This window comes from Dongia sp. P2_B8 (assembly GCF_056404715.1).
Map to the genome: position 1 here is coordinate 1 of NZ_JBFUDM010000005.1, position 115,343 is coordinate 115,343.

General features: G+C 61.5%; 96 protein-coding genes, 1 tRNA gene and 2 pseudogenes (1 of these 99 running past the window's edge). 49 read left to right on the forward strand and 50 right to left on the reverse strand.

Annotated elements, in window-relative coordinates; all coding sequences use genetic code 11:
- Positions 1–253 (reverse strand): hypothetical protein (locus tag AC1DWZ_RS15330; RefSeq protein ID WP_477170089.1); only part of this gene is annotated, 253 nt, incomplete at its 3' end.
- Here AC1DWZ_RS15330 and AC1DWZ_RS15335 point away from each other — a divergent pair.
- Together AC1DWZ_RS15335 and AC1DWZ_RS15340 are read left to right on the forward strand one after the other, a co-directional pair.
- Positions 218–373 (forward strand): annotated as a pseudogene (locus AC1DWZ_RS15335) (calcium-binding protein); the annotation flags it as partial. The gene AC1DWZ_RS15330 and the pseudogene AC1DWZ_RS15335 sit on opposite strands and share 36 nt — an antisense overlap.
- Positions 374–391: 18 nt before the next feature.
- Positions 392–7,924 (forward strand): beta strand repeat-containing protein, encoded by a 7,533-nt coding sequence (locus tag AC1DWZ_RS15340; RefSeq protein ID WP_477170078.1) that lies wholly within the window; start codon positions 392–394, stop codon positions 7,922–7,924.
- A gap of 197 nt (positions 7,925–8,121) precedes the next feature.
- On the opposite strand, the gene AC1DWZ_RS15345 is transcribed toward AC1DWZ_RS15340, so the two are convergent.
- The 3 genes from AC1DWZ_RS15345 to AC1DWZ_RS15355 all read right to left on the reverse strand — a co-directional run bounded on the left by AC1DWZ_RS15345 (position 8,122) and on the right by AC1DWZ_RS15355 (position 9,614).
- The gene (locus tag AC1DWZ_RS15345; protein WP_477169793.1) at positions 8,122–8,640 is read right to left on the reverse strand and encodes a hypothetical protein; all 519 of its coding nucleotides are present in this window, start codon (positions 8,638–8,640) and stop codon (positions 8,122–8,124) included.
- Positions 8,637–9,386: a hypothetical protein gene (locus AC1DWZ_RS15350; RefSeq protein ID WP_477169794.1), complete on the reverse strand. Its 750-nt coding sequence runs from the start codon at positions 9,384–9,386 to the stop codon at positions 8,637–8,639. Before AC1DWZ_RS15350 ends, AC1DWZ_RS15345 begins: the two co-directional genes overlap by 4 nt.
- 153 nt (positions 9,387–9,539) lie before the next feature.
- A tRNA-Gln gene (locus AC1DWZ_RS15355) sits at positions 9,540–9,614 on the reverse strand.
- Positions 9,615–9,829: 215 nt separating this feature from the next.
- On the opposite strand from AC1DWZ_RS15355, the gene AC1DWZ_RS15360 reads away from it, so the two are divergent.
- Positions 9,830–10,246 carry a peptidoglycan-binding domain-containing protein gene (locus tag AC1DWZ_RS15360; RefSeq protein WP_477169795.1) on the forward strand — a complete coding sequence of 139 codons (417 nt, stop codon included), beginning with the start codon at positions 9,830–9,832 and terminating at the stop codon, positions 10,244–10,246.
- Positions 10,247–10,284: 38 nt separating this feature from the next.
- On the opposite strand, the gene AC1DWZ_RS15365 is transcribed toward AC1DWZ_RS15360, so the two are convergent.
- Positions 10,285–10,785, reverse strand: coding sequence for a thioesterase family protein (locus AC1DWZ_RS15365; RefSeq protein ID WP_477169796.1), 501 nt, complete (start codon positions 10,783–10,785; stop codon positions 10,285–10,287).
- 304 nt (positions 10,786–11,089) lie between these two features.
- Here AC1DWZ_RS15365 and AC1DWZ_RS15370 point away from each other — a divergent pair, with 304 nt between their 5' ends.
- From AC1DWZ_RS15370 to AC1DWZ_RS15405, 8 genes are all read left to right on the forward strand, one after another.
- Positions 11,090–12,688, forward strand: coding sequence for an ABC transporter substrate-binding protein (locus AC1DWZ_RS15370; RefSeq protein ID WP_477169797.1), 1,599 nt, complete (start codon positions 11,090–11,092; stop codon positions 12,686–12,688).
- A 138-nt stretch (positions 12,689–12,826) separates the two neighbouring features.
- Positions 12,827–13,837, forward strand: coding sequence for an ABC transporter permease subunit (locus tag AC1DWZ_RS15375; RefSeq protein WP_477169798.1), 1,011 nt, complete (start codon positions 12,827–12,829; stop codon positions 13,835–13,837).
- A gap of 10 nt (positions 13,838–13,847) precedes the next feature.
- Positions 13,848–14,756: an ABC transporter permease subunit gene (locus AC1DWZ_RS15380; RefSeq protein WP_477169799.1), complete on the forward strand. Its 909-nt coding sequence runs from the start codon at positions 13,848–13,850 to the stop codon at positions 14,754–14,756.
- Positions 14,757–14,770: 14 nt separating this feature from the next.
- The gene (locus tag AC1DWZ_RS15385) at positions 14,771–15,787 is read left to right on the forward strand and encodes an ABC transporter ATP-binding protein (protein ID WP_477169800.1); all 1,017 of its coding nucleotides are present in this window, start codon (positions 14,771–14,773) and stop codon (positions 15,785–15,787) included.
- On the forward strand, positions 15,787–16,818 hold the full coding sequence (locus tag AC1DWZ_RS15390) for a peptide ABC transporter ATP-binding protein (RefSeq protein WP_477169801.1): 1,032 nt from the start codon (positions 15,787–15,789) through the stop codon (positions 16,816–16,818). The genes AC1DWZ_RS15385 and AC1DWZ_RS15390 overlap by 1 nt, the downstream gene beginning before the upstream one ends.
- 243 nt (positions 16,819–17,061) lie before the next feature.
- Positions 17,062–19,200 carry a methyl-accepting chemotaxis protein gene (locus tag AC1DWZ_RS15395; RefSeq protein ID WP_477169802.1) on the forward strand — a complete coding sequence of 713 codons (2,139 nt, stop codon included), beginning with the start codon at positions 17,062–17,064 and terminating at the stop codon, positions 19,198–19,200.
- 603 nt (positions 19,201–19,803) lie between these two features.
- Positions 19,804–20,685: an MlaA family lipoprotein gene (locus AC1DWZ_RS15400; RefSeq protein ID WP_477169803.1), complete on the forward strand. Its 882-nt coding sequence runs from the start codon at positions 19,804–19,806 to the stop codon at positions 20,683–20,685.
- A gap of 90 nt (positions 20,686–20,775) precedes the next feature.
- Positions 20,776–21,240, forward strand: coding sequence for an MlaC/ttg2D family ABC transporter substrate-binding protein (locus AC1DWZ_RS15405; RefSeq protein WP_477169804.1), 465 nt, complete (start codon positions 20,776–20,778; stop codon positions 21,238–21,240).
- A 126-nt stretch (positions 21,241–21,366) separates the two neighbouring features.
- Here the strand turns inward: AC1DWZ_RS15405 and AC1DWZ_RS15410 are convergent, their stop codons facing one another.
- On the reverse strand, positions 21,367–22,266 hold the full coding sequence (locus AC1DWZ_RS15410; protein ID WP_477169805.1) for a LysR substrate-binding domain-containing protein: 900 nt from the start codon (positions 22,264–22,266) through the stop codon (positions 21,367–21,369).
- A gap of 110 nt (positions 22,267–22,376) precedes the next feature.
- On the opposite strand from AC1DWZ_RS15410, the gene AC1DWZ_RS15415 reads away from it, so the two are divergent.
- On the forward strand, positions 22,377–22,892 hold the full coding sequence (locus tag AC1DWZ_RS15415; RefSeq protein WP_477169806.1) for a DinB family protein: 516 nt from the start codon (positions 22,377–22,379) through the stop codon (positions 22,890–22,892).
- A 15-nt stretch (positions 22,893–22,907) separates the two neighbouring features.
- Positions 22,908–23,993: an NAD(P)/FAD-dependent oxidoreductase gene (locus AC1DWZ_RS15420; RefSeq protein ID WP_477169807.1), complete on the forward strand. Its 1,086-nt coding sequence runs from the start codon at positions 22,908–22,910 to the stop codon at positions 23,991–23,993.
- Between the two features lie 14 nt (positions 23,994–24,007).
- On the opposite strand, the gene AC1DWZ_RS15425 is transcribed toward AC1DWZ_RS15420, so the two are convergent.
- Both AC1DWZ_RS15425 and AC1DWZ_RS15430 read right to left on the reverse strand, forming a co-directional pair.
- Positions 24,008–24,133 carry a hypothetical protein gene (locus tag AC1DWZ_RS15425; protein ID WP_477169808.1) on the reverse strand — a complete coding sequence of 42 codons (126 nt, stop codon included), beginning with the start codon at positions 24,131–24,133 and terminating at the stop codon, positions 24,008–24,010.
- Positions 24,134–24,270: 137 nt separating this feature from the next.
- Entirely contained in the window at positions 24,271–24,774 is a 504-nt protein-coding gene (locus tag AC1DWZ_RS15430; RefSeq protein WP_477169809.1) for a MarR family winged helix-turn-helix transcriptional regulator, read from the reverse strand.
- Between the two features lie 67 nt (positions 24,775–24,841).
- On the opposite strand from AC1DWZ_RS15430, the gene AC1DWZ_RS15435 reads away from it, so the two are divergent.
- The 4 genes from AC1DWZ_RS15435 (at position 24,842) to AC1DWZ_RS15450 (ending at position 27,281) form a co-directional block, all read left to right on the forward strand.
- Positions 24,842–25,330 carry a VOC family protein gene (locus AC1DWZ_RS15435; RefSeq protein ID WP_477169810.1) on the forward strand — a complete coding sequence of 163 codons (489 nt, stop codon included), beginning with the start codon at positions 24,842–24,844 and terminating at the stop codon, positions 25,328–25,330.
- Between the two features lie 113 nt (positions 25,331–25,443).
- Positions 25,444–26,028 (forward strand): PAS domain-containing protein, encoded by a 585-nt coding sequence (locus AC1DWZ_RS15440; RefSeq protein WP_477169811.1) that lies wholly within the window; start codon positions 25,444–25,446, stop codon positions 26,026–26,028.
- A 459-nt stretch (positions 26,029–26,487) separates the two neighbouring features.
- Positions 26,488–26,964: a DUF805 domain-containing protein gene (locus tag AC1DWZ_RS15445; protein ID WP_477169812.1), complete on the forward strand. Its 477-nt coding sequence runs from the start codon at positions 26,488–26,490 to the stop codon at positions 26,962–26,964.
- Positions 26,961–27,281: a hypothetical protein gene (locus tag AC1DWZ_RS15450; protein ID WP_477169813.1), complete on the forward strand. Its 321-nt coding sequence runs from the start codon at positions 26,961–26,963 to the stop codon at positions 27,279–27,281. The genes AC1DWZ_RS15445 and AC1DWZ_RS15450 overlap by 4 nt, the downstream gene beginning before the upstream one ends.
- Before the next feature lie 253 nt (positions 27,282–27,534).
- Here AC1DWZ_RS15450 and AC1DWZ_RS15455 read toward each other — a convergent pair whose 3' ends face one another.
- The 11 genes and pseudogenes from AC1DWZ_RS15455 to AC1DWZ_RS15505 form a co-directional block, all read right to left on the reverse strand.
- Positions 27,535–31,164 (reverse strand): SIR2 family protein, encoded by a 3,630-nt coding sequence (locus AC1DWZ_RS15455; protein ID WP_477169814.1) that lies wholly within the window; start codon positions 31,162–31,164, stop codon positions 27,535–27,537.
- A gap of 92 nt (positions 31,165–31,256) precedes the next feature.
- On the reverse strand, positions 31,257–31,556 hold the full coding sequence (locus AC1DWZ_RS15460; protein ID WP_477169815.1) for a hypothetical protein: 300 nt from the start codon (positions 31,554–31,556) through the stop codon (positions 31,257–31,259).
- 481 nt (positions 31,557–32,037) lie between these two features.
- Positions 32,038–32,586 (reverse strand): hypothetical protein, encoded by a 549-nt coding sequence (locus tag AC1DWZ_RS15465; RefSeq protein ID WP_477169816.1) that lies wholly within the window; start codon positions 32,584–32,586, stop codon positions 32,038–32,040.
- A gap of 214 nt (positions 32,587–32,800) precedes the next feature.
- Complete coding sequence (gene gabT, locus AC1DWZ_RS15470; protein ID WP_477169817.1) at positions 32,801–34,102, reverse strand: 4-aminobutyrate--2-oxoglutarate transaminase; 1,302 nt, start codon at positions 34,100–34,102, stop codon at positions 32,801–32,803.
- Positions 34,103–34,337: 235 nt separating this feature from the next.
- Positions 34,338–34,601, reverse strand: coding sequence for a hypothetical protein (locus AC1DWZ_RS15475; protein ID WP_477169818.1), 264 nt, complete (start codon positions 34,599–34,601; stop codon positions 34,338–34,340).
- A gap of 354 nt (positions 34,602–34,955) precedes the next feature.
- Positions 34,956–35,861: pseudogene (locus tag AC1DWZ_RS15480) on the reverse strand (IS1595 family transposase); the annotation flags it as partial.
- A gap of 205 nt (positions 35,862–36,066) precedes the next feature.
- Positions 36,067–36,288 (reverse strand): hypothetical protein, encoded by a 222-nt coding sequence (locus AC1DWZ_RS15485; protein WP_477169819.1) that lies wholly within the window; start codon positions 36,286–36,288, stop codon positions 36,067–36,069.
- Positions 36,289–36,409: 121 nt separating this feature from the next.
- Positions 36,410–37,327, reverse strand: a complete 918-nt coding sequence (locus tag AC1DWZ_RS15490; protein ID WP_477169820.1) for a hydroxymethylglutaryl-CoA lyase — start codon at positions 37,325–37,327, stop codon at positions 36,410–36,412.
- Positions 37,324–39,306 (reverse strand): acetyl/propionyl/methylcrotonyl-CoA carboxylase subunit alpha, encoded by a 1,983-nt coding sequence (locus tag AC1DWZ_RS15495; RefSeq protein WP_477169821.1) that lies wholly within the window; start codon positions 39,304–39,306, stop codon positions 37,324–37,326. The genes AC1DWZ_RS15490 and AC1DWZ_RS15495 overlap by 4 nt, the downstream gene beginning before the upstream one ends.
- A 155-nt stretch (positions 39,307–39,461) precedes the next feature.
- Positions 39,462–40,244: an enoyl-CoA hydratase-related protein gene (locus AC1DWZ_RS15500; protein WP_477169822.1), complete on the reverse strand. Its 783-nt coding sequence runs from the start codon at positions 40,242–40,244 to the stop codon at positions 39,462–39,464.
- A gap of 12 nt (positions 40,245–40,256) precedes the next feature.
- Positions 40,257–41,864, reverse strand: coding sequence for a carboxyl transferase domain-containing protein (locus tag AC1DWZ_RS15505; RefSeq protein WP_477169823.1), 1,608 nt, complete (start codon positions 41,862–41,864; stop codon positions 40,257–40,259).
- 296 nt (positions 41,865–42,160) lie between these two features.
- Between AC1DWZ_RS15505 and AC1DWZ_RS15510 the strand changes: the two genes are divergently transcribed.
- Both AC1DWZ_RS15510 and AC1DWZ_RS15515 read left to right on the forward strand, forming a co-directional pair.
- Positions 42,161–42,745, forward strand: coding sequence for a pyridoxamine 5'-phosphate oxidase family protein (locus AC1DWZ_RS15510; protein WP_477169824.1), 585 nt, complete (start codon positions 42,161–42,163; stop codon positions 42,743–42,745).
- Between the two features lie 122 nt (positions 42,746–42,867).
- Entirely contained in the window at positions 42,868–43,524 is a 657-nt protein-coding gene (locus AC1DWZ_RS15515) for a hypothetical protein (RefSeq protein WP_477169825.1), read from the forward strand.
- An 83-nt stretch (positions 43,525–43,607) separates the two neighbouring features.
- Here AC1DWZ_RS15515 and AC1DWZ_RS15520 read toward each other — a convergent pair whose 3' ends face one another.
- Entirely contained in the window at positions 43,608–44,819 is a 1,212-nt protein-coding gene (locus AC1DWZ_RS15520) for a PAS domain-containing sensor histidine kinase (RefSeq protein ID WP_477169826.1), read from the reverse strand.
- A gap of 241 nt (positions 44,820–45,060) precedes the next feature.
- Between AC1DWZ_RS15520 and AC1DWZ_RS15525 the strand changes: the two genes are divergently transcribed.
- Complete coding sequence (locus AC1DWZ_RS15525; protein ID WP_477169827.1) at positions 45,061–47,364, forward strand: PAS domain-containing protein; 2,304 nt, start codon at positions 45,061–45,063, stop codon at positions 47,362–47,364.
- Between the two features lie 21 nt (positions 47,365–47,385).
- On the opposite strand, the gene AC1DWZ_RS15530 is transcribed toward AC1DWZ_RS15525, so the two are convergent.
- On the reverse strand, positions 47,386–48,738 hold the full coding sequence (locus AC1DWZ_RS15530) for a caspase family protein (RefSeq protein ID WP_477169828.1): 1,353 nt from the start codon (positions 48,736–48,738) through the stop codon (positions 47,386–47,388).
- 437 nt (positions 48,739–49,175) lie between these two features.
- Between AC1DWZ_RS15530 and AC1DWZ_RS15535 the strand changes: the two genes are divergently transcribed.
- The 8 genes from AC1DWZ_RS15535 to AC1DWZ_RS15570 all read left to right on the forward strand — a co-directional run bounded on the left by AC1DWZ_RS15535 (position 49,176) and on the right by AC1DWZ_RS15570 (position 59,205).
- Positions 49,176–50,315, forward strand: a complete 1,140-nt coding sequence (locus tag AC1DWZ_RS15535; RefSeq protein ID WP_477169829.1) for a DUF2336 domain-containing protein — start codon at positions 49,176–49,178, stop codon at positions 50,313–50,315.
- The gene (locus AC1DWZ_RS15540) at positions 50,312–51,922 is read left to right on the forward strand and encodes a PAS domain-containing sensor histidine kinase (protein WP_477169830.1); all 1,611 of its coding nucleotides are present in this window, start codon (positions 50,312–50,314) and stop codon (positions 51,920–51,922) included. Before AC1DWZ_RS15535 ends, AC1DWZ_RS15540 begins: the two co-directional genes overlap by 4 nt.
- A gap of 223 nt (positions 51,923–52,145) precedes the next feature.
- On the forward strand, positions 52,146–53,342 hold the full coding sequence (locus AC1DWZ_RS15545) for a DUF2336 domain-containing protein (RefSeq protein WP_477169831.1): 1,197 nt from the start codon (positions 52,146–52,148) through the stop codon (positions 53,340–53,342).
- 362 nt (positions 53,343–53,704) lie between these two features.
- Complete coding sequence (locus tag AC1DWZ_RS15550) at positions 53,705–55,297, forward strand: peptide ABC transporter substrate-binding protein (protein WP_477169832.1); 1,593 nt, start codon at positions 53,705–53,707, stop codon at positions 55,295–55,297.
- Between the two features lie 100 nt (positions 55,298–55,397).
- Positions 55,398–56,315, forward strand: a complete 918-nt coding sequence (gene oppB, locus AC1DWZ_RS15555) for an oligopeptide ABC transporter permease OppB (protein WP_477169833.1) — start codon at positions 55,398–55,400, stop codon at positions 56,313–56,315.
- Positions 56,308–57,195, forward strand: coding sequence for an ABC transporter permease subunit (locus AC1DWZ_RS15560; protein WP_477169834.1), 888 nt, complete (start codon positions 56,308–56,310; stop codon positions 57,193–57,195). Before oppB ends, AC1DWZ_RS15560 begins: the two co-directional genes overlap by 8 nt.
- A gap of 13 nt (positions 57,196–57,208) precedes the next feature.
- Positions 57,209–58,210, forward strand: a complete 1,002-nt coding sequence (locus AC1DWZ_RS15565) for an ABC transporter ATP-binding protein (RefSeq protein ID WP_477169835.1) — start codon at positions 57,209–57,211, stop codon at positions 58,208–58,210.
- Positions 58,207–59,205, forward strand: a complete 999-nt coding sequence (locus AC1DWZ_RS15570; RefSeq protein WP_477169836.1) for an ABC transporter ATP-binding protein — start codon at positions 58,207–58,209, stop codon at positions 59,203–59,205. The genes AC1DWZ_RS15565 and AC1DWZ_RS15570 overlap by 4 nt, the downstream gene beginning before the upstream one ends.
- A 47-nt stretch (positions 59,206–59,252) precedes the next feature.
- Here AC1DWZ_RS15570 and AC1DWZ_RS15575 read toward each other — a convergent pair whose 3' ends face one another.
- Positions 59,253–59,501, reverse strand: a complete 249-nt coding sequence (locus AC1DWZ_RS15575; RefSeq protein WP_477169837.1) for a DUF2312 domain-containing protein — start codon at positions 59,499–59,501, stop codon at positions 59,253–59,255.
- 203 nt (positions 59,502–59,704) lie between these two features.
- On the opposite strand from AC1DWZ_RS15575, the gene AC1DWZ_RS15580 reads away from it, so the two are divergent.
- The 3 genes from AC1DWZ_RS15580 to AC1DWZ_RS15590 all read left to right on the forward strand — a co-directional run bounded on the left by AC1DWZ_RS15580 (position 59,705) and on the right by AC1DWZ_RS15590 (position 62,481).
- Positions 59,705–60,586, forward strand: coding sequence for a DMT family transporter (locus AC1DWZ_RS15580; protein WP_477169838.1), 882 nt, complete (start codon positions 59,705–59,707; stop codon positions 60,584–60,586).
- Positions 60,587–60,706: 120 nt separating this feature from the next.
- Positions 60,707–61,030: a hypothetical protein gene (locus AC1DWZ_RS15585; RefSeq protein WP_477169839.1), complete on the forward strand. Its 324-nt coding sequence runs from the start codon at positions 60,707–60,709 to the stop codon at positions 61,028–61,030.
- Entirely contained in the window at positions 61,027–62,481 is a 1,455-nt protein-coding gene (locus AC1DWZ_RS15590; protein ID WP_477169840.1) for a methyl-accepting chemotaxis protein, read from the forward strand. Before AC1DWZ_RS15585 ends, AC1DWZ_RS15590 begins: the two co-directional genes overlap by 4 nt.
- Before the next feature lie 64 nt (positions 62,482–62,545).
- On the opposite strand, the gene AC1DWZ_RS15595 is transcribed toward AC1DWZ_RS15590, so the two are convergent.
- The 3 genes from AC1DWZ_RS15595 to AC1DWZ_RS15605 are packed head-to-tail and all read right to left on the reverse strand — an operon-like array spanning position 62,546 to position 64,789.
- Positions 62,546–62,842 (reverse strand): DUF1244 domain-containing protein, encoded by a 297-nt coding sequence (locus AC1DWZ_RS15595; protein ID WP_477169841.1) that lies wholly within the window; start codon positions 62,840–62,842, stop codon positions 62,546–62,548.
- Between the two features lie 13 nt (positions 62,843–62,855).
- Positions 62,856–63,983, reverse strand: a complete 1,128-nt coding sequence (locus tag AC1DWZ_RS15600) for a carboxylate-amine ligase (protein ID WP_477169842.1) — start codon at positions 63,981–63,983, stop codon at positions 62,856–62,858.
- Positions 63,980–64,789 carry an N-formylglutamate amidohydrolase gene (locus tag AC1DWZ_RS15605; RefSeq protein WP_477169843.1) on the reverse strand — a complete coding sequence of 270 codons (810 nt, stop codon included), beginning with the start codon at positions 64,787–64,789 and terminating at the stop codon, positions 63,980–63,982. Before AC1DWZ_RS15605 ends, AC1DWZ_RS15600 begins: the two co-directional genes overlap by 4 nt.
- A gap of 117 nt (positions 64,790–64,906) precedes the next feature.
- On the opposite strand from AC1DWZ_RS15605, the gene AC1DWZ_RS15610 reads away from it, so the two are divergent.
- The 3 genes from AC1DWZ_RS15610 to pyk all read left to right on the forward strand — a co-directional run bounded on the left by AC1DWZ_RS15610 (position 64,907) and on the right by pyk (position 68,625).
- The gene (locus AC1DWZ_RS15610) at positions 64,907–65,845 is read left to right on the forward strand and encodes a DMT family transporter (RefSeq protein ID WP_477169844.1); all 939 of its coding nucleotides are present in this window, start codon (positions 64,907–64,909) and stop codon (positions 65,843–65,845) included.
- Between the two features lie 114 nt (positions 65,846–65,959).
- Positions 65,960–67,192 (forward strand): glycerate kinase type-2 family protein, encoded by a 1,233-nt coding sequence (locus AC1DWZ_RS15615; RefSeq protein ID WP_477170079.1) that lies wholly within the window; start codon positions 65,960–65,962, stop codon positions 67,190–67,192.
- A gap of 14 nt (positions 67,193–67,206) precedes the next feature.
- The gene (gene pyk, locus AC1DWZ_RS15620) at positions 67,207–68,625 is read left to right on the forward strand and encodes a pyruvate kinase (protein WP_477169845.1); all 1,419 of its coding nucleotides are present in this window, start codon (positions 67,207–67,209) and stop codon (positions 68,623–68,625) included.
- A 4-nt stretch (positions 68,626–68,629) separates the two neighbouring features.
- On the opposite strand, the gene AC1DWZ_RS15625 is transcribed toward pyk, so the two are convergent.
- Positions 68,630–68,839, reverse strand: coding sequence for a hypothetical protein (locus tag AC1DWZ_RS15625; RefSeq protein WP_477169846.1), 210 nt, complete (start codon positions 68,837–68,839; stop codon positions 68,630–68,632).
- Positions 68,840–68,947: 108 nt separating this feature from the next.
- Between AC1DWZ_RS15625 and AC1DWZ_RS15630 the strand changes: the two genes are divergently transcribed.
- A complete protein-coding gene (locus tag AC1DWZ_RS15630; RefSeq protein WP_477169847.1) occupies positions 68,948–69,859 on the forward strand; it encodes a LysR substrate-binding domain-containing protein in 912 nt (303 codons plus the stop codon).
- Here AC1DWZ_RS15630 and AC1DWZ_RS15635 read toward each other — a convergent pair.
- From AC1DWZ_RS15635 to AC1DWZ_RS15650, 4 genes are all read right to left on the reverse strand, one after another.
- Positions 69,834–72,554: a DUF2339 domain-containing protein gene (locus AC1DWZ_RS15635; RefSeq protein ID WP_477169848.1), complete on the reverse strand. Its 2,721-nt coding sequence runs from the start codon at positions 72,552–72,554 to the stop codon at positions 69,834–69,836. The genes AC1DWZ_RS15630 and AC1DWZ_RS15635 overlap by 26 nt on opposite strands.
- 116 nt (positions 72,555–72,670) lie before the next feature.
- Positions 72,671–73,258: a tetratricopeptide repeat protein gene (locus AC1DWZ_RS15640; RefSeq protein ID WP_477169849.1), complete on the reverse strand. Its 588-nt coding sequence runs from the start codon at positions 73,256–73,258 to the stop codon at positions 72,671–72,673.
- Positions 73,255–74,997 (reverse strand): L,D-transpeptidase family protein, encoded by a 1,743-nt coding sequence (locus tag AC1DWZ_RS15645; RefSeq protein WP_477169850.1) that lies wholly within the window; start codon positions 74,995–74,997, stop codon positions 73,255–73,257. Before AC1DWZ_RS15645 ends, AC1DWZ_RS15640 begins: the two co-directional genes overlap by 4 nt.
- A 188-nt stretch (positions 74,998–75,185) precedes the next feature.
- A complete protein-coding gene (locus AC1DWZ_RS15650; RefSeq protein ID WP_477169851.1) occupies positions 75,186–77,216 on the reverse strand; it encodes a hydantoinase/oxoprolinase N-terminal domain-containing protein in 2,031 nt (676 codons plus the stop codon).
- A gap of 294 nt (positions 77,217–77,510) precedes the next feature.
- Between AC1DWZ_RS15650 and AC1DWZ_RS15655 the strand changes: the two genes are divergently transcribed.
- From AC1DWZ_RS15655 to AC1DWZ_RS15675, 5 genes are all read left to right on the forward strand, one after another.
- Positions 77,511–78,938 carry a tetratricopeptide repeat protein gene (locus AC1DWZ_RS15655; RefSeq protein ID WP_477169852.1) on the forward strand — a complete coding sequence of 476 codons (1,428 nt, stop codon included), beginning with the start codon at positions 77,511–77,513 and terminating at the stop codon, positions 78,936–78,938.
- A 96-nt stretch (positions 78,939–79,034) separates the two neighbouring features.
- Positions 79,035–80,258, forward strand: a complete 1,224-nt coding sequence (locus tag AC1DWZ_RS15660) for a FecR family protein (RefSeq protein ID WP_477169853.1) — start codon at positions 79,035–79,037, stop codon at positions 80,256–80,258.
- Between the two features lie 47 nt (positions 80,259–80,305).
- Positions 80,306–81,901: a gamma-glutamyltransferase gene (ggt, locus tag AC1DWZ_RS15665; protein ID WP_477169854.1), complete on the forward strand. Its 1,596-nt coding sequence runs from the start codon at positions 80,306–80,308 to the stop codon at positions 81,899–81,901.
- A gap of 285 nt (positions 81,902–82,186) precedes the next feature.
- Entirely contained in the window at positions 82,187–82,753 is a 567-nt protein-coding gene (gene mepK, locus AC1DWZ_RS15670; protein WP_477169855.1) for a peptidoglycan L,D-endopeptidase MepK, read from the forward strand.
- 86 nt (positions 82,754–82,839) lie between these two features.
- Positions 82,840–83,685 carry a hypothetical protein gene (locus AC1DWZ_RS15675; protein WP_477169856.1) on the forward strand — a complete coding sequence of 282 codons (846 nt, stop codon included), beginning with the start codon at positions 82,840–82,842 and terminating at the stop codon, positions 83,683–83,685.
- Between the two features lie 11 nt (positions 83,686–83,696).
- On the opposite strand, the gene AC1DWZ_RS15680 is transcribed toward AC1DWZ_RS15675, so the two are convergent.
- Complete coding sequence (locus AC1DWZ_RS15680; RefSeq protein WP_477169857.1) at positions 83,697–84,767, reverse strand: hypothetical protein; 1,071 nt, start codon at positions 84,765–84,767, stop codon at positions 83,697–83,699.
- Positions 84,768–84,778: 11 nt separating this feature from the next.
- Positions 84,779–85,579 carry a carbonic anhydrase gene (locus AC1DWZ_RS15685; protein WP_477169858.1) on the reverse strand — a complete coding sequence of 267 codons (801 nt, stop codon included), beginning with the start codon at positions 85,577–85,579 and terminating at the stop codon, positions 84,779–84,781.
- A 267-nt stretch (positions 85,580–85,846) separates the two neighbouring features.
- On the opposite strand from AC1DWZ_RS15685, the gene AC1DWZ_RS15690 reads away from it, so the two are divergent.
- Positions 85,847–87,823, forward strand: coding sequence for an ATP-binding protein (locus AC1DWZ_RS15690; protein ID WP_477169859.1), 1,977 nt, complete (start codon positions 85,847–85,849; stop codon positions 87,821–87,823).
- Between the two features lie 123 nt (positions 87,824–87,946).
- Here AC1DWZ_RS15690 and uraD read toward each other — a convergent pair whose 3' ends face one another.
- Both uraD and AC1DWZ_RS15700 read right to left on the reverse strand, forming a co-directional pair.
- Entirely contained in the window at positions 87,947–88,462 is a 516-nt protein-coding gene (gene uraD, locus AC1DWZ_RS15695; RefSeq protein WP_477170080.1) for a 2-oxo-4-hydroxy-4-carboxy-5-ureidoimidazoline decarboxylase, read from the reverse strand.
- A gap of 2 nt (positions 88,463–88,464) precedes the next feature.
- The gene (locus tag AC1DWZ_RS15700) at positions 88,465–89,676 is read right to left on the reverse strand and encodes a urate hydroxylase PuuD (protein ID WP_477169860.1); all 1,212 of its coding nucleotides are present in this window, start codon (positions 89,674–89,676) and stop codon (positions 88,465–88,467) included.
- 153 nt (positions 89,677–89,829) lie between these two features.
- Here AC1DWZ_RS15700 and AC1DWZ_RS15705 point away from each other — a divergent pair, with 153 nt between their 5' ends.
- Positions 89,830–90,753, forward strand: coding sequence for a LysR family transcriptional regulator (locus AC1DWZ_RS15705; protein WP_477169861.1), 924 nt, complete (start codon positions 89,830–89,832; stop codon positions 90,751–90,753).
- 52 nt (positions 90,754–90,805) lie between these two features.
- On the opposite strand, the gene AC1DWZ_RS15710 is transcribed toward AC1DWZ_RS15705, so the two are convergent.
- From AC1DWZ_RS15710 to AC1DWZ_RS15760, 11 genes are all read right to left on the reverse strand, one after another.
- A complete protein-coding gene (locus AC1DWZ_RS15710) occupies positions 90,806–91,879 on the reverse strand; it encodes a BMP family ABC transporter substrate-binding protein (RefSeq protein ID WP_477169862.1) in 1,074 nt (357 codons plus the stop codon).
- 50 nt (positions 91,880–91,929) lie between these two features.
- The gene (locus AC1DWZ_RS15715; protein ID WP_477169863.1) at positions 91,930–92,856 is read right to left on the reverse strand and encodes an ABC transporter permease; all 927 of its coding nucleotides are present in this window, start codon (positions 92,854–92,856) and stop codon (positions 91,930–91,932) included.
- Positions 92,856–93,932: an ABC transporter permease gene (locus AC1DWZ_RS15720; protein ID WP_477169864.1), complete on the reverse strand. Its 1,077-nt coding sequence runs from the start codon at positions 93,930–93,932 to the stop codon at positions 92,856–92,858. Before AC1DWZ_RS15720 ends, AC1DWZ_RS15715 begins: the two co-directional genes overlap by 1 nt.
- The gene (locus AC1DWZ_RS15725; protein WP_477169865.1) at positions 93,922–95,499 is read right to left on the reverse strand and encodes an ABC transporter ATP-binding protein; all 1,578 of its coding nucleotides are present in this window, start codon (positions 95,497–95,499) and stop codon (positions 93,922–93,924) included. Before AC1DWZ_RS15725 ends, AC1DWZ_RS15720 begins: the two co-directional genes overlap by 11 nt.
- A 75-nt stretch (positions 95,500–95,574) precedes the next feature.
- Positions 95,575–96,594 (reverse strand): xanthine dehydrogenase accessory protein XdhC, encoded by a 1,020-nt coding sequence (gene xdhC, locus AC1DWZ_RS15730; protein ID WP_477169866.1) that lies wholly within the window; start codon positions 96,592–96,594, stop codon positions 95,575–95,577.
- Positions 96,591–98,915 carry a xanthine dehydrogenase molybdopterin binding subunit gene (xdhB, locus tag AC1DWZ_RS15735; RefSeq protein WP_477169867.1) on the reverse strand — a complete coding sequence of 775 codons (2,325 nt, stop codon included), beginning with the start codon at positions 98,913–98,915 and terminating at the stop codon, positions 96,591–96,593. The genes xdhC and xdhB overlap by 4 nt, the downstream gene beginning before the upstream one ends.
- Complete coding sequence (xdhA, locus tag AC1DWZ_RS15740) at positions 98,908–100,359, reverse strand: xanthine dehydrogenase small subunit (RefSeq protein WP_477169868.1); 1,452 nt, start codon at positions 100,357–100,359, stop codon at positions 98,908–98,910. Before xdhA ends, xdhB begins: the two co-directional genes overlap by 8 nt.
- A 14-nt stretch (positions 100,360–100,373) precedes the next feature.
- Positions 100,374–100,724, reverse strand: coding sequence for a hydroxyisourate hydrolase (gene uraH, locus AC1DWZ_RS15745; RefSeq protein ID WP_477169869.1), 351 nt, complete (start codon positions 100,722–100,724; stop codon positions 100,374–100,376).
- A gap of 191 nt (positions 100,725–100,915) precedes the next feature.
- Positions 100,916–101,185 (reverse strand): DUF6111 family protein, encoded by a 270-nt coding sequence (locus tag AC1DWZ_RS15750; protein WP_477169870.1) that lies wholly within the window; start codon positions 101,183–101,185, stop codon positions 100,916–100,918.
- On the reverse strand, positions 101,185–101,829 hold the full coding sequence (locus tag AC1DWZ_RS15755) for a CoA pyrophosphatase (RefSeq protein WP_477169871.1): 645 nt from the start codon (positions 101,827–101,829) through the stop codon (positions 101,185–101,187). The genes AC1DWZ_RS15750 and AC1DWZ_RS15755 overlap by 1 nt, the downstream gene beginning before the upstream one ends.
- Entirely contained in the window at positions 101,829–102,353 is a 525-nt protein-coding gene (locus AC1DWZ_RS15760) for a DUF1285 domain-containing protein (protein WP_477169872.1), read from the reverse strand. The genes AC1DWZ_RS15755 and AC1DWZ_RS15760 overlap by 1 nt, the downstream gene beginning before the upstream one ends.
- Positions 102,354–102,425: 72 nt before the next feature.
- Here AC1DWZ_RS15760 and AC1DWZ_RS15765 point away from each other — a divergent pair, with 72 nt between their 5' ends.
- Genes AC1DWZ_RS15765 through AC1DWZ_RS15780 form a run of 4 tightly spaced genes read left to right on the forward strand, consistent with a single transcriptional unit; the run spans position 102,426 to position 109,279 of the window.
- Positions 102,426–103,481: an AAA family ATPase gene (locus AC1DWZ_RS15765; protein WP_477169873.1), complete on the forward strand. Its 1,056-nt coding sequence runs from the start codon at positions 102,426–102,428 to the stop codon at positions 103,479–103,481.
- A 7-nt stretch (positions 103,482–103,488) separates the two neighbouring features.
- Positions 103,489–104,418 (forward strand): DUF58 domain-containing protein, encoded by a 930-nt coding sequence (locus AC1DWZ_RS15770; protein WP_477169874.1) that lies wholly within the window; start codon positions 103,489–103,491, stop codon positions 104,416–104,418.
- On the forward strand, positions 104,415–107,198 hold the full coding sequence (locus AC1DWZ_RS15775) for a DUF4159 domain-containing protein (protein WP_477169875.1): 2,784 nt from the start codon (positions 104,415–104,417) through the stop codon (positions 107,196–107,198). Before AC1DWZ_RS15770 ends, AC1DWZ_RS15775 begins: the two co-directional genes overlap by 4 nt.
- Positions 107,195–109,279, forward strand: coding sequence for a hypothetical protein (locus AC1DWZ_RS15780; RefSeq protein WP_477169876.1), 2,085 nt, complete (start codon positions 107,195–107,197; stop codon positions 109,277–109,279). Before AC1DWZ_RS15775 ends, AC1DWZ_RS15780 begins: the two co-directional genes overlap by 4 nt.
- On the opposite strand, the gene AC1DWZ_RS15785 is transcribed toward AC1DWZ_RS15780, so the two are convergent.
- Positions 109,276–109,869 (reverse strand): dimethylsulfonioproprionate lyase family protein, encoded by a 594-nt coding sequence (locus AC1DWZ_RS15785; RefSeq protein ID WP_477169877.1) that lies wholly within the window; start codon positions 109,867–109,869, stop codon positions 109,276–109,278. The two genes, AC1DWZ_RS15780 and AC1DWZ_RS15785, sit on opposite strands and share 4 nt — an antisense overlap.
- 189 nt (positions 109,870–110,058) lie before the next feature.
- Between AC1DWZ_RS15785 and AC1DWZ_RS15790 the strand changes: the two genes are divergently transcribed.
- On the forward strand, positions 110,059–110,337 hold the full coding sequence (locus tag AC1DWZ_RS15790) for a hypothetical protein (protein ID WP_477169878.1): 279 nt from the start codon (positions 110,059–110,061) through the stop codon (positions 110,335–110,337).
- A 3-nt stretch (positions 110,338–110,340) separates the two neighbouring features.
- Here the strand turns inward: AC1DWZ_RS15790 and AC1DWZ_RS15795 are convergent, their stop codons facing one another.
- Entirely contained in the window at positions 110,341–110,847 is a 507-nt protein-coding gene (locus AC1DWZ_RS15795) for an Lrp/AsnC family transcriptional regulator (RefSeq protein WP_477169879.1), read from the reverse strand.
- Between the two features lie 397 nt (positions 110,848–111,244).
- Between AC1DWZ_RS15795 and trxB the strand changes: the two genes are divergently transcribed.
- Complete coding sequence (gene trxB, locus AC1DWZ_RS15800; protein WP_477169880.1) at positions 111,245–112,213, forward strand: thioredoxin-disulfide reductase; 969 nt, start codon at positions 111,245–111,247, stop codon at positions 112,211–112,213.
- Positions 112,214–112,304: 91 nt separating this feature from the next.
- A complete protein-coding gene (locus AC1DWZ_RS15805; RefSeq protein WP_477170081.1) occupies positions 112,305–113,201 on the forward strand; it encodes a LysR family transcriptional regulator in 897 nt (298 codons plus the stop codon).
- A 29-nt stretch (positions 113,202–113,230) separates the two neighbouring features.
- Here the strand turns inward: AC1DWZ_RS15805 and AC1DWZ_RS15810 are convergent, their stop codons facing one another.
- The 3 genes from AC1DWZ_RS15810 to AC1DWZ_RS15820 all read right to left on the reverse strand — a co-directional run.
- Positions 113,231–113,488 carry a hypothetical protein gene (locus AC1DWZ_RS15810; RefSeq protein WP_477169881.1) on the reverse strand — a complete coding sequence of 86 codons (258 nt, stop codon included), beginning with the start codon at positions 113,486–113,488 and terminating at the stop codon, positions 113,231–113,233.
- A 713-nt stretch (positions 113,489–114,201) separates the two neighbouring features.
- Complete coding sequence (locus tag AC1DWZ_RS15815) at positions 114,202–114,864, reverse strand: spermidine synthase (protein WP_477169882.1); 663 nt, start codon at positions 114,862–114,864, stop codon at positions 114,202–114,204.
- Positions 114,865–115,343 carry the 3' portion of a spermidine synthase family protein gene (locus AC1DWZ_RS15820; protein WP_477169883.1) on the reverse strand. The gene runs 1,132 nt beyond the window's last position, so the window shows 479 of its 1,611 coding nt (coding positions 1,133–1,611); its start codon lies beyond the right edge, outside the window; the stop codon is at positions 114,865–114,867.

Sequence of the window (115,343 nt, forward strand, 5' to 3'; positions counted from 1 at the left end):
CAAGGGCAACGATACCTATGTGGTCGACAATATCGGCGACAAGGTGGTGGAGAGCCTTGCGAACGCGACCGGCGGCATCGACAGGGTCGAGAGCAGTATCACCTTCAGCCTGGCAGCACTCGCCAATGTCGATCATCTGACCCTGACGGGCCTGGCCAACATCAACGGCACCGGCAATGCGCTCGCCAACACGATCACCGGCAATGATGGCAACAACATCCTCGATGGTGGCGCTGGCAACGATCTCCTGCAAGGCGGCAAGGGCGACGACAAGCTGCTGGGCGGGCTCGGCGACGACATCCTCGACGGTGGCGCCGGCATTGACACGCTGATCGGCGGTGCCGGTAACGATACTTACCTCATTGCCGACGGCATCGACACGATCGATGAGTTGCAGGAAACCAGCACCGGCGATACTGCGCTTGCCGGCATTTCGGTCGATTTGCAGGTCCTCGGCGCTGGCAAGATCGAGAATGCCACGCTCACTGGCACGGACGATATCAATGCCATCGGCAACGCGACCGCCAATACGCTTATCGGCAATGCGGGTGATAATATCCTCGATGGCGGGCTGGGCGCCGACAAGCTCGTCGGTGGGATGGGCAACGACACTTATGTCGTCGACAACGCGGGCGACATCGTCACTGAGCTTGGCGCCGATACGGGCGATCTGGTCAAGGCCTCGATCAGCTACGTTCTCGCAGCGGGGCTTGAGAACCTGACGCTGGCAGGTGTCACTGCCATCAATGGTACAGGCAACACGACCGACAATACTCTTACCGGCAACGCGGCGGCAAACCAGCTTGATGGCGGCGCCGGCGCAGATTTGATGGCCGGGGGCAAAGGCGACGATACCTACTTCATCGACAATGCCGGCGACATGGTCGTCGAGAATGCGAACGAAGGCACGGACACGATCGCCTCCAAGATCAGCTTCGACCTTGGTGCCCAGGGCGCCAATGTTGAGAACTTGACCTTGACTGGGTCCAGCAACAGCGATGCGATTGGCAACGGCCTCGCGAACATTCTCGTCGGCAACGCCGCCGACAACACGCTCGATGGCCGCGGCGGTAGCGATACGCTGACGGGCGGCCAGGGCAACGACACCTATATCGTCGAGAGTGCTGGCGACAAGGTGATCGAGTCCGTTGCTGGTGTGACGGGCGGCATGGACCTCATCATCTCATCCGTCAGCTTTGATCTGACAACCACGCCTAATGTTGAAAATCTGACCCTTGCTGCCGCTGCAGGCAATCTCGCCGGCGCGGGCAACGTGCTCGACAATGTGATCACCGGCAATACGGGCAACAATATTCTCGATGGCGGTGCGGGCAACGATACGCTGGTCGGTGGCGGCGGCAGCGACACATTGAAAGGTGGCGCTGGCAACGATGTCTACGTCGCGATTGATGCTCTGGTGACCATCGATGAGCAGGGGAACAAGGACAAGGGGGACACGGTCCAGGCCTCGTTCAGCGTCGACTTGTCGACCCTTGCTGCAGGGCAGATCGAGAATGCGCTGCTGTCAGGCACAGCTGATCTCGCGGCGACCGGCAATGCGGCCGCGAACATCCTGACCGGCAATGAGGGTAACAACCAGATCACGGGTGGTGTCGGGGCCGACCGGCTGACCGGTGCCGGCGGCACGGATTTCTTTGTCTTTGCGGACGGTGATACGGGCCTGGCGCTGGGCGACCGAGACCTCGTCACTGATTTCGTCTCCGGGATCGACAAGCTTGATCTTTCGACCATCGATGCGGACAAGACGCTCGCCGGTGACGACGGCTTTAATTTTTTAGGTACAGCATCGTTCGGTGGTACCGCTGGCGATCTGCGCACCGTCTTCGATGCAAGTCGGAATGTCACGGTTCTTGAAGGCGACACCAACGGAGACTTCGTTTCTGATTTCGCCATCGAATTTACTGGCAAGATCACAATCAATTCCGGCGATTTCACCGCCAATAGTCTGGTGGCTCCTCTCGTCCTCCTTGGCGATGACAAGGCCAACTTCCTTGTCGGCAAGGGATCTGGTGACACGTTGTCGGGTGCCGGGGGTGACGATTCGCTGCAAGGCAACGGCGGCGACGATATCCTGGACGGTGGCACCGGTTACGATGTCATGCTGGGGGGCGCCGGCAATGACACCTACTACGTCGACTCGATCTTCGATAGAGCCGAAGAGTTGTACGACCCCACCATGGGGATCGACACCGTCTTCGCGTCCATTTATTACTCGCTTGCGAATAGCGGGGTCGAGAACTTGACCTTGTTAGATGCTGCCGGCGATGCTACCGCGACGGGCAATGCATTTTCCAACATCCTCGTTGGCAATAGTGGCGCGAACACCATTGCCGGTGCAGCCGGCGCAGATCACCTGACGGGCGGAGCCGGTGCGGATACCTTTGTCTTCGCAAATGGCGATACCGGTGTGGGCGCGGGCAGCCGTGACCTCATCACCGATTTCATGCCGAATGTCGACCTCCTCGAAATTTCCGGTCTGGGCAGCTTCTTCTTCCTCGGCGCGGCGGATTTCACCGGCAAGGCCAACGAGCTGCACAGCGTGTACGATGCTGCTGATAACACTACGCGGCTGTCTGGTGACACGAATGGCGACAAGAATGCGGATTGGAGTATCGAGTTCAGCGGCCAGGTGGTGTTGAGTGAAGCAGACTTCACTTTCTGGAGCCTTGTGAAGCCGATTATCTGGGTGGGCGATGCGGCCTTCAACACTTATTTAGGTATGGCCCTGAACGACAACCTGTCTGGCGTCTTTGGTGACGACCGGCTTTATGGTCTTGGTGGCGACGACATTCTGTTGGGCGGCGAGGGAGACGACTATCTGTTTGGCGGTGGCGATAACGATTTTCTGGACGGAGGTGTCGGGAATGATCGTCTCTTCGGTGACGTTGGAGAGGATGCCTTAGAAGGCGGCGACGGCAATGACATGCTCTTCGGCGAAGGCAGTAACGATCAGTTGGATGGCGGGGCAGGCGTTGACAGCCTGTACGGTGGCGCCGGCAACGATACGTACCTCGTTGACAGCACAGACGATGTCCTCACGGAGGAAAGTGGTGTTGATACTGTTGTCTCCAAAGTTAGCTACGCTTTGGCCGACGGGTTTGAAAATCTGACTTTGGCGACTGACGCCGGGGATATCAACGGCCTCGGCAACAGCATCGCTAATACGATCCTGGGTAATGGCGGTACCAATTTAATAGGTGGCGGCGGCGGGGCCGATATCCTGACCGGCGGTGCCGGCGGTGACGTCTTCTTTTTCGCTGCGGGCGATAGTGGCGTGACCTCCGGCAGTCGGGATCTGATCACGGACTATAAGGTCGGGATTGATCAACTCGATCTGTCGCAGATCGATGCGAATGCTGCGATATCAGGGGTGAATGCCTTTACCTTCGTTGGTACCGCTGGATTCAGCGGCAAAGCGGGCGAACTGCACACTGTCTATGATGCCGCCCACAACATCACTATCGTCGAGGGGGATACAAACGGTGACAGCGTCGCCGATTTCGGTATCGAGTTGAGCGGCAAGTTGACCCTCAGCGCAGACGATTTCGTGCCGATCGTCCTGACCGGCGACAACAGCGCGAATATTCTATCGGGTGGCGTCCGCCAGGAAGTCATTCTGGGGTTGGGCGGCGACGACAAGCTGAGTGGCGGTGGTGGCGACGATACAATTGACGGTGGTTCCGGGAACGATACGGCAGTCTTCAGCGGCAATGCTGACGACTATCAGTTCGTCTACAGCATCGGCGGGCTGTTCGTACGCGACATCGCCGGCCACGGCGATGGTGTCGATGGCCTGTTCGGCATCGAACACATTCAGTTCGCTGACAAGACGATCGATATTGGCGCCGAGCCGATCATCCACGGCGCAGCGGCAGGCGATCTCGTCGGCATGTCTGTCGCCTCGGCAGGCGATGTCAACCATGACGGATTTGACGACCTTATCATCGGGGCATCGGCAGCAGACGGTAAGGGCGTCGATGCCGGTGCTGCGTATGTCGTCTTTGGCAGCGCTGCTGGCATTGCCGACGGGTTCCAGCTTGCGACGCTCAACGGCAGCAATGGGTTCCGCCTATCCGGCGCTGCAGCGGGCGACCAAGCCGGCTTCAGCGTCGCATCCGCTGGGGATATCAACGGCGATGGCTATGACGATGTGGTCGTGGGAGCGTGGTCGGCGGATCCGCATGGATCCGCCTCCGGCGCTGCATACGTGGTATTTGGCAAGGCAGGTGGCTTTGCGGCGGATATCGATCTCGGCGCCTTGAACGGCAGCAATGGTTTCAAATTGTACGGCGCTGCGACGGACGACTTTGCCGGCGGATCGGTACAGTCGGCCGGCGACCTCAATAGTGACGGCTTCGCAGACATTATCATCGGCGCGAACGGGCACGGTGCTGGCTCCGCCTATGTAGTGTTCGGCCATGAGGGGGCGTTCGCCTCAAGCCTCGATCTCACGGCGCTCAACGGCAGCAACGGGTTCGAACTTACGAGTCCGAAACCCAGGGCGGTCAATGCCGGCTGGTCCGTTGACTCAGTTGGCGATTTCAATGGGGACGGTATCGACGATGTCATCGTGGGTGTGCCGGACGACTATGGATGGGGCAAGACTGCCGGTGCGGCGTATATTGTCTTCGGCCGTACCGGTCCGTTCTCCGCCCAACAAAGTCTGGAGCAGGGCTATGGCACCGACGTGGTCCGCATCACCGGTTCGGTGCAACTCGATACGGTCGGGTATTCCGTTGCTGGCGCTGGCGATATCAACGCCGACGGCTTCGATGACGTTATCGTCAGCACACCCGATGCAGGTGGCTCAAGCGGGACCTCATACGTCGTCTTCGGCACGGATAGTGGCATCAACAGCATCAGCGTCTCGACGCTGGACGGCAGCAATGGCTTTAAGGTTATCGGCTTGCATCCGAGCGATCTATCTGGCCAGGCGGTTTCGTCGGCCGGCGACGTCAATGGTGATGGCTATGCCGATCTCCTCATCGGCGCGCCGAACGCCGGCTCGAACTCTGAGGGCAATGCCTATGTGCTGTTTGGGCAGGCGGGTGGTTTCACAGCCACGGTCGATCTACAGAACCTCGATTCGCAGCATGGATTCTGGGTGTCGGGTGACATTGCGGGCGATGGCGCGGGACAGTCAGTTGCGGCCGCCGGGGATCTCAACGGTGACGGATTCGATGACCTTGTGATTGGGGCGCCGGGCCATGATTCGCAAGGCAACTCGACAGGTGCTGCGATCATCGTCTACGGCAGCGACCTGCTCGACATTGATCCGAAATTTGGGACGATAAACGACGATAATATTATTGGCACCGGTAGCGTAGATACCATCGAAGGCAGAGTGGGAGATGATGTCCTCAACGGCTTGGATGGAGGCGATGCATTGTTTGGGGATGCCGGTAATGATCTGCTGGTCGGCGGCGCTGGCGATGACAGGTTAGCCGGCGGAAAAGGCAACGACGGCTTGGAAGGGGGCAGCGGAAACGACGTCTTGGACGGCGGATCTGGCGCCAACACCGCGATCTTCCAGGGCATGAGTACCGATTACGCTCTTTCGTTTTTGAGTGGTGCTCTGACGGTCGCCGATCTTGCCCCTAATAAGGCTGGCGATGAAGGCGTCGACACCATCACTCATATGCAATGGCTGCAATTTGCCGACAAGACCATTGAGATTAACTGGCCGGAGGCATCGAAAGATCTTGCCGATATCGACGGCGCGAATGGCTACCGTTTCAATGGTGCCAACGCTGGTGATCGACTTGGATATTCAGTCTGGTCTGCTGGAGATATCAATGCCGATGGCTATGACGACGTTGTCATTGGAGCATTCGGCGCAACCGTGAACGGGGCCAGTGAGGCTGGTGCCACATACTTGATCTATGGTGGCGCCGCAAATCTTGCCAACTTCGACTTGGCAGATGGGAAGGTCGACGGGCAAATTAACCTTGCATTCACAAATGGAAGCAACGGCTTCAAGATCGATGGCGTCACGGCCGGCGATCTCAGTGGGTATTCAGCGAGTGGCGCAGGCGACGTCAATGCTGACGGCATAGATGATTTGATGATTGGTTCCCGCGACTTTGACGCGGATGGCATCGGAAACGCTGGTGCGACCTATGTTTTATATGGTGGGACGGCGAATCTTGGCGCTTTGGACAGCGCGGACGGCAGGACCAATGGGGTCATAAGCTTGGCTCAGGTGGGTGGTGGCCTTGGCTTTCGCCTCGACGGCGTTGGCGGCGCAGATCAAAGCGGCTGGACAGTGCAATCCGCTGGGGACGTTAATGGAGATGGATACGACGATATGCTCGTCGGAGCACGCAGTGCTAATCGTAATAACTTCAACAATGCTGGCGCGACCTATCTTGTCTTCGGCGGTACGGACAGTCTTCACGTGCTCGACGCGGCCGATGGCGTTGTCGACAGCAAGATGAATCTCAGCGCGCTAAATGGCACGACCGGTTACAGGGTGGATGGGTATGCCGCAAATGTTGCAGATAATAGTACTGGCTACCTCTATGTCGGCGCATCCGGCGACGTGAATGGTGACGGATATTCAGATCTGGTTGTGGGATCGCAAGAACGGGGAACAGCCTATGTGATCTATGGTGGTAAGGGAAATCTGACGAATTTCGACGCGGCAGATGGCGCTGCTGACGGACACCTAGCAATTTCGGCATTAAATGCGTCGACCGGTTACCGATTTTCAGGCGGGTATGGTTCCGGCGCGTCGGTCAACTCGGCCGGCGACGTCAACAATGATGGCGTTGATGATCTGATTATCGGGTACGCGTACGGAGCACCAGATGGGCATAATTTTGCCGGGCAGGCTTTCCTCGTTTTCGGTGGGGCCTCAAATCTCGCATTGCTTGATGCGGCCGATGGCGATCTAAACGGAGGAATAAGGGTCGATTTCATCAATGGCAGCAACGGCTATCGCTTTGACGGGTATGCTTCCGGCGACTATGCCGGGTCGTCCGTATCCTCGGCCGGCGACATCAACGCAGATGGGATCGATGACTTGCTGATTGGGGCCTTTAGGTATGATGCAGATGGGATCAGTGAGTCGGGTGCTGCCTACGTCATCTACGGCGGCAAGGACAGTTTACTGGCCTTGGATTTGGCCGATTCTGTGCTCGACGGAAGCATCGATCTGGATCGCGTCAACGGAACAACCGGTTTCAGGCTGGATGGCGTGGCGGATACCGACCTCTGGGCCCAGCATGTGGCGCCAGCGGGAGATGTCAATGGTGACGGATATGGAGACATTCTCCTCGGTGCCTACGGCGCTGATCCCGGTGGCGCAGCCATTGTCTTCTTTGGCGGCAACTTTACCGGTGCTGTCGCCCATGTGGGTGACGATACGGCCAACATGTTTACCGGTTCAAATGTTGCCGAAAGCTTCGTCGGTAATTTGGGCGATGATGTGCTTATCGGCAATGGTGGGACCGATGCATTCAATGGCGGTATCGGCAACGACAGAATCGAAGTTTCCGACCTTTCGTTTATCCGCGCCGATGGTGGCGCCGGGGTAGATACCCTGTATCTCGACCTCGGCAGCAGTATCGATCTTGGAGACCTCGATGGCGATGCGACGACATCGGATCGCGGGCGAATCACAGAGATCGAGATAATCGACCTGAGCAATGGAATGGCAAACGCGCTGACTCTGCATCTGGCAGACGTCCTCGATATAGAGCCACATACGGCCAATTTGGTCGGCGTAGCGACCCTAGACAACGTTTTGCGGATCGATGGCGACTCTGCGGACACGCTTGCTTTATTCGGCAGTGACCATTGGAGTGCTGCCGACGCTGTGACACTTGCTGGTTATGCAATCTATACGGCTGGCAACGTGCGGGTCGCAGTCGATACTGATATAATAGTAGCTATGGGGTAACGGCAGGACTTTCGCGTGCACGCTTCCGCCAGAATGTCATCGATTTGTCCGTCGGCAGAGTGTTGTTATTGAATAGGTGTCGCCGAACGCCAAGAGTATCCTGAAGGCAGCCTTCACCGCCGAAGATCGAGCGGGCCGGAAGCAGGCGCGGGAGGCTATGGCTTGGTTGGTTCGCTCGATCAGCCAGAAGCCCTAAGTCAAAGGTCGAATGCCCCCTGCGCGTTTTCAGGTGGCAAGGGCAGCTCATGAGGTCGAACTACTCGAATGCTCTCTGCACCTGCCAGCGTCTTTATGTCGTGGTCATTTGAGTAGATCGTATGCACGCGGTGCACTTTTGCAATGGCCACAATCTGGCGATCGAACTTCACCTTTGACCAGGGAGATGCGCTGCCAGATCTTTTGTCACCAGCTCGAATGGCGCGGTCCAAAGCAATTGCCGCTTCAATCGCTGAAGCTTCACAAAATGGCGCTATGCGAAAAACCGCGTTCTTCTTGAAAATGGCAAGATACGGCGCGATGCCTTGATCAGCGTGGGTCAAAAACTCAGTAAGCGCGGGCGTTGGAATTATGATCTGAACGCCAGACTTATCGATCTGGTTGACCAGATGCTGAATCCGCTCCCGGGAAAATGTCAGAGGCAGACCCGTATCGGGATCGTCTGGCGCTTCACCGGGGCGGAGCAGCCAGACCAACATGTTCGCATCGAAGGCTATCATCCGCTGGCGTCCCCGTCATCGCCATGACGAAGCTTGTTCACTTCCTGAAGTGGGTCATCAAGGCTCTGCCATCGCGAGCCTTCCACTGAACGGAACTGCCCAAGCACTTCGCTGAAAGATGCATCGCCGAGGGATTCAAACGATCTAATCGTGAACTGCTTGCACTCCCAGTTCCCGTCTTCGTCGCGGTGCCATTGACCGCGCCCAGACACGCGCAGGGTGACACCGAAAAGAAACGGCGCGAGTTCACGTGCGATGTGGCGAGAAGTATTGCACTTCCAAATCGTGTCGCGGTTCTCCAACCAAACGGGCACGGTGTCATCTCTTCCGCCGATTCTGATAAGCCGGCCGTCGAGGCTACCCTCCATCGTGATCGGGCCGACTGCTTCACTCCTGACGGCCTCTCTGCCAGGAAACTGAATGATCTGTGCGCCGACTTCATTCAGCAGTTGCGCAGACGAGCCATCGTCACGGAGCATGGCATTGATGCGTTTTTCGGCCCTGATCGCTTCCTCTGGTCCAGAGCCATAGGATACAGCGCGAAGGCGAGTGCTCACCTCTTCGTCGGCACTCCAATCCACGCGCTGTTTGAGGATGGCACTGCCTTCCTCGACACGGTCGAAATGAACGTGATCAGAGTTGCCAAACAGCAGCGAGAGTTGAGCGAGATACTCCGCAAGCCGCTTCATCGGAAGAGAGGCGGGCGTCGCATTGTCAATCCGAAATCTGTACTCGCTGCCTTCCATTGCGCTCCCGGCGGTTGTCGAGGTGCACGTCTGCAACCACTATCGCTGTGAAGGCGCCATCCGCACAAGTGCTACCAGCGTGTACCACTGGCGTGTACTACCGGACTGAGGCGCTGTACGCCAAGTTATTGAAATAGAATCGAAAGCGGGTGCTGGCTGGGGCGCCAGGGATCGAACCTGGGAATGTCGGTACCAAAAACCGATGCCTTACCGCTTGGCTACGCCCCAATCCTGGCGACCCGGCAGGACCGGGTCGCGCGGCGGGGCGTAACATAGGGAAAGGCCGGCGGAAGAGCAAGACGTGCGTTTGCCACCCGCCGATGGCGGAATTCCGCGAAAAAACACACCGGAATCGACTCCGGCAGGCACCCCGAATCTTGCCCGGGATGTACATCAGACCTATGCTCCCCCAGTCGAATGGGATCAGGTCGGAGTGCAGCGGAATGGATGAGGTGCGGAGCCCCAAGCTCGGCGTGAGGCCGAGTGCTGCCGACCGGATCGGCACGGCCAGGCTGAGCACAGGCCCGGCCTTCGGCCATCGCCCGGCCATCAATCCGCTGTTTATCAACCTGGGCGTGGTCGGCGCGGTTCTCGCGGTCGCAATCGGCATCACCCTATATATATGGCACGATGTCGGCGCCCCCGACGCGGCCGACCGGGCCCCAGCCGCCAGCCCCCAGGTGCAGGAAATCGAACAGCTGCTGAGCGATCTCAGCTTCACGCCTGGCACCATCGACGGCGTCATGGATGCGGAGACGGAAGCCGCCATCCGCGCCTTCCAGCAGGCGGCCGGCCTCCCCGATGACGGCCAGCCCAGCCCGGGCCTCCTAGAGGAATTGAAGGCCGTCGTCGGCCAGTAAGCGATCCCCAATCGGCGAAACCCGCGGGCCGGTGCGCTTCAGGTCTTGCGGTTGTTGATTGAGATCGTGCGCCCCAGAGGTACCGGCAGCGCGAGGCTGGCATGGGCGGCCTTCACCCGCTCCAATCCCGCATAGATATCGTCGGGCATCGACGCCACCTTGCGCTTGGTCATGTCGATGAACAGGATCAGCCATTCCGCCGTGGCGGCGAGATAGCCCGCGTCGCCGTGATACATCGCCTGGATCCAATGAGCGCGCTTGCGGTCGCAATCGACCAGCTGGCAGGTGATGCGCAAGGGCGCATCCAGCAGCAATTCCCGGTGATAGGAAACATGGGTGTCGACCGTCATGGTCGAAAAACCGCGCTCCTTGATGAGGCTATAGCCCAGTCCCAGCGCCTCGTAGGTGGTGTCGAAGCCTTCATCAAAGGCACGCAGGTACCAGCCCACATTCATATGGTCGTTGCCGTCGATCCACTGCGGCAAGACCTTCTGACCGAGGCTGACGAACGGCGTGGGAATCGGAGAATCAGCAGTCATTTTCATGGCGCGACGATGCCCTTCCACCCCGGTGGTGGTCAAGCCGATGGTTAACATCTGCGCAGACACGGCACGCCCTTAGCCACACGTCCCGCGTGTCCCGGCAATCTGCTGGATAAGCCCGGCGAATGGGTGGCGGGACCGGACGGAAGCCGGAATTGTAACCATACGGTCAAGGGCGTCGTTGACTTATCCCGTTCATCGAGCTTACGGTTTTCCTCAAGGCAGCCCCCCAAATTAACGAACAGATGGGGCTCAAACCGCGGGCTGCCCGATCACTGCTTTATTTTTGGGAGAATCCAAGATGAAACATCGCCTGCTTGGGGCCGTTGCGGCCGCAGCGCTTGTTGTTGGCTTTGGCGCCGTCGCCGCCGAAGCCAAAACTCTGGTCTATTGCTCGGAAGGCAGCCCAGAGAACTTCAACCCGCAGATCAATACGACGGGTACCAGCTTCGACACAGCCTATCCGATCTTCAATCGCCTGGTGGAATTCGAACCCGGCACCACCACCATCATGCCGGGCCTGGCCAAATCCTGGGAAACCTCGGATGACGGCCTCACCTACACGTTCCACCTGCAGCCCGGCGTGAAGTTCCACGCCCGCAAGGATTTCGCACCGACGCGCGATTTCGGCGCCGATGACGTGATCGCCACCTTCAACCGCATGTGGAAGGCGGACGACCCCTACGCCAAGGTTTCGGGCGGTGCATACGATTACTTCAACGACATGGGCATGCCTGACCTCATCAAGTCGATCGACAAGGTCGACGACCTCACCGTGAAGTTTACGCTGACCAAGCCGAATGCACCCTTCATCGCCAACATGGCGATGGATTTCGCTGCGATCCATTCCAAGGAATATATGGATCTGATGATGAAGGCGGGCACGCCGGAACGCGTCGATCAGGAACCGATCGGCACCGGTCCGTTCATCCTGCAGGCCTATGAGAAGGACGCGCGCATTCTCTACAAGGCGAATGCCAACTACTTCCGTGGCAAGCAGCCGATCGACAAGCTGATCTTCGCCATCACCCCGGACCAGGCCGTCCGCACCGCCAAGCTGCTTGCTGGCGAATGCGATATCGCGCCCTATCCGGGCCCGGCCGACGTCGAAAAGCTGAAGGCGGACCCCAGCCTCAACGTGCAGGAGCAGGAAGGCCTCAATGTCGGCTACCTCGCCCTCAACGTGAAGAAGGCGCCGTTCGACAATGTGAAGGTGCGTCAGGCCTTCAACATGGCGTTCGACAAGGACGCGATCGTGAAAGCGGTCTATCAGGGCGCTGGCCAGCCGGCCAAGAACCCGCTGCCGCCGACCATCTGGTCCTATGACAACGACATCCAGCCTTATCCCTACGACCCGGAAAAGGCGAAGGCGATGCTGGATGAAGCCGGTGTGAAGGATCTGCACATCGACCTCTGGTACATGCCGGTGCAGCGTCCCTATAACCCGGACGCCAAGAAAGTGGCCGAGCTGATGCAGGCGGATCTCGCCAAGATCGGCGTCACCGCCGAGCTCAAGACCTATGAATGGGGCGAGTACCGCAAGCGTCTGCAGGCGGGCGAGCACCAGACGGGCATGCTGGGCTGGACCGGCGACAATGGCGATCCCGACAACTTCCTAGGCGTGCTGCTGTCCTGCGGCTCGGCCCGTGAAGGTGGCCAGAACATCGCCAAATGGTGCAACGAAGACTTCACCAAGCTGATCGACGATGCGGCGAAGATTTCGGACGTCGCCCAGCGCACCGAGCTTTACAAGCAGGCGCAGGTGATCTTCCACGACCAGGCCCCCTGGGTTCCGATTGCCCATTCGGTCGTCTACATGCCGATGAGCAAGAAGGTTAAGGGCTACAAGATCCATCCGCTCGGTACGCATATCTTCGAAGGCGTTGATATCGACGAGTAATCAGTCTTAGAAACCAAGCGGCGGGGGGAATTTTCATTCCCTCCGCCGTAATTTTTTTGGCCGCAATTTTTTGGGCCGTTCTTTTCTGTGACAGCCGCTTCTTTTGCGACCCAGCCCTCTTTTGTGACATAATCAGCCATGGTCCGTTTCCTCCTGACCCGCGCCAGTCTTGTCATCCCGACCTTCCTCGGGATCGTTTTCCTGGCCTTCATTCTGATCCGTCTGGTGCCCGGTGATCCGGTCGAAGTGCGCGTTGGCGAGCGCGGCATCTCGCCAGAGCGCCATGCCCAGCTGCTCCATGACATGGGTCTCGACCGGCCGCTTTATGTGCAGTTCTTCGACTATGTCGGCGGCGTGATGGAAGGCGATCTTGGCGTCTCGGTCATTACCCATCGGCCGGTGCTCGACGAATTCTTCACCTTGTTCCCGGCCACGCTGGAACTGTCCTTCTTTGCCATGCTGCTGGCACTCTCCGTCGGCCTGCCGGCCGGCGTCGTTGCCGCCGTAAAGCGTGGCTCGATCTTCGATCACGCGATCATGGGCGCCTCGCTCACCGGCTATTCCATGCCGATTTTCTGGTGGGGCCTGCTGCTCATCCTGACCTTCTCCGTGGGCCTTGGCTGGACGCCGGTCTCGGGGCGCATCGGCAACGATTTCTTCTTCGAGGGCACCTCCGGCTTCATGATCTACGACGCGATCATGAGCGACGAAGAAGGCGCCATCACCTCCGCCTTCTCCCACCTCATCCTGCCCACCATCGTCCTGGGTACCATTCCCTTGGCCGTGATTGCGCGCATGACACGCTCCGCCATGCTGGAAGTGCTGGGCGAGGATTATATCCGCACCGCACGCGCCAAAGGGCTCTCGACCTGGCGTGTGGTCGGCGTCCATGCGCTCCGCAACGCACTCATCCCCGTTGTCACCGTCATCGGCCTGCAGGTCGGCACGCTGATGGCCGGTGCGGTTCTGACCGAAACGACGTTCTCCTGGCCCGGCATCGGCAAATGGCTGGTCGAGAGCATCAACCGCCGCGACTATCCGGCTCTGCAAGGTGGCGTTCTCCTGATCGCCTGCCTGGTCATGGCGATCAATCTCGGGGTCGACCTGCTTTACGGTTTCCTCAACCCCCGCATCCGGCACAAGCGTTGAGGGCCAGCAGATGACCACCGCACCCGCGACCACACCCACCCAGACACCGGCTAAAGTCGTCTCGCCACGGCGCGAGATCTGGCTCTCCATGCGCGCCAACAAGGGTGCCATGGCCGGCCTTGTCGTGATCGTCTTCCTGATCGTGATTGCGATCCTGGCCGATGTCGTGGCACCGCACAGCGCCATCGAGCAGTTCCGCGAAAATTTCCTGCAGCCGCCGGCCTGGGCGGAAGGTGGCTCCTGGTCCTTCCCGCTCGGCACCGACGATGTCGGCCGCGATATCCTTTCGCGCATCATCTACGGCGCGCGGCTGTCGCTCTTCATCGGCAGCATCGTCGTCACGATTTCCTTGGCCCTTGGCATCTTCTTCGGGTTGATGTCCGGCTTCTTCAAGGGTGTTGTCGATATCGCCATCATGCGCTTCATGGACATCATCCTCTCGATACCCAGCCTGCTGCTCTCGATCGTGATCGTGGCCATCATGGGCAAGCCCGATATCACCAAGGCGATGATCGCCATCGCCATCACCTATGTGCCGCATTATGCGCGCCTGGCGCGTGCAGCCGTCCTCACGGAGCTCTCCAAGGATTATGTGACGGCATCCCGGGTCGCCGGCGCCTCCACCAAGCGCCTGATGCTCAACACAGTACTGCCCAATTGCATGGCGCCACTTATTGTGCAGGCGACCTTGAGCTTCTCGACCGCCATCCTCGATGCGGCGGCTTTGGGCTTCCTGGGGCTGGGTGCACAGGCACCGACGCCGGAATGGGGCACCATGCTGGCCGATAGTTTGAAATTCCTGCAGCGCGCCCCGTGGGTCGTGACTTTCCCGGGCCTTGCCATTCTCATTACAGTGCTGGCCTTCAATCTCATGGGCGACGGGTTGCGCGATGCGCTTGACCCGAAGCTGAAGCGCTGAGGGACCCGCGCATCATGGCACTTCTCGAAATCCGCAATCTGTCGGTCCAGTTCCAGACACATAACGGCCCGTTCCGTGCAGTGGACGGCATCGACCTCGACCTCGACAAGGGCGAACTGGTCGGCGTCGTGGGCGAATCCGGTTCCGGCAAAAGCGTCACCATGCTGGCGGTGATGGGTCTCATTCCCTGGCCCGGCAAGGTCACGGCCGACCGCATGATGTTCGATGGCATCGATCTCATGGCCCTGAAGCCGGCGGCACGGCGCAAGATCGTCGGCAAGGACATTGCCATGATCTTCCAGGAACCGATGACCAGCCTCAACCCCTGCTTCACCGTCGGCTTCCAGATCATGGAGACGTTGAAGGTTCATGAAGGCGGCTCGCGCCGCGAACGCCGCGAACGCACCGTGCAATTGCTGGAACAGGTCGGCATTCCGGCAGCCAGCACACGCCTCGACAGCTATCCGCACCAGCTATCGGGCGGCATGTGCCAGCGCGTCATGATCGCGATGGCGATCGCCTGCAATCCGCGCCTGCTGATCGCCGACGAACCCACGACCGCCCTCGACGTCACCATCCAGGCACAGATCCTCGATCTCCTGGTCAATCTGCAGCGCGAGCGCGGCATGGCGCTGGTGCTGATCACCCATGACATGGGCGTCGTCGCGGAGACCGCGGAACGTGTCATGGTGATGTATGCCAGCCAGCAGGTGGAAGAGCAGAAAGCCGTCGACCTCTTCGCCAACCCGCATCATCCCTATACCGCGGCCCTCCTTGAGGCGCTGCCCGAGCGCAGCGTCGGCAAGCGACGCCTCTCGACCATTCCAGGTGTCGTGCCCGGCATTCTCGACCGGCCCACAGGCTGCGTCTTCAACCCGCGCTGCAGCTTTGCCGATGCGCGCTGCCGCGCCGAACAGCCGGCCTTCATTGGCCATGCCTCGCTGACCGCCACAGGCGGCCGTGTGCGCTGTCACTATCCGCTTGAAGGTGGCACGCCGACCAACCGCCCTGCCGCGCAGGAGGTTGCGTGATGTCTCCCGCTTCTCAAAATACGGCGCCGGCTTTCGTCGACATTCGCGATCAGACCAGTGCCAACCCGCTGGTGCTCGAAGCGCGTGAACTGCATCGCCATTACCGGGTCGGCCGCGGCTTGTTCAGGGGCCATGCCGAACTTCGCGCCGTGAATGGCGCCAGCTTTACACTCGCCGCCGGGCGCACTCTCGCTGTCGTGGGTGAAAGCGGCTGCGGCAAGTCGACCCTCGCACGCCTCGTCACCATGATCGAAACGCCCACCGCCGGCACCCTTGCCATCGATGGCGTCGATGTGGCGAGCGCCGATGCCGCCACCGTGAAGGCCATGCGCTCCAAGGTGCAGATGGTGTTCCAGGACCCCTATGGTTCCTTGAACCCCCGGAAGCAGGTCGGCCAGATCCTCGAAGAGCCACTTGAGATCAACACCAACCTGGATGCCGACGCCCGCGCCGCCGCGGCCCGCGCCATGATGGCCAAGGTGGGTTTGCGTCCCGAACAATATAGCCGCTATCCACACATGTTCTCCGGCGGGCAGCGCCAGCGCATCGCCATCGCCCGCGCCCTCATGCTCAGCCCGCGCATCGTCGTGGCGGACGAGCCGGTCTCGGCGCTCGATGTCTCGATCCGCGCCCAGGTGCTCAATCTGTTGATGGATCTGCAGGCGGAACTCAACCTCGCCTATCTCTTCATTTCCCATGATCTCTCGGTCGTGCGGCACATCGCCGATGACGTCATGGTCATGTATCTGGGCCGGCCCGTGGAACAAGGTCCCAAGGAAATCATCTTCGCCGGCCCCCGCCACCCTTATACCGTGGCCCTGCTGGCGGCGACGCCCTCGGTCGATCCCAAGGCGCGCTCGAAGCGCCTGACCGTGAAGGGTGAACTCCCTTCCCCGCTCAATCCGCCGCCGGGCTGCGCCTTCCACAAACGCTGCCCCTATGCGACTGAGATCTGTGCCTCCGAGCGCCCGGAATTGCGGCCGGTCGATGGCAGGGATGTCGCCTGCCATCATGCGGAACAACTGGCGTAAGTTTCGGGCGGATTTTCAAGAATCATGTGCGCCGTGAGACCGCCGGCGTAACGCCGTGCGCACGCAATCTTCCCGTCACATCTGCAGCCATCGCGATCTTCGGCAGTTTACGCACCACGTCTGATCCTCGCTGATCGCCGCCACGGCTGCGCAGCTTCGTGGGCATTTTGATCAAATACAACAGGTGTTTGCGCGATGTGCCGCCTGCGGTCTCATGCTTGTCTTCGGACAACTGTCGATGGCATGCTCGTGCAATACACACCGCAACAGTTCCTGCCGAAGGACGGACATTGCCACATGACGCTCGCCTGGCAACACATGACGCTGAAGGCCAAAATCATTCTCAGCACCACGGTGGTCGTGCTGATCTGCATCGGCGCCATCTGCGCCACCTTGCTGGCCGTATCGCGGCCGGCAGCAGAAGCGTCTGCGATACGCCTGGTCCAGGAGATTGGCGACAGCCGCAGTGCCGAAATTCGCATGGATATTGGCCATGCCATCGAGGATAGCCGCAGCATCGCCCGGGTCATTCAAACCGAGCAGACTTTTGCCGAACCGCGCCGCGCGGCGGTGAACCGCTATCTGCAGCACCTCATGACCGACAAGAAGCATTATGCAGGCGTCTGGGTCGACATGGCGGACAACGCCTTCGATGGTGACGACGCGCGGTTCGGCACGCGCGATTCGGAAATTCTCGGCCTGCCCGGTTCCGGCCGCATGAGCCTGCTCTGGTTGCCAGGGGACGGCGGCAAGCCGGTCGCCGATGCCAGCGCGGGGCTGTCTTACGCCGAGGTGGAGAAAAAGGAATATTACAGCACCGCTGCGACAGCACGGCGCGCGGCGGTGACGGAACCCTATCTCGACGATTTGACAAAGTTGCTGATGACCAGCGCCGTGATGCCGATCATGAAGAACGACGCCGTGCTGGGCGTTGCCGGGATCGACATCTCGCTGGCCGGCTTGACTGAGGCGATCAGTGCCCAACGCCCCTATGGCGACGGGTTTCTCGCTGTCATCTCCGCCAATGGCGCCTACATCGCCCATCCCGACCGGACGAAGCTGTCGCAGCCGGCTGACGACCTGCCGGCAGCACTACAGGACGCCACCAAGGCGCGCCGGGCCTTCGACGGGCGCGGCGCTATCGGCGCCACGACCTATTACCTGCATCTCATCCCCGTTCCCTTCGGCGAGGCTGCCGGCAGCTGGAGCCTGCTGGTGGCGGTCCCCGAGGCCAGCATCATGGCGGAGGCAAATCACCTGACCTTGCTGTGCCTGCTTGTCGGCGGATTATCGCTGCTGTTGGGCGTTGGCATCGCCTGGCAGGTCGGTCGCAGCATCGTCCGGCCTGTCAACGCCATGACTGTTGCGATGACCGACCTTGCCGCCGGCAATCTTGAGATCGCGGTACCGGCCCAGGGGCAGCGGGACGAGGTCGGCATCATGGCGCGCGCCGTCGATGTCTTCCACAGAGCCATGGTTCATGCCCGCAACATGGATGAGGCGCAGCGTCTGGAATGGCAGCGCAAGGAGGCGCGCACCGCGGCGATGAACAGCCTGCAGACCGGATTTGAAGGCAAGGCCGGCCAGATGGTGGGCGTCCTCACGCAGTCCGCGGCGGCCCTGGAAGAAACGGCGCGGTCGCTCACCGACATCGCTGCGCGGACCAATCAGCGGGCGATCGTGGTCGCCGACAGTGCGGAACAATCTACCGGCAGCGTGCAGATCGTCGCCGCCGCGACCGAAGAACTTTCCGCGTCCGTCAACGAGATCCGCCGGCAGGTCGATCAATCGACACGCATCGCCCAGACGGCAGTGCAGGATACCGGGCGCGCCGATGCGACCGTCGATATGCTGGCCCAAAGCGCGCAGCGGATCGGTGAGGTAATCGGCATCATCCGCTCGATCGCCGAGCAGACCAATCTGCTGGCCCTCAATGCCACTATTGAGGCCGCTCGTGCCGGCGAAGCCGGCAAGGGCTTCTCCGTGGTCGCCAATGAGGTCAAGAATCTTGCCAACCAGACCGCACGGGCGACGGAGGAGATCGTTTCCCATGTCACCAGCATTCAGAGTTCGACCACCGAGGCGGTCACCTCGATCCACGCCATCAGCGAAACCATTGGTGAACTAAGCCGGATCGCTGCCGATATCTCCCATGCCGTGGAGGAACAGGATGCAGCGACCCGCGAGATCGCTGCCAATATCCAGCAGGCCGCATCCGGGGCCCGCGAGGTTGCGGCCGGCATGACAGATATTCGCCATGCGTCCGGCGATACCGGGGCTGCCGCCGGCCAAGTGCTTGAGGCGGCTCGCGCTGTTGCCAAGGAATCAGGCGAATTGGCCGGCGAGGTCCAGTCCTTTATCGTCGGCGTGCAGGGGGCTTAAGGGCTGCGGCGGCTGTCGCAGGGGCCTTCGCCGCTTTCTTTTGGCGCCAAAGCGAAAAAATTCGCACCTTTTCCACAAATATATTCCACATTTTTTGCTGATATGAAGTGGATATCCATAAGAGAAAATCCCAGGAATCCTGCCATTTCGATGACGGAATGTGTCTGATCGGACGCCCCGGAAGCCGGCGAAAAGAGGGGATAGGCCCTTATTCTGGAATGGTTTCCCAAAAGCTCAACATAACTGAGGCATTTCTGCCACATCGGCTCCGGGCGAGATAAGCCTCGGTTCGGACTCGTCTTTCACTCTTAAAACACGTGTGTTATCAAAGCGCACGGGTTGGCCGAGCCGAGTCCGCCAGATAGGCGACTAACGGTCGGTTAAGTTTTGACCGCGACAATGTGTCTGTGACGATGTGGCCCTGCTGCACTGTCACAGCGGCGCAATGTGGCAGTGAGGACTTGGGACCAGCACGTTCAAATGCTGCGGTCAGGGACAGACGGGGACCGCTATCGGGGGACGGTGCAACGGTTCGCTAGAAGAGCAGATCAACTTTTCGAAACCGGGCTACCGGAAAGGGTTAGGGGTTCTATGTTTAAGGTCATGAATTTCACGAAGACGACACTGGCTGTCACGGCCATGGCGGTGAGCTTGCTCGCCTCTGGCTGCGCGACGCCGCCGGATCCCAGTGACGAAGCTGCCGTGCAGGCATTCAACGAGGCGAATGACCCGTTGGAGCCGATGAACCGCTACTTCTTCGAAGTGAACCACGGTCTCGACGAGTTGCTCGTGAAGCCGTTTGCGGGCTACTACAACATCGCCTTGCCGGATCCTGCCAAGGATGGCATCCGTAATTTCCTGCGCAATCTGCATGCGCCGGTGATCCTGCTCAACGATCTGTTCCAGGGTGAAGGCAGCCGCGCCGGCACGACCGCAGCGCGCTTCTTCATCAACACCACGCTCGGTGTCGGCGGCATCCTCGATGCGGCCAGTTGGTTCGGTCTTAACTACCACGACGAAGATTTCGGCCAGACGCTGGCGGTTTGGGGTTCGGGCGAGGGCATCTATCTGCACCTGCCGCTCTTGGGCCCGAGCAACCCGCGCGACGCCGGTGGCAAGCTGGTCGATTACGTTTTGGATCCGCTCACCTGGGTCGGCTATGTCTATAACGTCTCCTGGATCAACACGACCCGCTTCATGGTCGAGGGCATCGACACGCGCGCCCGCAATCTCGAGACGATTGCCGAGTTGCAGAAGGGCTCCGTCGACTTCTACGCCACGATCCGCAGCCTCTACCGCCAGCACCGCAACGACGCCATCAAGAATGGCGAAGATCCGGAAGCAGCAGTCGGCAAGGTGACCAGCGAAGAGATGATCCCGGAAGATGGTGCGGAACTGCCGTCGGTGTTCCTGCCGACGTCACCCTCGGCCTCCACTCAGCCGGCGCCGGTAAAGGCCGACGATCAGCTCTCGGAGGCCTACTGAGCTCCATGCTGACACGTAGATCCCTCATGGCGGGGGGGGGGGGGGGGGGGGGGCTTCATCAACTCGCTGTCGCAAAAGGCGATCACCGAGTTGCAGTCCGCCGGCAATGACAAGGAACGCGCAGCCAAGCTGCTGCCGATCCTCCAGGAATTCTTCGATATGCCCAAGCTCGCCAAGCATACGCTGGGCGCCTATTGGAAGCGGGCGACGCCGGAAGAGCAGGCCGCCTATGTCGACGTGTTCACCGAATATATGAGCGCCGTTTACGGCAAGCGATTTGCTGAATATTCCGGCCAATCGCTGGCTGTACAGCGTATCAACGAACAGGGCGACAATTCGACCGTGTTCACCATCGTCAAGGGCGCCCAGGGCGAACCCCGCGTCGATTGGGATGTGAACACCGCCGGCGGGCACAACATGATCACCGACGTTCGCGTCGAAGGATTGAGCCTGGCTGAAACCCACCGCCAGGAATTCGCCTCGGTCATCAGCTCGAATGGCGGCAAGGTCCAGGCGCTCATCGACATCCTGAAGAAGAAGGTAGCCTCGCTCTAGGGAGCTGGGGCCACACCTACCGGTACAAGATCCCCGCCACCTTTATGGTCGGCGGGGATTTTTGTTTGAGCTCAAGATCGACCTTCCGCCGCATGGCGATCATTTCGGCGCTCAGGGATACACAGGTCAAAGCCTGTTCAGTTCTTCTCTCAGATGACCGGCAAACTCCCGCGCGAACCGATCCGCGATATCCAGGCGGCTTTGATTGGCCGGGCGAATCTCGTGGAAGCCGGCATCGATGAAGACGCTGAACGGGCGGAAGACGATGTTGCGTCCGGTGAATTCGCTGGCAGAAGCCGGATCGACGAGCGCAATGCCCGCCCCCTCATCCACAAGGCTGAGCGCTGTATGCGACAACCGCGTCTCCAGCGTGGCAAGGCGCGGCACACCGGCGAGTGCCATCTCAACCCGCATGGCAAAGATCGTGCCCGGATCCAGGCTGATGACGCGCTGGTTGGCAAGATCGATCGGCTCGACAATGTCTTTCTGCGCCAGCACATGGTCGGCCGGAATGGCGGCGATCGCAGCCGCAGGATAGGCCTCGATGATGAAGCTGGGCCGGTCCAATGGTTCGTCCGCGTAGCCAATATCCACCTGGCCTGCAGCCACCGCCTCGATGACCATCGACGATGGAAGTGCGCTGAGGGAAACGTTGAGCTTCGGCTTGTCTTTCAGAAAGCGGGCCAGAAAGCGCGGCAGCGGACCGTTGCCAAGGGCCGGCATGGCCGCCACGCGCAATGTGCCTGCCGAGTGCCGGCCAATCTCATCCGCGACGACGGCGATCCGGTTCAGCCCGACAAATGATCGCTCCACCTCCCGCATCAGTTCGACCGCATCGCGCGTCGGGCTGATCTGATTGCCCCTGCGCTCAAACAATCGCAGCCTGGTCGCACGCTCAAAGTCCGAGATCAGGCGGCTGACGGCTGGCTGGGTTACGGACATGAGCTCGGCGGCGGCCGTCATCTTTCCCGCGAGCATGACGGCGCGGAAGGCTTCCACCTGCCGGAGGTTGATCGCTGCCTTCATAATATCTGCTTATTGATAATGCCTGATTTGGAATTTGCCTGAATGCTCGGGCAATGCAAGTTTTCTCTCGCAGGGGCGCTTTTCACTGCCGGACCTGTCGAGGGAGTCAAATGGGCACGCACACACTGCTGATATCGCTCTTCCAGTACAAAGCCTGGGCCGACGACATGCTGGTCGGCGCAATGATTTCCCTCGCCGGCGAGAAGCCCTCGCCGGAAATTGATGGGGCGATCCGCATCCTCCATCACGCGCACATTGTCGATCGCATATTCATGGCCAACCTGCAGTCTGTCCCCCACGCCTATGAGACCAACGAGCCGCTCGAGGCGCCTCCGTTGGGAACACTGTTCGCAAACGTTCGAGATACAGACCGCTGGTATGTCGACTATGTCTCTGCCATTTCCCGTGAGAAGCTCACCGAGGAAATCAATTTCAAGTTCACCGACGGCAAGCCAGGGCGCATGTCCCGCGAAGAGATGCTGGCTCATGTGATGACGCATGGCGGCTATCATCGTGGCGAGGTTGGCCGATTGCTGCCGCAGATATCCCATGCGACATCAAGCGATGTCTTTGCGGGCTATCTTCACCGTGCCGACCCCGGCCGCCGCGCAGCGAGCCACCGGTAGATCAAGGACGCGACCATGCCTGACCATCCTGCCGGCCGACCACGGATCATCGTCATCGGCGCCGGCATCATCGGCGCCGCGATCGCCTGGCATCTCGCCAGGGAGGGTGCCCGCGTCACGATCCTTGAGGCAGCCGAGCCCGGCGGAATCGCCACGCGCCATTCCTGGGCCTGGATCAATGCGAGCTGGGGCAATCCGGAACCCTATTTCCGCCTGCGTATCCGCGCGATGGCGGAATGGCGGCGCCTTGCCGGCGAGGTGCCGGCGATCCGTGTCCATTGGCTGGGCGGCCTGCTCTGGGATCTCCCGCCGGCCGAGCTCGACGCCTACGCCGCGGAACATGCGCGCTGGGGCTATGGCATCGCCCGCGTCGATGCCTCGACCATCGCGCGGCTGGAACCGGCCTTGGCAGCGCCGCCGGCCTTGGCGCTCCATGTCGCCGAAGAAGGTGCGCTGGATCCTCTCGCGACGGCGCAGGCGCTGCTCGCAGCCGCCACCCAACGCGGTGCCGATCTCCGCAGCAACGTCAAAGTCCTGTCCTTGGATGTGTCAGCCGGCCGCGTCACGGGCGTCGTCACCCCGACCGAACGCCTTGCTGCCGATCATGTGGTGATCGCTGCCGGGACGGCCACAGCCTCGCTTGCCGCCACTGTTGGTGTTCATGTGCCGATGTCGGCGCCGCCTGGCCTGCTGGTGGCCACCAAGCCCACGCAGCCTGTGCTCAACGGCCTCGTCATGGCGCCGGAGATGCATGTCCGGCAGTTGGTGGATGGCAGCCTGCTGGCCGGTGCCGATTTCGGCGGTTCCGATCCAGGGGCAGATGCCGCGGCGACGGCACGTGACGTGTTCGCCGGCCTTCAGAAAATGTTCAAGGGCGGCGGCACCCTCGCCTTCGACCGCTACCAGATCGGCCACCGCCCGATGCCGGCGGACGGGTTCCCGATCGTGGGTCCGGCACCGGAGAGGGCCGGGCTCTATCTCGCCGTCACCCATTCGGGCATCACGCTGGCGCCCGCGATCGGCCGCTTTGCCGCCACCGAAATCCTCGGCGGCCCGCGTGATCCCCTGCTGGCGCGCTATGCGCCCGCCCGCTTCGTTTAGGCCCGGTTTGTCGCCTAGCCGAGCAGCTTGGCCAGCCAGGCAGGGCGGCGGCCGGTCTCGGCCATATACCAGAGGGTCCCGAGGAGAATGGCGCTCTGCACAGTCGCCACGGCGAGGCACGTCATCGCGATAGTTTGCATTTTATCTAATCCCTTGATGGTTGTACCTGGGATCATCGTGTGAGACTGGTGGAAAGTGGGCAAGCGAGATTTCTCCGCCTGCTGTGGATAGGTTCACTTATTTTCGTATTCGACGGATAAGGGTGTGATATCGAACCTCAACCGAGGGCGATGAGGTCCCGGCGCAGACGATCCGGGGCCGACAGCCCCGCCTCGATCTCGCGGTGAGTCGCCTGCCAGACCGGCAGGGCCTTGGCCAGGAGCCGCCGGCCGGCCGCGGTCAGCGTCAACAGCCGGCTGCGCTTGTCGGCCGGATCGACGCTGATCTTCAGGAGCCCCCGCCGCTCCAGCGGCTTCAGCGCCGCGGTGAGCGTGGTGCGGTCCATGGCCAGCACCTGCGCCACCGATCCCATGCCCGCCGGTGCCGGGCGGTTCAAGGACATCAGCAGCGAGAATTGCCCGTTGGTGAGGTCGAACGGGCGCAGATCTTCATCGAAGCGCCGCGCCAAAGCACGCGCTGCCCGCTGTACATGCAGACAGAGGCAATGATCGCGCACATAGAGCGTCGTTGCGTAGGGGATCTCGCCCGTCTCACATACCGCCGGCATATCCCCGGAATTATTGGGCGAAACGGCAACCACGCGCTTTTGCACTTTTGACATGCCGACATAATGTTGATATCAACCTATCAAGTCAAGCAGAAACAGAAAAATGGGACGGACACTCATCATGAGCGAACAACGCATTTCTACCAATCTGTGGTTTGACCGCAACGCCGAAGACGCGGCCAATTTCTATGTCTCCTTGTTTCCCAATTCGAAGATCACCCACGTGATGCGCTATGGCGAAGGCGCACCGCTGCCCAAAGGGACGGCGCTGCAGGTGGCCTTCACCCTCGACGGCACCGAGTACCTCGCCTTGAACGGCGGCCCGCATTACCAGCTCAGCCCCGCCGTCTCCCTGGTCATCAAATGCGACGACCAGAAGGAGGTCGACCGGCTGTGGGCAGCCCTCCTCAAGGATGGCGGCCGGGAATCGCAATGCGGCTGGCTCACCGACAAATACGGCCTCTCCTGGCAGGTGATCCCCAAGCCCTTCCTGAAAATGATCGGCGACCCGGATGAAAAGCGGGTGGGCCGCGTCTTTGCCGCCATGATGCAGATGGTGAAGCTCGACCTCCCCACCCTGCAGAAGGCGTATGACGGCCCGTCATCTTAGCCCGTCATCTAGGGTGTGCGTGATCATCGGGGGCGAGCGCGGCCCGGCTTGCGCACGGAGGGTCTGATCCCACGAGCACTTGATTGGGGCCGCACCTCGGCTATCCTCAACGCATGCCCGATGACAAGCCCGAGGTTGCCCCCTATCCCCGCACGACCGACATGGCGGAGATGGCGCGCCGCTGCTTTCCGGAAACCTTGGGCTTCTACAAATACTGGGACAGCAAGCGCGTGCAAGCGGACGGCACCAAACGCCTGATGCCACCCCGGAGCGCCATCGATCCCTTGGAGATGAAACGCTGGCTCCCTTTCCTGCAATTGATCGAGGTGCATGAGGCCAGACCCAGCATCAGCAGCCCGGGCATCGCCGGCAGCCCCGCCGGCCGCAGCCTGGTCTACCGATTGGTAGGCGAGTCCGAAGTCGCCGTGCGCGGCTTCAACCCCACCGGCCGCACGGTGGCGGAATGCGCCATCGGCAAAGACAGCTCCGACCCGATGGGCAATTACAACATCGTCATCGACGACCGCCGCCCCGTCTACGACTGGTCCAAGATCCCACACCCCAACGGCTTCATGGTGAGCCAGGAATGCATCCTCCTCCCCCTCTCCGACGACGACATCCACGTCAACATGGTGATCACCTTCGGAAAGGTCCTCTCGAGCCTCGACAAGGCGCATGGGGCCAGGGAGTTGAAGTAGCGGGGGCCGATAGCCCCATGACGAAGTAGGCGCAACTGATGACTATTGCCCATCGAGACTCATCCCCTCTCCCTTCAGGGGGAGGGTAAGGGTGGGGGCGCAACTGATGACCATTGCCATCGGCACCACCTCCCCTCTCCCCCCGCCGACGCATGTCGGCCTTCGCCGACAAGGTGGGAGAGCGTCAGGGAGAGGGGACGCAACTGATGACCATTGCCCACCGGCACCTCATCCCCTCCCCCCTTGAGGGGGAGGGAAAGGGCGGGGGGTATGCCAACAACTGAAAACTCTCGCCGGTCCGCCAACCCCAATCGTCATGGTCCGCGAAGGCGGACCACCCACGAGTTTCTATCCACCAATCCAATCCGACCCACCATTTAAAATCGCCCTTCACCTCACCCCACAACCGGCTTAACTTCCGGGGAGCAAGCAGGGACACCGCGCAGCACGAGGGCAATCGTGGATTTCATTTTCGACTTCAGCATCTACCCAACCAACTTGATGCCCTTCGGCTTGGACGGCTGGCTGTTTCATGCCGTGCCAACGGCCCTGATCATCTGGCGCGAGCGTTCCGCCCTGCACCTTGCGCGCAGGGATTATGCCGTTGCCCTTTTCCTGCGCCTGTTGGGCATCGGCGTCCTCGGGGTAGCCCTGATCGTCACCAGTTCCTACCTTGTCTTCACCCATGATCCCGCCACCGATAGCTCGCTTCTCATCGAGAACCAACCTTGGCCGCTTATCGTCATAGCTAGCTTCATCCATATCCTGGCTGGCCTTGTGCTCACCCCTGTCCTCGTCCGCCGCATCCGCGACGCTGGTATCGCCCAGAGATGGAGCTATCTCGCTGTGCTGCCTTATCTCGATGCTGTCATGTATCTGGGCCTGCTCTTCTACCCGCCGACCCGTAGCGCCGCACCGGCCGAAGCTGCAGCATGAACACCGTCCCGAAACGGCGCACAACCCGAGCCATCGTCGCCGGGTTCCTGGCCTGCCACCTCACCGCCGTCGCACAACAGAGCCTAGCCGACGAGCCCCAGAAGCAATCGCTGACACCCCTCCCCAGCCTCAACACCGTCGAAGAATGCCAACGCGCCGATCTCAACCGCTATTACGGCAAGACCTTCCGCTTCCACCACGGCGAATGCTGGGCCGACGTCGGCATCGATGAAAACGGGAACATCACCAGCTTCATCCCGGAAGATGAAGATGCGTGCCGGCAAGCATTGAAAGTCGGCTGCGGCTGGGTGGATTAAGATCTCACCATCGCGGCTCCACCTGGATCGACCCAGTCCCCAATCGTCATGGTCCGCGAAGGCGGACCACCCACGAGTTTGCATCTGCCATTCGGTTGTTTTAGCTCGTCTCCCTATTGCGATGTCCTGATGCCATCAGACTTGATCGTCTATCCGCTGAGTAATGTTCAGAGCAGGTTCCGCATCGATTTTATCGACTGGGAACGCATACTGCCACAATAGTAAGGTTACGACTCTTGCGTTATGATCTTATCTACGCTGATATACGACGCACTATTCCTAATAGACGCTCAAATCGAGGATCATGTCGCAGAGCCGGCTCTGCTACTGCGATATCTTCCAATCGAACCGCTAGGTTCCGCGACGGGCTTTCTCGGTCCGTAAGGGCTTCAATCAAACTCAGCGCTGCCGCGGGAAACTTTCGGTAGAGCTCTTTATTGTCATCAGTAGGATGATCTATCAGGGGATGCAGCGCCCGCGGGCTTGAAACAAGCGCCGCATGAATAGCGTCTACCGCTTCGGGGAAAGCCTCCCCTACATACTGCGTCATCCATGACAAGTATAAGGTCGTATCGGCAGTTTGTGCTGCTGTCTGCATTGGCCATATTGCGGTGAAGATTGGACCCATGACATGCCGCCAATGATGAGCGGCCCCCACTCCTGCTTTCTTAATATTTTCGAAGAAAATATACGCCGCACGACGACGCCCCTCTGGGCCGCAGCGAAGCAGGGCCTCCTTCGCCTCCAACCATGTTGGAGCATCATCGCCATGATGCTTAAGTTGTCGACCTATCATGTTGACAATGAGGTGATCGATAAGTCCGTCAACTGTCTCCCGGCTGAGGGCCGGATGACCAATCACATTCAAGAAAACTGGCTTAATCATTCGCCAAAGACGTAAGTTTCCCAATCCTCTGTTTCGCACAAATGTCGCCCACATGCTCGGCATCCATGGCCCATTTGTTGAGAGCAACGGAACAAGGTGTTTTTCAGTCCAATCCGCATCAATCGAGTGAAGATATGGTAAATCGGCGACCAGTGCCGCGTGTGCGAGCATTCCAGCTCTGCCCTTGAATTCCGTGAGCGTAGAAAACCTCCGCGCCAAATCTTCTTGAAATGTAGAGTCTGGTACGGGATTGCGTCGACTAAGCTCAGCTATTAGAAAACGCGTCAGATGTCCAATCGGCTCATTCAGAATTGCGGACACTACGTTCTCATCGAGCGCCTCGACTTTCTGTGCATCAAGGTCAATGCATTGGGCTAGACGGTCCCAAAGGGAAAGAACCCCAGTTGTCGACCCAGCACACGCCAAAATAATAGATCGGTGACGACGCAGAAGCCAATCACTTACCGAATGAGAGAACCCATTCAGCTGGTCTAATGGCACGCTTGAGAGATGATCTATAGTCCTGCGTTCCAGATCAGGAAGATCAGTCTCTATGAGAGCCCAGAAGTAGGGCGTCCAGGCACTTGATTGCCATTCCCCATTTTTAGACTGCGCCACTAACCCGTCCAGAGCTCTGGCAGGATCTGCGCGGACGAACTTTCGCCACACCTCGCCTTGATTGAAAGGGTCACGTTTGGCTAGTGCAATTGCTTCACTTACAAGTTGTTCATCAGGAATCGTCGCCAGCAATTTGAGATCACCTTGCTCGCCAATAGATGATTCCGACCAAAATGAAAAATCATCTCGGTCACCAACTCCTGGTGTCCAATTTTGATGCTGGCAGCGGATACGCGCAATTTCATTTCTGCCTGCGTCGCTCAGGCCCGGTGAGATTGATTCTAAGCGCGCAAGTCTGACAAAGATCTCGCGATCTTGAATCGATTTAATCTGTCCTTCTGATCCTTCATTTGCACTTAGAATTGAATTGGGAACTCCCGAAACGATACGTTCCTCGATCGCATGGCGAAGTTCCATAGAAAAATTTGCCCATCTTTCCGCCATAAGCCGCATCGTTTCGCGGCGCAGGGTCCAAGACCAAAAATCCTCATCACTGAGATTCAGAAGATCCGTCGCTGCTTGTTTCGCTGAAAAAATGCTTTGAATGGAAAGAGCGTGCAAAAACAACCGTCGCGGAAGTAAATATGACGAAGCTGCGAGTTCTTGAGAGATTGATTGAGCTGCAAGTTGATTTGTCGATCCCAGGCGACTAATGAGATCAGCGATAATGCGTACTATGGGATAAAATCCATCTCTCAATCGATCTTGTTGATGAATAGCCACCGAATTGACGTCACGGCTCGCTCGATCAAACTCGGCTGACACAAAGCCATATTCGACGGCGTCTTCTAAAGCGTCAAAAAGTGCACGGATGAGCGAGCGGAGTAACGCTTCATCATGTTCAGGCGGCCACGCAACTACGAGCATTTCTGGCTCAACATGGTCGCGTACTTGAAAGTCTACATCAATTCGACTTGCTAGATGATCACTCTTTGATTCTGCATCACCAGGCCAGCGAATAGCTCGTCGCGCAACAGGCATTGGGCGCAATATTAGCGCTAGATTTCTGCGAACATCTAACCCGAATTCGCCACGCTCTACCCGTTTGAGGAGTCCAAACCATCTACCCTCCCAACGGTACGCGCGCGAGGAGCGATTGGCGAGGCAGAGCCGCCAAAACTTTCGGGTCTCACTAAGAGGGTGTGCGTCCTCTAGTGCCCAGTTTATGTCGGTTGCCAATTCTTCTTCGATATCAAGATGTGCAACCACTGCAACAAGCATTTCTTGATCATCAAGCCGCTTAACCAACCAACGTCCCGGTGAGAAGCCATTGGGACCAATAACACAGCGACCATGCAGCACTGACAACCATGTCGGCGAAGGATTCACGTCCGCTAGGATGCGAGCTCCGTCTCCTCGACTAAGAGCCCAAATCAACTGCCCCCAAGACGCGTCTTCAAGCTCACCTGAATCTCCAGCTAAGAGTGTTCTAGCGCGTTCGGAACGCCATCTAGTGGGGTCTTCAGCATACTCTGACCAGGCAGCGAGCGTGTCATAGAGGCCACTATGATCATTTCCATCGCCATGACTGTAGAGAATGGGGGTCGTACCTCGAACCTTCCAAAGATCGATCTGCTTAGCTTGAGAAGCTTCGTCTGCATCACATGGAACAAATGCATAGATCGATTTAAGGTCTGTAAAGCGACTGCGGTCGGCTGTGAGCACTTCGAGTAGATAACGCATTGGAGGGTCGTCGACCCCATACCCAACGATTACAATAGTCGAAGATCGAGCAAGATCGTACACATAGCGTGCGGCCCAACCTGATCTGAGGTAGGCTTCTCCGAATTCAGCACTAGTAAGTACTAGGTCGGAACGGTGGAGTTCGAGTTTCTTGTCTTCAATACGTCCGTGAAGGTGTAGTACACCCTCAAAATCGGCAGAACCAGGAGCTGGCATTTCCGCGGCCGCGAAGCTACGGATTTTGAATTGGCGCGAGTCATTCCAGGCACGTTCGAACAATGTATCAAAATTCGTCGTAACAACACGTGGCCGCAATTCAATATCACGCGACAGCCGAAGAATATTCAAATGATGCGCCAGATTAACGTCTGGAGGCTGAAGTGATTTTTGGACCGCCGCAATGACCTGCTGACGAACTTGAGCAGCGCGACGTGCGTCACTACCTGCTAAGCGCATTTGTAGAGCAAAGAGTGTTCGATCAAGAGTGAGATTAGTTTCGATCATCCCTTCTGCTTCTGCTGGGTGTGTAGCCCAACTTTCATGAAGAGCTTCGTAAATGTCTTTTGTGAGTTTGTGAAATGATGGCAGCCCAACGGTTCGTGAGACGCCAGCACCGCATATGAAGACGGCTTCTCCTCGCTCTTGAGCATGGAGCAATTCAGTTGGGATATCTGGGCCATTGGTAAGAAATTGCATGGACCTAATCCTTGCGTAGTTATTCTCACGGAGAATAACCGATAGTTGTATTGTTAACCACTCAAACAAAAAAGCGGGGCCCGGGGGCCCCGTTACGGCGCCCAGTTCCGGCGCATTTCGTTGCGGTGATCGCTGAGGCGCTTCTCGGCCTGGCTCCGGTTTGCGTCAGCGGCCTGGGGGTCAATGACCACCGGCTCCGCCACCTGGCCGGCCTTCGCCTGTTTGACGGTGTTGCCCTGCAGCGCCTCGTCATTGGCGTTCTGAGCTTTGAGCTGCGTCACCTGTATCAACTGGTTGATGCGTTCGGCGCTGGCGGGCGCGATGCTCAGCGACAGAGCACTGAGCGACAAGGCGGCGAGAAGAGCGAGCGAAAGGGTTGAGTTCTGTGACATGACCTATCTCCTTGAACCATGAGGAACTGGGATCGGTGATCAACTGGGGCAGGAACTGTGCGTGGAGGGCCGGCTGCGCAAGGCCGGAGGGACCGGCATTCCGCCCAGCTGTGCGCGGCGTCACGCGCTGAGGGTGAAGTCGGGGAAAGGGCCCTTCACCCCCGCCCTCTCCCCGCCCTCGACGCATGTCGGCCTTAGCCAACGAGGCGGGGCGAGGGAGTGGATGAGACTGTGAAGGGTGGCGCCGTGTTCTGTGATCGCCCCCACCCCGGCCCTCCCCCCTGAAGGGAGAAGGGGTTAACGAGCTATCGGTAAGAGACTCCCCCTCTCCCGCCCGCCGACACCTGCCGACCTTCGCCGACAAGGGGGAGAGGGCTAAGAGCTAGCCGCCACACCTCGGGCGAGGAGAGACGCCCAAAACGAAAAAGCGCGCCGGATTTCTCCGACGCGCTCTTTGCCCGCGTATCGCGCGATAAGGACCTCAGCCAGAGATATACGCTTGCCAGATCATCTTGTCGGTGTAGCCGTCGGAGCAGTTGAGGGTCAGCAGCAGGCCAGGATAGTTGGGATCCTTGCCGAGGCAGACCGGCGTGCCGGTCGTCTCGCGCCGGAACACGGCCCGGTCGCCGCTCATGGCGATCTCCTCCCACAAAGTGTTGTCGTCACTGCAGGGGAGCAAGATGGCAATTTGGTCCACGCGGTTTTGATCGCCGAGGCACTGGCCGGACAGCTTGTTCTCGAGGCGGATGACACCGATCGTGCCGTTGCGGGGGAAGCGCGCCTTCCACAGCTGCGAATCCTTCGCATAGGTGGTGCTGTTCAGGCGGATGTATTTGCCCACATTGCCATTCGCCCACTGAACATCGATCGCGCGGAGCGATCCGCCGCCGGAATCGTCGTGCACCGTCCCGCGCAGGTGGAAATAGCCGGCGGGCAAAGCGTAGGCCGGCGACATGAATTGGATGGGCCAAGCCGCCACGCTGGCGGCGAAGCTGAGAAACAAGCCAATGGATTTCAAACGTATACGCATGATCTCTTCCCCTTAAGCCAGATCGCGACAATCGCAATCGATGAGGAAGAGCTGCGGTCTGCGGCCAGATAGGACAAGAGGCGCAAGTCCCGCAAAGCCGCCATCCGTGACGTCCGTCACGCAGAACGAAAAAGCGCGCCGGATTTCTCCGACGCGCTTTCTGCAGTCACAACAACCTTAACCCAGCGCGGGACCTGTCCCGCGCAGAGATAGCTCAGGCGACCTTTACGCTGGCCTCGATAGCCTGGCCGATCGTCTTCTCCAGGAGGTCGAAGCCTTCGTTGATCAGCTTCTCTTCTGCCGTGAGGGGCATGAGGAAGCGGAGCACGTTGGCATTGACACCGCAGGACAGCAGGATGAGCCCGTTCTCGCCGGCCTTCGTCGTGATGGCCTTGGTGAGATCGGCGTCCGGCGAGCCATCGCTTTTGACGATGTCGCAGGCGACCATGGCGCCGAGGCCCCGGATATCGCCAATACGATTACCAAAGCTGTTGCGCTTCTTCATCTCGGTCAAGCGGTCGATCATCTGCTTGCCGATGATGTTGGCGCGCTCAACCAGCTTTTCCTCTTCCATGACGTCGAGGACGGCGTTGGCCGCGGCACAGCCGATGGGCGAGCCGCCATAGGTGCCACCGAGGCCGCCGGCCGCGGGGGCATCCATGATCTCGGCCTTGCCGATGACGCCAGAGAGCGGGAAGCCGCCGGCCAGGGATTTGGCGACCGTGATGAGGTCGGCTTCGATGCCGCTATGCTCATGGGCGAACATCTTGCCGGTGCGCGCGAAACCGGTCTGGATCTCGTCGACGATGAAGCAGATGCCATGCTTGGTGCAGATATCGCGGAGCGCCTTCATGAATTCGAACGGCACCACGTTGAAACCGCCCTCGCCCTGCACGGGCTCGATGATGATGGCCGCGACATTGTCCGGGCCGATATCGGCCTTGAACAGGGTCTCGAGGATCTTGAGGCTCTGCGCGCCGCCATCCTTCAAGGCCGGGTCCGGGAACGGCACGTGGAACACGTCCGAGGGGAACGGGCCGAAGCCGACCTTGTACGGCATGTACTTGCCGGTCAAGGCCATGCCCATGAGCGTCCGGCCATGGAAGGCGCCGGAGAAGGCGATGACGCCAGCGCGCTTGGTATAGGCTCTGGCGATCTTCACCGCATTCTCGACCGCTTCGGCACCGGTGGTGAGGAAGATGGTCTTCTTCGGCGTGTTGCCGGGGGCGAGCTTGTTGAGGCGTTCGGCGAGGCGGATATAGCTCTCATACGGGTTCACCTGGAAGCAGGTGTGGGTGAATTTGTCGAGCTGGTCCTTCACCGCCTTGATGATCTTCGGATGGCCGTGGCCGGTGTTCATGACGGCGATGCCGCCGGCGAAGTCGATGAGGCGCCGGCCCTCGACATCGGTGATCTCGGCGTTCTTGGCGCTCTCGGCATAGATCTGATAGGCGTTGCCGACGCCCCGCGGGACAGCCGCGTTCCGGCGCTGATGCAGACTGGCATTCGACGTCATCGTGATGATCCCTCTTTTAATCTGGCCCCTGGAATCGGGTGCCTTCGGACAAGTCGGCCGGGACTATATCCCAGGAGCCGCGCGCGCCGAAACCCCGGGCGAAGCAGGTCAGGGTGGCCCGGATGTCAACGCTGGGTGGTCGGGATTAGGGACATAAAATTACCGGCCTGTTGCCAGGCCGGTGAGGAAACTCCCGCAAGGAGACTAAGGAAATGTTGGGCTAGGTCGGCCCCGGCTACTTGTCGCCCATCATGCGGCGCATGACATCGGTCATGTTCTGGGCACCGGGCACATCGCGAAGCTGCCGGTCGATCTGCTGGCGGGCCGCCTGGGCTTCAAACGCCTGGGCAATCCGCTCAGCCCGTTCCGGCGTGAGGGTCCGGGTGGCCAGTTTCGCGCGCTGTTCCATCAATTGCTGCTGGGTGAAGGCACGCACGGGGACCGGCTGCAGGGCTGGTCCGCCCGTGATCAGGTCCGTTAACCATTTGCCGAAGCTCATCATGCCCTCCTGATCCAAATCCGTATTCCGGCAGGATAGAGGACGGGCGTTAACGAAGTCTGAAAGGGGAAAAATCGTGCCCGCAAACACGCAGCTAATCGATTAGCTAACAGGCTTATCCCTCAAACTCAGAAACCCACTGGATCTTGAATCCAGGCCTTCTGACCGATCGGTGGCAGGTCTTCACTCGGGATAATCGTCGGGTTCGGCAATGAAAAAGCCTCTCTTCCGATAGAAGCGTTCGGTGAGCCCACCTAACATGCCGCCAGGCATCCTGCGTCCAGACGGGTTTGGCAGGCCGATGACCTGATCTTTCTCGTCTCGCGGATCTGCAGCGATCCTCCAGAGCTGGTGAGGCTCGGTTTTGACGGTCAGACCGAGCATGGTGTGGAATACGACGGGCTGCAGCTTCCGGCGATTGAACCGGAATACGAACTCATCGAGGTAGGTCCGAATGTAGCGGCGGCGGAAGCCATGGTAGGTGCCGAGGGCTTGGGTCTTGATCAAAGACGCGACCCGGTTGGTCCAGAACATGGCATTCGGATCATCGACCGATTTGGTCTGCTTCAGGAAATACTCCTCCATCCCGCGATAGGTCTTATTCCCGTCTGTCAGAATGCCGGAGCCCGGTTCGATATTGCGCCGTATGAAGCCGTGGAGGGTGGCCTTCGTGGCATCCGGGATCGGCTCGATCCGGATGCGTCGCGGCGTCGTTTTTAGCTCGTCTCCTTTCATATACTCAGTGATTTCAACGGCTACGGCGATGAACATCTTGCCGACTGGGCTTCGGCCCTGGGTATTGCCGGGCGGATCGTTCTTGGTCCGGTATTTGATGAAGACCTCGTCGACTTCCACATCGCCGTTCAGCTTGGTCCGGTCTGGGTCGACCATGGCCCGCCGGAGCTTGGCCAGCAGCAGCCAGGCCGACTTGTAAGACCCCAGGCCGAGCTGCTTCTTGAGCTGCAGGGCCGAGATCCCGTTCGAATGGGTGGCCGCCAGGTAGGCGCCCCAGAACCAGTGGGTAAGCGGCAGCTTGGTCGCGTGCATCACGGTGCCGGACTTGAGGGACACCTGAGCCCGGCAGCCATGGCACTCATAGAGCCAGGGACGGTCCTTGACGGCCGTGGCGCCAATGACGCCGCAATGCGGGCAATGGAAGCCGTTGGGCCAACGATGCGCCAGGACGTAGGCACAGCAAGTCGCCTCGTCTGGAAACATCCGCTGGAAGTCCAACAGGGTCTTGGGTAGCTTTCGGAGCATTCTCGATCGTCGCCGAATCGCGACCCGGCCGCCAGCGGATTCCAAGGCTGAAGCCGTTGATCAGATTCAACTAATGTGGAGTCGAATCTAGTCCAAATCGAGAACTACCTATGGCGTGTTTCTGAGTTTGAGGGATAAGCCTGTTAGCTAATCGATTAGCTAAACGTTTAGCTGGCGGTTTTCTGCGGTTTTTCGAGGGGGTGCTTTAAGCCGCCCGGACCAGGTCCCGACGCGGCTGACCGGTCACTTCGAATTCCTGGGCGACGAGGCCGCGGATCATCTGGTTGCCCTCGAGCATGGCGTCATATTCCTCGACGCAGCGACGAACGTTCCAGCAGCGACCGGAAATATAGCCGCGCAGGCCGTTCTTCAAGCGGATCGGGGTGGTCAATTCGAGGACGTCGTCAAACTCATATCGGCTACGCATGATCTTAATCCAACCTTGTGCAAGTGACCGGAAGACTCCGGCGGAACAACTTGCTTAGACAGATATGCTTAGATTCCATAAATGACGAGTGACGGCAATCACCAATCGCGTGATATCGCGTTTAGGCCTGTGATTTCTGCTGTTTCTGCCAGAGTGCGCGCGAGACGCGCGCTGATGGTTCGCGTCCGATGTGACGCAGCACACACCAGCCGGCTTCAGCAAGCGCATCGAGATCGACACCGGTTTCGATGCCCATGCCATCGAGCATGAAGACGACATCCTCGGTCGCCACATTGCCGGTAGCACCCTTGGCATAGGGGCAGCCGCCAAGGCCCGCCACGGAAGAGTCGATGACGCTGATGCCGAGCTGCAACGCCGCCAGCAGATTGGCCAGCGCCTGGCCATAGGTATCGTGGAAATGCGCCGCGAGTTGCCGGAACGGTACTTGCTTGGCGACCGTCTCGATCATCCGCTTGGTGGCGAGCGGTGTGCCGACACCGATCGTATCCCCCAGCGAGATTTCGTAGCAGCCCTGCTCCATCAAGGACTTAGCGACCGAGGCCACGGCTGCGGGTGCCACCTCGCCCTCATAGGGACAGCCGAGGACGCAGGAAACATAGCCCCGGACAGGTATCCCAACCTGCCCCGCACGCTCCATCACCGGGCGGAAGCGCTCGAGGCTTTCGGCAATGGAACAATTGGTGTTCTTGCGCGAGAAGCTTTCGCTGGCGGCAGCGAAGATCGCAACCTCACGGGCGCCGGCCGCGATGGCGGCCTCAAAGCCTTGCAGGTTGGGAACGAGCACCGGATAGCTTTTCGCGGGATCCCGTGTGAGGCCGGCAAGCACCGCGGCGGAATCCGCCATCTGCGGGACCCATTTCGGCGAGACGAAGGCGCCGGCCTCGATCTCCGTCAGCCCTGCCGCGGCGAGGTCCTCGATCATCCGGATCTTGACGGCGGTCGAGACCGCGGCCTTTTCATTCTGCAAGCCGTCGCGCGGACCCACTTCGACGATGCGGACCTTCTTGGGCAGGTTCATGTCGCGACCTCGGGCGCCGCGTCGATGCGCATGAGCTCCGCCCCCTCGACCACCTGATCACCCGGGTTGACCAGGATGCTGGCGACTTGCCCTACGATGCTGGCCGCGAGATTGTGCTCCATCTTCATGGCCTCAAGGCGCAGCACGATCTGGCCCGGGGCGACCGTGTCGCCGATCTTGGCCTGTAATGCCACGATGCGGCCCGGCATCGGCGCCAGCACGGTCGCCGTGCGCGCGCCGACATTGTCGCGCCGGGCCGGCGCCCGGCCAAACGATCCCAGGGCGCGGAGACGCCAACGACGGGACCCGATCTGCAGCCAGCGCCAGGGGCCATCGGCATGGAGATGGGCCGTCACCTGACGGCCATCCACTTCCACCTGGAGAAGGTTGTCACCCTGCGCGATCAGGCGCAGGTCGCGGCTCTCCGCGCGCCAGCCGCCGCGCAATGTCAGCAGCGACACCAGGTGATCCGCGCCACCCCATTCGAAATGCCAGTCGAGGGCGACGGGGCCGCCCAAGCGCCAATTGTCGGTGGCTGCCCAGGGCGATGGATCGGCACTGCGCAGGCGGAGCTGTTCATTCAAGGCCAGGATCGCCCAGGCCGTGTCGTCGGGTGCGGTGGCTGCCAGCAATTCGCCGGCATGGTCGGCGATGAAGCCGGTATCGATGCGGCCCGACCGGAAGTCGGCGTGGGCACTGGCGCGGGCCAGGAGATCGAGATTGCTGGCGATGCCGGCAAGCCGTGTTGCCTGTAGTGCCGCGGTGAGGCGCCCGACGGCCTCAGTGCGGTCGGCGCCCGAGGCGATGAGCTTGCCCAGCAGGGAATCATAGTGGCTGCCGATGGCGCTGCCGACCGCGATGCCGGCATCGAGACGCAGGCCCGGCCCCTGCGGCACCTGCCAGTCGAGGATCGGCCCGGTTTCCGGACGGAAATCGCGCGACGGATCCTCGGCACAGATGCGGGCTTCGATCGCATGGCCACAGAGCTCGATATCCTTCTGCGCGCGCGGCAGTTTCTCGCCGCTTGCCACCCGCAACTGCCATTCGACGAGGTCGAGGCCGGTCACCATCTCGGTCACCGGATGTTCGACCTGCAGGCGCGTGTTCATTTCCATGAAGTAGAAATGATCGAGATTGTCAGCCTCGGCGATGAACTCGACCGTGCCGGCCCCGACATAGTCGATGGCTTTGGCGGCGGCGATGGCGGCATCGGTCATGCGCTGGCGAATGTTGTCGGTGAGACCCGGTGCGGGCGCCTCCTCGATCACCTTCTGGTGGCGGCGCTGCAGGGAACAATCGCGCTCATAGAGGTGCACCACCTGTCCATGCGTATCGGCAAAGACCTGAACTTCGATATGGCGCGGCCGGGTCAGGTATTTTTCAATAAGGACGGCAGCATCGCCGAAGGCCGATTGCGCCTCGCGCCGCGCAGACGCCAGGGCTTCGGTCAGATCCTCTGCCCGGTCGACACGCCGCATGCCGCGACCGCCGCCACCCATCACGGCCTTGATCAGCACCGGATAGCCGATGCCGGCAGCGGCCTTGGTGAGCGTTGCATCGTCCTGCGCACTGCCTTCGTAACCCGGCACCACAGGCACGCCCGCCTTGCGCATCAGGACCTTCGCCGCATCCTTGGCACCCATCGCCTGAATGGCCTTGGCCGGCGGGCCGATGAAAACGAGACCCGCCTTGGCGATGGCGTCGGCAAAACCGGCATTCTCCGAAAGGAAGCCATAGCCGGGATGGATGGCTTCGGCGCCGGTTGCCCTGGCGGCTTCGATGATGCGCGCGATGTTGAGATAGGACTCACGCGCCGGCGCCGGGCCGATCAGCACAGCTTCATCCGCGCGCTGCACATGCTGGGCCTGGGCGTCAGCCTCGGAATAGACAGCCACCGTCGCGATCCCCATGCGCCTGGCGGTCGCCATGACACGGCAAGCAATTTCGCCCCGGTTGGCGATGAGGATCTTGGTGAACATCTAGTGGGCTCCAGACATGCGGCGTGTCGAAAGGCCCCTCACCCCGACCCTCTCCCCGCTATCGCGGGGCGAGGGAGTTCCGACCGAGTCTGCTGCAAAGCCCCTCGCCCCATGAAATGGGGAGAGGGGTTGGGGTGAGGGGTGCTGCAGAGAGATCATGACTGCCGCCAGCTTGGCGTGCGTTTTTCGAGGAAGGCGGTGAGGCCTTCCTTGCCTTCGGCGCTGGCGCGGCGCTTGGCGATGCGTTCTGCGGTGCCGTCGATAACCTCGCGACCCAGGGGATGAGAGGCCACGAACTGCACCAGTTCCTTGGCCTCCGCCATGGCTTCCGGTGCGTTCTCCAGCAGCTGTTTGGTGAGCGTCTCAACTGCCGCATCCAGTTGATCGGCCGGCACGACATCGCTCAAAAGACCCAGGCGCTGTGCCTCGGCGGCCCCGAATTTGGCACCAGTCAGGAACAGGCGCTTGGCCGCATTGGCGCCGATGGCCCGGATGATGTGCGGGCTGATCACGGCCGGGATAAGGCCGAGTTTTACTTCTGAGAGGACGAACTCGGCATTGGGTGCCGCCACCGCAAAATCGCAGGCCGAGACGAGACCGATGCCGCCGCCATAGGCAGGCCCGTTCACCACGGCGATAGTGGGCATAGCCATGAAGGCGATCTTCTCGAACAATCCGGCAAGACGCTTGGCGTCAGCGATGTTGCTGGCGGCATCGTATTCCGCCATGCGGCGCATCCAGTTGATGTCAGCACCGGCACAGAAGTTGGCGCCGCGGGCGCGCAACTGCAGCACACGGATATTCTGGTCCGCCGCCACCTGATCGAGCGCCGCATGGAGCTCGTCGATCATCGTGATGTCGAGGGCGTTATGGCGCTCCGGCCGGTTGATGACGATCTGCGCCACGCGGCCGGATTTGATGAGGTCGATATCGGTCATGATCTCTGTTGCTCACATACGGAAGATGCCGAACCGGGTTTCCGGGATCGGCTGTTGCAGAGCGGCTTCCAGGCTGAGGCCCAGCACGCGGCGGGTATCGGCCGGTGCGACAATGCCGTCATCCCAGAGGCGCGCCGAGGCATAATAAGGATGGCCCTGTTTCTCATATTGATCGCGGATCGGCTGCTTGAACTTTTCCTCGTCGGCCGCCGCCCAGGTCTCGCCCTTCGCCGTGAAATTATCACGCTTCACCTGCGCCAGCACGGAAGCAGCCTGTTCGCCGCCCATGACCGAGATGCGGGCATTGGGCCACATGAACAGGAAGCGCGGGCCAAAGGCGCGGCCACACATGCCGTAATTGCCGGCACCGAACGACCCACCGATGATGACGGTCAGTTTCGGGACAGCGACGGTCGAGACAGCGGTCACCAGCTTGGCGCCGTCCTTGGCGATGCCGCCGGCTTCATATTTCCGGCCGACCATGAAGCCGGTGATGTTCTGCAGGAAGATGAGCGGGATGCGGCGCTGGCCGCACAGTTCCACGAAATGCGTGCCCTTCAGGGCCGATTCCGAAAACAAGATGCCGTTGTTCGCGACGATGCCCACCTGATGGCCATAAAGATGGGCAAAGCCGCACACCAGGGTTTCGCCATAGGTCTGCTTGAACTCGTCGAAGGCCGACCCATCGACGATGCGGGCGATGACATCGCGCACGTCAAAGGGCTTGCGGGCGTCGGTGGGCACGACGGCACCGAGGTCGGCCGGATCGTAAAGCGGCTCCTGTGCCGCCTGGGCAGGCGGGTTGGCAGGTGTCTTGTACCCGAGCCGTCCGATGATGCCGCGGCAACGGTCGAGTGCATCCCAATCGCTGTCGGCCAGATGATCGACGACACCGGAGCGGCGCGCATGAAGATCGCCGCCGCCGAGATCCTCGGCACTGACCTCCTCGCCCGTCGCGGCCTTCACCAAGGGCGGGCCGCCCAGAAAGATGGTACCCTGGTTGCGCACGATGATGCTTTCGTCCGACATGGCCGGCACATAGGCACCGCCCGCGGTGCAGGAGCCCATGACCACGGCAATTTGCGCAATGCCGGCGGCCGACATGTTGGCCTGGTTGAAGAAGATGCGGCCGAAATGATCGCGGTCAGGGAAGACCTGGTCCTGGTTGGGCAGATTGGCGCCGCCGGAATCCACCAGATAGATGCAGGGCAGACCATTTTCGGCGGCGATCTCCTGCGCGCGCAGATGCTTTTTCACCGTGAGCGGATAGTAGGTGCCGCCTTTCACCGTCGCATCGTTGCAGACGATGACGCAGAGCCGGCCGGCGACACGGCCGATGCCGGTGAGCAAACCCGCCGCCGGGACATTGTCCGCATAGACGCCATGGGCGGCGAGGCTGGAGAGTTCGAGAAAGGGTGTTCCGGGATCGAGCAGGCGCTGGATGCGCTCACGCGGGAGCAGCTTGCCGCGCGACATGTGACGCTTGCGCGCATCCGGCCCACCGCCCTCGCCCACCTCGGCCAACAGCCGGTCGAGATCGGCGACCAAGGCTGCCATCGCAGCGGCATTGGCTTGCGCCTCTTCCGCATTGGTATTGATGGCCGATTTCAGCACCGTCATCGCCTATCCTTATCAAGGGAGCCTTTTCAGGGGAGCCGTCATGCGTAACCGTCCAATCATCCCGGCTTCACCCCGACTTGGGTAGTCTTTTTTCACCGGCACTATGGTGTGGAAGAGAGTGACCGCAAAAACACCTCGTTCGTTGCGATTGTGTCGCGGGGCCAGGGCGGCGCGCAGTTTTTTAAGCTATTCGGGCGAAGCCGCGCCGGCTTGACGGGGAATCGGGGTTGCACAGGCCGGTACCGCACGCGATGCTGGTCCGATCAAGACGTATTGCACTGCAAGAGAGGAGCCGAATGGCACAGCGTTTCGAACGGATCGAGGAAAAGCATCGCGATTTCATTCTGCGACAGCACATCTTTTTCACCGGGTCGGCCGCAGCCGGCACGCGGGTGAATATATCCCCGCGCAGCACCGATGCCCTGCGCATCATCAACGCCAATTGTGTCGCCTATCTGGACCGCACCGGCAGCGGCAACGAAACGGCCGCACATCTTAAGGCAGATGGCCGGCTCACCCTCATGTTCTGTGCCGTCGAAGGCGCACCGAACATCCTGCGGCTTTATGGCCGCGGGTCCGTCCTCCACCGGCAGAGCGAGGCCTATAGTCAGATGCTGGCGGTCAGCTACGACGGGCGCGCGCCGCTGGGGGCGCGGCAGATCGTCAAATTGGACATCGACCTGGTGCAGACGTCCTGCGGTTTCGGGGTGCCGCTCTTCGACTATCGGGGCGAACGCGACACGCTCGATCGCTGGGCCGAGGCCAAGGGTGCCGACGGGATCGAAGCCTATTGGCGCCAGAAGAACGAGGCCAGTATCGACGGCCTGCCGACCGGAATATCGGGGGCCGGAATATCGGGGGCCGGGATTTCCGAGGTGTAGAGAGATCGTTCGTTATTCTCTTGCATGCCGGTCATTTCGGGTGCCTGCTGACGGAGTCCACGAATCTTCGACTGTTCATGGTCGGCATGACTGTCGGCATGACTGGGCCAGAGGAATTCCCCATGTCTGTTACCTCGGCGCGCAATCAGCTGCTGACCAATCCCGAACTCGGGCAGGCCATCAAGGACATGACGGCCAAGGCCAAGAAGCAGTTCGACGAGACGGGCAGCCTTGCCGGTTTCTCGGCAGAGTATCGGGACGCGGAAGGCAACGGGTCAATTCTCCTCTCCATCAGCGCGGTTGCCAACACGCTTTATGAGAAATCCGTGGGCGACAATAGTTTCACGCTCGCCTACGATCTCAGTATCGTCGACCCGATTGCAGTCCAGAACAGTCACGGGACGACGGCGTTCATCGGCAGCAGCGACGATATCGACGGTTTCGCCAAGCGAGTCATCGACACGACCAAGGCGGCACGGCTGGGCCAGGGTTACTCGATCGACCTTGGCGGCATCGCTGCTCTCCTCTCAGGCAAACCATCCGGCGACAAGACGACCCAGCCGACAGCGCGCGCGGTCGACAGCAAAACACAGGCGCTGCAAGACCAGCAGAAGGCGACCGATCATCTGGTCAGCACGCTGCGCTATTTCGTCGATGGGCTTAAGGGCATCTCGCGCCAGCAGGAAGCAATGAGGACGGGAACCTGGACGGCTGAGCCGGCGGAAACCAGCGAAGATGCGTTCAAGAACCTTCTCATTCACCTGAACATCCAGGCCTAGTCAAGGCCAGCGGCAGCAGCAGGCGGCCGCTATCAACAGGTCGGGGCTATCAACAGGTTGGGGCCATCAACAGGTTGGGGCCATCAACAGGTTGGGGGCTGGGGCAGGTTCAGATACGCACGGGTGCCGGCACCGGGCACGCTCTCGAAGCGGAGCTCGCCACCATGCGCCTCGGCCAAGGTCCGCGCGATCGGGATGCCAAGGCCCGTACCGCGGCCCTTGCGCGCGACCAACCGGTCGTCATTGATGTCGCCGATCGGCGACAGCAGCAGATCGATCTGTTGCGGCGTCAGCCCCGGACCCGTATCGCCGACCTCGATTTCGACGCAGCCCGGACGACGATGGAAAGCGAGCCAGACCTTGCCGGTCTCCGGCGTGAATTTCAGCGCGTTGTAGAGCAGATTGACCACGGCCTGGCGAATGGCAAGGGAGTCGGCTTGGAAAGCACCGCAGCTTTCGGTTCCCTTGACCGCCACGGATACAGTGCTGCCGTCGCGGGGCGGCATCATGCTCGTCGCATCCTCAGCCAAGGCAGCAGGGTCGATTTCGACCGGCTGCATCCGCCGCATGCCGGACTCGACGCGAGAGAGGTCCAGAAGATCCGAGATGATTCCCAGTAAATGCCGGCCGCTACGCCAGATATCGTCGATATATTCCGCATAGGCCGGGTTGCCAAGGGACCCGAATACGCCAAGCCTCATGATATCGGCAAACCCAATGATGGCGTTTAATGGCGTCCGCAATTCGTGGCTCATGCCGGCCAGGAAACGCGATTTGGCCGCATTGGCGAATTCGGCATCGGTCTTGGCCGCATTCAACGCATGCATCAGCCGGGTCATGTCGACGGCCTGCGCGCCCAGGTGACACATGGCCGTCTGCAGCTCAGCCTCGCGATCTTTCAAGGCCTGGATGTCGCGGCCGACCGATTGCAATTCGGTGCTGCCATCCACCGGCGATTTCACCGCCTGAATATTGAAACTCCACCAGCGGGTTGTGCCGTCGGGCAGGCGCCAATTCAGTTCTACGGCGCGGATCGAGCCTTGCTCCAGAACAGCAGCAACGCGCGCGAGAGCGAGCGCAGTTCTTTCCGGGCCGAGGAATTCGCTGAGGTTGCGGCCGATCACTTCGTTCTGCGTACACCCGAGCAGGCGCGCATAAGTGTCGTTGCACCATTTGCATAAAAGGTCGGGGCGATAACGGATGACGGCATCATCAAGATCGGTGACGATCGCCTGCCAGTAGATCTGCTGATCCGACTCCGGGGCCAGCGACCTGATATGCCGGACCTTTGCCATGACGTTCTGCCAAGCGGAAATGGATTCCGTACATTCTATTCTTCAACTCGCTGACATTTCCTTAAGAGACGGCATTCCTGCCGGGATCCCGATCCAGGGCATTTAGATAAAATACCAGCTATGTTTGCCGGCTCGCCTGCCAGCATGCTTGTCGGGCCGGTTCCCGGATTCAGAGTAAAGACTTGTTAATCCTGCTTGCCTAGGATTGTGGCCTCAGGACGGCAGAAATTGCGCGGCAGGCATGGGCGATAGCGGCATCGAAGCTGAACAGAATGGCAGCGGCGAGATCTGGCAGAATGCCGATCCGCGAGCGAAGGCCCGACGCCCGGGCAACGCGCAGCAGGAAGATAAGGTATCGCGCAATCTGTCGTCGCTCTGGTCGCGGCCGATCTACAATCCCTCAATCCTGCTTGGCACGCTGGGATTGATTGCCGCCCTCGCCGTCGCGTCGATCGTGGCAACGATGCTGGAGGCGGCAGAGTCAATCATATCTCCGCTGCCGATTTTGATCCTGATCCTGTCCGCGTTGGCGGCCGTTGCCGTGTTCCGTCTGGCCAATGCCGGCAAAGCGACCGTCGAGGCGCAACGCCGCCTGGTCGATGCCGGCTTCGAGGCGGCGGATGCTATCGTTATTCTGCGGGCCGCCGACGGCCGTCTTCTGCAGGCCAATGCGGTCGCTGAGCGCGTGTCGGGCTATAGCAGCGCGGAACTGGCCAAGCCGGAAGTCTGGCGGGGCACCTTCCTGCCCAGCGACAGCGGTGCCGAGGCTGCGGTCGAAGCCGAAGCATTCAAGAGCGCCGGGCCGGTCTTTCGTGAAGGATCATGGATTGCCAAGAGCGGCAAGCGGCACCTGATCCGATGGTCCAACGTGGCGCTGCAATATGCGTCGGGTCAGCCGGCGGTGCTGCTCAAGGTGGGTCTCGACCTCACCGAACTGCGGCGCAACGAGATTTCACTGCTGCGCAACGAGACCTATCTGCGCCTGGCACACCGCATGGCGAAGCTCTGCCATTGGCACTGGCGGCCGGACGGCGCCGAATGGCACCTCAACCCGACCAATTCCCGCGGCCACTATACTTATTCCGACGAGGTACAGGATTTGTTCGGCTATCTGCCGGAAGAGCTGCCGAACCAGGGTGATTCTTTTGCCAAGATGCTGGCACATCCGGAGGATCTGGAGGCGCTGCGCGCCCTTTATGCCGGCTTCCGCTATGGCGCCGAAGATGCCTATTCGATCGAATACCGGGCCCTTCATCGTGATGGCAGGGTGCTGCATATCCGCGAGACCGGCGAACGGCTGCGCGATGAGGCCGGCACGGTCATCCAGATCGCCGGCACCTTCCAGGACGTCACCGAAACGCGCGCCTCGGAACGCAGCCTGCAGCGCGCCCAGGCGGAGTTGCGGCGCTCCCTGCGTATGTCGGGCCTTTGCCACTGGACCTGGCAATTGTCGCTGGACAGCCCCGACGGCATGCCGGGCATCTATCAATCTTCGGGCGACACGGCCGATCTTCTGGGACTGGCGCCGGAGGACGTGGCGCTCGACGACCAGGCATGGCACGAGAAGATCGTGCACCCCGAGGATGCCGATTGGAGCTGGCAGCGCTATGAGGCGTTTCGCTGGGGGCCGGCGCCGACCCTTACCCAGGAATACCGCATCCTGTCACGCTATAGCGGCATCCGCTATGTGCGGTCGATCTGCGAGAAGACCTTCGACAGTACGGGCCGGCTGATCGAGATCAGCGGGGCGCTGCAGGACATCACCGAACAGCGCCAGCGCGAGCTGGAGTTGCTGAAGGCCAAGAACGCGGCTGAAATCGCCAACCGGTCGAAGACCGAGTTCCTGGCCAATATGAGCCATGAGCTGCGCACGCCCCTTAATGCCGTCATCGGCTTTTCCCAAGTCATCCGCGACCAGCATTTTGGTGATGCACCCGGCCGCTATGCGACCTATGCCGCCGACATTCACAAAAGCGGGCAGATGCTCCTGAAGCTGATCGGCGACGTCCTCGACATGTCGAAGCTGGAAGCCGGCAAGGTGGAGCTGTTCGAGGAGGAAGTCGACGTCGCCACGGTCGCCGAGGACTGTCTCAACATGCTGCAGGCTCGCGCCGACGAGGGCCATGTGCGCATCGAGCGCAATTATGCGAGCGGCCTGCCGCTGCTCCATGCCGATGCCCGCGCTGTGGCGCAGGTGCTGCTCAATGTCCTCACCAATGCGGTCAAATTCTCACCACCTGACCGGATCGTCTATCTCTCCGCACGGCAGGGCGATGGCGGCGACTTCCTGATCGTCATCCGCGATACCGGGATCGGCATGACCAAGGAGGCGATGCAGCATCTGTTCTCGGCCTTCCACCAGGCCGATGCCACGATCAGCCGGCGGTTCGGCGGGACCGGGCTGGGACTTGCCATCACCAAGCGGCTGATGGAATTGCACGGTGGATCGATCGACCTCAGCAGCGAGGCCGGCCATGGCACGCGCGTCGTGCTGCGCTTCCCGGCCAGCCGCGTGCGCGGCCGCGAAGAAGCCCAGATCGCCTGATCTCGTTATTGCCTGATATGCTTACTGGCCAGCCAATGTGTAGGGATGCCGCTCGTCGTCGCGGATCAGCACCAGGACGCATTCCTGCTTCGAGACATTGCCGCATTTCATCAAGGCGGTCTTCTGCGGGTAGCGGCGGTCGGTATTGCGCGGATCGCCCTTCTTGCCGGGGATGCACAAGCCCACTTCTTCGCAGATGAAGGAGCCGGAGAATTGCCCGTCCGGCGAGACGGCAAAGGCGCCGGCCCGGTTCTGCAATTGCGACAGATAGATCTTGAGCTGGCCGCTGACCTTTTCGGAAAGCTGGAAGGCAGCGTTGGGGTCGCTGTTGGCGACGGGCGCCGGGGGAGGCGGCTCGATGGCAGCCACCTGGGTTTCCGGCACGGGCGCAGGTTCGGGCGCACTCGCCGTCGCTGCCTTGGTGGTGGCCGTTGTGGTGGTCGTTGCGGGCGCTGGCGTCGCCGGGCTGCGTTCCGTCTGTTTTCCCGATGTCGCGCGCAGGCGTGCGGCACGGCTGCGCGCCAGATCGGCGTGCTCGCCATCGGGGAAGCGCGCGAGATAGGCGTCAAACTCGGTCGCGTCCTGGCTGCTTTTCACGTCATCCCAGAATTTCTCCTCGGCGCTCGCCGATATCGCAGCAGGCTTGGTGCCGGGCTGGAAGTAGAAGGCGCCGGTCAGCGACGAGGAATCCCACGGCACTTGCTGGGAATCGGTCTTCGCCATGACGTCGACGCGCACATTGCGGAACGCTTCCTCGATGGCGACGCCGGGCTTGCCGAGTTCTGCGACCAGGGCGCTGGTATAGGGCGAGTTCTTGCCGTCGCCATCAGCCGCGACTTCGCCCGGCGCCGTCGAATAGCCGACGAAGGAGCCGGCGGGCGCGTCCATGCGCTCAAGGCCGCGGCTGGCCGAGCGCATCGAGCGGGGCAGCGGGTTGTTGCGACAGGCATCAAGGATGATGATGTTGACCCGCGCAGAGGCGAACTGCATCTGCTTCAGCACCCAATCGGCATTAACCGCCTCGATCTCGGCATCAGCCTCGCGGGTCAGCTGGGCACCTACGGGAATGAGATAGTTGGCGCCGTCGACGGCAATGCCGTGGCCGGCATAGAAGAAGAGGCCGACGGCGTCCGGGCCGGCAGCGGTCAGGGCTTCGCCGAAATCGACGATCGCCCGCTTCATCGCCTTCTGGTCGCCATTGACCAGCTTGGTCACCTTGAAGCCGAGGGTGTTCAAACGGTCGGCCATCAGGTTGGCATCGTTGGGCGGGTTGACGAGGGACCCGATCTCCTTGCCGTATTTGCCGTTGCCGATGACCAGCGCGATGCGCGGCTCCGCCATCGCGGCAGGGGCCAGCAGTAGATAAGCCACCATAAATATAAGGACCGCCGGCACAGACGGCCAGCGGACTAAGGGAAGTAGGATATGGCGTCCCATCAATCTCATACCTTTCAATGTAGCGCGAATAGGCCCGCAACGGCAGTGAGCGGGAACACAGTCCGGTGAGTGGAAGGGACGGGGCCGCCGACCGGAAAGCGAAGCTGAGATGAAAGTGTCACTTTGTCCTAAATACACAGTATTTAGTCCTCAACCCTCCCTCGTGCCCCTGATCCAGTGGTTAGATCGCATTTTAGATAAAAAAATTGTCTTACGAATCATATAAGTAGGTGTCATTCTTCGCAAATTAGATTGACTTTAACCATTAACAAACTTTAGCCTTCAGTCATCGGGGCTTATCGGGGGGATCTGCCGAGGGTGAATGGGATGTGCTCTAGCGTGTAAGGCGCCCATGAATCCCTTGCAGCACGGTGATGGCTAACGACGATATCGACGGCGCACAATTGCTGGCACTGGCACGGCTTCGGTCCGATGAGGGACGGGCCGAACTCTTTGCCGTCATCGGCGATCTGTTCCACGACCGCCACGATGTGGTGAGCGCGCAGGAACGCGCCCTCATGCTCGACATTCTGGAAAAACTGATCGGCGAAGTGGCGCGCGACGTCAGGCGCAAGCTGAGCCTGAAGCTGGCCGACGCGCCGGGCCTGCCGCGCGAGCTTGCCGTGCTGCTTGCCAATGACGAGATCGAGGTGGCAACACCGATCCTGATGCGCTCGAACGCCTTGCAGGATGTCGATCTCATCGAAATCATCCGCCACCGCTCGCGCCAGCATATTCTGGCCGTCGCCATGAGGCGCGACGTCACCAGCCCGGTCAGCGACGCGCTGGTCGAGACCGGTGACCGCGACGTCATCCGCGCACTTCTCGAGAACCAGGACGCCAATATCGCGCGCATCACGCTGGCCTATCTGGTCGAACAATCGAAGACCCTCGACGAGTTCCAGGAGCCATTGGTACGCCGCCGCGACCTGCCGGCCGAGCTTGCCCGCCGCATGGTTTATTGGGTGGCGGCCTCACTGCGCCAGGCGCTCGTTGAGCGCTTTGAGATCGACATTGACGCGCTGGATGACCGGCTGGAGCCGGTGGTTAAAGAGGAAATCGCTGAAGCCGTGGCAGAATCTGAAGCCGACAGTGCCGCAGCGGTCCTCAGTCGTGCCCTCGGCGATGCCCGCCAGCTGACCCCGCGCCTGCTGCTGCAGACCTTGCGCAAGGGCGAAGTGCAATTGTTCGAGGCGATGTTCGCAGAAATGTGCGGGCTACGCTTGAAACTGATCAATCGCCTGGCCTATGAGCCGGGTGGCCAGGGGCTGGCGGTCGCTGCTCGCGGCATCGGCCTCAACCGCGAGGAATTCGCCACCATATTCCTGCTGACCCGGCGCGCCCGTGCTGGGCAAGCGGGCTTTGCGCCGGCGGAACTCGGCCGGGCATTGGAGTTTTTCGACCGGCTGACGCATGCGGCGGCCGATACTGTCTTGACGCGCTGGCGTCGCGATCCTGATTATCTGTTCGCCATCCGCTCCATCGAAGAAGGGCAGGAGAAGAAACGCGCATGAACAAAGTCACGCCCTTGGCGCCCAGTTTTACTCAGAGTGCTGCCGCCGTCGGCGCGCCTAAAGTGTCGGATGGGCGTGTTGCCGAGGTCCGGGTCAGCCCGGCCAACGAAGCAGCAGCCTCGCCGAACAAGCTCAACGAGCTTTTCCGCCAGGAACTGCTCGAATTCGGCCCCGCCATGATGATGTGCGACCCGAAGGGCCAGATCAGCTGGGCCAATCCCGCCTGCCGGCGCATTGCCGAGACCAGGATCGATGGCGGCACCATTGGCGAGCGCCTGCGCTTGGCCGAGATCGCCGAGGAAGTGGATTTCCGCCGTACCACCGTGTTCCGCGACTGGGATTTCCCGGCCGGCGGCGCCATGCAGCGCCTGCGCGCACGCTTCGAGCCGATGATCGAAGCCGGTGGCCTGCTGACCGGGTTCGGCGGCATGCTGACCTTGCTGCAGGACGGCATGACCGGCCGCGACGAGACGGCGGTCGCGCTCGATCGGCATATGGATTTCATCCGTCTTTCTTCCGATTGGATGTGGGAGACCGATGCGGCGCTCAATCTGCGCCTGGTGACCCAGCGTGTTGTCGGCGCCTTGGGGATGGTGCCGCAGCAATTGGTTGGCCGGAACCTCCTGGATTTGGTGGCATCGGCCGCGCTGCGTAGCAATTTGCAGCGCCGGCTTCAAAAACTGTCTCCGTTCCGCGACCTGCCCTTCGACGCCGAAGACGCCACCGGCAAGCGCAAGCTGTTCCTGATGAGCGCGCTGCCCGTCTTCGATCCGGCAACCGGTGCCTTGAGCGGCTATCGCGGCTCGGCCTCCGACATCACCGAGCTCACCCGGCGTGAAGAGGGTCTGCGCGCCGCCAAGGAAACCGCCGAAACCGCCAACCGGGCGAAGTCGCAGTTCCTGGCCAATATGAGCCATGAGCTGATGACGCCCTTGAACGCCATCATCGGCTTTGCCGACGTCATGCGCATGGGCCTTCTCGGCCCGGTCGAAAATCCCGAATACCGGACCTATGTGCGCGATATCCATGGCAGCGCCGTCAATTTGATGGGCATCATCAACGACATCCTGGATGTATCGCGCATCGAGAACGGCCAGGCCGAGATCAATGAGAGCGCCTGCAATATCGAGGAATTGTTCGATTCCGTGTCCCGCCTCATTCAGGACCGGCTGCAGGCCCAGGGGCTTGAGCTCAAGATCGACCTGCCGGCACGCCTGCCCAGGCTCCATGCCGACAAGCGCAAGCTGAAGCAGATCCTGGCCAATCTGCTGGCCAACGCCGTCAAGTTCACACCGCGCGGCGGGCGCATCACGCTCGGGGCCGGCCTCAACCGGCCGGGCGATTTGATCCTGACTGTCACAGATACCGGCATCGGCATCGCCGCCGAGGATATGGACCGGGTCATGCACCCCTTCTCGCAGGCCGATAGCGGCCTCAACCGCAAATATGAAGGCACCGGCCTCGGCCTTACCTTATCCCTGAGCCTGGCCCGGCTCCATGGCGGCGACCTGCGGCTTGAAAGCACGCTGGGCGAAGGCACCCGCGCCATCGTCATCCTGCCATCCAGCCGGGTGATCGATGGGTCACATCTCACGCCGGTGAAGTAAACCCCCTCTCCCCGACCCTCCCCTACGTTGGGGGGAGGGAGCAGTTTGCCATGCCGACCTCGCTCTAGTTCCCTCCCCCCAACGTAGGGGAGGGTTAGGGAGAGGGGGTAGGCAGAGCGAACTCGCTGCATCAAGCTGCATCAAATCGAGCAAAAACTTTACCCGCCTCATGCCGCGGGGTACCAATGATGTTGATCTTTCGGTGAGTCGGGAGCGCGTGGGTGTGAGCGAGGGCTTCGACCTCAAGGAACTGGGTCAGGTGGCACGCGACCGGTCGCCGGAAGGCCGGTCGAAGATGTTTGCCTTGCTCACCCGGCTGTTCTGGCGCCGTGGCTCGATCATGAAGCCCAAGGAAAAAGTGATGCTGGCCGAGATCCTGCGGGTCTTGCGGCCCAAGACCTTGGCCGAGGCCCGACTGCCGCTTGCCTACGAGATTGCCGGCTCGACGCTGGCCGAACCGGAACTGTTGCGGGTCTTTGCGGAGGATGAGATCGAGATCGCCTCGCCCGTCCTCTTTGCCACCAACCGGCTGGAGCCCAGCGACCTCATCGCCATCATCGAGGACAAGGGAGCGACGCACGGCGCCACAATCGCCACGCGGAAGACGCAGACCATTGCTGTCGTCGACGCGCTGGCACGCCTGGAAGAGCCGGAGATTTTCCGCAAGCTACTGGCCAATCCGGATGCGCCCTTCTCGATCCCCGCCTTGTCGGCAGCCGCACTGGTGGCGATGACCGATGTCGAGCTGCAGGCATTGGTGGCAGCACGCCGCGAGCTGCCGGAGACCCTGGCCGAAGACATGATGAGCTGGGCCGATCCCGTCATTTGCGAGAGCCTGAACCAGCGCTTCCTGTTCGATGCCATGGCGGCCTCGCCCCAGCGGCCGGTCTATGGGCAGAAGGCGCAGCCGATGCCTGCGGTGGAGCATGTGGACCCCTTGCAGGATGAAACCGCCGGCGAGATGGAAACAGACCGGCCGGCAAAACCCGAAGAGATTGAGCTGACGCCCGCCTCGATGATCAGTGCACTGCGGGGTGGCAACCTTGCCTTGTTCCAGGCGCAGCTCGCCCACCTTGGCAACCTGCGGATGGGGCTGGTGCGCAAACTGATGAGCGAGAATGGCGGCGACAGCATCGCGCTCATCGCCCGTGCCATCGGTCTCCGCCGCGATGAGTTCGCCCAGATCTATCTGCTGGCGCGCAAGCTGAAGTCGCGCGCCACCGGCATTGGCGCTGCCGATCTGGGGCAAGCGCTGGACTTCTTCGACCGCACGGAACCCACTCAAGCCAGCGCCATCATCGCCCGCTGGCGCCGCGAATCGGCGCGCGATTCCCTCACCGAGAGCGAGGATGCGGTGCCCCTCACCCTCGATGAGGCCGGCCAGCGGGACGATCCTGTACAGATGACCGAGCCTGCCTGACCATCTATTGACCTGCGATACAGGCGTTTACCAATTAGGCTGATGTTCGCTCGCGCCGACTATCTGGCCGTGCTGCGCCGGAAACTCCGGCGAAGCGCCGGGACCCGGCGCCAATCGCCTGACTGGGCATACCGCTGACCCGGTAAAGCACCCGAAAAGAGAGAACAAAAGAGGCCCTTATTTCAGCGACCTAAAGCGCTAAAACATGCGTGAAATCAGCTAATTCTATTGAACCATTACAATTGTTGAAGAAAGATGACGCCAGCTGAATGCAATGGGTCGGCAGCAGACAATTCCTACGGTCTGTTTGAAACGGCTCATTGAGTGTTCAAGCTTTTAAGTGACAGAGGAGGTTACAAAAAATGAAAGACGCAATGAGGAAGCTGACGCTGCCGGTGATGGGACTTGCCGCGCTGCTCGCGAGCACCGCGCTCGCACAAGCTGAAATGGTGTTCCATCGCGGCAACGGCGCCGAACCAGAAACCATCAACCCGCATAAATCGACGGGTGTTACCGAGGCCAACATCGAAGCCGACATTTTTGAAGGCCTGACCACCTACGCGCCGAACGGCGATATTATCCCGGGTGCTGCCGAGAGCTGGGAAATCAGCGATGACGGCAAGACCTACACATTCCATCTGCGGAAGAACGCCAAATGGTCGAACGGCGATCCGGTAACGGCCGCCGACTTCGTGTTCGGCTTCCAGGATGCCGTGAACCCCGAGACCGCCGCTGATTACGCGCCGATCCTCGACGTCATCGTGAATGCCACCGCGATCCGCAAGGGCGAAGAGAAGGATTTCTCCAAGCTGGGTGCCACCGCGGTCGACGATCATACATTGAAGGTGTCGCTCACGGGCCCGACCCCCTATTTCCTCGGCCTGCTGCGTCACCCGATTTCCTATCCGGTGCACAAGGCGACCGTCGAGAAGTTCAAGGACGATTGGACGAAGCCCGGCAACATCGTCAGCAACGGTGCCTATCAGCTGACCGAGTGGACGCCGCAAGCCTCGCTCACCTACGTCAAAAATCCGAACTATTGGGATGCGGCCAATGTGAAGGTCGACAAGGTGGTGATGTACCCGACCGAAGATCTGGCGGAAGAGTTGAAGCGTTTCAAGGCCGGCGAATTGCAGGCCACCTATGATGCGCCTTCTGAGCAGATCCCGGATCTCGAAGCCAATTACAAGGATGTGTTCAAGAACACGCCCTATCTTGGCACCTATTATTACGTCATCAACCTGACCCGCGAACCGCTGGGCGCTCAAGCGGATCTCCGCAAAGCGCTCTCGCTCGCAGTCAATCGCGAGATACTGGTTTCCAAGATCACGCAGGGCGGCGAAGCCCCAGCCTATTCGTGGGAACCGCCGATGACGAACTACAAGCAGGCTTTCCTCGACTTCAAGGATGAACCGCAGGCACAGCGTCTGGTCGAAGCAGCGGCCCTTCTGGCCAAGCACGGCTATACCAAGCTGACCCCGCTGAAGGTCGAACTGCTCTACAACACCAGCGAGAATCATAAGAAGATCGCCGTGGCAGTGCAGAGCATGTGGAAGCAGGTCGGCATCGACGCCACCCTGCGCAATGAAGAGTGGAAGGTTTATCTGGAAACCCGCGACAAGAAGCAGTTCGATGTCGCACGCGCTGCCTGGATCGCCGATTATGACGATCCGATCAACTTCGCCGATATGTTCCTGTCGGATGCCGGCGAGCGCAACGATGCCGGCTACAACAACCCGAAGTATGACGAGCTGGTGAAGGGGACCGGTCACGAAACCGATCCGGCCAAGCGCATGCAGATGTTCCACGACGCGGAACAGATCTTCCTTAACGACAATGCGATGATCCCCATCTATCACTATATGTCGCAGCACATGGTCTCGACCAAGGTGGCGGGCTGGGAATACAACATTCTCGACTTCCATCTCGCGCGCTTCATCTCCGTCGCGGAGTAAGATTGCGTGATCGGCGACCCGGTGGCATCATGCCACCGGGTCGTTTTTATTGACCCGTGCGCCTCGGCACCGTATTCGGCACCGATGGGAGGCGGCTTTTATGCTCAATTACACAATTCGGCGCCTGCTTGGCGCCATTCCGACGCTGTTCATCATTCTGGCAGTGTCGTTCTTCATGGTGCGCATGGCACCTGGCGGCCCCTTCGACAAGGAACGCAAGGTTCCGGCCGAGGTCGAAGCCAAGCTGATGCAGCAGTATCATCTCGATGAGCCGCTGCCGCAGCAGTTTGCCCGCTACATTGGCGGCCTGGCCCATGGCGATTTCGGCCCGTCGTTCAAATATAAGGACTTCACCGTCTCTGAGCTGATCTGGCAGGGCTTCCCGACCTCCCTGGCGCTCGGCCTCTCGGCCATCGTTCTTGCGCTGGTGCTCGGGGTCAGCCTCGGTATCTGGGCAGCACTCCGACAAAACAGCTGGGTCGATTACATGAGCGTCGGCACCGCCATGCTGGGCATCGCCGTGCCGAACTTCGTCATCGCCCCCATCATGACCCTGGTCTTTGGCCTGATGCTGCATGTGTTGCCGGTGGGCGGCTGGGGCAAGCCATCGAATTGGGTCCTGCCGATCATCGCCCTTGCCATTCCGCAGGTCGCAGCCTTCACGCGCCTCACCCGCGCCAGCATGCTGGAAATCCTGGGCAGCAATTTTGTGCGCACCGCCCGCGCCAAGGGCCTGCCTGAATTCATCACCCTGACGCGTCACGCAATCCGTGCGGCCATGATGCCGGTCGTTTCCTATATGGGGCCGGCCATCGCCAACATCGTGACCGGTTCGGTGATTATCGAGCAGATTTTCAGCATCCCCGGCATCGGACGCTACTTCGTACAAGGTGCCATCAACCGCGACTATACGCTGGTCCTCGGCGTCACCATCCTGTTCGGCGCCCTGGTCATCCTGTGCAATCTCATTGCCGATCTATGCTACGGCCTGCTGGATCCGAAGGTGCGCTATGACTGATCTTGCGGTCCTTGCCAAGCAACCCGAGGTCAAGGGGCGCAGCCTCTGGGCCGACGCCTACCGCCGCTTCACGCACAATAAAGCCGCCGTCGTCGGCTTCATCGTGCTGACGCTCATCACCCTTATCTGCTTCGGGGCACCCTATCTGGGCCTGCGCGATCAGGAAGATATCAACTGGGACATGATCAGCGTCGGTCCCGACTTTGCACAGGGCTATTTCTTCGGCACGGACCAGAACGGCCGCGACCTTTTCGTGCGCACACTTTACGGCGGGCAGGTTTCGCTCATCGTCGGCGCGGTGGCGACACTGGTCAGCCTGGTCATCGGCACGCTGTGGGGTGCCACGGCCGGATTCGTTGGCGGCCGGGTCGACAATGTCATGATGCGCATCGTCGACATCCTCTATTCCATCCCCTTCGTCTTCTTCGTCATCCTGCTCACCGTCGTTTTCGGCCGCAACATGGTACTGATTTACGTCGCCATCGGTTGCGTGAGCTGGCTGGACATGGCGCGCATCGTGCGCGGCCAGACGATCAGCATCAGGCGTAAAGAATTCATCGAGGCAGCGCATGCCAGCGGCGTTTCCAATTGGCGCATCATCACGCGGCATATCATCCCCAACTGCCTGGGGCCGGTCGTGGTCTATATGACCCTCACTGTTCCCGCCGTCATCCTGACCGAGAGTTTCCTTTCCTATCTCGGCATGGGCGTGCAGGAGCCCAACTCCTCCTGGGGGACGTTGATCAGCGAGGGAGCGAAGTCGATGGATATCGCCCCCTGGGCTGTTGTCTTCCCCAGCATGGTGATGGTGGTGACGCTGCTCGCACTTAATTTTGTCGGCGACGGTCTGCGCGATGCGCTTGACCCCAAAGATCGTTGAGGGGACAAGCACCGTGAGCAATGTTCTAGAAGTCACCAAACTGAACACCAGCTTCGCGACGCCGGAAGGCGCCGTCAACGCCGTCAACAATGTCTCGTTTCGTATCAACCGGGGCGAGACCTTAGGGATCGTCGGCGAATCCGGATCCGGCAAGAGCCAGATATTCATGTCGATCATGGGCTTGCTTGCCCGCAATGGCCGCGCCACCGGCTCGGTCAAGGTGACGGGCACGGAAATCCTGGGAGTCGCCACCAAGAATCTCAACGAGATCCGCGGCGCGCGCATGTCGATGATCTTCCAGGACCCGATGACCTCGCTCAACCCCTACCTCACGGTCCGCCGGCAGATGACCGAGGTGCTGATGACGCATAAGGGGATGGACGAGGCGACGGCCGCGGCCACCTCGGTGCAGCTCCTCGACCGGGTGCAGATTCCCGAGGCCAAGCGCCGCATCAACATGCATCCCCATGAATTTTCCGGCGGCATGCGCCAGCGCGTGATGATCGCAATGGCGCTGCTGTGCGGCCCGGAACTGCTGATTGCGGACGAGCCCACCACGGCGCTCGATGTCACCGTGCAGGCACAGATCCTCGACCTCCTCTCCGATCTGCGGCGCGACACCGGGATGGCGATTGCTCTTATCACCCATGATCTGGGTGTCATCGCCGGCCTCGCCGACCGCGTCATGGTCATGTATGCAGGGTCGATCGTCGAAGAAGGCGCTGTCCGCGACATCTTCAAGCGGCCGCAGCATCCTTATACCGAGGGTCTCTTGAAATCGATGCCGCGCCTTGACGCCCACGGGCTCACGCGCCTCGATACGATCGGCGGGCAGCCGCCCAATCTGCAGAATTTGCCAACCGGCTGTTCCTTCCGCGACCGTTGCCAATATGCGTTCCCGCGCTGCATGGAGGAGCGACCGCTCCTCCATGAGGTCGGCACTGGCCGGGCCAAAGCCTGTCATCTCGAGCAGTTGACCAAGGCACCTGTGCAAAATGTGGGAGTGGTGGCATGAGCACAGCACCGTTGCTGTCGGTCAACGACCTCAAGGTTCATTTCGACGTCGGCCGCAAAGGCCTGTTCGGTGGTGGGTCAGCAGCCATCGTAAAGGCGGTCGACGGTGTTTCCTTCGACTTGAAACCGGGCGAGACATTGGGCCTGGTGGGCGAATCCGGGTGCGGCAAATCCACCCTGGGGCGCGCCGTTCTGCGGCTGCTGCCTTTGAAGGGCGGCCGCACTGTGTGGCTGGGGCAGGATCTTTCCAAGCTGGAGCCGAATGCCATGCGCGGCCTGCGGCGCGAGATGCAGATCATCTTCCAGGATCCGCTGGCCAGCCTCAACCCGCGCATGACCGTGGGGCAGATCATCGCCGAGCCGATGACCACCTTCCAGCCAAACCTGAAGCCCGGCGAGGTCAAGGACAAGGTCAAGGCGATGATGGCCAAGGTCGGCCTGCTGCCCAACCAGATCAACCGCTATCCGCATGAATTTTCCGGCGGGCAGTGCCAGCGCATCGGCATCGCGCGGGCGATCATCAACAATCCCCGCCTTATCGTGTGCGACGAGCCGGTCTCGGCGCTCGACGTCTCGATTCAAGCGCAGATCGTCAATCTGCTGATGGATCTGCAGCGGGAAATGGGCATGTCGCTCATCTTCATCTCGCACAATCTCGCCATCGTCCGGCATATCAGCCACCGGGTGATGGTGCTCTATCTCGGCAAGGTGATGGAAATCGCCGACCGGGATTCGCTCTACAACAACCCGCTTCATCCCTATACCCAGGCGCTGAATTCCGCGGTGCCGGTGCCGGATCCGGATATCGAGCAGAGCAAGACGCGCATTGTCTTGAAAGGCGATCTGCCGTCACCGCTCAACCCGCCCTCCGGCTGCCCGTTCCGCACCCGCTGTCCGAAGGCCACGGAAATCTGCGCGCAGGTGATGCCGGATCTGGTCTCGGCCGGCCGCGATCACATGGTGGCGTGCCACCATGCCGGGCCGGTGGGGGGATGAAACTTCTCCCTCTCCCTTTAGGGGGAGGGACTAGAGCGAGAACGGCCTCAAGCCACCATCCCAACCGCGCGCATGTAGATGTCGAGCAGTTCTTCCTGCTCGGCGCGGTCGTTGGGTTCCATTTTGCGGAGACGGATGATCTGGCGCATGATCTTGGTGTCGAAGCCGGTGCCCTTGGCCTCGGCATAGACTTCCTTCACATCGTTGGCGATGGCGGCCTTTTCCTCTTCGAGGCGCTCGATGCGCTCGATGAAGGATTTGAGGTGGTCAGCAGCAATGCCACCGGAATCGGCCATGGAAAATCTCCTTGAAGTCGGGCGCCGCGATGCCTGCGCACAGAGGCGAATCGGCCGGACTCTATCCGTGCCACCCCGCCCCCACAAGGCACGGCAGCCTGTGGATAACGGGGATAACGGGGCCATCTTGAAGTCGGAGACGCTTCCGGGCAGAGTGCCGCGCCAGCAGCTGTGGCATTTCTGCCGCGGAAACAGGGATTTCCATGTCGATCCTCCATATCGCGCTCGCCGTGTTCATCCAGCTACTCTGGGGAACAATCTTTGTGCTGGCCAAACCGGTGGTCGGCAGCTGGTTTACGCCAATGCTGCTGGTGACAATCGTCTATCTGGTGGTAGCGCTGCTGCTCACGCCCTTCTATCCGCGCGCCAAGACGCCACGGAAGACACTGTTCCTGCTGGCCTTCTTTGGCGGCACATTGCAGAGCACGGCGGTCTACTATGCGCTCGCCAATCTACCAGCCTCAACGGCGACGATGCTGATGCAGCTCTCCATGCCAATCGCCATTGTCGCCTCCTGGTTCATGGGACGCGACAAGCCCAGCATCAAGAACAGCCTCGGCGCTCTGCTCTGCCTCATCGGTGTCATCGTCGTCGTCGGCAAGCCGGATGCGACGTCGGCCTATTTGGGCATCGGCGCGATGTTGGTCTGCGTCACATCCTGGGCGGTAACGCAGGCGATCATTCCCGTGGTCGCCAAGGATCACGGGACAGGGCTCTATGCCGCGATCGCGCGTTACGCAGCACCGCAGATGGTCGTCGCCTACCTGATCATGGAGGGGCAGAATCTGGGCTCGACGCTCGCAGCCATTCCGCTTGAGGGCTGGCTGGGCGTGATCGGCATCGCCACCTTCGGCTTCGCGCTCCCTTATTCGATCTGGTACTGGCTCCTGATGCGGCACCGCATTGACCAGTTGACGCCGTTCACGTTGCTGATGCCGATCTTCGGCGTGGCCACCGCCGCCTGGCAGCTGAATGAACCACTGTCGGAAGGATTGCTGCTGGGCGGCCTCATCATCCTGGTCGGCCTTGCCGTGGTGGTGTGGCATGGCCCCCGGCGCATTCAGCCGATCCCACCGGCCCAATAATCATACTTATGATGCGGTGCGGCAATTGAACATCTGCAAAAGATGTTAATCTTGTCTTTGTAATCCCTCGCTTAGTCTCCGGGCATCGATCGACCACTTTCCCTTTCGATGGATGCCTGGATGCGGACCGTAACCGGCCAATGGCAGAGCTTTGTGCCAGCTTTTGCCCTGTCTTTGACGGGGCTCGCGGCGCTGGGCGTAGCGCAAATGCTGCCCGTGGCGGAACCGGCGCGACCGGTGACCGTCTTTGCCTGGCACGGCGATGCGCTTGCCGCCGTGATCGACGCCGGCGGGCGCATGCTGAGTCCGGGTGGCCTGCCTGGCTCCATCATCGCCATCGCCGACGATCCCCATTTTGCCGATCATCTCTACGCCCATGGGGCCAGCTTGGTCCTTCGCGCCGACGATAGCATCGGCTGTACCGCTTCAAGGACAAAGTCATGAACACGATCGATGTCTTGCGCACCAAGGTGGCGCGGATCCTGGCCGCCTATATCTGCCTGCATCTGCCGGTGATAGCCCTTCTCGAATGGCTGGTCGGCGGTGGGCTGGGAGCGCTTTCCGTCATCGCCCTGATACTGGCCGTCGCCGTCGCCATCTTTACCGCCATGAGCACGGGCACCAGCCTGCAGCTGTTTCTGTCGGCAGCTCTCATGCTGATGATCGCCCTCATCGTCGCGGCGATGGAGGGCAATCCCTGGCAAATCGACATCCACATGTATTTCTTCGCAGCCCTCGCCATGCTGACGGCGTTCTGCGACTGGCGCGCCATTCTGACCGGCACCATCACGATAGCGCTCCATCATCTGCTGATGAATTTTATCCTGCCGGCAGCGGTATTCCCCGGTGGCGGCGACTTCTACCGTGTCGTCCTCCATGCCGTGATCGTGCTCATTGAGGCCGGGGTGCTGATCTGGGTCTCGCAATATCTGGCACGGGCGCTGGCCAATGGCGCTCTTGCCCTGGGCGAAGCAGAAGCAGCGCGCCAACAGGCGGAGCACGCCGCCGTGCAGGAACGTGAAACCGAAGCCCGCGCGAAGACTGAACAGCGCAGGGTGTTGGCCGGCATCGCCAGCGATTTCGAGCGTGCCGTGCAATCGGTGATCAACGAGGTCACGACGCGCACCGGCCAGGCTGCGAGCCTTGCTGACGGCATGACCCATGTAGCGCGCGACAATGCTGCCAAGGCCGCTCAGGCCGCCGATGCGTCGGGCGCCACCACCGGCGATGCCCAGGCGATCGCCGCGGCCGCCGAAGAGTTGACGGCTTCAGTATCGGAGATCCAGCGCCAGGCGCATCGCTCGAACGAGATTACCCAACGTGCCGTGGAACAGGCCACTGTCACCTCTTCTTCAGTGGCGGAACTTACCACTGCCGCCCAGAAAATCGGCGATATCATCCATCTCATCAACGATATTGCGAGCCAGACTAATCTTCTGGCCCTCAATGCGACCATCGAGGCGGCCCGCGCCGGTGAGGCAGGCAAAGGCTTTGCGGTGGTGGCGGGTGAGGTAAAATCGCTAGCTGGGCAGACCGCCAAGGCGACTGAGGAGATCTCTGCCCAGATTGGTGCCATTCAGACAGCGACCGGCAAATCCGCCGAAGCCATCCGCTCCATAAGCAACATCATCGGCGAGATCAGCGGCATCGCCCAGGAAGTCAGTTCGTCGGTCGAGCAGCAGAATGCCGCGACACGCGAGATCGCCAGTTCGGCACAGAGCGTCTCGCGCCGCACCGGTGAAACCACCGAGATCATCAGCAGCGTTCAGGTGGCGGCAAACGATACCGGCACCACGGCAACCGAGGTCTCGACAGCCGTCYAGAGCCTGGTCACACATTCGGCATATCTGCAGACCGAGGTGCAGAAATTCATTCGATCGCTGCCGACGAATTGAGAACCGACCGCCCCACCGTTATGGCCCGTAAAGGCAGACCATAACGGTGCGGGCAGGTCCTGCTTCAATGTGACGGCTTGTTCTTTTCGAAGGCCGCCTTCTGGTCGCCTGAGGCCGCCGGCTGGTACTTGGTCTTCCATTCGTCATAGGGCATGCCATAGACGATTTCGCGGGCTGCCGGGTCGGTGATGCCGATGCCGCGCTCTTCGGAAGCTTCGCGGTACCAGCGCGATAGGCAATTGCGGCAGAAGCCGGCGAGATTCATGAGGTCGATATTCTGCACATCCGTGCGTTCCTGGAGATGCTGAACGAGACGGCGGAAGGCCGCCGCTTCAAGTTCGGTCTTGGTCCTGTCGTTCATCGCACATAACCCTTCAAAAGGTCGTGGTTTCCTCGATCAGCCGGTCGACCACGCGCTCCAAGGCGGTGCGAGCCGGCAGACCCGCTGCGATCGCCGCATTATAGACTGCCAATTGGCGGTGCGCACTGGTGCCGCGGCGCAGGATTTCGCGCGTATGTGCCAGTTCCGCGGTACAGCCGAAGAAATGGGCATCCTCCTGCAGCAAGTCAATCATCTCGTCGATCAAATCGCGCATCGGCACGATGCGGCCTTTACCGAAATCGACCAGCCCTTCGTCGATGCCATAGCGTTGCGCGCGCCAGCGGTTTTCGTTGACCAGCATGGCCGCATAGCGCCGCCAGCGCTGATTGCCACGGCGCAGACGATAGAGCATGCGCAGGACGCATCGATACATGGCGGCAATGGCCAGCGTGTCTTCCAGCAAGGTGCAGGCATCGGAGATGCGCATTTCCAATGTCGGGAAGCGGGCCGAAGGGCGGAGATCCCACCAGATCTTGCTACCGTCCTCGATGAGGCCGGCGCTGATCAGGACGTCGAGATGCCGCTGATATTCACCGAAGGAATCGAAAATCTCCGGCAGTCCCGTGCGCGGCAGTTCATTGAACACGGCAAGGCGGTATGATTTGAGACCGGTGTCCGCACCCCGCCAGAAGGGCGAAGAGGTTGAAAGTGCGAGGAGATGCGGCAGGAAATAGCTGGCCTGGCTCATCAGGTCGATGCGCAGTTCCGGATCCTCGATGCCGACATGGACATGCATGCCGCAGATGAGCAGGCGCCGCACCGGCCCGCCCATATCGCGGGCCAGCGCGTTATAGCGTTCCTTGTCGGTATGCTTCTGCCCACCCCAATCGGCAAAGGGATGGGTCGATGCGGCAACGATGGCGCAGCCATGCCGCGCCGTGACCTCGGACAGGGTTGTCCGGAAACGGCGCAGCTGGTCGCGCGCCTCGCCCAACGTAGCGCAGATACCCGTGCCGATCTCGATCTGCGAGCGCATGAATTCCGGACTGACATGAACGCCCAACGCCGCCTGCGCTTCTTCGAACAGAGCCAGCGGCGGATCAGCGACGAGGTCACGGCTGGCCCGGTCGACCAGCAGATATTCTTCCTCGATGCCAAGGGTAAAGGCCGGGTCCGTCATGTTGTCTTGCCGGGCGAATAAAACACATTCGGGTCAGCGATGAGCCCCTTGATCGCCCCTTCCAGCTTGGCGGTCCAGCGCGAGACACCGGCGGCGTCGGCAATGAGGTCCTGGCGGATCTCAATGAGGGCATGCGGCAGGCGCTGCTCCTCAGCATGGGCAATGATGGAAAAGCCATGCTCGTCGCGGCCGGAATAGGGTTCATTGTCACCCACGGTAACATGGGGCAATTGTGCCAGGCGCGCCATCAGCGGTATGGGCAGGCGTGGATCGCGGTTCCACAGCACGCCGAAATGCCAGGGGCGTTTGAACCCGTTCATGACCGGCGTAAAACTGTGCAGCGACAGGATCGCCGGCAATTGCCCGCCAGCAATCTTGGCCTTGATCAGCTTGTCGACGGCGATGTGATAGGGACGGAAAATCTCCTCAGCCCGCTGCGCCCGCGCCCTGGCATCGAGTCCGCGATTGCCGGGAACCATGACCCGGTCGGATTCCTGGGCGATCGAGCTTGGATCGTCGAGCCGCCGGTTGCAGTCGATCACCAGGCGCGAATAGCTGGCCAGCGCACACGGCGCATCGAGATTGCGCGACAGGATGGCAGCCACGTTGGCAATGCCGATGTCCCAGGCGATGTGCTGGTCGAGTTCCTGCTGGCTGAGGCCAAGATTGCCGAGCTTCCGGGGAAAAGCGCGGCCGGCATGATCGCAGAACAGGATCAGCGGCGTCCGGCCGGATTCATTGAGGAGCGTGAAGGGCGGTGGATCCCCCGGTCCCAGGAGTTTGTCGTCATAATAGTCGGTAGACATGAATTGCGACTGTGCCTCGTCGAAATGTCCCATCCGTTGACCGGAAGCTGGGGTCAGCATAGAAGAGGCCGCATTATCTGTCATCCGACGCCAGCCGCAAGAATTCAGATTATCCCCATGAAACCAGGCCCTTCCGCGGACCGTTTTGCCCTGCCCATCCTGATTTTGGGGGCGGTCATGATTTCCTTCTCAGGCATCTTCGTCAAACTGTCGGAAGTCGGCCCGACCATGACCGGCTTCTATCGCATGGCGCTCGCGCTGCCGGTTTTTGCGATCTGGGTCATCAGCCATCGTCCACCACGGACATCCACGACCACAGAGCGCCGGCAGGCGTTCAAGATCACCGGCATTGCCGGCATCTCCCTGGCGGCCGATCTCATCGCCTGGCACTGGTGCCTGCAATTTGCCAGTGTCGCGGCAGCGACCTTGATGGGCAATACCGCACCGTTGTGGGTGGCAGCTGCCGGCTTCCTGTTCTTCGGCGAACGCTTCGGCCCGCGGTTCCTTCTTGGCATGGCGGCAGCCTTCGGCGGCGTCTGGTTGCTGCTGGCCGGTGGCGACAAGGGCTTCGACGTGCACAGCAGCCTGGCTTTCGTGCTCGGCATGCTGGGTGCCATCACCTATGCCGGATATTTGCGTGGCGGGAAGGCAGCAAGGAGGCACCTCTCGACCGCCGAAGTGATGTTATGGGGATCACTGGCTGCCACTCTCGTCCTGCTGCCGGTGGGCCTTCTTACCGAGGACAAATTCCTGCCCCAGACCTGGTCCGGCTGGGGTGCTGTCCTGGGGCTGGCACTGGTCAGCCAGACCATTGGCCAGAGCCTCATCAATTGGGCGGTGGCGCATCTGCCGGCCGCCTTCTCGTCGCTGACCCTGCTGATCAATCCGCTGGCCTCGGCGGTGTTTGCCTGGATGTTGCTGGGCGAGGCGCTCACCCCGTGGCAGATCCTGGGCGGGGTCGCGGTGCTGGTGGGGATCTTTGTGGCCAAGCCGAACGGCAAAAACGGTGGAAATGGCGGCGAAACGGACGCCGAAGCGGCACCACGCGCCGCATAGGAGCGCAAACGCGTCGCGGCCCTGCTTGACCCCGGCGCGCCAGCGTTTCTACTGTCACAGGATAAAGATCAGGGGAATTCCGTGAGCGCCACAGAAACCGAGCTTTTGAAGCGGATGTTTGCCGCCGCCATCGCTGCCGTCGACCCGTTGCAGATCCTCAGCGCCCATCTGCCCGCCAAGCCCAAGGGCCGCGTCGTTGTCGTGGGCGCCGGCAAGGCTGCGGCCGCCATGGCCAAAGCGGTCGAGGCGGCATGGGCCGGCAATATCGATGGGCTGGTGGTGACGCGCTATCAGCATGGCCTGCCGTGCCGCTCGATCGAGGTGGTGGAAGCAGCGCACCCGGTTCCCGACGAGCAGGGACAGCAGGCGGCGCGGCGCATTTTGGAAAAAGTCCGTGGCCTCAGCGCCGACGATCTGGTGCTGTGCCTGATTTCGGGTGGCGGATCGGCGTTGCTTGCCATTCCCGGCGATGGCTTGACCCTGGCCGACAAGCAGGCGGTCAACAAGGCGCTGCTGAAATCCGGCGCCAATATCGGCGAGATGAACTGTGTGCGAAAGCATCTCTCGGCCATCAAGGGCGGGCGGCTTGCAGCTGCTGCCTATCCGGCCAAGGTGGTAAGCTTGCTCATCTCCGACGTGCCAGGGGACGATCCTTCCGTGATCGGCTCCGGCCCCACGGTGGCCGACCCCACCACACGGCAGGATGCCATGGCGGTCTTCGCCAAATACGGCATGGCGATGCCACCAGCAGTCAAAGCCTATCTCGAAAATCCGGCCTGCGAGACGCCCAAGCCCGGCGATCCGCGTTTAGCAAATTGCGAAACACGCATGCTGGGAACGCCGCAGCATGCTCTCGATGCAGCTGCGAAGGTGGCCAAGGCAGCCGGCTATACCCCGCTCATTCTCGGCGATCTCGAGGGCGAGGCCCGTGACGTAGCGCTGGTCCATGCCGGCATTGCCCGCCAGATCGCCCACCATGGCCAGCCTGCTCCGGCGCCGGTGGCACTGATTTCCGGCGGCGAAACGACGGTGACCGTGCGCGGCAAGGGCCGCGGCGGGCGCAATGCCGAGTTCCTCCTGGCCCTGGCGGTTGCCCTCAACGGCCAGGCCGGCATTTATGCCGCTGCCGGGGATACCGATGGGATCGACGGGACCGAGGACAATGCCGGCGCCCTTCTGACACCCAATAGTATTGCCCGGGCCGCCGATAAGGGCTTGAGTGCCAAGGCCATGCTGGCCGACAATGACGGTTATGGATTCTTTTCGGCCTTGGGGGACCTCATCGTCACAGGTCCGACACGAACCAATGTCAATGATTTCCGCGTCATCCTGATCAATCGACCATAAGAACTGGGTAAAAAATGAGACGTCAGCGCAAGGCCAAGATCGTTGCGACCCTAGGCCCCTCCTCCACCTCGCGGGCAGAAATCGAGGCCTTGTTCCTGGCCGGGGTGGACGTGTTCCGCCTCAACTTCTCCCATGGCAGCCATGAGGATCACAAGAAGCGCTACGACATCATCCGCGACATCGAGAACAGCACCAAGCGGCCGATCGGCGTGCTGGTCGATTTGCAGGGGCCGAAGCTGCGCGTTGGCCAGTTCAAGAACGGTTCGGTCGTGCTGCAGCCGGGACAGAAGTTCACTTTCGATCTCGATAAGGCCTTGGGCGACGAGCGCCGGGCACCGTTGCCGCATCCGGAGATTCTCTCGGCCTTGAAGCCCGGCGTCACCCTGCTGCTCGACGATGGCAAGCTGCGTATGCGCGTGCTGAAGGCCGCCAAGGACGCCGCCGAATGCGAGGTCGAGATCGGCGGGAAGCTTTCCGATCGCAAGGGTGTCAACGTGCCGGACGTGGTCTTGCCGCTGTCGCCGCTCACCAAGAAGGATCTTGCCGATCTCACTTTCGGTCTCGATATCGGTGCTGACTGGATCGCCCTCTCCTTCGTGCAGCGTCCGGAAGACGTAGCCGAGGCCCGTAAGCTCATTCAGGGCCGTGCCCGCATCATTTCGAAATTGGAAAAGCCTGCCGCCATCGAACGGCTGGAGGAGATCGTCGAGCTCTCTGATGCCGTGATGGTGGCGCGCGGCGATCTTGGCGTCGAGATGCCGGCCGAAGATGTCCCCTCGCTGCAGAAGCGCATCATCGCCGCCTGCCGGCTCGCCGGCAAGCCGGTGGTCGTGGCAACGCAGATGCTGGATTCCATGGTCACCTCGCCGACACCGACCCGCGCCGAGGCGTCCGACGTCGCCACCGCGGTCTATGACGGCGCCGACGCGGTGATGCTGTCGGCCGAAACCGCCAGCGGCCAGTTCCCGCTGGAATCGGTTGCGATGATGAACCGCATCGCCGAACGGGTGGAGCGCGATCCGTTCTACCGCCGCATCCTGGAAGCGCAGCGCCTCGATCACGCCGCCACGGAATCGGATGCTATCAGCCAGGCGGCGGCCCAGGTCGCGCATACGCTCTCGGCCGCGGCCATCTGCACCTACACGACATCAGGCTCGACGGGCCTCCGCATGGCGCGCGAGCGGCCGGAAGTGCCGATCCTGTGCCTCACCTCGAAGCTGCAGACGGCGCGCAACATGGCGCTGGTCTGGGGCACCCATTGCGTGGTGACCGCGGACCTCAAGCGCTTTTCGGAAATGGCGGAGAAAGCTTGCCGCATCGCGCTCCGCGAGGATTTCGCCAAGGCCGGCGAGCGCATCGTGGTGACCGCCGGTGTCCCGCTCGGCACGCCCGGCTCAACCAACATCCTGCGCGTGGCATGGGTCGAGGAGTAAGCGCCTAGCGCCGCGGCAGTAACTGCCCAAGAGCAGGTGGCGCCGCGGCCGGTCGTGCGCGGCGCCAGAACGCCAACCGGCCAAAGAAGGCGGCGATAGCGCGGTGCCTTTCCGCCTGGGCCCGCCGCGCGGCCTCCGCCCGCAGTTGCGCCTGTTGCTGTGGGGTCAGCACAGCATAGTCACGCAGCTGACGCTCGAATTCATCATCACGCATGCCACCCTCCCGTCCTGGCGCCCACTCTGGCGCCTCACACGAAGTTAGGGATGGCCATTGATCAATAAAAATGATTAATTATGATCATAATAATCTTCAGATGAGATTATGGATCTGGCCGATCTGACCATCTTCCGGACCGTGGTTGAAGCTGGCGGCATCACGCGGGCGGCCGAGAAGCTGCACCGGGTGCAATCCAACATCACCACCCGGATCCGCCTGCTCGAGGAGGATCTCGGCACGCAACTGTTCGTCCGGCAGGGCAAGAAGCTGCATGTCTCCCCGGCCGGCAGGATCCTACTCGACTATGCCAATCGCCTGCTGGCGCTGGCGGACGAGACGCGCGGTGCCGTGCAAGACCAGGTACCGCGCGGCCTGTTTCGGCTGGGCGCCATGGAAAGCACCGCGGCGGCGCGGCTGCCTGCACCCCTCAGCCTCTATCACCGTCGCTATCCGGCCGTGTCGCTGGAATTGCAGACCGGCAACACGGAACTGATAACGAGCCTGGTCCTCGCGGGGGTCCTGGACGCTGCCTTGGTGATCGAGCCGACCATAACGGCGCCTTTCGACCTGTTGCCGATCTATGAAGAGGAGCTTGTGATCGCGGCCGCAGCCGGTCACCCGTTGATCCGGGCGCCGGGACCGGATGCGCCGGACACGATTTTGGCCTTCGAATCAGGCTGCGCGCACCGCAAGCGATTGGAGGATTGGTTTACGCGCGCCGGGCATATGCCAACGCGCATCGTCGAGATGTCCTCCTATCACGCGATGCTTGGCTGTATCGCCGCCGGCATGGGCATGGCGCTGTTGCCGCGCGCTGTCCTCGACACATTTCCGGGAAAGGCGCTGGTCAGCATCCACCCGCTGCCTGCAGGCTACGATCGCGCGCGCACGCTCCTGATCTGGCGCAAGGGGTTGCATTCGCCCAAGATCGCCGCGTTGGCGGAGGTCCTCACCGAGACCAAGCCGGCTCCGGCTGCCGGAAAACAGTCCCTCAAATCCCGTGCGCCTTCGCCTTGAACAGGATGCGCTGGTAGAGATAGCCGATGCCGATGAGCGCGATGCCGAGACCAAGGAAGCTTGCGACGCGGTAGAGACCGGTGAGGTCGGACGCGTCGATGAGCCCCACTTTCAGGATCGTCAGCAGCACCACTGCAGCCGAGGCATAGCGCAGCGCCTGGGAGCGCATCTTGATACCCAAGCCCAACAGCGCGACGCCATAGAGCGTCCAGGCCGCGGAATAGCCGTAGAGTTCGGCATCGGTCGTCGCATTGCCGCTGAAGAAGCTGAACTCGATGATGCCGCCATGGACCAACTGGCGCACCCATAGGGAAACACAGACGAAGCCGAGGAAGAGGCCGTAAATGCCCGCCACACGATAGCCGATGCGCGCCTTCTGCCCCAGATCGGTGCGGCGCATCAGGCCGGCAGCGAGCCCCAGCAGCAGCAGGCAAGGCACACCGTAGACCAAGGCGACGCGGTTGAAGAAAGGCGTTTCGCCGACATAGATCCTGTTGAAGATCGGATGTTCCAGGAAGAGCGGGAACAGCAGCAGCCAGAAGGCAGCGATGCTGGCCACGATGAGGGCTGCATCATAGAGCACCGGCGACTTCCGCCGGTCACCGATCAGCAGCAAGAGATGCGCCACGATGAGCCAGGCGATCGCCTGCACGCCGTGGGCCAGGAAGTCCGGATCGGCAACGTCGATATGGGCGTAGAAATGATCGATCTCCAGCCCGAGGAGCGCAAAAGCCAGGCCCGCTGCACAGACCTGCAAGACGCGACGCAGTTTCTGTTCCGGCGTCTCGGCGAGGAGATAGGCGGTCACGATGAAGCTCATGAGCGGAATGCCGAGGCCATAGAGCAGCCAGTTGAAAATCAGCGTATCGCCGGCCGGGAAATCGGAAAACCAGATGCCGCCCAGGATCAAGGCACCGCCCACCCAGATGGCACGGCGCAGCCAGGCAAGATCGAGCCGGTTCGCCACCCAGGCGATGATCGGCAGTTCGAACGACCAGGCCACGGCGATCCAGGCATTTTCCAGCTGCATCGGAATGGCGATGGCAATGAAGCCGGCAACCGCCAGGCAATGGAGGGCGAAGGCACCGACATAATGCGGATCCCGGTGGCGCAGGGCATCGAGGCGCTGCGCCAACCCCATGTGGATCGCAGCCAGGCCCACGGCCAGGATCGGCCAGGAGATCAGGAACTGATGCTCGCGCAACTGCCAATAGGCGCCGCCAAAGACGAAGCCCGACCCCAGCGTCGAGAGCGCTGCCCAGCGCACGGGATGCTTGGCGCCATGGGCGAAGTACCAGCCGCCGAACAGCAGGCCACCACCGAAGACGAAGCCGGTCACGATCATCTCGAGGCTGCGATCGGTGACGGCGGCCGTCGCGTAATCCCAGCTCGTCGCCGGCCACAGCGCATAGACTGCCACCAGGATGGCGGTGCCGGCATAGGCGGGCACGTCCTCGACCACCCAGCGGCGTGCCGCCACCAGGTGGCTCGCCACCAGCAGCAGTGCGAAGAACCAGTTCATCACCGCATGGTCCGTCGCGTCGATGAGGAGCGCCATCAAGGCGAAGCAGGCAATCGAGGTTGCACGCGTGGTCCATAACATCTCGACCGACCGCGCAGCGCCGCCCTTGGCTTCCAGCGCCCAGATCGAGGTCCAGGAGGTCGCGATGAGGAACAAGGGAATGGCGAAGGTGCCGCTCATGTTGTGGTCAACGGCGATGACCGAGGTGACGAAGGCCGCCCAGAGCAAGCCGCCGGCATTGGCGATCGCAGCCTGGTACCACCAGCCGCGCTTCTGCAGGAGCACCAGCGCACCCCCTTGCAGCAGATAGAGGAAGCCGAACAGGATTGGCAAGTTGGGCTCGCCCGAGGAGACGAAGAGCGGTGTCAGGATTCCGCCGGCAAGACCGACCAGCCCGACGAACGGCCCTTCGCGCAAGGCGAGGGCGATGGCAGCGAAAGTCAGCGCGGCCAGCGTCACAAATGCCAGCGCCGTGGGGATGAGGTCATAGAGTGCCGTTGCGGCAAAGAGGCTCGCATAGAGGACGGCCATCGATGCCGCCGTCAGCGACTGACCTAGATTATTCGAACGCGTGCGCATCCACTGCGCGATGCCAAGGAGCACCAAGCCAAAGACGATGCCAAGGCCGACACGCACGGCCGGCGACAGCCAGCCCTGCTCAATCGAATATTTCACCAGGAACACGCCGGCCAAAGCCAAGGCGATGCCACCCAGCCAGCCATAGATGCGGCCGCCGAGACGGCCTTCGAAATCCTTGCTCTCTCCAGCTTGAGCAAGGGTGGCCCGGGCAATAGCGGTCTGCGCGACGGCGGGCGCAGCCTGCTCGACAACGGGCTCCGGCAAGGTTTCCGCGGATGCGCTCTCCATCGCCATTTCCGGCGGCATTTCCAGCGGAATCTCGGCGGGGCTTTCTGCGGGATTTTCCGCGGGAATCTCGGCTGGCGTTTCGGCCGGGATGTCGGGAGTCGTCACATCGGGAGCAACCTCAGGCGTGGGGCCGGCCAGCCCCTGGCGCTTGAGATAAGCGAGTTCCTGGCGCAACGCCGCCATCTCGCGTTCCAGGCGCAGCCCGCGGCGCCAGGAGATAAAGGAGATGAACGGCATCACCAGGACGGCAAAGCCACCCACCGCGACACCGATCAGCGAAAACAGAATTCCCAGTACTTCATCCATGGAAGGCGCGCCATTCGATCAGAGGAGATTACGAGAATAGCATAGGCCAAAGCCGACCCGCGGCCCGGAATGCGAGAGCGATTCACATTCAGCCGACGCCGGACCATAGTGAGAAGCTAATTGCTGGTTGGCTGCCAGGCCTGCAGGAGCATCTGGGCGCGCGCCTGGTCCGCTGGCGTCATCTGCTTGGCCAGCACCTGCGTCATCTCCTGCCCCTCTTGGTCACCCTGGCGGGCACAGAGGGCTGCATAAAGGAAGCTCTGCGCCAGATCCTTCGGGACCCCGAGGCCGTAAAAGAAGCGCTGCGACATGAAGCGCTGCGACTGGCGCACATTCTGGTTGGCAGCTTTGAGCAGCCAATAGGACGCCTTCATCTCGTCCTGTGAAACGCCGGTGCCGGTGGCATAGAGCGCACCGATCTGCGCCTGGGCACGTGCATTGTTCCCACCAGCAGCCTTTTCCAGCCAGATGGCAGCCTGGGCCGGATCCTGCGGCACGCCATGGCCATCCAGATACATCTGGCCGATGGCAGCCTGGGCCGATGGCTGGCCAGCTTCAGCCAATGGCATGAACTCCTTCAAGGCGGTGGCGTAATCGCCGGCTTCGTAAGCCTTGAGACCGGCAACGCCATCGGCAAAGGCCGATGGGGTCGCCAGGGTCATGAGGATGGCGGTGACAAGCGCCGCGCGCACTGCCCGGGTCATTTGCCGCGATTCTCGTTGAACGCCGGATCGACAACTTCCGGTGCCTTCGCGGGCGAGGTCGAGGTCGAGGCCATCAACTGCTGCGTCAGGCCGGCCGGAATATCCGGCAGATCATCGCGGCTGTAGGCGTCCTTGCGGAACTGCATCACACCATCTTCATCGACCCAGGCCGTCATATAGGTGATGTGGACCGGCAGCGGATTCTTCAGCTTGACGAGCGTCGTCTTCGCCGTCTTCAGAACCTCGTCGATGCGGCTCGCCGGCCATTCCGGATCGTCTTTCAGCACGAACTTCGCAAGATCGATCGGCTGCTGGGTGCGCACGCAGCCGGAGCTGAAGAAGCGGTCCTGCTTATCGAACAGCTTCACAGTCGGCGTCCCATGGAGGAATACCGAGAAATCGTTGGGGAAGTCGAACTTCACGGGGCCTAATGCGTTTTCCGGCCCAGCCGCCTGCTTCAGCGTATAGGGGAAATTGCCGGGGCCAACCGAATGCCAATCAATGGCATTCGGGCTCACCACATTGCCGCTGCGATCATAGATGGTGAAGCCCTTGGATTCCAGGAAGCCCGGATTGTTGCGTTCGCGCTTGACCTCGTCGATGGCGGCGATCTTGGCCGGCGCCGTCCAATCCGGATTCAGCTTCACGGTATGGATGACCGAGGACAAGGTCGGCGATTTGCGTTCCAGCTTGCCGAAGATGGCCTTGGTGTAGAAGACCGTCTTGCCGTTCTCGATCACCTTCACTTCCTGCGAGGGGATGTTGGCGATGAGGTGGCGCGCTTCAAATTTCGGCCCTTCCTCGCGCATGCGATCGAGGTTGAGGAGAATCTGCCGAACACGGTTTTCGGCACTGACGTTCATTTCTTCGATCGTCCGGCCACCGATGACGCCGTCGTCATTGAGACCGTGATTGCGCTGGAAGAGTTCGACCGCCGCGACCAGCTTGGGATCATAGAGATCGCCGGTCGCCATGTCGGCCGCTGCCAACTCGCCTGTCACGCTGAGCCTGGTGCGGAGCGCCTGCACGGCCGGATCGCTCTTGCCGGGCTCGAGCTTCTTGACCGTCGGCACTTTCTGCCAACCGCCGCTTTCAAACAACGCCACCTGCTTCGGCAGATAATTCAGCAGCGACCAGAAACGGTAATAGGTCGGCAATTCCTCATTGAGCAGCGCATCGACGCTGTCGGCGTCGGCGACTTTGCCAAGGACCTTGGCGCCATGTTCGTCTTCGTCGCCAAGGAAGGTATTGGCATCGATCGCCGTGCCGACGAAGGCTGCGGCCAGAATGGCTTCGGCGAGCGCCTGATTGTCGGGCGAGGTCGGCACCGGCACGGACGCCACGGCGGCCAGGACCGGCGCCGGCGCATTGAGGCCGGCCGCCGCTGCAAGCGGCAGGCGGTCATGGAAGCGTGCCCCGAGCTCGGAAAGGCCGGTTGGCGTCGTGAAAAGGGCGAGCCCACCATTCTCGGCATAGAAGTTCAGCAGCCCGGTCCAGTCGACGGGCAAGCCATCGAACAGCGGATCCTTGGCAAGTTCGGTAAGTGCCGTATCGAGATTGGGCAACGGTAACGGGGCTGGCGCCGCAATCGTGCCGCCGGGCGTCTTGCTATCGGGCGTGGTCAGCTGGTCGCCGTCCAGCGAGTCACGCTTTTCTGCCCAGGCGGGCTGGCTCAAACCGAGCGAAAGCGTCACGGCCAGCATCCCGGCCGATTTCAATGATGTCATCCAACGCGTCATTTTAGCTTCATCCCACATTACGTCATCTGCGCCTGGAACCGATGGTCCTGCGCTCTGTCGTCCCCCGCTATATATAAGCAGGCATGGGGTGTCACTGCCAGCCCCGCGACCTTGTGATGCGGATCACGCGCAACGGTGGTTTTCTGCCGATTTTCTATCGGCAGGCCGTTCTTTGGCGGCTGTTTTTCCTAGCTGTGGGCCAGGGCCGGCCGGCCGAAGGCCGTGACGGACACCAGCGATTCCATGAAAATCTTGAGGCCGCCCGGCTGCTCGAACACCTTGTCCGCGCGCTCATGGTTGAACTCGATATCTGCCGCCCCGGCCTTCTTGGCCATGGCGCCGGCTTCGGCACCGGCAATTTCCCTGGCATAGGCAGCAGCTTCTTCGAGATCGACGAAATCCTTGAGCCCGCTCGGCAGATGGGCGCGGAAGACACCCTCGGTCGGCTGGGTGATCGTGATTGCCACGCGCTGCATGACGCCGCCAGCCACGGCGCCCACGGCATTCGAGACATCGGCATGGGGCGGAATGATCAGCTCGGTACGCAGGCGGCGCGCAATCTCGCCATAGTAGCTGCCGACCGGGGCGCCGATCGCGACCAACGGGAAATTCAGCTTCAAGGCGACGTCGATGAGGGATGCAGCACCCTGCGCCGGACCGATCGACCGGTCGACCAGATAGCGGCCGAGCGTACCCCAATGATGCGTGTCGATCCCTGCCTGTTCGGCGATGGCGGTTTCCAGAATGACGCGGCCCGATTGCAGCACCACCTGTTCGACGATGGCTTCCGCCAGCACCTTGCCGTTGGCAGGCGGCACCCAGCCGGCGAAGGGCGCGCGGCGCAGGAACAGTTCGGCACCGATCTCAGCCGCTTCCGTGCACCAGCTGGTCTGACGGCCGAGCACATGGGCGGCATCGGATGGCGTCAGGCCACTGATGATCACCAGGCCACGATCGACAAGACGCGCGAGATGCCGGCCGATGGCGGGGCTGAAGATGAGATCGGCCAAGGCCACCGGACCATTTGCCAGCGCTTCCCAGACTTTCATCTGGCCCTCGCTCAGACCCTCGGCGCCGGTATCGAGCGGTCGCTGGCGCAGCGCGAACTGGCCGCGATAAGCCATCATGTCTTCGTTGGCGAGCTGCTGACGCAGGGTGTCGAGCACCTTCGGATAAAGATGCGCGAGCAGGCTCAAGGCCACGACGCGGCGTGGCCCCACCAGGAAGCCGTGATGCTCGTCGATGCGCACTTCGCTGTCACCACCGAGGCCATAGGTATGAACCGCCACGGCTTCGACCATGGTGCGCCAGCCGCCGACCACGGCACCTTCCTTGTTCAGCACTGGCCGGCCATGGCGCAACATGGCGATATCGGTGGTGGTGCCGCCCATATCGGAAACCATCACGGTGTCGGCACCGGAGAGATGCCGCGCGCCAACCAGGCTGGCGGCGGGACCGGACAGGATGGTTTCGACCGGACAGGTCAGTGCCACCTGCTGATCAATGAGCGATCCGTCACCCTTCACCACCATCAGCGGCGCGTTGATGCCCTTTTCGGTGAGCAAGCCGCTCACAGCACGGATCAGCTGCTGCAATTGCGGGATGAGGCGAGCATTGAGGGCCACGGTCAGCGCCCGGCGAGGTGCGTCGAGCTTCGAGGTCAACTCGTGGCCGCAACTGACCGGCTTGTCGGTCAAGTCGCGGATCATCTGGCGGACCGCGATTTCATGGGCTGGATTGCGCACCGAGAAATAGCCGGAGACCGCAAAGGCCGCGACCTTGGGCGCGTGTGTCAGGATTGCCTCGCGCACGGTCTCGATGTCGAGTGGCGCCTGCTCGTCGCCCGTGGGTTTGTGACCGCCGATTACAAAAACCACCGGGTCCGATCCCAGAGCCTGCTTGAGGCCGGCACGTTCCAGCGCCTTCACATCATAGCCCAGCAGGATGAGGCAGATCGGCGCCCCATGTCCTTCGACGATGGCGTTGGTGGCCAAGGTCGTCGACATTGACACAAGTGCGATGTCCACCGGTTTCACACCGGCAGGCAAGCGCGGCAGGACAGCCTCGATCGCACCCTTGAGGCCGATCGCCAGATCATGCTTGGTGGTTAGGGATTTGGCCGTGGCCAATACACCGGCGGCAGAGCCGGCCATGGCCTGATCGAACAACACGGCATCGGTATAGGTGCCACCGGTATCCAGGCCGAGCAGAATGGGCACGATTGATCCTCTGTAAATCTGGCATATATCTGAGCTGAGAGGTCGGATATGGCGTCATCCGACGCGCGCGGTCAAGTCGCCGGGCGGCGAAAATTGGCCGATTTCACCCCAAATCATGGCTTCGCCAGCGCCCGCGTCTCTTGCCCCCTGGCATGTGTTCCCTATGATGCGGATGCGGCAGACATGTGAAATGCATAGAATGCTGTGCATAGGTTGTGTCAGGTGATTCGGGCGGGGGGACGAGCCGGCCGAAATCCGCCAAGCCGTGCGAGATATGGGGAAAACGATATGCATGTGGATCGACCGCGAGGCGGCGCCAGGATTGCGTCCAGGAAGCTGGCGCACCGGCGTGGCCTCGGACTATGGCGTGCCTTCGGACTCCGGGCCTTCGTCCTGGCTGCGGCGCTCATCTCGGGTGGCCTGTTCTCAGGTGGCCTGTCAAGCGGACCGGCGCGTGCCGATGCGACCAGCGACGGTCTGCCGCCAGGCGACATCGTCACCTACGACCAAGTCCTCGCCGATCCGGACAATATCGAGCTCAGCTATCGCTATGCCATCAGCCAGATCCGTAAATCGGATCTGCTGGGTGCATCGGCAACACTCGATCGGTTGATCCTGCTGGCGCCGCAGGGGCCCAATATCCGCGCGCTGCGGGCGATCGTGCTCTACCGGCTCGACAATCTTCGTGAAGCGCAGAAGGAATTTGCCGATCTGCTGACGCTTGAGCTCGATCCGGAACTACGCAGCAATATCGAACGCTACGCTGGCGAATTGAATCGCCGCGACCAGCAGACCCGCATGAATTTGCTGACCAGCATCGGCTATCAATATGACACCAACCGTTCCGGTGCGCCAAATTCCGGCCAGGTCCGCACCTTTCTCGGCACCTTCGATCTGCAGAACGGTCGCAAGGAGGATGACCACAGCCTGACCGGCCTTATTCGTTTCGGTATCGAGCATGACCTTGAGGGCCAGGACCGCAACACGCTGTTTGCCTCGGTCAGCGCCTACGGCGCCGATCAATTCAAGCTGGACAATTACGACACGGTCGACCTCAGCGTCCAGGCCGGTGGACGGTTTGAATTCGGCGCTGTCTTTCTCACGCCAACGCTCAATTATGACCATCTGTTCCTGGGCGGCGACAGCTATCTCGATAATTACGGCGGCAGCCTGCGCGCCGACATGCGCATCAGCGATCCGGTCAATCTGTGGCTGCGCGGTGATCTGGCGCGGATCGATTACTACAACACGACACTTTATCCGACCGGCGATCTGCAATCCGGCGGTGACGTCGGCATCACGGCTGGTGCCGATTTCTACATCGGTACCAATCAGCGCCTGACCATCAGCGCCACGCATCACGGGTTCAATTCCGATCAAGCCTGGGAAACCTATGTCGGTGAGCGGCTGAACATCAACCATACGTGGCTCATCGGCGGCGGTGCGTTCCTGCTCACGGACCTGTTCGGCGAATATGCCAACTACGACGAAGCCGACCCGATCACCGGCGAGACGGATCGCGACGACTGGATCTACCGCGCCCGCGTGACCCTGGGCGTGCCGGTGCAGACCCTGGTCGGCGCCGAGGAATGGCCGGCAGCCCTCGATGGCCTCACCGTCTCGGTCTATGGGGAGTATTACCGCGCTGATTCCAACATCACCAACTACGAATATGACAATGCCCGGGGCGGCCTCACCATCAGCAAACGCTGGGAGTTTTGAGGATGAGCGTTCCGGCTTGCATCCATGCCACGGTTGGGGCCATGCTCAATGAGACGGTCGGCCCGACAGCTATGCCTGTTTTGAGGAGTTGCTGACATGCGATCCACGCGCAAGCTTTTGATGGTCGGCACCATCGCTGCCGGCCTCCTGCCCGGCCTGGCCTTTGCTGAACTGGGCGAACCTGCAGGCGTTGCCGGTGCGGTCTCCGGCGCGGTCGGCATCGTCTCGCCGGCGAAGCAGATCTCAACCCCGGTCGCCGTCAATTCCGGGGACGGCATCGTCATGGGCGATGGGCTCTCGACCGGCAGCGACTCCCGGCTGCAGGTGATGCTGCTGGATGAATCCGCCATCACCCTCGGCCCGGATGCACAGATCACGATTGATGAATTCGTCTATGACCCCGCCAACACCAACAGCAATGCCATGAGCGCCAGCATCGCCAAGGGCGCCTTCCGCCTGGTGACGGGTGGCATTGCGCGACAGAATCCCGAAGGTACCGAGGTCAAGCTGCCCAACGCGGTGTTGACCATTCGCGGCACCACCGTGATCGGTGCCTGCGCTGCCACCTGTTTCGTGGCGCTGGCCGGGACCGGTGACGAAAATACCGCCGGCAAGAAGCCGAGCGTGGTGACGTTGAAATCCGACAAGGGCACCGTCGTGCTGAAGCGCACCGGCTATTACGTTGAAATCGGCGCCGACGGCACCCTGAGCCCGCCGCGCAAAATGACCGACGAGATCGACAAGAAATTCGCCGATCTGTTTGTGCCGCTGAATGCCGCGGGCGCGCCGGTGGGCGGGTTCCAGCCCGATCCGCGCCAGGTCATCGGTCAATCCGGGCAGCCGACGCAAGAAGCCAATCCCCTGGCCGTGAACCAGCGCGAGTTCGAGGATGCCGGCCAGATCAACGGCACGGACACGCTGCAGACCACGAGCAATCTGCCGGTCGCCCAGATTCAGTATGCGAGCGATGCAATCAGCTTTACCGGCGGTTCCGGCGACGGGGTCTATTTCACCAGCTTCACCCTTGATATGGGCGCCAGGGCGACCACGGGCTCGCTCACGATCGATCACCAGGATGAAGGGTTCGTCACCACCATTGCTTTGCCGTCCGCGTCCTTTGACCAGGGGCTGAGCCTCACGGCCTCAGGCAGCGTCCCCGGCGCGCTGCTGGCGAGCGCTCCCAATCCCGACGCGACATTCAATTTGAACTACACGATCGGCCACGACGCCGTCGGCACCAGCTTTCAGTTCGATTCCGATGGAACCGGAACGGCTTTCGGCCCGTCCACCGGTTCCGGCGACGCGCCTCTCGTCCCTTGAACCCGCGCGTGCCAGCCAACACCTTGCAAGCGTATACAGGATAGATCATGCGTGATTTCCATACTGCCGGCCGTTCCGCCATCTATGCGGAAGACGGGGCTGCTGCGACGTCCCATCCACTGGCCACATCGGCCGCTCTCGATTGCCTGAAAGCCGGCGGCAGCGCCATCGATGCCGCCATCACCGCCTCGGCCGTGCTGGCCGTGGTCGAACCGGCGATGACCGGCATCGGCGGCGATTGCTTCGTCCTGATGTCGAAGGGCGGCAGCGACGATATCATCGCCTATAACGGCAATGGCGCCGCTCCCCTGAAGGCGGAAGCCGGCTATTTCCAGGAACGCGGCATCAGCGACATCACCGCCGATTCAATCCATGCGGTAACCATCCCCGGCGCCATCGAAGCCTGGTGCCGCCTTGCTGGCGATCATGGCAAGTTCGGCATCGACCGGCTGCTGCGACCGGCTATCCATTATGCTGAGGCAGGCTTTCCCGTGGCGCCACGCGTCGCCTACGATTGGGCGCAGGAAGCCGAAAAGCTGCGCCGCGATCCGGCAGCAGCAGCGAGCTACCTGGTCGCTGGCCAGGCGCCCAAGATTGGCGACCGCGTGCGCCTGCCGCTGCTCGCCAAGACCCTGCGCGAAATCGCCAGCCGGGGTGCTGCCGGTTTCTATCAAGGCTGGGTGGCCGAGGACATGGCGACTTCCATGGCCGCGCAAGGCGGTCTTCACGCGCTGGAGGATTTCACCCGCCACCGCGGCGATTACGTGACGCCGATCGCGACCGAGTATAAAGGCCATAAATTGTGGGAATGCCCGCCGCCGGGCCAAGGCCTCACCGCACTTCTCATGCTCAATATTCTGCAGGCCTATGGCACCGAACATGCCGGCAGCGATCCCTTGGGCGCTGACCGGCTGCATCTGCAGCTGGAAGCCGCCAAGCTCGCCTACCGTGAACGCAACGCGCATATCGCCGATCCGGCCTTTGCCAAGGTGCCGGTCAGCGGCCTGCTCTCCGCATCCCATGCCAAGACGCTCGCTGGTCTGATCAAATCGGAGAAGGCTCTCGATCTTGAGAAGATGGGGCAGTTCCCCAAGCATCCCGACACCACCTATCTCACCGTGGTCGATCGCGACCGCAATGCCGTGAGCTTCATCAATTCGGTCTATTACGGTTTCGGCAGCGGTCGCATGGCGCCGAAATCCGGCGTGCTCATGCAGAATCGCGGCGCCTGCTTCGTGGTCGACCCAGCGCACCCCAATTGCATCGGGCCGGGCAAGCGCTCGATGCATACGATCATCCCGGCCATGGTCACCGGTGGCGGCAAGGCCGTGATGTCCTACGGCGTCATGGGCGGCGATTACCAGCCGGTCGGCCAGGTCCATGCCCTCACCAATATGCTGGAATACGGCATGGATCCGCAGCAGGCGCTCGACTGCCCCCGCGCCTTCTACGACGAGGGAACATTGTGGGTCGAAGCCGGCATCCCAGCGAAGACTGTGAGCGCCCTGGCTGCCCGCGGCCACAACGTCCAGCCGATCGCGGATCCCCTGGGCGGTGGGCAGGCGATCTGGATCGACTGGCAGCGCGGTGTGCTGGTGGCCGGCTCGGATCCACGCAAGGATGGTTGCGCCCTTGGCTACTAGGTCCGGATTCCTGCGCAATAATGGCAGATTCCCGAGTGAATCCAGCATGTTGCCGTGATTTCGGGAATTTTACTTTGCATTTGCGGGAGGCCTGTGTCAGCTTTGGGACAAGCCAAGGCGAAAACCGCGGCGACAGTTCGGGGATAATGTTAACCATTGTGAGGAATGATCCGGTTTGACCCGGATTTTGGCGTGGAGATCGTGGGGACGATTCGCGCCGGTCTTACCTAGCAACGCGATTTGGCTTCCGGAGGCATTCCGGGCGCCTAGGGAGATTGGAAAGATATGTCATCACGTCACCAAACGGCCCCTCTGCTCGGCCGCCGCTCGTTCCTTGGGTTAGGTCTGGCGGGTGCCAGCGCCCTCACCTTCCTGCCCCGTACCGTTATGGCAAAAACGACAGCGACCGACAGCCGGACGCTCGGTTTCTTCAACACCCATACCAACGAGATCCTGAAGGCCACCTATTGGCAGAATGGCACCTATGACCGTGGCGCCATCAAGGACATGAACTACATCCTGCGCGATCACCGCAGCGGCGATGTGTACTCGATGGACCTCAAGCTGTTCGACCTGCTGGTCGATCTGCATCGCCGCGCCGACAGCAAGAAGCCGTTCGAGATCATCTCCGGCTATCGCAGCCCGGTGACCAACGCCAAATTGGCCTCCGCCAGCAACGGTGTCGCCAAGCGCAGCATGCATATGGACGGCAAGGCGATCGATATCCGCCTCCGCGATGTGCAGCTCGCCGATCTGCGCCTCGACGCCTTGGCCATGAAGGCGGGTGGCGTCGGCTATTATCCGAAATCGGATTTCGTCCATGTCGATACCGGGCGCGTGCGCCACTGGTAGACTTGCCGGCGATCCTTTTCCCTCGACTTGCAAGGGCCCGCGCCACATCATTGGCGCGGGCCTTTTGATTTGGGCGGGAAAGCATCATGGCAGACGATCTTGAGGATTTGAGGGCGCGCGTGGCGGCGGCACGCGAAAAACTGACTCATGATGTCGACTTCGCACAGAAGGTCGAGCTGCGCCTCAACGATCTTGCGCGCATTGTCGAAGGATCGCTGGCACGCCAGAGTGCCGAACTGGATGCTGCACAAACCCGTATCGCCGTGCTGGACGAAGATCTGGCCCGCGCCCTCGCCCGCGCCGAGCAGGCTGCCGGCGATGCTTCTCGCGCTGACCGGCTCGCCAAGGAAAACGGCGATCTGCGCTCGATGGTGATGACATTGCTCGAGGTCATCGAGGGACGGCAGAAATCGTCACTGGCCAGCGTCATGCAGCAATTGGAAGAAAACGTCTCGGCCATCGTGTCGGCACCGGCAATTGCGCCCGCATCCTTGCCACCCACTGAAGAATCACTGGTCGAGGAATCACTTGCTGAGGAATCGCCGGTTGAGCAACTGCAGGCCGAAGAACCAGTAACCGAAGAACCAATGGCTGAAGAGCCGGCGGCAAGCGTGCTCGACGACATGACCGTCGAAGAAATGCCCATCGAGGAGACTCCGGACGAAGAAGCCGTGCCCGAAGAAATGCTGGCCGAAAAGACACCGGCTGAAGAGGCGGCATGGGAAACGCCGTTGACCGAGGGTGGGCCGGAAACAGCTCCCGATCTTGCAATCGAAGACGAGATCGAACTGGAAATGATGCCGGAGACAGAGCCGGCAACTGAACCGGCAACTGAAGAAGACGCCGCGAAGGAACCGGCACCGATGGAGGATCTCAGCGAGATCGCCCTCTACGACGCCTCAGAAGAAGTCGTCGAGCCCGGCAAGGCCTGAATCCGCGTTACTTATGGGTTCAGCGTGCAATAGACCTTCTTGGCTTTGAGCGCCGTGCAGATTTTGCTCAGGCCGGCTTTGTCTTCCCCCGTTGCATAGAGACGGATAATCGCCCCTTTGCCCGGCACATCCACCGCGACATAAAGCGGCGAGAGCGGATCAAGCTCGTCATAGTCGCCGAGCAGGATCTTCCAGCCCCGCTTGGCAGCGCTTTCGCCCTTATAGCTGGCCAGATGTATCGCCGTACCGGGTGCAGGAATCTTGGCGCCGCCAGTGGCTGTAACATGGGGCGTCGCCATCTTGGCAGCCGGTTCCGGCTGTGCGGCGACCGGGCCTTCCGGCACGGGCATCGGCGCTGTTTTGGGTGCCAGTTCGACCGGCTTGATGATCGGGGCGGTCTCGGCTTTGCCGGCCTTCTCGGCAGGTGCCGGCTCCGGCAGCGCTGCTTCCAGCTTCGGCGCCACCTCGCCGGTCACGGCGACCGGCTGCTTCAGCAATTCACCCGGTGTGCGGTACAAAATCTCTTCCGCCTGTTCCAGCAGATAGAGTGCCTCGGGTCGTTGCTGCAGCAGCGCATGCTTGGGCGCGGTCGCCGCCATGCCAAGGCCGCTCTTCGCTGGCACCAGAATATAGGTCGCAAATGCCTTGCCGTCGCAGCTGACCTGCAGGCGGTCCCACCTGCCCGCAGGAACTGCCGGTGCCCCCAATGCCTGGCCCAGAGATTGGGCGTCGGCCTTGTCGGCCTGGAAGGTCGGTGTCACGCAACGCTGACCGTTGATGTCACTGACTTCCGCCCCATCGATCACCAGGGCGGCCCCCAGATGCGGGTCGGCGACGCTCGCGCGGGCCGCTGCCGTCGGAAACACGCCGCTGACATACCAAAGACCGACAAAGGCCGGTGCCGGTGCAACCGGCGCCGCATCGGCCTCGGCCGGCACGGCTGGCGTCGGGTTGCTGGCCGCGGGTGCGACCGGCTGCGCCGCGGCACAACTCCATAGGGTCAACAAAGCCAAAGCTGACATAGTCACCCCCAGCATCCTGTGGCGTGTCCCGGGGAGTGTCTTGGGGAAAGTCTTGCGCATCACCCGTTCCTTCAGAACAGATCCAGCGCGATGCCGCGCTGGAAGCCGGGTTGCAGAGGGCGGGCATTCATCGGAAAAATCCGCGCAAAGCTTTCAAGCTGGCCGATGCCGGCTTCGATCGGGTCGCGAAACACAATCCAACTCACGATCTCGCTGCAAGGCGGTGTCGTCAGCGACCCGGCGTATTGATAGGTGGCCGCCGAAGCAGGCAGGAACCCCGTCAGGTCGACGGGCTTTTCCAACGCCACTTTGCCTTTGCTCCGGGGGGCGTGTGCCAGAACATTGGCGAGTGCGTCATTCTCGCGGCCCGGACGGAACAGGATGCCGGTCACGGCAAGATCGCCAGCCTCGCTCTTATGCACCAGATGGACTTCGAGCGGCCAATGGCCGCCAGCCACCGCATGTTCGCTGGGATGGTGGAAATGGAATTGCAGAAAAGCGTATTTTTTTCCATTCAGGGTGAGCGCGCTGCCGGTCTTGTCCTTCGGTGCCACCTGCAGGGTATGACCGTTATTCTCGACCAAGCCATCAAAAGGCTGCCAGGCCACGGACAGATCGCCACCTGCCTCGAGACCGGCGCTGGCAAGATCGATCGGCGACTGGCGCTGTCCCTTGGCGCACGCGGCAAAATCAGGTCCGATATCGCCCCAATGGGCCGGGCCTTCAGGCCCTTCATAGGTCCAGTGGGGGCCGTCAGCATGGGCGAACTGCCGCCAGGGCACGCCAGCACCAACAAGGCCGGCACCAGCAGCCACAGATCCAATTGTGATTTTCTGGAGCAGGCAGCGGCGGCTGACCGGACGACCCGTCATTCGGTGATTCCCCTCTTTGCCCAAGACTAGCGAAGCCGGTCGATTCGGCCCAAGGCCCGATTGCTCCGGCCCCACTAGGGTTCCAGGTGGCAAGGGTTCCAGACGCTGGTCCTATTATTTCGCTGCCGAAAAAGACGATTCAGCGCGTAAAAAAGCGGGTAATTGGGGTCTGAACCTGCAAAATACACACTCTTTTAACCGCGTCGGGACCATTCTCGGATCATGGATAGGCGCTGGAAAGGTTTCGGGCTTAAAACCAGAGTGGTGTTGGCATTGGCCGTCGTCATTCTGGCGATTCAGGCCGCCTATGTGGTGCTGGAAGACAGCCGCTTCGAACAGCGACAATCATCGGCCCTGCAGGACAGCGCTGACAATCTTGCCTTGCTCTATGCCGGTGCCGTTGCCAATGCGGTCTGGGAGTATGATCGCGAGGCCGCCAAGGGGCAGCTGCAGGCCATGCGGGTGATCGACGGGTTCGCCCGTGCCGTGATCCGTGAATCGAGCGGCCAGGAATTTGTCGCGGTCGACGCCGCCGATGACGACAAGACAAACGTCCCCTTTGCCACCGGCGCCACCGTCGAAGGCGGCGCCGATATCCATATCGAGGGCCGGCCGGTCGGCAGCATCAGCGTCACCTTGTCGAAGGCCCCTCTGGAAATCGCCCGTGCCGCCTATCTGCGTTCGCTGCTCGTCACCAACGGGGCACTTGCGGTCGTATTGCTCGGCCTGACCTTGCTCGCCCTCCATCTGGTCAGCCGCCCGCTCGACCGCATGACGGCGTTGATGCAGCGCTTCTCGGCCGGCAACCTCAATTCGTTGGTGCCCTTCACCGACCGCACTGATGAAATCGGCCGCATGGCCCGCGCGCTCGAAGTGTTCCGCGGCAATGCGATCGAACGGCGCCTTGCCGAAGAAGCGCTCACCCGGCGCAGCGAGGAGCTCGCCATCCTCAACCAGGATCTCCGCAAGGCGCGCGACGTCGCCGATACCGCCAACCGCATCAAATCCGAATTTTTGGCCTCGATGAGCCATGAAATTCGTACACCGATGAACGGCGTCATCGGCATGGTCCATATGCTGAAGAACACGCCGCTCACCGACGATCAACAGGACAAGCTGCAGACACTGGAAAGTTCGGCGCGCGGGCTGCTGTCGATCCTCAACGACATTCTCGATATTTCCAAGATCGAAGCTGGTCGCCTCGACCTCAACATGGCGCCCTTCTCGGTCAGCGAGCTCATTGAGGATCTGGTGGCGCTCTGGCGTCCCTCGGCACTCTCGAAGCGGCTCGACCTCACCTTTGAAATCTCCCCGCAGGTCCCCAAAGCGCTGACCGGCGATTCCGCGCGCATCGCCCAGGTGCTCGCCAACTTCCTCGGCAACGCCGTCAAATTCACCCACAAGGGCAGCATCCATGTGAAGGTCGATGCCTTCGGACTGGGTGACAAACGCTGGGATCTTGAGATTGTCGTGCATGATTCCGGTATCGGCATCGACAAGGAAGTTCAGACGCGCCTGTTCCAGAAATTCACCCAGGCCGACGCCTCGATGACCCGCCGCTATGGCGGCACCGGCCTTGGCCTCGCCATCTGCCGCGAATTGATGCAGCTGATGGGCGGGGCAGTCGGCGTCAATTCCGTGCCGGGCGAAGGATCGGATTTCTGGATGCGCCTGGAGTTGAAGCAGGCTGACACTTTGCCCGAGGCCGCAAGCCAGTTCCGCAGCAAAGACCAGGCGCTGCTCGACAATCCGGGAGCCCGCCGTCTGCGTTTGCTGGTGGCCGAGGACAATCTCATCAATCAGAAAGTTATTCGCGCGATGCTGGAAGCCGTCGGGCATCGGACCGACGTGGCGGCGGATGGTGTCGAAGCCGTGACAGCGGTACAGCGCGAAACCTTCGATGCGGTGCTGATGGACGTGCAGATGCCCAATATGGACGGCATCATGGCGACGCGCGAAATTCGCAACCTCGGGGGCGATTTCAAGACGCTGCCGATCATCGCCCTCACGGCCAATGCGATGGCCGGCGACCGGGAGCGCTATCTCAGCGCCGGCATGAACGCCTATGTCTCAAAGCCGATCGACCCGAAGCTGCTGTCCCTGGCCCTGCGCCAGACCTGCGGCAAGGACGTCGCCATCCTGAACAGCGGTGATGCCGCCGTTGTGCGCCCGGCGAACACCCCTGTCGTCGCACCCTCAGCTGAACAGGAAGCTGCATTGTCGGCGCTGCTGTCGAAGCTGTAAGTAATGCACTTCGTGATTTTTTCTCGTCATGCCCGGGCTTGACCCGGGCATCCACACTCTCAGTTGCCGCAGTGGATCCCCGGGTCTTCGCCCGAGGATGACGATTAAAGAGATCAAATTTCTTCAACACAAATCCGTCAGCCGCAAATACGCAATCCTATGCACCTGGTCCAGAGCCGTGCGGAATTCCGTGGCTTGGTCGTTGTGCACGCGCTGCTCGAAAGCCGCTAGAATCTCCGGCCGCGCCTTGCCCTTCACCGCGAGAATGAAGGGAAAGCCGAACCGCGCTGTATAGGTCGTATTCAATTCTTGAAAGCGGGCAAATTCGGTAGGCGAGCACGCGTCGAGACCGGCTCCCGCCTGTTCGCCGCGCGATTCCTGCGTCAGCCCGCCGGCGATGGCGAGCTTACCGGCTAAATCCGGGTGCGCACGCAGCAAGGCAGTTTGTCGATCTTTGCCGCCCGCCTCGACAATCTCACGCAGTGATTGGGCCAGTCCCTCCAATGCCTCATGCCGGTCGGTCAAACCACGGTCAAACAATGTCTCGGCGATCCAGGGTGAATGTTCGTAGACCCGGCCAAAGGTGGCAACAAAGTCGCTGCGCGACAGCGATTGCGGTGCCTGGCGAAATTTCTGCATCGTCAATTCTGCGCTCCATGGCCATCATCGGCCCCTGCGGCGATCCAGGCACCCAGCAAGGCGCGCTCCTCATCCGTCATGCCGGTCTTGTTACGCAACGGCATCATCTTGGTGGCCACGGCGACGCGCGCAATCATCGGCGCATAGCGGCGGATTTCCGCAGCACTGTCGAAGGCAATACCTTTAGGCGGCGCCTTGAAGAATTCGTCGGTCGGCACTGATGAATGGCAGGCGACGCAACGCTGCTGGATGATGGCAGCGGCTTCGACAAGATCGACCTTGCGACCCACGGCGATGGCCGGGCCGCTCTTCAAGGCAGGTAAGGCCGCAAGGCACATGCCAAGGCCCACGGCCAGCACCAGCAGGTAATTGACCTTGTCGCCGGGCGTTCCGGCATTCTTGGCGTTGGCATAGGCCCGCACAAGACCACTGAGCACGATGGCTCCCATGACGAAGACCCAGCGATAGGGGCTCTCATACATGATCGGATAATGGTTGCTGATCATCATCAGCACCACCGGCAGGGTCAGGTAATTGTTGTGGAGCGAGCGCTGCTTGGCCTGTTTTCCCAGCGCCGGGTCTGGTGTCTCGCCAGCCAGCAGGGCTTTCACCACCTTCTTCTGATTGGGAATGATGATGATGAAAACATTGGCCGCCATGATCGTGCCGATAAAGGCGCCGACATGGAGATAGGCAGCACGGCCGCTGAAGAGATCGGTCGTGATATAGGCAGCGAATGCCACCAGGATGAAGACGCCGATTGCCAGCAGTGTCGTGTTCCGGCCGACGGGCGAGCGGCACAAAAGGTCATAGACGATCCAGCCGCCGATCATCAGGCCGAGGCTGACCAGGATGGCATAGCCCGGCGAGATGCTGCTGACTGTGGGATCGATCAGATTCTGTTCGGCGCCGTAATAGTAGATGAGCGCCAGCAGCAGGAAGCCGGACACCCATGTGAAATAGGCCTCATATTTGAACCAGTGGAGCTCCTTGGGCATGGTGCCTGGTGCCACCAGGAATTTTTCGACTGCATAGAAGCCGCCGCCATGGACCAGCCAGCTTTCACCGGCGATGCCGGGCTTGGGGTTGCCATGGTGGCGCAGGCTGGCATCGAGCCAGATGAAGAAGAAGGAGGTGCCGATCCACATGATGCCGGTCATCACATGCACCCAGCGTATGGCAAGGCTGAGCCATTCGGCCAAGATGGGATCCATGGGCGCCAATTTCCTTCCCGTTCCGAAAGCCGCCAGATGAGTAAAGCCCAGGATAGCAAAGCCGCGCCAGTGCGCCGACCTTGCCATAGGCGAATTCATGGATAATGATCTTCAAGAAACCGGATAAAATGAACCAGAGGATCAAGCGCAGGCATGCCGCATACCGAGGACCTTTCGATATTCGCCCGCGTGGTCGAGTTGGGCAGCCTGTCCGCCGCTGGCCGGGATCTGCGCCTGTCGCCCGCTGTGGTCTCCAACCGCATTGCAAGGCTGGAGGGCGATCTCAACGCAAGGCTGCTCAACCGGACGACGAGACGGGTCAATCCGACCGAGGAAGGGGCCGCCTTCTACCAGCATTGCCTCTCCATCCTCAATGAATTGGAGCAGGTCGAAAACCTGCTCTCGCAGCGCACCGACGAGCCCCGCGGGCCGATCAAGGTGTCGCTCCCGGTCGCGTTCGGCCGGCAATATGTGGCACCGCATATCGGCGCCTTCCTCGCGCGCTATCCGCAGATGCAGGTGCGCCTGCAGTTGACCGACCGGTTCTCCGACCTCATCCAGGAACGTATCGACCTTGCCATCCGCATCGGCGCCTTGGAGGATTCATCGGCTATCGTGCGCAACCTTGCCACGGATCGCCGTGTCATCGTCGCGGCACCGTCCTATCTGGAGGCGCGTGGCACGCCCAAGGCGCCGGAAGACCTGCTGGAGCACAATTGCCTGCTGCTGCGCTTTCCAGGTTCCAAGCAATATCGCTGGACATTGACAGGCCCTGACGGGCCGCAGACCCTGCGCGTCGCCGGCAATATGGACAGCGACAACAGCGAAGTGCTGCTGGATTGGTGCCTCGCCGGCCATGGCCTCGCCTTGAAATCGATCTGGGAGATCGTCGATCATCTCAATGCCGGCAGATTGAAGATCGTGCTGCGGGATTTCCCACCCGCAGCCGATGCCATCCACGCCCTCTATCCCCACGGCGCCCATGTGCCTGCCCGCGTGCGCGCCTTCATCGATTTCCTGGTAGAGACCATCGGTCCCAAACCTGTTTGGGAACGATCCCTGAAGGCGAAGATATAGAAAAGCCCCGCCACCCTCACGGGCAGCGGGGCTTGTCTCAGCCGGCGCAGACTTACTTCGGCAGATCGCCTTCGACGCCTTCGGCCAGCCAATTCATGCCGGCGATATCGCCGTCATTGAGGGTCTGCCCGGCAGCCACTTTGGCGCTGCCATCCTGGGCGTTGATCGGACCCTTGAAGATGACGATCTTGCCGTCGCGGATGCCCTGCTCGGTGGCAACCGCGGCCTTGCGCACATCGTCCGGCATGTTGGCGTAGTTGGCCATCTTGAGCATGCCGCTGGAAAGGCCGCCCCAGGTGTCGCCGGTCTTCCAGGTGCCGTCCATCGCCGCCTTGGTGCGGTCGATATAGTAATTGTCCCACTGGTCGATCGAGGCAGTGAGCTGGGTTTGGGGCGCGAACTTGATCATGTCGGACGCCTGGCCGAAGCCTTTGAGGCCACGTTCCGCCGCCACCTGCAACGGGGCCGGCGAATCCGTGTGCTGGGCGATGATGTCGGCACCCTGGTCGAGGAGCGCCTTCGCCGCATCGGCTTCCTTGCCGGGATCGTACCAGGCATTGATGAAGACCTGCTTGATCTTGGCATTGGGATTGACCGAGCGCATGCCGAGAATGAACGAATTCATGCCCATGACCACTTCCGGGATCGGAATCGAGCCGACATAGCCGACCACGCCGGCCTTCGACATCATGCCGGCGATGACGCCCTGGATGTAGCGGCCTTCGTAGAAGCGGATGTTGTAGGTCGCCATATTGTCCGACCGCTTGTAGCCGGTCGCGTGCTCGAACTTCGTATCCGGATAGTCGCGCGCGACCTTCAGCGTCGCATCCATGAAACCGAAGGAGGTGGTGAAGATGATGTTATGGCCACTGTCGGCAAGATCGCGGATGACGCGTTCGGCATCGGCCCCTTCCGGCACCTTTTCCACATAGGTGGATTTGACGCCGAGCGCCTTGTCGGCCGCGAGGCGGCCTTGGTCGTGCTGGTAGGAATAGCCAAAATCGCCGATCGGGCCGACATAGATATAGCCCGCCTTGAACTCATCGGCGCGGGCCTTGTTCCCCAGCAGCGGCAGCGATCCGGCAGCGAGGCCGGCGCCCAAAAAAGTTCTGCGTTTGATCAACATGACGGAAGCCTCCTTGGTTTTTTGATGGTGCAATTGATAAGCATTCTCGCCTATCCGGTGACATGGAAAGGCCGCCCCAGACAGGCTGGGGCGTTGAGCCGGATCTTGGATCGGTCGGTGGAAATGACCACCAGCACGACGATGGTGGCAAGATAGGGCAGCATGGAAACGAATTGCGCCGGGATGCCGAGCCCCATCGTCTGCACATGGAACTGCAGGATGGTGATGCCGCCGAAGAGATAGGCGCCGAGCAGCAGTCGCAGGGGCCGCCAGGTCGCGAACACGACCAGCGCCAGCGCGATCCAGCCGCGGCCGGCCGTCATGTCTTCCGCCCACATCGGCGTATAGCTGAGTGAGAGATATGCACCCCCAAGGCCGCTCATGGCGCCACCGAACAAGGCGGCGCCGTAGCGGATGGCGATCACCGGATAGCCGATGGCATGGGCCGCATCGTGGGAATCGCCGACCGCGCGGAGCACAAGGCCGGCATGGGTGTGGAACAGGAACCAGATCGTGCCCCCTAAGGCGATGAAGGAGAAATAGACCAGGCCATCCTGTCCGAACAGGATGCGCCCGATGACCGGCAAATCGGTGAGGTAGGGAATCTCCAGAGACGGCAGCTTGGTGACTGGCTGGCCGACGAAGTTGGCGCCCATCATGGCGGCAAGGCCGATGCCGAAGATGGTCAGCGCCAGGCCGGTCGCCACCTGGTTGGCGAGCAGGGTCAAGGTCAACACGCTGAAGATGAGCGCCATCAACGCGCCACCCAAGGCCGCCGCCACGATGCCGATGAAAGCATTCCCCGTGGTGAGCGTCACGGCAAAGCCGACCACCGCGCCCACCAGCATCATGCCCTCGACGCCAAGATTGAGGACACCGGATTTTTCGGTCACCAGTTCGCCAGTCGCCGCCAGCAACAAAGGCGTTGCTGCGGAAATGATCGAGAGAACGACCGAGGTGAAGACGACGCTGTCCATCAGGCGGCCTTTCTTGCGCGCGCGACGACGCGCAAGCGATAACGGATCAAGAGATCGCACCCCAGGAGATAGAACAGCAGGATGCCCTGGTTGATCTTGGTCACCGCTGCCGGCAAGCCGAGCGCGATCTGCGCCTTTTCGCCACCCAGATAGGAAAGGGCCAGGACAAGACCGCCAAAGAATACGCCGACCGGATGCAGGCGGCCGAGGAACGCCACGATGATGGCGGTGAAACCATAGCCGGTTGGCAGTGCCGGGGTGAGCTGGCCGATCGGCCCCGCCACCTCGAACATGCCGGCAAGGCCCGAAAGACCACCGCCCACCAGCATGGAAAGCCAGGTCAGCGACTTGGTCGAGAAGCCGGCATAGGCGGCAGCACGCGGCGCCTGCCCTGCCACCTTCAGCTTGAAACCCAGCATGGATTTCGACAGCAGAAACCAGCCCAGAGCGACAATGATCAAGGCAGCAATCACGCCGACATGGATGCGGGTCCCGGCAATAAGGTGGGGCGAGCTTGCCGCCGCGGTGAGGAGGCGCGTCTGTGGGAATCCATAGCCTTCCGGGTCCTTCCAGGGACCGACCACCAGATAGAGCAGCACCAGATTGGCGACATAGGTCAGCATCAAGCTGGTCAGGATCTCGCTGGCGTTGAAGCGTGTTTTGAGGAGGGCCGGGATGGCACCCCAGAACATGCCGCCCAGTACCCCAGCGGGGATCATCAGGACCCAGACCGGAAAATTCTCGACGTCATAGAAATAGAGTGCGACACCGGTCGCGAAAATGGCGCCCATGACATATTGGCCCTCGGCACCGATGTTCCAGACATTGGCGCGGAAGCCCAGCGACAGGCCGACCGCGATCATGATAAGCGGCGCCGCCTTGATGAAGAGCTCGGAAAAACCACGCTTGCCGAGCAAGGGGTCGATCCACATCACGCGCAGCGATTCCAGCGGATCCTTGCCGAGAACCGCGAAGATAATGAGCGTCGTGACCAGGGTCAGTGCAATCGCCAGCACCGGCGAGGCATAGGTCCACAGTTTCGAGCGCTCGCCGCGCGGAACGACTTCAAGACGCATGCGACACCTCCGCCGCCTGGCGGTAGGGCACGCCGCCCATCAGGCGCCCGATCTCCTCGATGGTTGCTGCAGCGACCGGGATCGCCGGCGACAGACGCCCGCCAGCAATGACCGCGATGCTGTCGGCAATTTCCATGATCTCGTCGAGATCCTGCGAGATGACCACCACGGCAGCACCTTTGGCCGCAAGATCGAGCAGCGCCTGATGAATGGCGGCGGCAGCTCCGGCATCGACCCCCCAGGTCGGCTGCGCCACCACCAGCACTCCTGGCTGCTGCAGGATTTCCCGACCGACGATGAATTTCTGCAGATTGCCACCGGAGAGCGACCGCGCCTCAGCCTTGGGGCCTGTCGTGCGCACGTCGAAGCCGCGGATCACCTCGCCGGCAAAGCTGGTGGTGCGGCTGTCATCGATGACGCCGATCTGCACCAGGCCGCGGCGGCGATAGCCGGAGAGGAGCGCGTTTTCAGCGAGCGTCATGTCGCGCACCGCGCCATGACCATTGCGTTCTTCGGGGACGAAGCAGCCACCGCTGGCCCGCCTGCCATCCGGTCCCAATTTGCCGACCGCGACACCATCCAAGGTGATGGTGCCGGCTTCATGACTCAGCGTTTCGCCGGACAAGGCCGCCATCAGCTCGTTCTGGCCATTCCCGGCAATGCCGCCGATGCCGAGGATCTCGCCAGCCCGTACGGAGAAGCTCACATCCTTGAGGTCGGTACCGAACTGCTGGTCGGATTTCAGAGAGAGGTTGCGGACGACCAGCCGTGTCGCCGCCGCGGCATCCGGCTGCCGGTCATGAATGGGCACCTTTAGCGACATGCCGATCATCAGTTCCGCAAGATGCCGGGCACTTTCCTGGCGTGGGTCGCATTCGGCGACGACGCGCCCCAGCCGCATGATCGTTGCCTTCTCGCACAGCGCCCGGATCTCATCGAGCTTGTGGCTGATATAGAGGATGGCGCAACCCTCGGCGGCCAGGCGCCGCAGTGTTGCGAACAGCTTCTCGACCTCCTGCGGGGTCAGCACCGAGGTGGGCTCGTCCATGATCAGCAGTTTCGGGTCCTGCAGCAGGCAGCGTACAATCTCGATGCGCTGCCGTTCGCCAACAGAGAGATCGTGGACGGCACGACCCGGATCAAGCGGCAGGCCGTAAGCCTCCGACACTTCGACAATGCGCGTCGTCAAATCCTTGCGCAATTTCTTGTCGTTGATGCCAAGGGCGATGTTCTCGGCGACCGTCAGCGCCTCGAACAGCGAGAAATGCTGGAACACCATGCCGACGCCAAGATTGCGGGCCTGGGAAGGGCTGCCGATGTCGATCGATTGGCCGCGCCAGACGATTTCACCCGCATCGGGTTTCTGCACACCATAGATGATCTTGACCAGGGTAGATTTGCCGGCGCCGTTTTCGCCCAGCAAGGCATGGATTTCGCCCGGCATGATGGAGAGGTCGACATGATCGTTGGCAAGGCATCCGGGGAATTGCTTGACGATGCCGACAAGGCGCAGCAAAGGCTGCGCCGCTGGCGCCCCACTGGACCCAATCCCACCCACCAAAGCCATCCCGAACCCTCCGCCCGATTCGCTTGAGGATTTCCCTCAGGCCGGGTCTTGTACCTCATGCGATCTTATAGGCGATCAAGCCCGCAATTGCACCCCTGCAGCCATTTCCACCCGCTCGGAAACGACAGCCTCGGACCGCAAAAGCAATTCAGCCACCACGGCAATCGCGATCACCGCCGGTACCTTGCTTTTGATGCCGGCAAGACCGATCGGGCATTGCAGGCGGGCAACGTCGCGCTCAGGAATGCCGCCTTCGCGCAGCCGCTGCACAAAACGTGCCCGCTTGGTATCGCTGCCGATCAAACCCAGGCTGGCAAAGCGTCCGTCACGCAAAAGCGCCTGCACAATCTCGAAATCGAGGGCATGACTGTGGGTCATGACCAGAAAATGGGCACCCTCTGGCGCGGCTTTGATCATTTCGGCATTCATCTCGCCAGCATCGACCCGAACATTGACTGGTATGGCATCCGGAAAAATGTCCGGGCGCCCATCGCTCCAGATCACATGATAGGGCAGATCAGCCAACAGATGGACCAGCGCCCGCCCGACATGGCCAGCGCCGAAAAGATAGAGGAGCGGCCAGGGCGCCCCCGATTGTTCGGCAAGGATGGTGCCATCATCCGTTTTGCGCAGGCGCGCGGTGCCGGGCTCTGCAGGCGCCATGTCGGCCAGCCGAACCCGCCGCGCGGCGCTGGGGGCACCTAAAACCAGACTGCTTTCCCAAAACCGGCTGTCGCAATCCCAGGCCAGCACCTGCTGCAGCCATGGGAGAGACTGAGGTGTGATCGGCTCCAACACGACATCCAGCGCACCGCCGCAGCATTGCCGCAGGTCGGGCCCCAGGATGAAATGCTCGCGGGTGCTGGCGGGAGCCCCCTGCGCGATCAGCTTGCGCGCATGGGCGATGATCTCGAATTCCAGCTGGCCGCCACCGACCGACCCGACAATACCATCCCGCATCACCAGCATGCGGGTACCCGGCACACGCGGCGTCGAGCCCTTGGCAGCAGCAATGGTGACAAGCACTGCGAGCTCGGCCACCTCCGCGCTGCGCAGGGCTGCCGCAAGGACGGGATCGGCCGGGCGGCTGGTCATGCGATCCTCGCCCGCAGCGCATCGATCGATGCCAGGACATTTTCCGGCGTTGCCGGCGCATCCAGTGCCGGAAGATAGCGGTAGTCGGCAATGCTGGCGATCGCATCGGAAAGTGCCCGGAAGACCGAGATCGCCAGCATCAGCGGTGGTTCGCCGACAGCCTTCGAGCGATGAATCGAGTCTTCAACATTCTCGGCGAAATTCTGCAACTTGACGCGGAAATCCAACGGCCGGTCGCTGGCCGTGGGAATCTTGTAGGTACTGGGTGCATGGGTGCGCAGGCGCCCCTTATCGTCCCACCAGAGTTCTTCGGTGGTGAGCCAGCCCATCCCCTGGATGAACCCGCCTTCGACCTGGCCCAGATCCACCGCCGGATTGAGCGAGCGGCCGACGTCATGGAGGATATCGACCCGCGTCATACGATATTCGCCGGTCAGCGTATCGACCGCAACCTCGCTCACCGCGGCACCATAGGCGAAATAATAAAACGGCCGGCCGGTCGATGTGGTGCGGTCGTAATGAATCTTGGGCGTCTTGTAGAAGCCTGTCGCCGACAGTTGCACCCGGTCGAGATAAGCAAGCTTCACCAGGGCGTCGAAACTGATGTCCTGGTCGCCAGCACGGATGCGGTTGGGAAGGAAGGTCACATCCGACCGTGCCACCTGGAAGTGCCTTGCGGCAAAATCGATTAGCCGGTCTTTCAGGGTGATCGCGGCGGCCTGCGCCGCCTTGCCGTTCATGTCGGAACCTGACGACGCCGCCGTCGCAGACGTATTCGGCACCTTGCCGGTATGGGTTGCCGAAATCTTGATGCGATCGATATCGACCTGCAACTCCTCGGCCACCACCTGTGCGACCTTCTGGAACAGGCCCTGCCCCATTTCAGTCCCGCCATGATTGAGATGGACCGAACCGTCGTTATAGATGTGGATGAGAGCACCAGCCTGGTTGAGGAAGCTGGTGGTAAAGGAGATGCCGAACTTCACCGGCGTCAGCGCCAGCCCGCGCTTGACGTAGGGGTTGGCTTTATTCTGCGCAGCGATGGCTTGACGGCGTTGCCGGTAATCGCTGCTGGCCTCAAGCTCGGCCACCAGTTCGGCGATGATGCTGTCCTCAACGACCATATGATAGGGCGTGACGTTGCGTGTCCCGCGCCCATAGAAATTGACCTTGCGCACGTCGAGGGGATCCAACCCCAGATGCCGCGCGATCGCGTCAATCACTTCCTCGATCCCCAGCATGCCTTGCGGCCCGCCGAAACCACGGAAGGCGGTGTTGGAGACCGTATGCGTCTTGCAGCGATGCGAGAGGATGTGCGCGTTATCGAGGTAATAGGCATTGTCGGCATGGAACATCGCGCGGTCGGCAATGGCACCGCTGAGATCGGCCGAGAAGCCGGCACGCGCTGAATGCACAAAATCGGCGCCGCGAATGCGGCCCTGATCATCGAAACCGACCTGCCAATCGATGATGAAATCATGTCGCTTGCCGGTCATGATCATGTCGTCATCACGATCGAGGCGGAACTTGGCCGCCCGGCCGGTCTTGACCGCGACCAACGCCGCAAGCGCCGCCCATTGCGTCGCCTGCGATTCCTTGCCGCCAAACCCACCACCCATGCGCCGCACTTCGACCGTGACCGCATTGGCCGGCCGGCCCAGCACCTGCGCCACATTCATCTGCACTTCGGTGGGATGCTGGGTCGAGCAATGGATATGCACGTCGCCATCCTCGGTCGGGATCGCAAGCGAGACCTGGCCCTCGAGATAGAAATGATCCTGGCCACCATGGCGGAAGCGGCCGGAAAGGCGATTGGGTGCCGCAGCCATCGCGGCAGCGGCGTCGCCTTTACGCAAATACTGATCCTCGAGCACGAAGCTCTTGGCTGCCAGCGCATCCTCAATGCTGAGGATGGACGGCAGATCTTCATAGGCGATCTCGGCCAAGGCGGCGGCAGCACGGGCCTGCTCGACGGTTTCGGCCGCAACGCAGAACAGAGGCTGACCCCAGAACATGATCTCGCCCGTGCACAGCAGCGGGTCGTCATGGGCGTGAATGGGACTGATATCGTTGACGCCCGGTATATCGGTTGCGGTCAGCACGCAGACAACGCCAGGTGCCGTGCGAACGCGGCTCACATCGAGTTTCGCAAGCTTTGCATGTGCGCGCTCCGCCGGCCGCGCGTAGAGCTGCAGGGTGCGGGCGGGTTCCGGGAGATCGTCGATATAACGCGCGCCGCCGGTGACATGCTTCACGGCCGAATCATGAGGCCGTGCCTCGCCCACGCGCCCCGACACCGTTGCTTTGCGTGCGCTAGCCATGGGCACGCCTGCCCGCAAAGGTGACACGCGTTTCCACCGCGGGTTCGCTCAATTCGACAAAGCATTTGCGAAGCAGATTGGCAGCGACCTTGCCGCGATAAGAAGCACTCGCCCGCATGTCACCGATCGGCTGATAGTCCTGTGCGAACAGCTGCGCTGCGGTGTCGATCTTGTGCATATTCCATGCTTGGCCGCGCAACGCGCTTTCGACGGCCAGCGCGCGCTTTGGAACTGCCGCCATGCCGCCGAAAGCAATGCGGATATCTTCGACCTTGCCGGCCTCGATCTTGAGATGGAAGGCACCCAGCAAGGCGGAAATGTCCTGGTCGAAGCGCTTCGAAATCTTATAGGCCTTGAAGACCCAGCCTGCCTGCGGCTTGGGCAAACGAATGGCTTCCACGAATTCACCCGGGCTGCGATCCTGCTTGCCATAGGCGATGAAGAAATCCTGCAGGGGCAGTTCTCGCCGCGCATCGCCCTGGCGCAAGATGACGCTGGCACCCAAGGCGATGAGGCAAGGTGGTCCATCGCCGATGGGCGACCCGTTGGCGATATTGCCGCCGATGGTGGCGACGTTGCGGATCTGGGCCGAACCCAGGCGCCGCAGGATCTCAGCAAAGTCCGGCCAGCGCGGCGCAATCACCGGCAGCAGGCGCGCATAAGTGACGCCGGCACCAATCAGAAATGCTGTGTCCGTTTCGGCAATTGCCTGCAGGTCGGTGACATTTGCCAGAGAGATGATCGGCGCAAGATCACGGTGCTGCTTGGTCACCCACAGGCCGGCATCGGTACCGCCTGCCACCAAGGTTGCATTCGGCTGCGCCTGGAAGAGCTTCGCCAGCTCGTCACCGGAGCGCGGCGCGAAATAGTTTGGCGTCGTTTCAGGGCCGGAAGAAGTGGTTGTTTTTTGCAACTGCAAGATCGTCTGCCGCTCCGTGCGGCTGAAATGGTCCGGCGTGCGAGCCTTCAATGACATTTCGGCGGCGGCCATGATCGGCCCATAGCCGGTGCAGCGGCACAGATTGCCGGCCAGCGCATCCGCTGTCTCCTGCGCGTCAAACGCCTGTGCATTCTTATATTGGGCAAAAAGCGACATGACGATGCCCGGTGTACAGAAGCCGCATTGCGAGCCATGAGCATCGACCAGCGCCTGCTGAACAGGATGCAGCGTTCCGTCCGGGCCTTGCAAATCTTCGACGGTGATCAGCTGCTTGCCGTCGAGAGTACCGACGAATTGAATGCAGCTGTTCACGGCCCGGTACTGCAAGGCACCGTCCACTAGTTCGCCGATCACCACCGTGCAGGCGCCGCAATCGCCTTCGGCGCAGCCTTCCTTGGTGCCGGGCCGGTGCATGTCGGCGCGCAGATGGTTGAGCACCGTCTGCGTCGGCGAATGCGGCTCGACTTCCTGCAGCGCGGTCCCGAGGAGATAGCGAATGGTCATGCCGCCCTTCCCCGTCACGAGCCGCGATAGGTGGAATAGGCGAAGGGCGAGACCAAAAGAGGCACGTGGTAGTGCTGTGCCGGATCACTCACCCCAAAGCGCAAGCTCACCATATCGACAAAGCGCGGCTTCGGGAGATCAAGCCCGCGTGCTGCGAAATAATCGCCGGCATGGAAGACCAGTTCATAATCCGCTGGCGTGAGCGCAGCACCCTCCAGCAGCGGGCGATCGCAACGGCCATCGGCATTGGTGACGGTCTCGGCCACAAGCACCCGGTCAGATTCGAGGCGATAGAGTTCCAGGCGCATGAAGGCACCCGGCACACCATGGGCCGTGTCGAGAACGTGGGTGGTCAGTCGCCCCATCTGTTCCGCCTCTGCTGCGCTGCGTTAAATTCTCGGCCAATCCCGGGTTTCAGCCCGGTTGCGCGCCGGATTCCGCCAATCTGACAAGCAGCATGGCACAGGCGCGGAGCCGAAAAATCGCCGAGTTGTTCATAAACATTATCAAGGAAGGCTAGATAATCCCAACCGCTCGCGCAAACCGCCCTATCAGATTACTGGGCGGCAGGCTGTTCCTCGAAATGGCCCGGCACCACGACACCATCGACGACATGGGGCGGGATGTATTTGCCGCTGGGCGGTTCCTTGCCCGCGAGCCAGCCAGCCCCCAGCACGATGATAAGCAGCAGGACGCCGGCGACGGCAAGCCAGGAGAGCGGCACTTCGCGCACCGTTACACCGCGCCGTTCCTGCATCTTCAGATACAGCCAATAGAGCAGCGCCGGCAGCAGGAGCGGCACGATCACTTCGATGAAGGCGCGCATTACGTCCCTTTCACGGCATCAACATCGCAGAGGATTTCGGCCAGATTGTTGAGCATGCCGGCGGTTGCCCCCCAGATGTAATAATCGCCATAGGGATAGACATAGAAATAGCGCGTGCGGCCCTGCCAGATCCGGCTTTCCATGCGCCGGCTGTCGGGGGCTAGGAAGAAGGCGAGCGGCACCTCGAACACTTCGGCCACCTCGAAACTGTCGGGACTGAGCGTGAAACCCGGCCGCACCAGCCCCACCACCGGCACCACTTCGAAACCGGTCCGCGTCACATACGTGTCGAGCTGGCCGATAAGATCGATATGCGCGCGGTCAAGGCCGGTTTCCTCCTCTGTCTCGCGCAGAGCAGCGGCCGTGGCGTCGGCATCGCCCGGATCGATGCGGCCGCCGGGAAAGCTGATCTGGCCGGCATGGTCATGGAGATGATCGGTGCGGCGCGTGAGCAGCACCGTCATACCCTCCGGCCGGTCGACCAGCGGCACCAGGACCGCGGCCTGCTTCAGCGCCCGGCCCGCCATGTCCGGCTTCATATCGGGGTTGAGGTCGTCATCGCCGCGCGGATTCTGGCTTTGCGGCGCCACCCGGCGGCCAGGCACCACGCCGCGGAAACGGTTGATCACAAGATCCCGCGGCATCACGCGGCCTCAGTCGTGCCAAGCGGGAAGTAGCTGCCGCCGCTCCAGACGCCAAGCTCCGCCCGGCTGCCCGTTATCCGCGTCTCGGCCAGGTCGACCAATTGGTAGAAGACCGGGCGGGCAATGAGGGCATCCAAGGCCCCGCGCACCCTTATATAGGGGCTGGGTTCGTCGCCCTGCGGATAGTCGATCCGGATCGGGTGCTCGGCGTCGGCGGTCACCCAATCCTCGACATTCGTGCGGAAGGCCAGTTTCTGCTCCGGTCCCGTCCCTGTCACAATCAGCTCGACCGCCACGAAGGGGGCGTCGTCAACGGTGATCCGGCCGCGTTCGACCGGAGTCACCAGCCAGAAGGAGCCGTCATCTTCTCGCCGCAATACCGTGGAAAATAAGCGCACCAAGGGCTTACGGCCAATGGGAGAACCGCGATAGAACCAGGTCCCGTCGCGGGCAATGCGAAAGTCGAAATCGCCGCAGGAGGGCAACTTGCTGAAATCGGGTGACTTGAAATCGAGGTTGGACATCGCCCCTTGCCTGGCGCTACGCTTCTGAAATCTAAAGATAAGTCATAATCATACGAGTGCAAGGAGGCCGTCTTGGCAACCACGGAAACAGCACCCACCGGTTCAGCGAGCGGATTTCCGGCAGGATCCCTGGCGCCGCAGCCGACTTTAGGCGCCGATCTCGGTGCCGAGATCGAGGCCTTGAGCCACAGACTCGGCCAGGTTAAGGCCAATATCGCCCAGATCATCTTCGGCCAGGAAGAAACGGTCGAACAGTCACTGATCAGCATCCTGGCCGGCGGCCATGTGCTGCTCATCGGTGTGCCGGGCCTTGCCAAGACCAGGCTGGTCGATTGCCTGGGACGCGTCTTGGGCCTGGATGCCAAGCGCGTGCAATGCACCCCGGACCTCATGCCGGCCGACATCATCGGGTCGGAAGTGCTGGAGGAAAGCGATTCCGGCAAGCGCGCCTTCCGTTTCATCAAGGGCCCGGTGTTCAGTCAGCTGTTGATGGCCGACGAAATCAACCGTGCCAGCCCCCGCACCCAATCCGCCCTGCTGCAGGCGATGCAGGAGCATAAGGTCTCGGTCGGTGGCCAGACACACCCGCTGCCGCAACCCTTCCACGTGCTGGCAACGCAGAATCCGCTGGAGCAGGAAGGCACCTATCCACTGCCCGAAGCGCAGCTCGACCGCTTCCTGCTGCAGATCGACGTGCATTATCCCAGCATCGAGGCCGAACGGCAGATGCTGATCGTCACCACCGGATCGGCCGATGCCGAAGCAGCGACGGTGCTCAGCGCGTCGGAGCTTATGGCGGCACAGCGCCTGGTGCGGCGCATTCCCATTGGCGACAAGGTGGTTGAGGCGATCCTGCGCCTGGTGCGTGCCGGTCGCCCGGAGACGAGCGAGATCGACGAGGTGAAGAAGGCGCTGGCCTGGGGTCCCGGCCCCCGTGCCGGCCAGGCGCTGATGCTGGCCAGCCGCGCCCGTGCCTTGTTGCAAGGCCGTTTCAGTCCCTCGATCGACGATGTCGCCGCCTTGGCGCATCCGGTGCTGCGTCACCGCATCGCGCTCAATTACGGCGCCCGCGCGGAAGGTGTCACCTTGAGCAGCATCATCGATCGCCTGATCGGCCAGCTGGGCTAACAGGCACGTGGCTGTCCCCCTGGCTGATAAAACGCCCATCAGCGTCACGGCTCGCGACCGTAGCAAGGCGGAAGCGGCGGCAGTTGCCTCGCGGCTGCCGCCCTTGCTGCTGGCGGCAGAACGTATCGCTGCCACGGTCGAGCAAGGTGTGCATGGACGTCGGCGCACCGGACCCGGCGAGGTGTTCTGGCAATATCGCACCTATTATCCGGGCGACGAGCTGAAGCGATTGGACTGGCGCGCCTCAGCAAAGAGCGACCGGCTCTATCTGCGGCAATTGGAGTGGTCGGCCTCGCAAAGCGTCTATCTATGGTGCGATGTCTCGGCCTCGATGGATTATGCCAGCCGGCGCGACCTGCCGACCAAAGCGGAACGTGCCCAGGTATTGGGGCTCGCCTTGGCCAGCGTGCTGTCGCGGGCCGGTGAACGCGTGGGGCTCCTCGGCCATCCGGAACCGCCCAGCGCCGGGCGCAATGTCACCGAGCGGCTGGCAGAACGCCTGTTTGTCGACGCCCGCGATCCCGCCCATGCCGACAGCCTGCCGCCGCGCGCTGACCTGCCAGCCCATTCCCATGCGCTCTTGATCAGCGATTTCCTGTCGCCGCTCGATGTCCTGCAAGACACGATCGCGCGCTTTGCCAGCCGCAATATCCATGGCCATCTGCTGCAGGTGCTGGACCCGGCGGAACGGGCCATGCCCTTCACCGGCCGCGTACGGTTCCTGGGGCTGGAGCAGGAAGGCGACATGCTGATGAGCCGCGCCGAGGCCGTCCGCGACCAATATCAGGAACGCCTTGCCGCCCATCAGCTGGCCCTGCGCGAATTGGCGCGCCATGCCGGCTGGAGCATGACGGTCCATGTCACCGACGGCGCGCCAGCCGCCTCGGTCCTGGCGCTTTATCAATGGCTGGCAGCTGATCGCAGGTTGCGGCGATGAATTTCGGCAATCTCAGCGTCCTGGTCCCGGCCCTGCTCACGGCCTTCGTGGCGCTGCCGATCCTGTGGTGGCTGCTACGCCTGACACCGCCCAGCCCGAAGCGCATTCCCTTCCCCGCCATTCGCCTGCTGTTCGGCCTGACGCCTAAGGAAGAGACGCCACACCGGACACCTTGGTGGCTGATCCTGCTGCGCGTCGCCATCGCAGCACTGATCATCGCAGCCTTGTCGCACCCGGTCTGGAATGCCGGCGACAGTCTCGGCCGCCAGGGCCCGATGTTGCTGGTGGTCGACAATGGCTGGGCGGCAGCGCCGCATTGGACGCAGACCAGTACCATGGCGGAAAATCTCATCGACCAGGCCGATCGCGAGGGCCGCACGGTGCTACTGTTGCCGAGCGCCCCCGGCTTGGGGCAACCGGCGCTGACGCAACCGGACAGCCTGGCGCCGGCGCAGGCCAAGGCGGCCTTTGCCAATCTGGCGCCGCAACCCTGGCTCCCGCGCCGCGATCTCGTGGCCCCCTTGCTGGACCGGATGGCACAGGCCGGCACCCTGCCCAAGGATCTCAACATCGTGTGGCTGAGCGATGGTGTCGCTGTCACCGGCGATACCGACCAGAAGCTCGCCGCCAAGCTCGCTCAATATGGCGATGTGCGCGTCGTCGGGCCGCGTGATCTGCCCGTGGTGCTGCGCCCGGCCAAGGTCGATGCTGGCGGCCTCAAGCTGCGGGTCGAGCGCGGCCTGGTAGGCGCCGCGCAAGCCGTGGGCCTGCGCATCCTGGATGGCGAGGGCCGTACCATCAGCCTTGCCACGGCACGCTTTGCCGCCGATCAGAATGCCGTCGATGCCGTTGTTCAATTGCCGCTGGAGCTGCGCGGCCGTGTCGGCGCGGTAGCACTGCAGCAGCCGGCCGACGACGATGCGAGCCAGGCCGGCGGCATCGTGCTCCTCGATGACGCGGCGGGCTCAAAGCCGATCGGCGTCATCACCGACAACCCGACAGCTGCGCGCCAGCCGCTGTTGGGAGAACTTTATTATGTCGAGCGTGCGCTGCAGCCCTTTAACGAGCTGCGCGTCGGCAATGTCTCCAGCCTCGACAAGCAGCCGCTCTCCGTGATGATCCTGCCCGACAGCAGCAATATCAGCGATACCGACCGGGCAGCACTCGCCGCCTGGGTCGAAGATGGCGGCATGCTGATCCGCTTTGCCGGCGAACATCTGGCGCTCAATGCCGGTACGGACAATCTGCTGCCGGTGCGATTGCGCCAGGGCGACCGCGTGCTGGGCGGCGCCTTGAGCTGGTCGAAACCAGCGACCCTTGCCGCCTTTCCGGCAGCCTCTCCCTTTGTCGGCCTCGAGCTGCCGAAGGATGTCACGGTCGAGCGCCAGGTGCTGGCGGAGCCCGATATCGATCTTGGCAGCCGCACCTGGGCCAGGCTCAGCGACGGGACCCCGCTGGTGACCGGTGCCAAACGTGGCGACGGATATATCGTCTTGTTCCATGTCAGTGCCAACACGACCTGGTCCAACCTGGCGCTCTCCGGTCTCTATGTTGACATGCTCAATCGGCTCCTCCTGCTGGCAGCTGGCATTCCCACCTCCGGTGAAGACGAGGTAACGCCGCAGCCCCCCAGCCAGATTCTCGACGGTTACGGCCGGCTGGTGCCCGCACCCACCAGCATCACGCCGCTGGCGCCGGCCGATCTCAAGGAACAGCGGTCGGGGCCACAACATCCACCTGGCCTCTATGGTGCGCCGCAAGCCCGCCGGGCACTCAATCTCAGTGCCACTTTGCCTGCCGTGACGCCGCTCGCGCTCGATTTCGAGCCACTCACCAAATCGACCGCCATCGACTGGAAACCCTGGCTGCTGTTGCTGGCGGCCCTGCTCCTGGTTGGTGATTGCCTCATTGGCCTCTTCATGCGCGGCCTGCTCAGCCGTGGCGGACGTGGGGCGTCCCTCAGCAAGGGCGCAGCCGCGGCAATCGCCCTTCTCGTCGTGGCCAGCATGCTCGGCATGGCGCCCCGTGCCATCGCCCAGGACGTCGTCCAACCGATGAGCGATGAGGAGATCATCGCCGCCACTGAATCTACACATCTTGCTTATGTGCGGACCGGCGTTCCCAATGTCGATGCGACAAGCCGTGCCGGGCTGAATGGCCTCACCACCAAACTGCTTGAACGGACTTCTGCCGATATGGGTGACCCGGTCGGCGTCGACCTCAATGTCGACACGCTCGATTTCTATCCGATGCTCTATTGGCCGATCGCCGGCTCGACCGAGGCGTTGAGCGATCACGCCATTGCCRGCATCAACCGTTATCTGGCGGGCGGCGGCTTGATCCTGTTCGACACGGCGGACCAGAATGTGGTGGGCCTTGCCGGCGGCTTGGGGCCAGGTGCCATCCGCTTGCAGGAAGTCACCGGCGGCCTGGAAATTCCGCCCTTGGTGCCGGTCGCAGCCGATCATGTGCTGACGCGCGCCTTTTACCTGCTGAAGGATTTTCCCGGCCGCTGGGTTGGCGGCACACTCTGGGTCGAAAATCCAAAGAGCCAGGTCAATGACGGTGTCGCCTCGGTGATCATCGGCAGCAACGATTACGCCGCCGCCTGGGCCATCGACGATTACGGCCAGCCGATCTTTCCGGTGACGCCGGGCGGCGAGCGGCAACGTGAAATGTCCTACCGCTTCGGCATCAATCTGGTGATGTATGCCCTGACCGGCCGCTACAAAGAGGATCAGGTGCATGTGCCCGCCATTCTGGAAAGGCTGGGCCAATGATGTCGGCTTTCTCCTGGGATGGGCTGTCAATCGTCCTCAATCCACTGTTGCCCAGGGCGCTGCTGATCGGCTTTGCGATCCTGTTTGCTGGCCTGTTCCTGCTGTCGCTCTGGCGGCGCGCGCGCGGATCGTTCCTGCGCCTGCTGGCGGCACTCACCATCCTGGCAGCACTCCTCRATCCCAGCATGGTGCGGGAGAAGCGCGACTATCAGAAAGATATCGCCATCGTCCTGGTCGACCGGTCTCCCTCGCAGAAGATTGACGACCGCGAGGCGGAGACAGCGCGCGGGCTTGCGGCCCTGAAAGCCAAACTCGGTAACATTGACGATCTTGAGATCAAGGTGATCGAGGGTGGCAACGGGCCGGATACGGCGGAAAAGGGCACAGAGCTGTTCGAAGCCTTGCGCCGCGGCATGGCCGATCTGCCGCTGGCGCGCATCGCCGCCGTGATGGTCGTTTCGGACGGCCAGATCCATGACGTGCCGGCCAAGCTTGCCGAACTTGGCATCGATGCGCCGGTCCATCTGCTGCTGACCGACGATCCAAAGAAGAGCGACCGGGGCATCCAGTTGGTGGAAGCGCCCAGTTTCGGTTTGGTCGGCAAGCCGGTCGAGGTGAAGCTCAGGGTCGATGATCTGGGGCGCGACGCCGGTGTTCCAACCACGGTCCATATCAAACGCGACGGTGTGCCTTTGCCGCCGGTGCCGGTTGTTACCGGACGCGAGGCGACTGTCTCGCTCGGCATCGACCATGGCGGCCAGACCGTGTTCGAAATCGAGACGGAGGATGGTCCCTCTGAATTGACGCATCTCAACAACCGGGCCGTTCTCTCGGTCAATGGCGTGCGCCTTGAATTGAAAGTCCTGCTGATTTCGGGCGAGCCTTATCCGGGCGAGCGCATCTGGCGCAACCTGCTGAAATCGGACCCGTCGGTCAGCCTCATTCATTTCACCATCCTGCGGCCACCCAACAAGCAGGACGCGACACCCATCAACGAACTGGCGCTGATTGCCTTTCCGATCGATGACCTCTTTGACATCAAGCTCAAGGAGTTCGATCTCATCATCTTCGATCGCTTCGAGCATCTTGGCATCCTGCCCGATGAATATTTCCAGCACATCGTCGACTATGTCGGCAATGGTGGCGCGGTCCTGGAAGCGGCGGGTCCCAGTTCGGCCGGCCAGTTCAGCCTTTATCGCACGCCGCTCTCAGCAATCTTCGCTGCAACGCCGACCGGCGAGATCCTCAACCAGGGCTTCAAGCCAACAGTCAGCGACATGGGCAAACGCCATCCGGTGACGGCCGATCTGCTGGCCAATCCGAATGAGGCGCCGAACTGGGGCCGCTGGTTCCGGCAGATGGTCGCCACCACGAAGAGCGGCGAGGTGCTGATGAACGGCGCCAACGATCTGCCCTTGCTGGTGCTGCAGCGCGTCGGGCAAGGCCGTGTCGCACAGATATTCTCCGATCATCTCTGGCTGTGGTCGAAAGGATTTGAAGGTGGTGGCCCGCAGGCCGAGCTCATCCGCCGGACAGCGCATTGGCTGATGCAGGAACCGGATCTCGAGGAAGAAGATCTGCGCGCAACCGCCATTGACGGCAAGCTTGAGATTGAACGCCGCTCGCTGAGCCCGCAGGATCTCGATGTGACGGTGACCCGGCCCGATGGCAGCACGGAGACAACGCGTCTTCACGATGTCGGCCGCGGCCGCGCGACCGCAACCTTGCCGGCCGTGGATCAAGGCCTCTACCGTGTCAATGACGGCACCAAGGATGCCTTCGCCGCCCTGGGCGAGATCAACTCACGCGAATTCGAAGACCCCCGCGCCAGTGCGCAGCCGCTCCAAGCGCTGGTGACGGAATCCGGTGGTGGTGTCGCCATGCTGCCGGGCCAGAATTTGCCCGATCTGCGGCGGGTCGGTAAAAATGGCGACCGCGCTGGCAATGGCTGGTTCGGCCTCACCCGCAATGAAGATTATGTCGTGACCGGCATCAGCCAGGCGCCGCTGCTGGCCCCGTGGACGGCACTGCTGATCAGCATCGGCTTCGTGCTTGCCGCCTGGCGGCGCGAGGGCCGCTAGCCGATCACCGCAGCTGGGCCGATCTCGCCTCGCCACAGATAGATGGCTGCCAACGGCGCGGGGCCGCTTTGCATTGCATGATGGCACATGGGTGGGTGGTGGATGACGGCGCCAGCAGGCACGTCGCGCCAGCCCTCGTCCCCCCGCAACCAGCGCCCAGGCCCAAGCGGCAGATAGACTTCTTCCGCTGGATGGTGATGCGGCGGATAGAGCGTGTCGGGTCCCAGCAGCAGCAGGCCCAGACGCAGGCTCGATGTGCGCAGGGGCGCCTCCGGGCCGGCGCATTCCAGATAGCCATAGCGATCGAGGAAGCCGGCGCTCGGTGGATGGGCACGATAATTCGGATTCTGGCGCCAGGTCGCCCTCAGCCAGGTATCGACCGCCGACATCAGCCGGCCGAGATCGTCGCCCGACCCCGCCGCCGGCCAGAATTGCTGTACGGGCAATCTCTCTGCCGCGTCACGGCGTGTCGCCGGATCGACCTCTACTGGCAGTTCAGCCAATAGCGGCAGGAAGTCCGCAACTGCCGGCTGCCCCGCCAATCTGCCGACAATACCGTCCAAAAGCGCGCGCCAGGCCTGCAGGCTCACCTATTTCTCCCGTGCATCTCCCCAGTGTATCTCCCCTGTGTATCTCTTGAGGGCAACACCATACCCGCTCCAGCTGCCCGGCCACGGATGTGAACTCTGTCACAAACCGAAAGCCGCCTCATCCCCACTAATGAGTCAAGTCGTGGAGATGGCGTCGCCGCAAATGGCGCCGAAATGGTGGAGTTTCAGATGGCTGTGGCAATCGATTTTATGACCGACCCGCGGATCACGCGCTGCAGCGCCGGACCGACCTTGGCTGCCTCACTGGCTGCCCTGCCGCCGGCCCCCGCGCGCAGCTGGATCCTGCGCTTTGCCGATTTGTTCATCGATGGCTGTGATGTGCGCCTGATTCAGGGCGTCGATTGCCATACCCAGGCAGCCTTGCCGGACGGCAGCCTGGTCGACCTTGGCGCCGTCTTCCGGGGCGGCCAGCGGCCCGCGGAATTCGGCTTCGAATACGGTCGGTAGGCCCTATTGTTCTTCAGGGAGCGGCTCTGCCCCACCCTCGACATCGATCGGCACGCCGGGCTGGTTCTTGGCGGTGCGGATCGCCAAAGCCGATTTGACGTGGCTGACATTGGGGGCCGCGGTCAGGCAGGTGGTCAGGAACCGCTGATATGAATCCCAGTCATGAGCCACGATCTTCAGCAGGAAATCGGTTTCGCCGGCCAGCATGTGGCATTCACGTACCTGCGGCCAGGTGAGGACCCGGGCCTCGAACGCCTTCAAATCCGTCTCCGCCTGGCTGGAAAGACCGACCTGGGCGAACACGGTGACGCCAAAACCCAGCGCCTCGGCATTCACGTCGGCATGATAGCCTTTCAGAAACCCGGCCTTTTCCAGGGCGCGCACCCGGCGCAGGCAGGGCGGGGCCGAAATGCCGGCGCGCTTGGCGAGATCGACATTGGTCATGCGGCCGTCGGCCTGCAGATCGGCCAGGATTTTCAGGTCGATCTTGTCGAGCTTTGCGCGCCGCATGTAATGAACCCCTCGATTCGAAGCATATGACGCAACTATATTGCAGGTAATTTCATTTCGCCAGTGCCGCAAAATGCTCTCGGCCATCTGCAATGGCCGCCGGACTGCCACCGACAGGGACTGGAATCCGGTCGGTTTAGGACCGGACTGGTCGATTTCAGAAATCGATAAAATTCGCCCCAAAAGACAGAGCCTTTAATGCCAAGGACATAGCTCGATCTGGCGGGAATCCCGCGCCAAATCGGCTTCGAGCCGCCCACATTCCGTGAATGCATGGCTTGGATTCAGGGCCTCTGACCCCTATTCTTTAAGGAACGCTTCCGTCATCTCCCGAGTCCGGCCCGATTTCCCGCCGAAATCTGGCCTAACTCGTTATCGCCCAAGGAATTACGTGGTCATGCCCCAGGAAATCCGCACCAAGGCCCTCATCATCGGTTCAGGTCCGGCCGGCTACACGGCCGCCATCTATACGGCGCGCGCCAACCTGAAACCGATCCTGGTCCAGGGCATCCAGCCGGGCGGGCAGATGACCATCACCACGGATGTCGAGAATTTCCCCGGCTTTGCCGACGTCATCCAGGGCCCGTGGCTGATGGAGCAGATGCAAAAGCAGGCCGAGCATGTCGGCACGCGGACCATCTTCGACACCATTCTCGATATCGATTTCAGCCGCCGGCCGTTCCGCTGCGTGGGTGATTCGGGCGATATCTATCTTGCCGAGACGCTGATCATCGCGACCGGCGCCCAGGCGCGCTGGCTGGGCCTCGACTCCGAGAAGAAATTCCAGGGTTTCGGCGTCTCCGCCTGCGCCACCTGCGATGGCTTCTTCTTCCGCGAGAAGGAAGTGGTGATCGTCGGCGGCGGCAATACCGCGGTCGAGGAGGCCATTTACCTCACCAACCACGCGACCAAGGTCACCATGATCCATCGCCGCGATCATTTCCGCGCCGAAAAAATCATGCAGGACCGCCTGTTCCGCAACCCGAAGATCAATGTGGTCTGGAATAGCGTCGTCGAAGAAGTCTTGGGCGATACGGACCCCTTGGGCGTCACTGGCGTCAAGGTGAAGAACGTCCAGACCGGCGAGGTCACCACAATCCCCGCCGACGGTTTCTTCGTGGCGATCGGCCACAGCCCGGCCACGTCGCTGTTCAAGGGCAAGCTCGACCTCGACGAGGAAGGCTATCTCCTCACCAAGCCGGACAGCACGGCGACCAACGTGCCGGGCGTATTCGCCGCCGGCGACGTCAAGGACAAGGTATTCCGTCAGGCAGTCACGGCCGCTGGCATGGGCTGCATGGCAGCGCTCGAGGCTGAGCGTTTCATTGCCGCCCATGAACACGATACCGCCCAGGCCGCCGAATAGGCAGCCGCCACGCGACGGCCGGGGGGCCGCCGCCACACATGAAGGGGACACCGGCTTCGCGGAGAACCGCCACCGGTGAAAAACAATGTCGATGGATTGGGACAAGCTCAGAATCTTCCACGCTGTGGCCGAAGCAGGCTCGTTCACCCATGCGGGTGAAGTGCTGAACCTCAGCCAGTCCGCGGTCTCGCGCCAGATTTCGTCGCTGGAAGAAAGCCTCAACGTCGCCCTCTTCCACCGCCATGCCCGTGGCCTCATCCTGACCGAACAGGGCGAGCTGCTCTATCGCACCGCCCATGAAGTGTTCTCGAAGCTCGCCATGGCTGAGGCGCAGCTGGCGGAATCGAAAGACCGGCCCAAGGGCCAGTTGAAGGTGACGGCGACCCAGGCCTTCGGCTCATCCTGGCTGACGCCGGTCCTGCTCGAATTCATCGACCTTTATCCGGATGTCGAGGTCGATCTGGTGCTGGAAGACCGCGAGCTGGATTTGTCCATGCGCGAGGCGGACGTTGCCATCCGCATGGCGCCGCCACGGCAGCCGGAACTCATCCAGCGCCATCTGATGACGGTGCATCTCAACATCTATGCAGCGCCTTCCTATCTGAAGCGCCACGGCATTCCCAAGGTGCCGGAGGATATCGACCAGCACCGGGTCATCGTCTATGGCAACGACATGCGCCCACCGGTCGAGGATATCGATTGGCTGCTGCGTGCCGGCACGCGCAAGGACAAGCCGCGACGGCCGATCCTGCGTGTCAATTCCGTCTATGCGATACTCCGCGCGGTCCAAAGCGGCCTGGGGTTGGCCAGCCTGCCGGAGTTCATGGTGACGGAAGGGGCGAGCCTGGTGCGCGTCCTCCCTGAACTGCAGGGACCGCGCATCGACGCCTATTTCGTCTATCCGGAAGAACTCAGGAATTCGAAGCGCATTCAGGTGTTCCGCGACTTCCTGCTGCGCAAGGTCGCCGAAGGCAAGATGCAGTCGTAGATCTGAGCGAGCTTCGCTGGGGAAAAGCCTCAGCCGCGCCGGCGATCCCCGCTGGTCGACAGCAAGGATGCAATGCGCGCGTCCTTCTTCACATTATTGATGACGAGGATGGCGTGGAGCGCCGCCACCAGCCACAGCACAAAACCGGGCGATCCGCCCAGGAACAGGCTGAAGATGAACACCACCCAGGCGAGGACATAGATCAGCAGGTTAAAGATGGCCTGAAAGATCTTGCCATAGAGGAGGAGCGCCAGCGGCGGCAGGACCAGGGCGACAAGATAGATCATCGAACGTCATTACTCCGGTCAGAAGGCTGCCCAAGCGGGGGCACAGGATAAACGGATTGGGCAAATAGATAGGATGACGGCGCGCCACTGCAATGCCGGACCGTGATCATTCCGAAGGCACTGCAGTGCAGCAAAATCAGGCATTTCCGCCCGGTCGCGACATCGACGTCGCGCCTTCAAAACTCTGCCGACTCGATAGGGAATTCACTGTTGCCACAGTGAGAGCGCTGTCAGAGACGCGTGAAAAGTGCAATCTAGCCTCCTGCGACAGATTGGCCCGATCACCCCTTCGGCATCGCAGCATTTAGCTAACTAATTGGAATCAATGCGCCTTATTGGTATGCAAGTGGTGCATGCCGCGTCTGTGAATTTGACTCTGGTGAGGCTCGCTAATTCCTCTATCCTGCGTTTGTGCCGGTCAGCCACACTGTTGCAATTTAGCAACAAGTGGAACAGTTTGTTCCTGGTGGGGTTGAATGATCGCAATGGCGCCATAAATGGCTGACAGAGTGATTTTGGTAACGAGTTTCGAAGCGATAGCTTCAACATCAATTCGGGCGCGACGCCCGGATGGGGTCTTCGGACCCTACGTCTCCCAGACGTAAAGCCTCCCTGTTTAACTTGCCGGGCCCTCGTGGCCCGGCGATTTTCTTTTGGGGCTTTGGCATCGCAGGTCACAACCCTGCTTTTGATGGCAACGGCTATCCTGTGCCCTACTCCGCCAACCCCAGATAGTAGCGCCACTCGTTCCCCATATTGTCGTCGGTCATGACGTCCAAACCCTCGGTACGGCGCAAAATACTCGCACAATCCTCCATGACTTTCTTGGCCGGGGCGATGTTGGGATCGTCGATCTCATTGGGCAATGCCAGCACCCGCGCCATCGCCTTGATATCCGCCTCCTTCGCCGGATCGAACATCACCCGGCCATCTATGGTCAGGCCACGCAGCGCTTTCTGCCACCGCGCGGTATTTCGCTCGATCGGCCGGTCGCTGACGACCAGGAAACTCGCGATCCGCAGACCATGAGAAAATGACGTGCAACCTGTCCGCAAAGCACGCTTCGATTCCGTGCTGTTGTAGAAGTAGGTTCCGCCCGGGGTGAGATGATTTCGCATGAGCGACATGAACTCGGTCGACAGCAGGTTGGTCGCATTGCCGCGGAAATGATGCGTCGTGTTGGAGAAGACTGCATCGAAGCGGAGATCGGGATTCTTGCGCAACCAGCGTCGGCCATCATCGACAACGATCCGCACTTTCGGATTTTCAAGCAGAGAAGCAACCTCGGGATACTGGGAGACAAGGTGCGGATAGCCTGGGTTTATTTCGACGACTGTCACAGATTCGACGCCAGGAAGATTGACGACGGCCTGCACTCAGGAGCCTGTCGACAGGCCGATGAAAAGAACGTTTCTCGGCAAGGGATGGTAAAGCGGCGTGGCGAGCGGGCGAAAGATGCCATTGGTATCGTTTACGGGATCGACGTTGTACCGGCCATCGTAGATGCCATGCCCATAGACTGTCTTGCGGGTATCGACGGCAATGATGCCGCTGCGGTTTTCGACGACATGTGTAAGGGGCGGTGCCAACCTGGCCAGGTCCTTGTGCAACAAGGAAATGACGACCTCTCGTGTAAGATAGGGATGCAGGATCGGCACCGCCACGATCATCCCCACGAGAGCCCCCATAAGGACCGGGGATCTGCGGGAAAGAAGGCCGAATTGCCAGGCGGCGATGGCAGCCAGCACCAAGGCGCACATTGCCAGCAGTTCCGCGAGGCTGCTCATGGAAAGATATTCGAGCAGGACAAATCCGGTCACAACCGCGCCGACGGCGGACCCTACGATGTTTGCCA

Bases quoted from the DNA above. Each gene is read 5' to 3' on its own strand.
- xdhC (WP_477169866.1), bottom strand. From the start codon at position 96,594: ATGACCAGCCGCCCGGCCGATCCCGTCCTTGCGGCAGCCCTGCGCAGC.
- AC1DWZ_RS15455 (WP_477169814.1), bottom strand. From the start codon at position 31,164: ATGCAATTTCTTACCAATGGCCCAGATATCCCAACTGAATTGCTCCAT.
- gabT (WP_477169817.1), bottom strand. From the start codon at position 34,102: ATGACGTCGAATGCCAGTCTGCATCAGCGCCGGAACGCGGCTGTCCCG.
- AC1DWZ_RS15415 (WP_477169806.1), top strand. From the start codon at position 22,377: ATGGGCACGCACACACTGCTGATATCGCTCTTCCAGTACAAAGCCTGG.
- AC1DWZ_RS15495 (WP_477169821.1), bottom strand. From the start codon at position 39,306: ATGTTCACCAAGATCCTCATCGCCAACCGGGGCGAAATTGCTTGCCGT.
- AC1DWZ_RS15475 (WP_477169818.1), bottom strand. From the start codon at position 34,601: ATGAGCTTCGGCAAATGGTTAACGGACCTGATCACGGGCGGACCAGCC.
- AC1DWZ_RS15585 (WP_477169839.1), top strand. From the start codon at position 60,707: ATGCGGACCGTAACCGGCCAATGGCAGAGCTTTGTGCCAGCTTTTGCC.
- AC1DWZ_RS15660 (WP_477169853.1), top strand. From the start codon at position 79,035: ATGCGATCCACGCGCAAGCTTTTGATGGTCGGCACCATCGCTGCCGGC.
- AC1DWZ_RS15760 (WP_477169872.1), bottom strand. From the start codon at position 102,353: ATGTCCAACCTCGATTTCAAGTCACCCGATTTCAGCAAGTTGCCCTCC.
- AC1DWZ_RS15525 (WP_477169827.1), top strand. From the start codon at position 45,061: ATGGGCGATAGCGGCATCGAAGCTGAACAGAATGGCAGCGGCGAGATC.
- AC1DWZ_RS15805 (WP_477170081.1), top strand. From the start codon at position 112,305: ATGGATTGGGACAAGCTCAGAATCTTCCACGCTGTGGCCGAAGCAGGC.
- AC1DWZ_RS15755 (WP_477169871.1), bottom strand. From the start codon at position 101,829: ATGCCGCGGGATCTTGTGATCAACCGTTTCCGCGGCGTGGTGCCTGGC.
- AC1DWZ_RS15575 (WP_477169837.1), bottom strand. From the start codon at position 59,501: ATGGCCGATTCCGGTGGCATTGCTGCTGACCACCTCAAATCCTTCATC.
- trxB (WP_477169880.1), top strand. From the start codon at position 111,245: ATGCCCCAGGAAATCCGCACCAAGGCCCTCATCATCGGTTCAGGTCCG.
- AC1DWZ_RS15535 (WP_477169829.1), top strand. From the start codon at position 49,176: ATGGCTAACGACGATATCGACGGCGCACAATTGCTGGCACTGGCACGG.
- AC1DWZ_RS15710 (WP_477169862.1), bottom strand. From the start codon at position 91,879: ATGTTGATCAAACGCAGAACTTTTTTGGGCGCCGGCCTCGCTGCCGGA.
- AC1DWZ_RS15705 (WP_477169861.1), top strand. From the start codon at position 89,830: ATGCCGCATACCGAGGACCTTTCGATATTCGCCCGCGTGGTCGAGTTG.
- AC1DWZ_RS15345 (WP_477169793.1), bottom strand. From the start codon at position 8,640: ATGATAGCCTTCGATGCGAACATGTTGGTCTGGCTGCTCCGCCCCGGT.
- AC1DWZ_RS15540 (WP_477169830.1), top strand. From the start codon at position 50,312: ATGAACAAAGTCACGCCCTTGGCGCCCAGTTTTACTCAGAGTGCTGCC.
- AC1DWZ_RS15720 (WP_477169864.1), bottom strand. From the start codon at position 93,932: ATGCGTCTTGAAGTCGTTCCGCGCGGCGAGCGCTCGAAACTGTGGACC.
- AC1DWZ_RS15465 (WP_477169816.1), bottom strand. From the start codon at position 32,586: ATGCGTATACGTTTGAAATCCATTGGCTTGTTTCTCAGCTTCGCCGCC.
- AC1DWZ_RS15750 (WP_477169870.1), bottom strand. From the start codon at position 101,185: ATGCGCGCCTTCATCGAAGTGATCGTGCCGCTCCTGCTGCCGGCGCTG.
- AC1DWZ_RS15700 (WP_477169860.1), bottom strand. From the start codon at position 89,676: ATGGATCCCATCTTGGCCGAATGGCTCAGCCTTGCCATACGCTGGGTG.
- AC1DWZ_RS15635 (WP_477169848.1), bottom strand. From the start codon at position 72,554: ATGGATGAAGTACTGGGAATTCTGTTTTCGCTGATCGGTGTCGCGGTG.
- AC1DWZ_RS15610 (WP_477169844.1), top strand. From the start codon at position 64,907: ATGAAACCAGGCCCTTCCGCGGACCGTTTTGCCCTGCCCATCCTGATT.
- AC1DWZ_RS15350 (WP_477169794.1), bottom strand. From the start codon at position 9,386: ATGGAAGGCAGCGAGTACAGATTTCGGATTGACAATGCGACGCCCGCC.
- AC1DWZ_RS15630 (WP_477169847.1), top strand. From the start codon at position 68,948: ATGGATCTGGCCGATCTGACCATCTTCCGGACCGTGGTTGAAGCTGGC.
- AC1DWZ_RS15680 (WP_477169857.1), bottom strand. From the start codon at position 84,767: ATGCGCAAGACTTTCCCCAAGACACTCCCCGGGACACGCCACAGGATG.
- AC1DWZ_RS15560 (WP_477169834.1), top strand. From the start codon at position 56,308: ATGACTGATCTTGCGGTCCTTGCCAAGCAACCCGAGGTCAAGGGGCGC.
- AC1DWZ_RS15790 (WP_477169878.1), top strand. From the start codon at position 110,059: ATGGCTGTGGCAATCGATTTTATGACCGACCCGCGGATCACGCGCTGC.
- AC1DWZ_RS15490 (WP_477169820.1), bottom strand. From the start codon at position 37,327: ATGAACCTGCCCAAGAAGGTCCGCATCGTCGAAGTGGGTCCGCGCGAC.
- AC1DWZ_RS15515 (WP_477169825.1), top strand. From the start codon at position 42,868: ATGTCTGTTACCTCGGCGCGCAATCAGCTGCTGACCAATCCCGAACTC.
- oppB (WP_477169833.1), top strand. From the start codon at position 55,398: ATGCTCAATTACACAATTCGGCGCCTGCTTGGCGCCATTCCGACGCTG.
- AC1DWZ_RS15810 (WP_477169881.1), bottom strand. From the start codon at position 113,488: ATGATCTATCTTGTCGCCCTGGTCCTGCCGCCGCTGGCGCTCCTCCTC.
- AC1DWZ_RS15370 (WP_477169797.1), top strand. From the start codon at position 11,090: ATGAAACATCGCCTGCTTGGGGCCGTTGCGGCCGCAGCGCTTGTTGTT.
- uraD (WP_477170080.1), bottom strand. From the start codon at position 88,462: ATGCAGAAATTTCGCCAGGCACCGCAATCGCTGTCGCGCAGCGACTTT.
- AC1DWZ_RS15450 (WP_477169813.1), top strand. From the start codon at position 26,961: ATGAACACCGTCCCGAAACGGCGCACAACCCGAGCCATCGTCGCCGGG.
- AC1DWZ_RS15410 (WP_477169805.1), bottom strand. From the start codon at position 22,266: ATGAAGGCAGCGATCAACCTCCGGCAGGTGGAAGCCTTCCGCGCCGTC.
- AC1DWZ_RS15570 (WP_477169836.1), top strand. From the start codon at position 58,207: ATGAGCACAGCACCGTTGCTGTCGGTCAACGACCTCAAGGTTCATTTC.
- AC1DWZ_RS15365 (WP_477169796.1), bottom strand. From the start codon at position 10,785: ATGACTGCTGATTCTCCGATTCCCACGCCGTTCGTCAGCCTCGGTCAG.
- AC1DWZ_RS15640 (WP_477169849.1), bottom strand. From the start codon at position 73,258: ATGACCCGGGCAGTGCGCGCGGCGCTTGTCACCGCCATCCTCATGACC.
- AC1DWZ_RS15400 (WP_477169803.1), top strand. From the start codon at position 19,804: ATGAATTTCACGAAGACGACACTGGCTGTCACGGCCATGGCGGTGAGC.
- AC1DWZ_RS15675 (WP_477169856.1), top strand. From the start codon at position 82,840: ATGGCAGACGATCTTGAGGATTTGAGGGCGCGCGTGGCGGCGGCACGC.
- xdhA (WP_477169868.1), bottom strand. From the start codon at position 100,359: ATGACCATTCGCTATCTCCTCGGGACCGCGCTGCAGGAAGTCGAGCCG.
- AC1DWZ_RS15725 (WP_477169865.1), bottom strand. From the start codon at position 95,499: ATGGCTTTGGTGGGTGGGATTGGGTCCAGTGGGGCGCCAGCGGCGCAG.
- AC1DWZ_RS15615 (WP_477170079.1), top strand. From the start codon at position 65,960: ATGTTTGCCGCCGCCATCGCTGCCGTCGACCCGTTGCAGATCCTCAGC.
- AC1DWZ_RS15395 (WP_477169802.1), top strand. From the start codon at position 17,062: ATGCTCGTGCAATACACACCGCAACAGTTCCTGCCGAAGGACGGACAT.
- AC1DWZ_RS15685 (WP_477169858.1), bottom strand. From the start codon at position 85,579: ATGACGGGTCGTCCGGTCAGCCGCCGCTGCCTGCTCCAGAAAATCACA.
- uraH (WP_477169869.1), bottom strand. From the start codon at position 100,724: ATGGGGCGACTGACCACCCACGTTCTCGACACGGCCCATGGTGTGCCG.
- AC1DWZ_RS15385 (WP_477169800.1), top strand. From the start codon at position 14,771: ATGGCACTTCTCGAAATCCGCAATCTGTCGGTCCAGTTCCAGACACAT.
- AC1DWZ_RS15425 (WP_477169808.1), bottom strand. From the start codon at position 24,133: ATGCAAACTATCGCGATGACGTGCCTCGCCGTGGCGACTGTGCAGAGC.
- AC1DWZ_RS15600 (WP_477169842.1), bottom strand. From the start codon at position 63,983: ATGACGGACCCGGCCTTTACCCTTGGCATCGAGGAAGAATATCTGCTG.
- AC1DWZ_RS15645 (WP_477169850.1), bottom strand. From the start codon at position 74,997: ATGACGCGTTGGATGACATCATTGAAATCGGCCGGGATGCTGGCCGTG.
- AC1DWZ_RS15605 (WP_477169843.1), bottom strand. From the start codon at position 64,789: ATGTCTACCGACTATTATGACGACAAACTCCTGGGACCGGGGGATCCA.
- AC1DWZ_RS15550 (WP_477169832.1), top strand. From the start codon at position 53,705: ATGAAAGACGCAATGAGGAAGCTGACGCTGCCGGTGATGGGACTTGCC.
- AC1DWZ_RS15625 (WP_477169846.1), bottom strand. From the start codon at position 68,839: ATGCGTGATGATGAATTCGAGCGTCAGCTGCGTGACTATGCTGTGCTG.
- AC1DWZ_RS15530 (WP_477169828.1), bottom strand. From the start codon at position 48,738: ATGGTGGCTTATCTACTGCTGGCCCCTGCCGCGATGGCGGAGCCGCGC.
- AC1DWZ_RS15505 (WP_477169823.1), bottom strand. From the start codon at position 41,864: ATGACGGTGCTGAAATCGGCCATCAATACCAATGCGGAAGAGGCGCAA.
- AC1DWZ_RS15580 (WP_477169838.1), top strand. From the start codon at position 59,705: ATGTCGATCCTCCATATCGCGCTCGCCGTGTTCATCCAGCTACTCTGG.
- pyk (WP_477169845.1), top strand. From the start codon at position 67,207: ATGAGACGTCAGCGCAAGGCCAAGATCGTTGCGACCCTAGGCCCCTCC.
- AC1DWZ_RS15510 (WP_477169824.1), top strand. From the start codon at position 42,161: ATGGCACAGCGTTTCGAACGGATCGAGGAAAAGCATCGCGATTTCATT.
- AC1DWZ_RS15360 (WP_477169795.1), top strand. From the start codon at position 9,830: ATGGATGAGGTGCGGAGCCCCAAGCTCGGCGTGAGGCCGAGTGCTGCC.
- AC1DWZ_RS15520 (WP_477169826.1), bottom strand. From the start codon at position 44,819: ATGGCAAAGGTCCGGCATATCAGGTCGCTGGCCCCGGAGTCGGATCAG.
- AC1DWZ_RS15795 (WP_477169879.1), bottom strand. From the start codon at position 110,847: ATGCGGCGCGCAAAGCTCGACAAGATCGACCTGAAAATCCTGGCCGAT.
- AC1DWZ_RS15390 (WP_477169801.1), top strand. From the start codon at position 15,787: ATGTCTCCCGCTTCTCAAAATACGGCGCCGGCTTTCGTCGACATTCGC.
- mepK (WP_477169855.1), top strand. From the start codon at position 82,187: ATGTCATCACGTCACCAAACGGCCCCTCTGCTCGGCCGCCGCTCGTTC.
- AC1DWZ_RS15440 (WP_477169811.1), top strand. From the start codon at position 25,444: ATGCCCGATGACAAGCCCGAGGTTGCCCCCTATCCCCGCACGACCGAC.
- AC1DWZ_RS15435 (WP_477169810.1), top strand. From the start codon at position 24,842: ATGAGCGAACAACGCATTTCTACCAATCTGTGGTTTGACCGCAACGCC.
- AC1DWZ_RS15500 (WP_477169822.1), bottom strand. From the start codon at position 40,244: ATGACCGATATCGACCTCATCAAATCCGGCCGCGTGGCGCAGATCGTC.
- AC1DWZ_RS15715 (WP_477169863.1), bottom strand. From the start codon at position 92,856: ATGGACAGCGTCGTCTTCACCTCGGTCGTTCTCTCGATCATTTCCGCA.
- AC1DWZ_RS15380 (WP_477169799.1), top strand. From the start codon at position 13,848: ATGACCACCGCACCCGCGACCACACCCACCCAGACACCGGCTAAAGTC.
- AC1DWZ_RS15430 (WP_477169809.1), bottom strand. From the start codon at position 24,774: ATGTCAAAAGTGCAAAAGCGCGTGGTTGCCGTTTCGCCCAATAATTCC.
- xdhB (WP_477169867.1), bottom strand. From the start codon at position 98,915: ATGGCTAGCGCACGCAAAGCAACGGTGTCGGGGCGCGTGGGCGAGGCA.
- AC1DWZ_RS15375 (WP_477169798.1), top strand. From the start codon at position 12,827: ATGGTCCGTTTCCTCCTGACCCGCGCCAGTCTTGTCATCCCGACCTTC.
- AC1DWZ_RS15595 (WP_477169841.1), bottom strand. From the start codon at position 62,842: ATGAACGACAGGACCAAGACCGAACTTGAAGCGGCGGCCTTCCGCCGT.
- AC1DWZ_RS15485 (WP_477169819.1), bottom strand. From the start codon at position 36,288: ATGCGTAGCCGATATGAGTTTGACGACGTCCTCGAATTGACCACCCCG.
- ggt (WP_477169854.1), top strand. From the start codon at position 80,306: ATGCGTGATTTCCATACTGCCGGCCGTTCCGCCATCTATGCGGAAGAC.
- AC1DWZ_RS15420 (WP_477169807.1), top strand. From the start codon at position 22,908: ATGCCTGACCATCCTGCCGGCCGACCACGGATCATCGTCATCGGCGCC.
- AC1DWZ_RS15460 (WP_477169815.1), bottom strand. From the start codon at position 31,556: ATGTCACAGAACTCAACCCTTTCGCTCGCTCTTCTCGCCGCCTTGTCG.